The sequence below is a fragment of the Leyella stercorea DSM 18206 genome (assembly GCF_000235885.1).
GTDB lineage: Bacteria > Bacteroidota > Bacteroidia > Bacteroidales > Bacteroidaceae > Prevotella > Prevotella stercorea.
Genome location: NZ_JH379375.1, coordinates 1 through 106,628, shown reverse-complemented (window position 1 = coordinate 106,628; position 106,628 = coordinate 1). Strand labels below are relative to the sequence as shown.

The 106,628-nt window shown below is 47.1% G+C and carries 118 protein-coding genes and 2 pseudogenes; 94 read left to right on the top strand and 26 right to left on the bottom strand.

Annotated elements, in window-relative coordinates; all coding sequences use genetic code 11:
• Window positions 1-30: 30 nt before the first annotated feature.
• The 3 genes from HMPREF0673_RS15030 (at window position 31) to HMPREF0673_RS02445 (ending at window position 3,498) form a co-directional block, all read left to right on the top strand.
• Window positions 31-567 carry an acyltransferase family protein gene (locus HMPREF0673_RS15030; RefSeq protein ID WP_368085775.1) on the top strand — a complete coding sequence of 179 codons (537 nt, stop codon included), beginning with the start codon at window positions 31-33 and terminating at the stop codon, window positions 565-567.
• A 369-nt stretch (window positions 568-936) separates the two neighbouring features.
• The gene (locus tag HMPREF0673_RS02450; protein ID WP_007897463.1) at window positions 937-2,628 is read left to right on the top strand and encodes a sigma-70 family RNA polymerase sigma factor; all 1,692 of its coding nucleotides are present in this window, start codon (window positions 937-939) and stop codon (window positions 2,626-2,628) included.
• 75 nt (window positions 2,629-2,703) lie between these two features.
• Window positions 2,704-3,498, top strand: coding sequence for a class I SAM-dependent methyltransferase (locus HMPREF0673_RS02445; RefSeq protein WP_040596245.1), 795 nt, complete (start codon window positions 2,704-2,706; stop codon window positions 3,496-3,498).
• A 507-nt stretch (window positions 3,499-4,005) separates the two neighbouring features.
• On the opposite strand, the gene HMPREF0673_RS02440 is transcribed toward HMPREF0673_RS02445, so the two are convergent.
• Both HMPREF0673_RS02440 and HMPREF0673_RS02435 read right to left on the bottom strand, forming a co-directional pair.
• Complete coding sequence (locus HMPREF0673_RS02440; RefSeq protein WP_007897459.1) at window positions 4,006-4,362, bottom strand: hypothetical protein; 357 nt, start codon at window positions 4,360-4,362, stop codon at window positions 4,006-4,008.
• 69 nt (window positions 4,363-4,431) lie between these two features.
• Window positions 4,432-4,749, bottom strand: coding sequence for a heavy metal-binding domain-containing protein (locus HMPREF0673_RS02435; protein ID WP_007897457.1), 318 nt, complete (start codon window positions 4,747-4,749; stop codon window positions 4,432-4,434).
• 116 nt (window positions 4,750-4,865) lie between these two features.
• Here HMPREF0673_RS02435 and HMPREF0673_RS02430 point away from each other — a divergent pair, with 116 nt between their 5' ends.
• The 43 genes and pseudogenes from HMPREF0673_RS02430 (at window position 4,866) to HMPREF0673_RS02205 (ending at window position 44,799) form a co-directional block, all read left to right on the top strand.
• Entirely contained in the window at window positions 4,866-5,597 is a 732-nt protein-coding gene (locus tag HMPREF0673_RS02430; RefSeq protein ID WP_007897455.1) for an SDR family NAD(P)-dependent oxidoreductase, read from the top strand.
• A gap of 241 nt (window positions 5,598-5,838) precedes the next feature.
• Window positions 5,839-6,405 (top strand): hypothetical protein, encoded by a 567-nt coding sequence (locus HMPREF0673_RS02425; RefSeq protein WP_005812876.1) that lies wholly within the window; start codon window positions 5,839-5,841, stop codon window positions 6,403-6,405.
• Window positions 6,402-7,649 carry a site-specific integrase gene (locus tag HMPREF0673_RS02420; protein ID WP_005812874.1) on the top strand — a complete coding sequence of 416 codons (1,248 nt, stop codon included), beginning with the start codon at window positions 6,402-6,404 and terminating at the stop codon, window positions 7,647-7,649. Before HMPREF0673_RS02425 ends, HMPREF0673_RS02420 begins: the two co-directional genes overlap by 4 nt.
• A 410-nt stretch (window positions 7,650-8,059) precedes the next feature.
• Complete coding sequence (locus HMPREF0673_RS02415) at window positions 8,060-8,614, top strand: hypothetical protein (RefSeq protein WP_021935591.1); 555 nt, start codon at window positions 8,060-8,062, stop codon at window positions 8,612-8,614.
• A gap of 133 nt (window positions 8,615-8,747) precedes the next feature.
• Window positions 8,748-9,116 (top strand): helix-turn-helix domain-containing protein, encoded by a 369-nt coding sequence (locus HMPREF0673_RS02410; RefSeq protein ID WP_004320284.1) that lies wholly within the window; start codon window positions 8,748-8,750, stop codon window positions 9,114-9,116.
• Between the two features lie 43 nt (window positions 9,117-9,159).
• On the top strand, window positions 9,160-9,501 hold the full coding sequence (locus HMPREF0673_RS02405) for a helix-turn-helix transcriptional regulator (RefSeq protein ID WP_005812869.1): 342 nt from the start codon (window positions 9,160-9,162) through the stop codon (window positions 9,499-9,501).
• 2 nt (window positions 9,502-9,503) lie between these two features.
• Window positions 9,504-10,610: an AAA family ATPase gene (locus HMPREF0673_RS02400; RefSeq protein ID WP_005812867.1), complete on the top strand. Its 1,107-nt coding sequence runs from the start codon at window positions 9,504-9,506 to the stop codon at window positions 10,608-10,610.
• Between the two features lie 200 nt (window positions 10,611-10,810).
• Window positions 10,811-11,710: a toprim domain-containing protein gene (locus HMPREF0673_RS02395; RefSeq protein WP_005812865.1), complete on the top strand. Its 900-nt coding sequence runs from the start codon at window positions 10,811-10,813 to the stop codon at window positions 11,708-11,710.
• A gap of 156 nt (window positions 11,711-11,866) precedes the next feature.
• A complete protein-coding gene (locus tag HMPREF0673_RS02390) occupies window positions 11,867-12,838 on the top strand; it encodes a hypothetical protein (RefSeq protein WP_005812863.1) in 972 nt (323 codons plus the stop codon).
• Complete coding sequence (locus HMPREF0673_RS02385) at window positions 12,826-13,605, top strand: hypothetical protein (protein WP_005812861.1); 780 nt, start codon at window positions 12,826-12,828, stop codon at window positions 13,603-13,605. The genes HMPREF0673_RS02390 and HMPREF0673_RS02385 overlap by 13 nt, the downstream gene beginning before the upstream one ends.
• A complete protein-coding gene (locus HMPREF0673_RS02380; protein ID WP_007837351.1) occupies window positions 13,602-14,372 on the top strand; it encodes a metallophosphoesterase in 771 nt (256 codons plus the stop codon). Before HMPREF0673_RS02385 ends, HMPREF0673_RS02380 begins: the two co-directional genes overlap by 4 nt.
• A 221-nt stretch (window positions 14,373-14,593) precedes the next feature.
• Window positions 14,594-15,046 (top strand): hypothetical protein, encoded by a 453-nt coding sequence (locus tag HMPREF0673_RS02375; RefSeq protein WP_005812857.1) that lies wholly within the window; start codon window positions 14,594-14,596, stop codon window positions 15,044-15,046.
• Entirely contained in the window at window positions 15,043-15,375 is a 333-nt protein-coding gene (locus HMPREF0673_RS02370) for a DUF4134 domain-containing protein (protein WP_005812854.1), read from the top strand. Before HMPREF0673_RS02375 ends, HMPREF0673_RS02370 begins: the two co-directional genes overlap by 4 nt.
• 57 nt (window positions 15,376-15,432) lie before the next feature.
• On the top strand, window positions 15,433-15,798 hold the full coding sequence (locus tag HMPREF0673_RS02365; protein ID WP_007837354.1) for a DUF4134 domain-containing protein: 366 nt from the start codon (window positions 15,433-15,435) through the stop codon (window positions 15,796-15,798).
• Between the two features lie 48 nt (window positions 15,799-15,846).
• On the top strand, window positions 15,847-16,146 hold the full coding sequence (locus tag HMPREF0673_RS02360; protein ID WP_005816074.1) for a DUF4133 domain-containing protein: 300 nt from the start codon (window positions 15,847-15,849) through the stop codon (window positions 16,144-16,146).
• 122 nt (window positions 16,147-16,268) lie between these two features.
• On the top strand, window positions 16,269-18,482 hold the full coding sequence (locus HMPREF0673_RS02355; RefSeq protein WP_007897447.1) for a TraG/VirB4 family ATPase: 2,214 nt from the start codon (window positions 16,269-16,271) through the stop codon (window positions 18,480-18,482).
• Between the two features lie 547 nt (window positions 18,483-19,029).
• Complete coding sequence (locus tag HMPREF0673_RS02350; RefSeq protein ID WP_007897445.1) at window positions 19,030-20,841, top strand: reverse transcriptase/maturase family protein; 1,812 nt, start codon at window positions 19,030-19,032, stop codon at window positions 20,839-20,841.
• A 101-nt stretch (window positions 20,842-20,942) separates the two neighbouring features.
• Window positions 20,943-21,464: pseudogene (locus HMPREF0673_RS02345) on the top strand (TraG/VirB4 family ATPase); the annotation flags it as partial.
• A 220-nt stretch (window positions 21,465-21,684) separates the two neighbouring features.
• Complete coding sequence (locus HMPREF0673_RS02340) at window positions 21,685-24,225, top strand: hypothetical protein (protein WP_005816117.1); 2,541 nt, start codon at window positions 21,685-21,687, stop codon at window positions 24,223-24,225.
• Between the two features lie 14 nt (window positions 24,226-24,239).
• Complete coding sequence (locus HMPREF0673_RS02335) at window positions 24,240-24,965, top strand: hypothetical protein (RefSeq protein ID WP_005816118.1); 726 nt, start codon at window positions 24,240-24,242, stop codon at window positions 24,963-24,965.
• 27 nt (window positions 24,966-24,992) lie between these two features.
• Window positions 24,993-25,757 (top strand): DUF5045 domain-containing protein, encoded by a 765-nt coding sequence (locus HMPREF0673_RS02330; protein ID WP_005816119.1) that lies wholly within the window; start codon window positions 24,993-24,995, stop codon window positions 25,755-25,757.
• 43 nt (window positions 25,758-25,800) lie between these two features.
• Window positions 25,801-26,631 carry a phage antirepressor gene (locus HMPREF0673_RS02325; RefSeq protein ID WP_005816120.1) on the top strand — a complete coding sequence of 277 codons (831 nt, stop codon included), beginning with the start codon at window positions 25,801-25,803 and terminating at the stop codon, window positions 26,629-26,631.
• A 15-nt stretch (window positions 26,632-26,646) separates the two neighbouring features.
• Window positions 26,647-27,048: a hypothetical protein gene (locus tag HMPREF0673_RS02320; protein WP_005816121.1), complete on the top strand. Its 402-nt coding sequence runs from the start codon at window positions 26,647-26,649 to the stop codon at window positions 27,046-27,048.
• The gene (locus HMPREF0673_RS02315) at window positions 27,048-28,178 is read left to right on the top strand and encodes a hypothetical protein (RefSeq protein ID WP_005816122.1); all 1,131 of its coding nucleotides are present in this window, start codon (window positions 27,048-27,050) and stop codon (window positions 28,176-28,178) included. Before HMPREF0673_RS02320 ends, HMPREF0673_RS02315 begins: the two co-directional genes overlap by 1 nt.
• Window positions 28,179-28,243: 65 nt before the next feature.
• Complete coding sequence (locus tag HMPREF0673_RS02310) at window positions 28,244-28,645, top strand: hypothetical protein (RefSeq protein WP_005816123.1); 402 nt, start codon at window positions 28,244-28,246, stop codon at window positions 28,643-28,645.
• A gap of 3 nt (window positions 28,646-28,648) precedes the next feature.
• A complete protein-coding gene (traK, locus tag HMPREF0673_RS02305) occupies window positions 28,649-29,263 on the top strand; it encodes a conjugative transposon protein TraK (RefSeq protein WP_005816126.1) in 615 nt (204 codons plus the stop codon).
• Between the two features lie 12 nt (window positions 29,264-29,275).
• Window positions 29,276-29,695, top strand: a complete 420-nt coding sequence (locus HMPREF0673_RS02300) for a hypothetical protein (RefSeq protein ID WP_005816127.1) — start codon at window positions 29,276-29,278, stop codon at window positions 29,693-29,695.
• On the top strand, window positions 29,679-30,821 hold the full coding sequence (traM, locus tag HMPREF0673_RS02295; RefSeq protein WP_005816128.1) for a conjugative transposon protein TraM: 1,143 nt from the start codon (window positions 29,679-29,681) through the stop codon (window positions 30,819-30,821). Before HMPREF0673_RS02300 ends, traM begins: the two co-directional genes overlap by 17 nt.
• 69 nt (window positions 30,822-30,890) lie before the next feature.
• Window positions 30,891-31,736, top strand: a complete 846-nt coding sequence (traN, locus tag HMPREF0673_RS02290; protein ID WP_005816133.1) for a conjugative transposon protein TraN — start codon at window positions 30,891-30,893, stop codon at window positions 31,734-31,736.
• Window positions 31,737-31,807: 71 nt separating this feature from the next.
• Window positions 31,808-32,281 (top strand): hypothetical protein, encoded by a 474-nt coding sequence (locus tag HMPREF0673_RS02285; RefSeq protein WP_425285375.1) that lies wholly within the window; start codon window positions 31,808-31,810, stop codon window positions 32,279-32,281.
• A gap of 8 nt (window positions 32,282-32,289) precedes the next feature.
• Window positions 32,290-32,943 (top strand): Lcl C-terminal domain-containing protein, encoded by a 654-nt coding sequence (locus HMPREF0673_RS02280; RefSeq protein ID WP_005816136.1) that lies wholly within the window; start codon window positions 32,290-32,292, stop codon window positions 32,941-32,943.
• Window positions 32,944-33,009: 66 nt separating this feature from the next.
• Window positions 33,010-33,918: a fimbrillin family protein gene (locus tag HMPREF0673_RS02275; RefSeq protein WP_005816138.1), complete on the top strand. Its 909-nt coding sequence runs from the start codon at window positions 33,010-33,012 to the stop codon at window positions 33,916-33,918.
• An 80-nt stretch (window positions 33,919-33,998) separates the two neighbouring features.
• Window positions 33,999-36,188 carry a type IV secretory system conjugative DNA transfer family protein gene (locus HMPREF0673_RS02270; protein WP_005816140.1) on the top strand — a complete coding sequence of 730 codons (2,190 nt, stop codon included), beginning with the start codon at window positions 33,999-34,001 and terminating at the stop codon, window positions 36,186-36,188.
• A 53-nt stretch (window positions 36,189-36,241) separates the two neighbouring features.
• Complete coding sequence (locus HMPREF0673_RS02265; RefSeq protein ID WP_005816141.1) at window positions 36,242-36,739, top strand: lysozyme family protein; 498 nt, start codon at window positions 36,242-36,244, stop codon at window positions 36,737-36,739.
• An 88-nt stretch (window positions 36,740-36,827) separates the two neighbouring features.
• Window positions 36,828-38,036, top strand: coding sequence for a putative resistance-associated DNA invertase (locus tag HMPREF0673_RS02260; RefSeq protein WP_005816149.1), 1,209 nt, complete (start codon window positions 36,828-36,830; stop codon window positions 38,034-38,036).
• Between the two features lie 661 nt (window positions 38,037-38,697).
• The gene (gene erm(G), locus HMPREF0673_RS02245; RefSeq protein WP_007897441.1) at window positions 38,698-39,432 is read left to right on the top strand and encodes a 23S rRNA (adenine(2058)-N(6))-methyltransferase Erm(G); all 735 of its coding nucleotides are present in this window, start codon (window positions 38,698-38,700) and stop codon (window positions 39,430-39,432) included.
• 353 nt (window positions 39,433-39,785) lie between these two features.
• Window positions 39,786-40,136, top strand: a complete 351-nt coding sequence (gene tnpB, locus HMPREF0673_RS02235) for an IS66 family insertion sequence element accessory protein TnpB (protein WP_007897433.1) — start codon at window positions 39,786-39,788, stop codon at window positions 40,134-40,136.
• 54 nt (window positions 40,137-40,190) lie between these two features.
• Window positions 40,191-40,397 (top strand): IS66 family transposase, encoded by a 207-nt coding sequence (locus tag HMPREF0673_RS13715; RefSeq protein ID WP_008144451.1) that lies wholly within the window; start codon window positions 40,191-40,193, stop codon window positions 40,395-40,397.
• A complete protein-coding gene (locus HMPREF0673_RS02230) occupies window positions 40,354-41,709 on the top strand; it encodes an IS66-like element short variant transposase (RefSeq protein ID WP_007897432.1) in 1,356 nt (451 codons plus the stop codon). The genes HMPREF0673_RS13715 and HMPREF0673_RS02230 overlap by 44 nt, the downstream gene beginning before the upstream one ends.
• A gap of 690 nt (window positions 41,710-42,399) precedes the next feature.
• Window positions 42,400-42,654, top strand: a complete 255-nt coding sequence (locus HMPREF0673_RS02220) for a DNA cytosine methyltransferase (RefSeq protein WP_007897429.1) — start codon at window positions 42,400-42,402, stop codon at window positions 42,652-42,654.
• A gap of 22 nt (window positions 42,655-42,676) precedes the next feature.
• Window positions 42,677-43,546 carry a nucleotidyltransferase domain-containing protein gene (locus HMPREF0673_RS02215; RefSeq protein WP_007897428.1) on the top strand — a complete coding sequence of 290 codons (870 nt, stop codon included), beginning with the start codon at window positions 42,677-42,679 and terminating at the stop codon, window positions 43,544-43,546.
• The gene (locus HMPREF0673_RS02210) at window positions 43,527-44,267 is read left to right on the top strand and encodes a class I SAM-dependent methyltransferase (RefSeq protein ID WP_007897427.1); all 741 of its coding nucleotides are present in this window, start codon (window positions 43,527-43,529) and stop codon (window positions 44,265-44,267) included. Before HMPREF0673_RS02215 ends, HMPREF0673_RS02210 begins: the two co-directional genes overlap by 20 nt.
• A gap of 37 nt (window positions 44,268-44,304) precedes the next feature.
• A complete protein-coding gene (locus HMPREF0673_RS02205) occupies window positions 44,305-44,799 on the top strand; it encodes an HD domain-containing protein (protein WP_007897426.1) in 495 nt (164 codons plus the stop codon).
• Window positions 44,800-44,958: 159 nt separating this feature from the next.
• Here HMPREF0673_RS02205 and HMPREF0673_RS14470 read toward each other — a convergent pair whose 3' ends face one another.
• The 3 genes from HMPREF0673_RS14470 to HMPREF0673_RS02185 all read right to left on the bottom strand — a co-directional run bounded on the left by HMPREF0673_RS14470 (window position 44,959) and on the right by HMPREF0673_RS02185 (window position 48,063).
• Window positions 44,959-45,360 (bottom strand): hypothetical protein, encoded by a 402-nt coding sequence (locus HMPREF0673_RS14470; protein ID WP_165364460.1) that lies wholly within the window; start codon window positions 45,358-45,360, stop codon window positions 44,959-44,961.
• A gap of 91 nt (window positions 45,361-45,451) precedes the next feature.
• Complete coding sequence (locus tag HMPREF0673_RS02190) at window positions 45,452-45,754, bottom strand: hypothetical protein (protein WP_007664625.1); 303 nt, start codon at window positions 45,752-45,754, stop codon at window positions 45,452-45,454.
• Between the two features lie 1,022 nt (window positions 45,755-46,776).
• Window positions 46,777-48,063, bottom strand: a complete 1,287-nt coding sequence (locus HMPREF0673_RS02185) for an IS1380-like element ISBaov1 family transposase (RefSeq protein ID WP_007664617.1) — start codon at window positions 48,061-48,063, stop codon at window positions 46,777-46,779.
• A gap of 139 nt (window positions 48,064-48,202) precedes the next feature.
• Between HMPREF0673_RS02185 and HMPREF0673_RS02180 the strand changes: the two are divergent.
• The 4 genes and pseudogenes from HMPREF0673_RS02180 to HMPREF0673_RS02165 all read left to right on the top strand — a co-directional run.
• A pseudogene (locus HMPREF0673_RS02180) lies at window positions 48,203-48,700 on the top strand (SIS domain-containing protein); the annotation flags it as partial.
• Complete coding sequence (locus tag HMPREF0673_RS02175) at window positions 48,697-48,885, top strand: hypothetical protein (RefSeq protein WP_005816226.1); 189 nt, start codon at window positions 48,697-48,699, stop codon at window positions 48,883-48,885. The pseudogene HMPREF0673_RS02180 and the gene HMPREF0673_RS02175, both read left to right, overlap by 4 nt.
• A gap of 234 nt (window positions 48,886-49,119) precedes the next feature.
• On the top strand, window positions 49,120-50,262 hold the full coding sequence (locus HMPREF0673_RS02170; RefSeq protein WP_007897423.1) for an ImmA/IrrE family metallo-endopeptidase: 1,143 nt from the start codon (window positions 49,120-49,122) through the stop codon (window positions 50,260-50,262).
• Window positions 50,253-50,810: a DUF4411 family protein gene (locus tag HMPREF0673_RS02165; protein WP_005816230.1), complete on the top strand. Its 558-nt coding sequence runs from the start codon at window positions 50,253-50,255 to the stop codon at window positions 50,808-50,810. Before HMPREF0673_RS02170 ends, HMPREF0673_RS02165 begins: the two co-directional genes overlap by 10 nt.
• Window positions 50,811-50,972: 162 nt before the next feature.
• Here HMPREF0673_RS02165 and HMPREF0673_RS02160 read toward each other — a convergent pair whose 3' ends face one another.
• Entirely contained in the window at window positions 50,973-51,602 is a 630-nt protein-coding gene (locus tag HMPREF0673_RS02160; protein WP_007837448.1) for a M23 family metallopeptidase, read from the bottom strand.
• Window positions 51,603-51,822: 220 nt separating this feature from the next.
• Here HMPREF0673_RS02160 and HMPREF0673_RS02155 point away from each other — a divergent pair, with 220 nt between their 5' ends.
• The 16 genes from HMPREF0673_RS02155 (at window position 51,823) to HMPREF0673_RS02080 (ending at window position 68,096) form a co-directional block, all read left to right on the top strand.
• Window positions 51,823-52,584: a DUF4099 domain-containing protein gene (locus tag HMPREF0673_RS02155; protein WP_005816235.1), complete on the top strand. Its 762-nt coding sequence runs from the start codon at window positions 51,823-51,825 to the stop codon at window positions 52,582-52,584.
• A gap of 23 nt (window positions 52,585-52,607) precedes the next feature.
• The gene (locus tag HMPREF0673_RS02150) at window positions 52,608-52,832 is read left to right on the top strand and encodes a hypothetical protein (protein ID WP_005816237.1); all 225 of its coding nucleotides are present in this window, start codon (window positions 52,608-52,610) and stop codon (window positions 52,830-52,832) included.
• 37 nt (window positions 52,833-52,869) lie between these two features.
• The gene (locus tag HMPREF0673_RS02145; protein ID WP_005816239.1) at window positions 52,870-54,465 is read left to right on the top strand and encodes a hypothetical protein; all 1,596 of its coding nucleotides are present in this window, start codon (window positions 52,870-52,872) and stop codon (window positions 54,463-54,465) included.
• Between the two features lie 30 nt (window positions 54,466-54,495).
• Window positions 54,496-55,638, top strand: a complete 1,143-nt coding sequence (locus tag HMPREF0673_RS02140; protein WP_005816242.1) for a toprim domain-containing protein — start codon at window positions 54,496-54,498, stop codon at window positions 55,636-55,638.
• Window positions 55,635-56,120 carry a PH domain-containing protein gene (locus HMPREF0673_RS02135; RefSeq protein WP_005816244.1) on the top strand — a complete coding sequence of 162 codons (486 nt, stop codon included), beginning with the start codon at window positions 55,635-55,637 and terminating at the stop codon, window positions 56,118-56,120. Before HMPREF0673_RS02140 ends, HMPREF0673_RS02135 begins: the two co-directional genes overlap by 4 nt.
• On the top strand, window positions 56,101-56,802 hold the full coding sequence (locus HMPREF0673_RS02130) for a hypothetical protein (RefSeq protein ID WP_005816246.1): 702 nt from the start codon (window positions 56,101-56,103) through the stop codon (window positions 56,800-56,802). Before HMPREF0673_RS02135 ends, HMPREF0673_RS02130 begins: the two co-directional genes overlap by 20 nt.
• Window positions 56,803-56,819: 17 nt before the next feature.
• Window positions 56,820-57,503 carry a hypothetical protein gene (locus HMPREF0673_RS02125; RefSeq protein ID WP_005816248.1) on the top strand — a complete coding sequence of 228 codons (684 nt, stop codon included), beginning with the start codon at window positions 56,820-56,822 and terminating at the stop codon, window positions 57,501-57,503.
• Window positions 57,504-57,596: 93 nt separating this feature from the next.
• The gene (locus tag HMPREF0673_RS02120) at window positions 57,597-58,259 is read left to right on the top strand and encodes a hypothetical protein (protein ID WP_005816251.1); all 663 of its coding nucleotides are present in this window, start codon (window positions 57,597-57,599) and stop codon (window positions 58,257-58,259) included.
• A gap of 15 nt (window positions 58,260-58,274) precedes the next feature.
• Window positions 58,275-59,096 (top strand): M23 family metallopeptidase, encoded by an 822-nt coding sequence (locus tag HMPREF0673_RS02115; protein ID WP_005816253.1) that lies wholly within the window; start codon window positions 58,275-58,277, stop codon window positions 59,094-59,096.
• A gap of 32 nt (window positions 59,097-59,128) precedes the next feature.
• A complete protein-coding gene (locus tag HMPREF0673_RS02110; RefSeq protein WP_007897422.1) occupies window positions 59,129-59,401 on the top strand; it encodes a hypothetical protein in 273 nt (90 codons plus the stop codon).
• 9 nt (window positions 59,402-59,410) lie between these two features.
• Window positions 59,411-61,210, top strand: a complete 1,800-nt coding sequence (locus HMPREF0673_RS02105) for a hypothetical protein (protein WP_005816255.1) — start codon at window positions 59,411-59,413, stop codon at window positions 61,208-61,210.
• Between the two features lie 82 nt (window positions 61,211-61,292).
• The gene (locus HMPREF0673_RS02100) at window positions 61,293-63,749 is read left to right on the top strand and encodes a MutS N-terminal domain-containing protein (RefSeq protein WP_007897421.1); all 2,457 of its coding nucleotides are present in this window, start codon (window positions 61,293-61,295) and stop codon (window positions 63,747-63,749) included.
• 4 nt (window positions 63,750-63,753) lie between these two features.
• Window positions 63,754-65,310 (top strand): glucosaminidase domain-containing protein, encoded by a 1,557-nt coding sequence (locus HMPREF0673_RS02095; protein WP_005816260.1) that lies wholly within the window; start codon window positions 63,754-63,756, stop codon window positions 65,308-65,310.
• A complete protein-coding gene (locus tag HMPREF0673_RS02090) occupies window positions 65,307-65,489 on the top strand; it encodes a hypothetical protein (RefSeq protein ID WP_007897420.1) in 183 nt (60 codons plus the stop codon). Before HMPREF0673_RS02095 ends, HMPREF0673_RS02090 begins: the two co-directional genes overlap by 4 nt.
• Window positions 65,490-65,561: 72 nt before the next feature.
• Entirely contained in the window at window positions 65,562-66,167 is a 606-nt protein-coding gene (locus HMPREF0673_RS02085) for a hypothetical protein (RefSeq protein WP_005816265.1), read from the top strand.
• A 6-nt stretch (window positions 66,168-66,173) separates the two neighbouring features.
• Complete coding sequence (locus tag HMPREF0673_RS02080; protein WP_005816267.1) at window positions 66,174-68,096, top strand: zincin-like metallopeptidase domain-containing protein; 1,923 nt, start codon at window positions 66,174-66,176, stop codon at window positions 68,094-68,096.
• 106 nt (window positions 68,097-68,202) lie between these two features.
• On the opposite strand, the gene HMPREF0673_RS02075 is transcribed toward HMPREF0673_RS02080, so the two are convergent.
• Both HMPREF0673_RS02075 and HMPREF0673_RS02070 read right to left on the bottom strand, forming a co-directional pair.
• Window positions 68,203-68,568, bottom strand: a complete 366-nt coding sequence (locus HMPREF0673_RS02075) for a DUF2958 domain-containing protein (RefSeq protein ID WP_005816269.1) — start codon at window positions 68,566-68,568, stop codon at window positions 68,203-68,205.
• 2 nt (window positions 68,569-68,570) lie between these two features.
• Window positions 68,571-68,864 carry a hypothetical protein gene (locus tag HMPREF0673_RS02070; protein ID WP_005816271.1) on the bottom strand — a complete coding sequence of 98 codons (294 nt, stop codon included), beginning with the start codon at window positions 68,862-68,864 and terminating at the stop codon, window positions 68,571-68,573.
• A gap of 394 nt (window positions 68,865-69,258) precedes the next feature.
• Here HMPREF0673_RS02070 and HMPREF0673_RS02065 point away from each other — a divergent pair, with 394 nt between their 5' ends.
• Window positions 69,259-70,521 carry an ATP-binding protein gene (locus tag HMPREF0673_RS02065; protein WP_005816273.1) on the top strand — a complete coding sequence of 421 codons (1,263 nt, stop codon included), beginning with the start codon at window positions 69,259-69,261 and terminating at the stop codon, window positions 70,519-70,521.
• Between the two features lie 140 nt (window positions 70,522-70,661).
• On the opposite strand, the gene HMPREF0673_RS02060 is transcribed toward HMPREF0673_RS02065, so the two are convergent.
• The 7 genes from HMPREF0673_RS02060 to HMPREF0673_RS02030 all read right to left on the bottom strand — a co-directional run bounded on the left by HMPREF0673_RS02060 (window position 70,662) and on the right by HMPREF0673_RS02030 (window position 77,306).
• Window positions 70,662-72,068, bottom strand: a complete 1,407-nt coding sequence (locus HMPREF0673_RS02060) for an OmpA family protein (RefSeq protein ID WP_005816276.1) — start codon at window positions 72,066-72,068, stop codon at window positions 70,662-70,664.
• A gap of 54 nt (window positions 72,069-72,122) precedes the next feature.
• Window positions 72,123-73,574, bottom strand: a complete 1,452-nt coding sequence (gene mobV, locus HMPREF0673_RS02055; protein WP_005816278.1) for a MobV family relaxase — start codon at window positions 73,572-73,574, stop codon at window positions 72,123-72,125.
• Window positions 73,575-73,782: 208 nt separating this feature from the next.
• A complete protein-coding gene (locus tag HMPREF0673_RS02050; RefSeq protein WP_005816280.1) occupies window positions 73,783-74,667 on the bottom strand; it encodes a hypothetical protein in 885 nt (294 codons plus the stop codon).
• A gap of 79 nt (window positions 74,668-74,746) precedes the next feature.
• On the bottom strand, window positions 74,747-75,241 hold the full coding sequence (locus HMPREF0673_RS02045) for a hypothetical protein (protein ID WP_005816282.1): 495 nt from the start codon (window positions 75,239-75,241) through the stop codon (window positions 74,747-74,749).
• Window positions 75,231-75,644, bottom strand: a complete 414-nt coding sequence (locus tag HMPREF0673_RS02040; RefSeq protein WP_005816283.1) for a hypothetical protein — start codon at window positions 75,642-75,644, stop codon at window positions 75,231-75,233. Before HMPREF0673_RS02040 ends, HMPREF0673_RS02045 begins: the two co-directional genes overlap by 11 nt.
• 78 nt (window positions 75,645-75,722) lie before the next feature.
• Window positions 75,723-76,169, bottom strand: coding sequence for a hypothetical protein (locus tag HMPREF0673_RS02035; protein ID WP_004319947.1), 447 nt, complete (start codon window positions 76,167-76,169; stop codon window positions 75,723-75,725).
• Window positions 76,170-76,193: 24 nt separating this feature from the next.
• Window positions 76,194-77,306, bottom strand: coding sequence for a hypothetical protein (locus HMPREF0673_RS02030; protein WP_005816286.1), 1,113 nt, complete (start codon window positions 77,304-77,306; stop codon window positions 76,194-76,196).
• 254 nt (window positions 77,307-77,560) lie between these two features.
• Between HMPREF0673_RS02030 and HMPREF0673_RS02025 the strand changes: the two genes are divergently transcribed.
• From HMPREF0673_RS02025 to HMPREF0673_RS01980, 10 genes are all read left to right on the top strand, one after another.
• Window positions 77,561-78,184, top strand: coding sequence for a recombinase family protein (locus tag HMPREF0673_RS02025; protein WP_005816288.1), 624 nt, complete (start codon window positions 77,561-77,563; stop codon window positions 78,182-78,184).
• Between the two features lie 16 nt (window positions 78,185-78,200).
• Complete coding sequence (locus HMPREF0673_RS02020) at window positions 78,201-78,884, top strand: DUF3800 domain-containing protein (RefSeq protein WP_005816290.1); 684 nt, start codon at window positions 78,201-78,203, stop codon at window positions 78,882-78,884.
• Window positions 78,885-78,887: 3 nt separating this feature from the next.
• Window positions 78,888-79,424, top strand: a complete 537-nt coding sequence (locus HMPREF0673_RS02015; RefSeq protein WP_005816292.1) for a hypothetical protein — start codon at window positions 78,888-78,890, stop codon at window positions 79,422-79,424.
• A 194-nt stretch (window positions 79,425-79,618) separates the two neighbouring features.
• Window positions 79,619-79,918: a thioredoxin gene (gene trxA, locus HMPREF0673_RS02010; RefSeq protein ID WP_005816294.1), complete on the top strand. Its 300-nt coding sequence runs from the start codon at window positions 79,619-79,621 to the stop codon at window positions 79,916-79,918.
• A gap of 10 nt (window positions 79,919-79,928) precedes the next feature.
• Window positions 79,929-80,504, top strand: coding sequence for a DUF6155 family protein (locus HMPREF0673_RS02005; protein WP_007837469.1), 576 nt, complete (start codon window positions 79,929-79,931; stop codon window positions 80,502-80,504).
• 14 nt (window positions 80,505-80,518) lie between these two features.
• Window positions 80,519-80,764: a hypothetical protein gene (locus HMPREF0673_RS02000; RefSeq protein WP_005816298.1), complete on the top strand. Its 246-nt coding sequence runs from the start codon at window positions 80,519-80,521 to the stop codon at window positions 80,762-80,764.
• A gap of 183 nt (window positions 80,765-80,947) precedes the next feature.
• Window positions 80,948-81,385: a DUF4186 domain-containing protein gene (locus HMPREF0673_RS01995; RefSeq protein ID WP_005816300.1), complete on the top strand. Its 438-nt coding sequence runs from the start codon at window positions 80,948-80,950 to the stop codon at window positions 81,383-81,385.
• Window positions 81,382-81,588 carry a hypothetical protein gene (locus tag HMPREF0673_RS01990; protein WP_005816302.1) on the top strand — a complete coding sequence of 69 codons (207 nt, stop codon included), beginning with the start codon at window positions 81,382-81,384 and terminating at the stop codon, window positions 81,586-81,588. Before HMPREF0673_RS01995 ends, HMPREF0673_RS01990 begins: the two co-directional genes overlap by 4 nt.
• Window positions 81,589-81,597: 9 nt before the next feature.
• Window positions 81,598-81,834: a hypothetical protein gene (locus tag HMPREF0673_RS01985; RefSeq protein ID WP_005816304.1), complete on the top strand. Its 237-nt coding sequence runs from the start codon at window positions 81,598-81,600 to the stop codon at window positions 81,832-81,834.
• Window positions 81,835-81,858: 24 nt separating this feature from the next.
• Window positions 81,859-82,038, top strand: coding sequence for a transcriptional regulator (locus HMPREF0673_RS01980; protein WP_005816310.1), 180 nt, complete (start codon window positions 81,859-81,861; stop codon window positions 82,036-82,038).
• A gap of 300 nt (window positions 82,039-82,338) precedes the next feature.
• Here HMPREF0673_RS01980 and HMPREF0673_RS01975 read toward each other — a convergent pair whose 3' ends face one another.
• Complete coding sequence (locus HMPREF0673_RS01975) at window positions 82,339-82,830, bottom strand: SLOG family protein (protein WP_005816313.1); 492 nt, start codon at window positions 82,828-82,830, stop codon at window positions 82,339-82,341.
• Between the two features lie 3 nt (window positions 82,831-82,833).
• Entirely contained in the window at window positions 82,834-83,400 is a 567-nt protein-coding gene (locus tag HMPREF0673_RS01970; protein ID WP_005816315.1) for a hypothetical protein, read from the bottom strand.
• On the opposite strand from HMPREF0673_RS01970, the gene HMPREF0673_RS13695 reads away from it, so the two are divergent.
• Complete coding sequence (locus HMPREF0673_RS13695) at window positions 83,394-83,645, top strand: hypothetical protein (RefSeq protein WP_225494525.1); 252 nt, start codon at window positions 83,394-83,396, stop codon at window positions 83,643-83,645. The genes HMPREF0673_RS01970 and HMPREF0673_RS13695 overlap by 7 nt on opposite strands.
• A 306-nt stretch (window positions 83,646-83,951) precedes the next feature.
• Here HMPREF0673_RS13695 and HMPREF0673_RS01965 read toward each other — a convergent pair whose 3' ends face one another.
• From HMPREF0673_RS01965 to HMPREF0673_RS01940, 6 genes are all read right to left on the bottom strand, one after another.
• A complete protein-coding gene (locus tag HMPREF0673_RS01965) occupies window positions 83,952-84,230 on the bottom strand; it encodes a plasmid partition protein ParG (RefSeq protein WP_005816317.1) in 279 nt (92 codons plus the stop codon).
• A 7-nt stretch (window positions 84,231-84,237) separates the two neighbouring features.
• Window positions 84,238-84,993 carry a ParA family protein gene (locus tag HMPREF0673_RS01960; protein ID WP_005816319.1) on the bottom strand — a complete coding sequence of 252 codons (756 nt, stop codon included), beginning with the start codon at window positions 84,991-84,993 and terminating at the stop codon, window positions 84,238-84,240.
• A 119-nt stretch (window positions 84,994-85,112) separates the two neighbouring features.
• Entirely contained in the window at window positions 85,113-85,538 is a 426-nt protein-coding gene (locus HMPREF0673_RS01955; protein WP_005816321.1) for a single-stranded DNA-binding protein, read from the bottom strand.
• Between the two features lie 53 nt (window positions 85,539-85,591).
• Window positions 85,592-85,948, bottom strand: a complete 357-nt coding sequence (locus HMPREF0673_RS01950) for a helix-turn-helix domain-containing protein (protein WP_007837478.1) — start codon at window positions 85,946-85,948, stop codon at window positions 85,592-85,594.
• A gap of 47 nt (window positions 85,949-85,995) precedes the next feature.
• Window positions 85,996-86,247: a hypothetical protein gene (locus HMPREF0673_RS01945; protein WP_007837480.1), complete on the bottom strand. Its 252-nt coding sequence runs from the start codon at window positions 86,245-86,247 to the stop codon at window positions 85,996-85,998.
• The gene (locus HMPREF0673_RS01940) at window positions 86,235-86,789 is read right to left on the bottom strand and encodes a hypothetical protein (protein ID WP_005816324.1); all 555 of its coding nucleotides are present in this window, start codon (window positions 86,787-86,789) and stop codon (window positions 86,235-86,237) included. The genes HMPREF0673_RS01945 and HMPREF0673_RS01940 overlap by 13 nt, the downstream gene beginning before the upstream one ends.
• An 882-nt stretch (window positions 86,790-87,671) precedes the next feature.
• Here HMPREF0673_RS01940 and HMPREF0673_RS01935 point away from each other — a divergent pair.
• On the top strand, window positions 87,672-87,986 hold the full coding sequence (locus HMPREF0673_RS01935) for a hypothetical protein (RefSeq protein ID WP_224204806.1): 315 nt from the start codon (window positions 87,672-87,674) through the stop codon (window positions 87,984-87,986).
• Window positions 87,987-88,341: 355 nt separating this feature from the next.
• Here HMPREF0673_RS01935 and HMPREF0673_RS01930 read toward each other — a convergent pair whose 3' ends face one another.
• Window positions 88,342-88,728, bottom strand: a complete 387-nt coding sequence (locus HMPREF0673_RS01930) for a single-stranded DNA-binding protein (protein WP_004319910.1) — start codon at window positions 88,726-88,728, stop codon at window positions 88,342-88,344.
• Between the two features lie 783 nt (window positions 88,729-89,511).
• Here HMPREF0673_RS01930 and ltrA point away from each other — a divergent pair.
• Window positions 89,512-91,014 carry a group II intron reverse transcriptase/maturase gene (gene ltrA, locus HMPREF0673_RS01925; protein ID WP_007897400.1) on the top strand — a complete coding sequence of 501 codons (1,503 nt, stop codon included), beginning with the start codon at window positions 89,512-89,514 and terminating at the stop codon, window positions 91,012-91,014.
• 322 nt (window positions 91,015-91,336) lie between these two features.
• Window positions 91,337-91,483 carry a hypothetical protein gene (locus HMPREF0673_RS14465; protein WP_007837486.1) on the top strand — a complete coding sequence of 49 codons (147 nt, stop codon included), beginning with the start codon at window positions 91,337-91,339 and terminating at the stop codon, window positions 91,481-91,483.
• A gap of 264 nt (window positions 91,484-91,747) precedes the next feature.
• Here the strand turns inward: HMPREF0673_RS14465 and HMPREF0673_RS01915 are convergent, their stop codons facing one another.
• Both HMPREF0673_RS01915 and HMPREF0673_RS01910 read right to left on the bottom strand, forming a co-directional pair.
• Window positions 91,748-91,930 carry a hypothetical protein gene (locus HMPREF0673_RS01915; RefSeq protein ID WP_004319908.1) on the bottom strand — a complete coding sequence of 61 codons (183 nt, stop codon included), beginning with the start codon at window positions 91,928-91,930 and terminating at the stop codon, window positions 91,748-91,750.
• Window positions 91,931-91,945: 15 nt separating this feature from the next.
• Window positions 91,946-92,530, bottom strand: a complete 585-nt coding sequence (locus HMPREF0673_RS01910; RefSeq protein ID WP_005816332.1) for a hypothetical protein — start codon at window positions 92,528-92,530, stop codon at window positions 91,946-91,948.
• A gap of 1,400 nt (window positions 92,531-93,930) precedes the next feature.
• On the opposite strand from HMPREF0673_RS01910, the gene HMPREF0673_RS01900 reads away from it, so the two are divergent.
• The 13 genes from HMPREF0673_RS01900 to HMPREF0673_RS01840 all read left to right on the top strand — a co-directional run bounded on the left by HMPREF0673_RS01900 (window position 93,931) and on the right by HMPREF0673_RS01840 (window position 106,438).
• Window positions 93,931-94,281, top strand: a complete 351-nt coding sequence (locus HMPREF0673_RS01900; protein ID WP_007897395.1) for an NADH-quinone oxidoreductase subunit A — start codon at window positions 93,931-93,933, stop codon at window positions 94,279-94,281.
• Window positions 94,272-94,985: an NADH-quinone oxidoreductase subunit B gene (locus HMPREF0673_RS01895; RefSeq protein WP_007897394.1), complete on the top strand. Its 714-nt coding sequence runs from the start codon at window positions 94,272-94,274 to the stop codon at window positions 94,983-94,985. The genes HMPREF0673_RS01900 and HMPREF0673_RS01895 overlap by 10 nt, the downstream gene beginning before the upstream one ends.
• Window positions 94,986-95,003: 18 nt before the next feature.
• Window positions 95,004-96,575, top strand: a complete 1,572-nt coding sequence (locus HMPREF0673_RS01890) for an NADH-quinone oxidoreductase subunit D-related protein (protein ID WP_007897393.1) — start codon at window positions 95,004-95,006, stop codon at window positions 96,573-96,575.
• Between the two features lie 21 nt (window positions 96,576-96,596).
• Window positions 96,597-97,682: an NADH-quinone oxidoreductase subunit NuoH gene (nuoH, locus tag HMPREF0673_RS01885; RefSeq protein WP_007897391.1), complete on the top strand. Its 1,086-nt coding sequence runs from the start codon at window positions 96,597-96,599 to the stop codon at window positions 97,680-97,682.
• A 137-nt stretch (window positions 97,683-97,819) separates the two neighbouring features.
• On the top strand, window positions 97,820-98,356 hold the full coding sequence (locus HMPREF0673_RS01880; protein WP_007897390.1) for a NuoI/complex I 23 kDa subunit family protein: 537 nt from the start codon (window positions 97,820-97,822) through the stop codon (window positions 98,354-98,356).
• A gap of 13 nt (window positions 98,357-98,369) precedes the next feature.
• Window positions 98,370-98,888, top strand: coding sequence for an NADH-quinone oxidoreductase subunit J family protein (locus tag HMPREF0673_RS01875; RefSeq protein ID WP_007897389.1), 519 nt, complete (start codon window positions 98,370-98,372; stop codon window positions 98,886-98,888).
• Between the two features lie 3 nt (window positions 98,889-98,891).
• On the top strand, window positions 98,892-99,200 hold the full coding sequence (gene nuoK, locus HMPREF0673_RS01870; protein WP_007897385.1) for an NADH-quinone oxidoreductase subunit NuoK: 309 nt from the start codon (window positions 98,892-98,894) through the stop codon (window positions 99,198-99,200).
• A gap of 7 nt (window positions 99,201-99,207) precedes the next feature.
• Window positions 99,208-101,220: an NADH-quinone oxidoreductase subunit L gene (gene nuoL, locus HMPREF0673_RS01865; protein ID WP_007897383.1), complete on the top strand. Its 2,013-nt coding sequence runs from the start codon at window positions 99,208-99,210 to the stop codon at window positions 101,218-101,220.
• Between the two features lie 7 nt (window positions 101,221-101,227).
• A complete protein-coding gene (locus tag HMPREF0673_RS01860; protein ID WP_007897381.1) occupies window positions 101,228-102,715 on the top strand; it encodes a complex I subunit 4 family protein in 1,488 nt (495 codons plus the stop codon).
• Window positions 102,716-102,735: 20 nt separating this feature from the next.
• A complete protein-coding gene (locus HMPREF0673_RS01855) occupies window positions 102,736-104,166 on the top strand; it encodes an NADH-quinone oxidoreductase subunit N (protein WP_007897379.1) in 1,431 nt (476 codons plus the stop codon).
• Window positions 104,167-104,350: 184 nt separating this feature from the next.
• Window positions 104,351-104,770, top strand: a complete 420-nt coding sequence (locus tag HMPREF0673_RS01850) for a helix-turn-helix transcriptional regulator (protein WP_245544218.1) — start codon at window positions 104,351-104,353, stop codon at window positions 104,768-104,770.
• A gap of 16 nt (window positions 104,771-104,786) precedes the next feature.
• Window positions 104,787-105,362: a hypothetical protein gene (locus tag HMPREF0673_RS01845; RefSeq protein WP_007897375.1), complete on the top strand. Its 576-nt coding sequence runs from the start codon at window positions 104,787-104,789 to the stop codon at window positions 105,360-105,362.
• Window positions 105,359-106,438 (top strand): agmatine deiminase family protein, encoded by a 1,080-nt coding sequence (locus tag HMPREF0673_RS01840; protein ID WP_007897373.1) that lies wholly within the window; start codon window positions 105,359-105,361, stop codon window positions 106,436-106,438. Before HMPREF0673_RS01845 ends, HMPREF0673_RS01840 begins: the two co-directional genes overlap by 4 nt.
• Window positions 106,439-106,628 lie beyond the last annotated feature (190 nt).

The following is a 106,628-nucleotide window of genomic DNA, read 5'->3' as shown; positions in this document are numbered from 1 at the left end:
TAGCCTGACACAGTTTATTTTACACTCTCGATATTTGTCACCTCTATTGGTCCGTATTGGTTCTTATACACAATGGCTATATGCGGGGTAATATATTATTTGACTTTCAATTGTGTTGGCAAATGGAGCATAATGGGCAAATTGTGCTTATTTGCTACATTTCTTATGTTAGTCTCACAATACACTCCAGTTCTTAATTCTACGAATGCAGCTTTCTATTTCATTGGTGTCTGTTTGCGTCTGTCTGAAAAACGTCTTGATGAAATTATAAAACCATCGTTGTGGAGTATTCTGCCTTTCATAGCAATAGCAAGTTTTCCAAACTATAAAAATTGGAACTTTTTAGCGGTTACAATATTAGCATTGTCATTCCTTTCTTTCGTTCCGAAACTCATACAGAGTATCAAAAACAAGAAGGTCTTGGGAATTATAGGATATATCGGAAGAAACACACTTCCTATATACCTTTTTCATCCAATATTCACAATGGGAGGCAAGTTAGCATTGCCACTATTCCATTTTGATAAATCAGGGGGGGGTACATACGGTCTTCACTATTGCCGTTAGCATAATCGGAAGTATTGCTATTGCTGCAATCCTTGACAGATGTCACCTGTCTTATATTTTTGCGAGAGAAAGGTTCTTACGCTAATCATATCAACGATAAAATAAAACAGGTAGAATTTGAGAATGGACAATGATACAAGATATATTTGCTATCATGTGCAATCTTGGTAGGATTATATAAGAGTGATGTTATTGCATTGATACCCAATACTTGTTGCTTGGTGGTCACTTGAAATGTTCCCAAAATGAGAATACAAGTATAACATTGCCTAAAAATAGCACATTCATTTATATTCTTTAACTAAAAGTTATGCAGTCATCAAGCCGTTTGTGTATCTATATCAAGATAGATAGTACGAAAAATCGCTCATGGCTTCAAATATAACAACATTAGTAGAAAAAGCGAAACAAGGTGACGCTGACGCTTTAAGCACATTATACCAAATGTATTATCCTAAGATGAAAGGGATATGCATCAATATTCTTAGAGAGGACAAGGCTGTCGTTGACGACCTTGTCCAAGATGCTTTTATACTTGCGTTTGTTTCATTGAAAGACTTGAAGAATACTCATAGGTTTAGTCAATGGCTTACAAGTATCACCACTAACCTTGTATTGAAATATCAGGAGCAAGGTAAGAGACACGATTTCATTTCCTTGTCTGATGTAGAGGAAGAATTCAGTACCGTATTGGAAGATGGCAACACTTCCAAGCAGTCAATTTCGTATGAGGAAATTATGTCAGCAATAGACAGTTTGCCTGAAGGGTATAAGAAAATATTCAATATGTCTGTTTTGGATGGCTTGTCCCATCAAGAAATCAGCGAATTACTTGATATTGCTCCACATAGTTCTTCCTCACAATTGTCAAGGGCAAAGACAATGTTGCGAAACATATTGTCTCCAAGAGCTATGCTTATCATCGTATTGGCGTTGATAGTCATCCCTGTATATAGATATTTTACTGTAAAGAAGAAACTCGTTTCTGAGAATGATGTGAATGTAGTTCGAACTCGAAAGCCTAATGAAGGCATTACGCCTATACAAAAGAAGCCTAATGTTTCTGTTATTAGAGCGCAAAATGCTATTTTGTGCTCTAATTATCGAAGTGTTCAACAGAGAAAGAACACGGTGATAACTGGTGGTGATTCTATTAAGACAGGTCAAAATGTCATAGTCGAAATAACCGATTCTTTACAGAAAAGCCAACAATTTTTGGTATATAACGAGCAAGATAGCATCATCACAAAAGATTCTATCTATACACCTATTCCAAACGAGGAAAGATGGATTGCGGATGATACAAGGACGCACAAGAAAAGTAAATGGCAGTTGCTTGCAGCTGGTTCTTTGGGTACTACTATTGCGCAAAATGTTTATAAGATTATAACAAGTAGCGGTGATGATATTACGAGTGAACAACCTTCAAAAAAGAGTTTTACTACATGGGAAGAGTATTCTGAATATCTACATCGCTTAACTCCAACTGACCCAACGGCGGAAAATATTGCAATGATGGATATTACCGATAACAACAAGGGCAAAATTGAAGAGGCAGAACATCATGACAAACCTATAATATTAGGATTGGCTGTGAACAAGAGCATAGGAAAGCATTGGAGCTTAGAAACAGGACTCCAATACTCTTACTTGAAGTCATATTTTACTTTGGGTACCGGCAATTACCGTGTTGACAAGGAACAAAAATTGCATTACATCGGTATCCCTGTCAAGCTCTCGTACCAATTCATGGCTTACAAGAGACTGTCTGCTTACGGTTCTGCGGGAGCAAGCATTCAGATACCATTGTCTGGGAAGACATATGCAGACTATGTAGTAGGAGGAAAGTCTGGCTATACAACGGATTGGAAGACAACACCTTCTATACAGTGGACTGTAAACACTAATATCGGAATACAATATCAATTTGCACCAAAGTTGACATTGTTTGTTGAGCCAACGCTGAATTGGTACATTCCGAATGGAAGCGAAGTCAAGAATACTTGGACAGAACGTCCATTTACATTGACTGTGCCTTTCGGTATTAGGCTCTCTTGGTAAGAAAGTCTCAAATTGCATGCAGTCTTTATGAATGATCTGTATCTATATATACAGAAAAGTCAAAAAATAAGATACATGCAAAAAAGACATACAGACAGGAAGATGTATTTCCGTGACTTGGAGATAACATCTAAGGAGTTTTATATCAGCTACTTGTCAGATTTTACGGAACTGACACCAAAGAGTAGAATCTTGGAGGTAGGCTGTGGTGAAGGAGGAAACTTAGTTCCCTTTGCACAGTTGGGCTGCAAAGTGACAGGTATAGATATTGCCGAATGCAGAATTAAAGAAGCCAGAGCATACTTTTCTGAAATCAGCAATTATGCCACATTTGTATGCAGTGATTTCATGCAATATCCTGTTCCATGTAATGAAGAGGATAAATATGACGTAATACTATTACATGATGTGATAGAACACGTTCCTACAAAAGAGCCATTTCTTGCACACCTAAGAAAGTTTATTAAACCAAAAGGCGTGCTGTTTGTCGGATTCCCCGCATGGCAAATGCCTTTTGGAGGACATCAACAGATTTGCAGAAGCAAACTTTGCTCACATCTGCCATTCATTCACTTGTTGCCAAACCCTTTATACAAGTTGTTGCTAAAAACATGCAATGAAGAGAAAGGAACTATGAATGAACTTATGAGCATAAAAGAATGCCGAACAAGTATAGAGTTGTTTGAAAGACTCATACACCAATGTTGCTTCTCGGTAACAGATCAAAAACTTTGGTTCATCAACCCACATTACAAACAGAAGTTCCACCTTACTCCACGGCTCTTGCCACATTGTATCTGGAAGGTGAAGTATATCAGAAATTTCTTCACCACTTCATGTTGGTATATATTGGACATAAGCCATAAATAGAACTTACGTTTTTTAGGCAACCATTAAATCTATGAAACAATTAATAAGATATACTTAACCATTTCGGAAAAGCAGACTCCAAAAATCAGTATTGGAATCTGCTTTTCTACTTGTATAAAAATGTAGGAAAACAGTATGATAGACAGCATTTCTATTTGTTCTTATAGAATAAAAGGGGATGATTGGCAATCACATCCTTTAAGGGAAGTTGTTTCAACCCTACACATCTAAAATATTATTGAATAACTTTGGTTGTCACATTTTGAGTTCGGTTGAAACGTTCCCATCCAAACACTATTTGGTAGTTTTTAATGTAAGCGAAAGTTAAATACGTTAAATTACTAGCCTTTCGTATCTAAACAGAATCCACACAGTCACTTTTCTACCGTTTAAAGCGTATAATACTGATAATCAACTAATAATAGATACATATTATAAACCACTTAGGCAAGGGGTGTTGGTGATTCTACCGCAAAGGTAATTAATTCTGAGCAAATCACAACTGATTTAGTGAGTTTTTAAACGTGATATGACATTAGACTCATACCATACTGCAGCCTGCGTCATTACGTCCTTCAAGTCCTCGATGAACTGCATGTAGTTATTCTGAGTTATAGGGATATATCGCTCCGGGTGTTGTCCGTCGTGGTCGCCACTTGTCAGGTGGATGATGCAGAATGTGCGGTCCGTATCGTGATGGGCTACCATGCCTCGCTCCTTGAGAGCTGCCACCGTGCGGTCGAAGTCTGCTGGAGTGGTGGGTATCACCTGCAGCACGCTCCAGGGGTATTCCTGAGCCGTGAGGAGCGTCTGCCCCTCCTGCTGACTGAGCAGGAAGGAATGAATTGTTCTTGATGTTTTCATGCTACAAAGTTTAACGAGTTGGTGATTCTACCGCAAAGGTAGTTAATTCTGAGCAAATGTTTTAGCCTTTTATATGACCACCGCTGTGCCGCTGCATGTCACCATGAGCATCGATCCGCCCTGTCCTACGGTTTCGTAGTCGAGGTCGATGCCTACGATGGCGTTGCAGCCGAGGCTCTCGGCACGCTGCGCCATTTCGCGCATGGCTGAGTCTTTAGCTTCGCGCAGCACACCCTCGTATGCACCGCTGCGACCGCCGAAGAAGTCGCGCAAGCCTGCCATGAAGTCTTTGAAAACATTGGCACCGATGATGGTTTCGCCGGTTACTACGCCGCGATATTCGCGTATGGGGTGTCCTTCGAGTGTTGGTGTTGTTGAGAAAATCATAGTATTGTTCCTTTCTTTTTAATACGTTAAATAAACGCTATTGTGGGCGGTTTATTTTGTGGGTTAACAATAAATAATATAACTTTGTTCTTCATCACAGATTATTATAGAAATATATGACAAAGAAAGCGATAGTAATAGGTGCTACTTCTGGCATAGGGCTTGAAGTGGCTCGTCTTTTAGCCGTGCGTGGCTACAGCGTAGGCATAGCCGGCAGACGTGTGGAGCGGCTGCAGGAGATAGTGGCTACCACTGACGGCATAGTGGCGTGGCAGCAGATTGATGTGAACGCAGAGGATGCCTCCGATGGCTTGCATGAGCTTATTGGCAGGCTGGGCGGCATGGACTTGTACTTCCATAGCTCGGGAATAGGGTGGGAGAACTGCTCGCTCGATGCGGAGAAGGAGATGCGGACGGTGCAGACCAATGCTGTTGGTTTTACACGAATGGTGCTGGCGGCTTACCAGTGGTTTGCCGACAACAACCACCGAGGACGCATAGCTTGCATAACGTCGATAGCCCGCACACGCGGACTCGGTGCTGCGCCTGCCTATTCGGCTACAAAGCGCTACCAGTCGCACTACCTCGAATGTCTGGCGCAGCTCGCCAGTATGCGCCGCCTGCCCATCGCCATCACCGACATACGTCCGGGCTTCGTGGCTACGGACCTGATTGCTGGCAGCCATTTCCCACTGCAACTCTCGGCGGAGCATGTGGCTGCGGACATCGTGAATGCGGTGGAGCGTGGCAAGAAGGTTGTGACCATTGATTGGCGCTATAGGTTGCTCGTGGCTGCGTGGCGCATGATACCGCGCTGTGCGTGGATCAGGCTGCGGTTCGTGAAGTAAGACTTCTACGGAATATGCGGATTTTGAGGGAGTGAAATAAGCACATAGAGAAATAAGAATACAATATCAAATGGAAAGCGTGTAGCTCAATGAGTTACACGCTTTTCTTGTTTTTGGCCGTACACAATAATATTGCTATCTTTGCGTTATTATTATAAACATCTGTACCTTATTTGTACCTGTAAGAAAAAGTAGATATGATGAGAAGAATAGATATTAAGAACTACAAAATGAATGAATTATGGCAGTAGCAAAGTATAAGATAGTACGGAAATGTCCTGTGTGCGGAGAAGAGTTCTTCGCAAGGACTTTGGAGTCCTGGTATTGTTCACCCAAATGCTCCAAGGTGGCGTGGAAGCGTAAGCATGATGAAGAAAAACGCCAACTTGAACTGGACAAGATTGTAAGCAATATGCCCAAGTCTAAAGAGTATATCAGCATAACGGAAGCGTATGCTATGTTTGGTGCAAGCCGCTCAACCATTTATAGGCTCATCTACATGAAAAAGATTTCCTTCATTGAGCCAGAGAAAGGAATACGACTTGTATGCAAAGGAGAACTAATGAATCTGTTTCCGTTAAGACAGTCTCCGCTTGACACCAAGCCAAGGAAACCAGTTACCATGTACCGCATGGAACCAGAGGATTGCTATACAATAGGTGAGATTTCCAAGAAATTTCATCTGGATGACAGCACCGTGTATGCTCATATACGAAAATACTCAATACCGACCCGGCAAATCGGTAATTATGTGTATGCTCACAAGGAATCAATAGACAAACTTTATAAAGATATAAAACCATTATGAAAAGATTAGATTATACTAAAGTCTCCGTCAAATTAAAGAAAAGTGAGTGGAGAGATGAGTGGTTCATCTATCTTGAAGCTTATCCTGTTTATGAGACGGGAAATGACAAACCCAAACGAGTGCGTGAATATCTCAGGAGGTCTATTACTACCCCTATATGGGATAAACGACGAAGCGAGCGAGCCGTTGCTGGTAGAATAAAGTACAAGCCCAAGCGAGATGACAATGGCGTTATTCAGTGTAAATCCAAGCAAGATATGGAAACTTGCCTTTATGCGGATGGCGTTCGAGTCCTGCGTCAAAAAGAGTACGACAACATGGCTCTCTTTACTGACCAGCAAATGGAAATGGCAGAACAAAGCGAACGCTCAAAATGCAATGTTCTGGAGTATATTGAGAAGTTAATCAAAGAAAGAGAGGAAACTGCGTCAGAATCGATAGTTGTCAACTGGCGCAGATTGCACACACTGTTGTCAATGTTTGCCAAGTGTGACTACATACAGTTCTCGCAGATTGACATGAAGTATATTGAGGCATTCCGTTCCTTCTTGATAAAGGCACCGCAGGGTGGTTCTAAGAAAGGAACTATTTCAAGGAATACGGCATCGACGTACTTCTCTATCTTCAAGGCGGCACTCAAACAAGCTTTCGTGGATGGCTATCTGAATTGTGATATTGCTGCCAAGGCTAAAAATATCATGTTTCAGAGTGCTCGAAGAGAGTATCTGTCACTGGAAGAACTTAATATATTGGCAAAGACTCCGTGTGATGATATACTAAAACGGGCAGCCTTGTTCTCTGCACTGACAGGAATGCGACATAGCGATATTCAAAAGCTTAAATGGTCAGAGGTTGAAGAATACAATGGTGGGTACCGTCTCAATTTCACTCAGCAGAAGACTAAGGGCGTTGAATACATGCCTATATCGCCACAGGCATACAAGCTTTGCGGTGAGCGCAAGAAAGACGGAGAACTGTTGGTGTTTGCCGGACTGCCTGACCCTTCATGGATATCTAGGCCTTTGGAACGGTGGGTAAAAGCATCAGGGATTACCAAGCACATCACCTTTCATTGCTTCCGCCACACCTATGCAACGTTACAATTGGCTAACGGTACAGACATATATACCGTAAGCAAAATGTTAGGGCATACCAATGTAAAAACCACGCAAATCTACGCAAAAGTAATTGACAAGAAGAAAGATGAAGCTACAGAAGCTTTTAAGTTGGACATAGATGAATAGTGATTATCATTTGTAAGCACTTAGTATAGAAGACCACTTGTATCAATAAGTCCTTTATTGTACAGGTGGTTTTTAGTGCCTTTCATTTTCAACATTCTATGTAATGATGCTATTGTTTTGGCACTTTAACCTTTCGTGGAAACCAAACATTTATAACAATAAACAGATAAAAATGAAAAAAGACAGCCTTTTTTGGCTTCTCTCTTTTTGAAGAGAGCAAGCGTGTCCACAAACATGTGGAGTGTACAGAAGACTTCTACAGAGAACTGTATGAGTTGTTTGAGATCGCAAGAAGTTGGTATCTTCAAGCTGAAAAGAATCATATGAAGACAGAGTACTTCATAGAACTATTTGAGCGCAGTCACCAATATATTGACTGTGATTGTGCACGTTGTAAGAACTCGCGACAGATGGCAATTGGCATTATTGGTACTTTGTTTAGAGACTCTAAGTGTGTGTCAATAATCAAGAAAAAAGAAGATTATTCCAAGCAGGAACTTATTGAGTTGTTTCTTCAACATGTGGGTACTGGTCTGCCAATCCTTACCCGAAAGAAATCGTCCATCCTCACTTTGGGATGCCAATTGTCAGACAGACAGATGGATTTGTTGGTAGAACTTGTCCAAAGTCACGACATATTTGATTTTGCCGACAACAGTGATGTGCGTAGCGAGTTGTGTCGCCTATTCAAGTGCGACTTGGACGCATCTATCCGTGTAAAGAATGTACGTAATGTAGCCGTACTGTTTGACGCTATGGCTCAATACCATTTGATAAACAATAATTGGCAATATGTCATGGGAGAAGGTCGCTTCTTAACCAGTATCAAAAAGGATGGAACAGAGAAATTCATAACTTCAAGTTGTCTTTCCTCTTCTCTTTCAAGGATAAGAAGAAACGTTTCCATGACAGCAAGTCAATATGCCATCTGCAAATCCATCGAACAGATATTAAGAGAGGAATAAATCACAATAATTCTGCTAAATGAAAGTAAAAACGTGATAGTTTGGTTGATACTGCCTTACTATCACGTTACTTTTTCTATTTAGTGACAGTCTCCCCATAACTTTGCATCAAAAATCATAAAAAATAATTAGCATGGAAGAAAATAGTATAAGATTTGAAGATATTCCCAACGCTATAACGGGGGTACTGAAAAAGCTGTCATCATTAGAAGACAAGATTGATGGTATATATGAACTTGTTCAATCAGAAAAAGAAGAAACATGGTTTACGGTTGCTGAATTATGTGCTTATCTCCCAACACATCCGGTAGAGCATACCATATATTGCTGGACAAGCAATCGGGAAATACCGTTTCACAAGAGAGGCAAACGCATCATGTTCCTCAAATCTGAGATAGATGAATGGCTTCAAGGAACCAAGGGCAAATCGAAGAACGAGATTCAAAGAGAAGCAGAGGAATATGTACTATCTACACAAAGAAAGAATAGACGGCTAATATAACCGTGCTACTGTCTGTAAACAATTTAATTAAGGTACGTGACACATGAATGAAAGACATTTTAGACTCTATGAGCGAATTGTCGCAATAGAAGACAGTTTGGAGGCTTTGGGACCTATTGACAAACTAATAGAGCGAATCGAGGAATTGGAGAAGATGGTCAAGCAGACCAAAACCGTCTTGGGGTTTGACGAAGCATGTAAGTATATTGGTGTTTCTGAAAGCCTGCTATACAAACTTACAGCCGCAAAAGAAGTTCCACACTATAAGCCAAGGGGAAAAATGCTGTATTTTAATAGAGAAGAAATCGACAAGTGGCTGCTCCAAAACAAACAAGAGGTCATTGGAATGGTAACGAAAATAGAAATTGATAATCCGAAAGAATGAAAATGGAAGAAAATAACAAACATGTACAGCCTAACTCAAAAGAGGAAGGAGTACAGCGTCTCAATCGCATATTGAGCGAATCGTTGATAAAGGCAACAGATACTTATAAAACACCTCCTCAGATTATATGGGTTGATAATTCCAGCATAGCCACATTGGGCAACTTCAGTGCTTCTACTGGTAAGGCAAAGGCGAAAAAGACCTTCAACGTGTCTGCCTTGGTAGCCGCTTCCCTCGCCAACGGCAAGGTACTGAACTATCGCGCCAGTCTGCCAGAGGGGAAACGCAAGATACTGTATGTAGATACGGAGCAGAGCCGCTATCACTGCCATAATGTGCTGGAGCGCATCCTGAAGCTCGCTGGTCTACCTACAAGCATCGACAACGAGAACCTTGACTTTATCTGTCTGAGAGAGTACACGCCCTCCGTCAGGATAGAGGTCATAGACTATGCGCTTGCCCAAGACCAAAGCTATGGACTGGTCATCATCGACGGAATCAGAGACCTGCTTCTCGACATCAACAATGCGGGAGAATCGGTCGAGGTCATCAACAAGATGATGGAATGGTCATCAAAGTATGACCTGCACATCCATTGCGTATTGCATCAGAACAAGGGCGACAATAACGTGCGCGGGCATATCGGTACGGAGATGAACAACAAGGCAGAGACGGTGCTTGTCATCACCAAGAGCACCACCAATCCCGACATCAGCGAGGTGAAGGCGATGCACATCCGTGAGAAGGAGTTCAAGCCGTTTGCCTTTACAGTCAATGAGGAAGGGTTGCCAGAGATTGTCGAGCACACGCCGGAGAAGGAAGAAGGTGACAAGCAACCGTCAAGGTTTACTTACCAAGACTTGACATCCGAACAGCATAACGAGGCGCTGACGGCTGCATTCAAGGAGAAACCTATCAAAGGATTCGATCGCATGGTGGAGGAATTAACGCAAGCCTATGCAGACATTGGCTTTAAGCGTGGCAGAAGCGTCATCATCAAAATGCTGAAATACCTGATTAACGAGCAAAAGCTCATAGTGAAGCGGGATAATCATTACTATTTCGGATATACACCTGCCGAGATTGACCTGTTCCATGAAGAGGAATAAAAACAGTTCAGAAACCAGTTTAGTTTACGTCCGTACCTATATATAAGAAATAAGGCCAAAGTAAACCGAAATCGGAGGCTGAATTGGGAAGCGGAAAAGTAGTTTAGCAAATGGTTTAGTTTACGGGTGTGCCTATATAGGAGAAAGGGTAAAGTAAACTGTTTCCATGGACAAAGTAAAACCGAACAAATGAAAGTACAATGAATATTGAACAATCGAAGAAACTGAGCATTATAGACTTCTTAGACAAGGAGAATGTAACGCTGAAAAAGAAGAAGGGCAATGCCTACTGGTATCTGTCACCCTTCAGGGACGAGAAGACCGCATCGTTCAAGGTCAGCAAGAAGGAGAACCTGTGGTACGACTACGCCATTAAGGAGGGCGGTGACCTTGTGGAGCTGGTAAAGCGTATGTATAACAAACAATCCGTTTCCGATGCCCTTGCCTACCTTGCGTCCAAGAGTATTGCCACTGTGGATAAGGCAATCGAGACCGCTATCGCAGCCAAGGAATACACGACAACCAAGATGAACGATGTGAAGCTGCTCCCACTGAGCAACCATTCTCTGCTGTCCTATTTCAGTAGCCGACGGATAGACATCACCATTGGCAGGATGTATTGCAGGGAGATACACTACAAGGTTGAGCAAAAACATTACTATGGCATTGCCTTTGGCAATCTGAGTGAAGGACATGAGGTGCGCAATCCCTATTTCAAGGGCTGCATCGGGCATAAGGACATCACCCTGCTTGCCCATACGTTCAACGAGTGGCAAAACGGTTGTCTGGTCTTTGAGGGCTTCATGGACTTCCTTGCTTATATGACCCTCGTTAAACAGCAAGACCGATGGTTTGTCGTTGAAAGCCCTTGCGACTATATGATACTGAACTCAGTCGCCAACCTCAAACAGGCATTGCATTACCTTGACCGTTACACCCACATCCATTGCTTCCTCGACAACGACCAGGCAGGACGCAAGACGGTTGAGAGCATCAGCAATGTATTCGAGTACAGGGTGACGGACGAGTCCTTCAGATATGCCGACTACAAGGATGTCAACGACTATCTGATGAGGAAGAAACGAACGGCATCTGAATGACATTATAAAGACGAAAACACCATCATTTGATGCAAAAATGGCTCAAATGCATTGAAATTACATATCAAATCTGCACTTTTTCGCCCAAACATGCTTGATTCTCAATTATTATCCTTATTTTTGCATCGTTTTAATACATTATTAAAATGTAGCAGAATGGAATTAAAAAAAGAAATAAGGATATTGGGCAGACGCTTTGAGGTGGAACCTCGTGCCAAGGAAAGCCTGAAAGGCATCACGGTTGGCGAGAAACTCTCATACCGTTTCTATGATGGCACATACCAAGGCACGCCCCTGCTGTTCGTTGAGCCCAAGAAGGGCAATCCCTCTCCACGGACTTGCGCCATCACGGGCAAGCGGTTGACCGAAGCCCTGGGACTGCCTGCGGTGTTTATCCTTGCGCCCGGACCCACCTACGAGCGACACAGACTGGCAGACAAAGGAGTCTTCTTTGTCATGTCCGAGGAATATGCCCATCTGCCAGGCATCATAGCATTGGAGAAGACAAGCAACAGGAAGATTGCCGAAGTATTGACCCCTGTGGCGCAATACATACTACTCTATCACCTACAGGTGGGCAGTATTGAAGGAATGTCGCCAAGGGATATTGCACCGTTGCTTCCATATTCTTACGAAAGCGTCACGTTGGGTGTCACCTGTCTTGAAGATGTAGGACTGTGTCAAAAGATTCAGAACGGACAGCGCAGCAAGGTGGTACACTTCGAGTTGAAGGGCAAGGAACTGTGGGACAAGGCTCAGAACGTCTTGCTGTCACCTGTGGAGAACCGCATCTTTTGCGATGACATACGCTTGGATGCGGAATACCCCGTATGCGGCATCAATGCCCTGGCACATTATTCCATGCTTAATCGTGACCGGGAAGAGATGATAATGATGACAAGCAAGGAATATCGTGCCGTCAAGTCGGCTGATGTCATGGAGAATCCCAACATCTATGACGGCAACTATATCATAGAGGTATGGAAATACCCTGTTGTCAGCAAAATGGGCGACAAAAGCCAGTGGGTTGATCGCCTTTCCCTTGTCCTTTCGTTGAGAGATGATGATGATCCGAGAGTAGAAAAAGAAGTAGAACGAATAATCAGTGAACAGAAATGGAAGGATTAGTCAAGTTCCGTGAAGCATTTGCGGAATACTCAGAAAACTATGTGGTGATAGGCGGAGCAGCCTGTGACATCACCATGACCAATACCGTGGTGCGTCCACGCGCCACACACGACATCGACATGATAGTCATCGTAGAGAACATGACCGAGGCTTTCGCCAATCGCTTCTGGCAGTTTGTGCGGGAGGCTGGCTATCGACCTGAAAAGAGGAAACAGGAGGCTGGTGAGCCACCAAGGTATGAAATGTATCGTTTCCTTGATGGTAAAGACGGCTATCCCGAGATGATAGAACTGCTGTCACGCCACCCCGACGTGCTTGGAGAGCCAAAGGGATTTGTCATAGAACCTATCCCGACCGATGAAGATGTGTCGAGTCTTAGTGCCATCATCATGGACGATGATTACTATCACTTTACTATCGCACACAGCCAACTGACTGATGGCATACGCCATGCCAATTCCGCTGCCTTGATAGCACTGAAGGCAAGAGCCTACCTAAATCTCATGGCAGACAAGCGGGACGGCAAGCATGTGAACACCAAAGACATCAAGAAGCACCGTTCGGACATCCTGAAAAATGTGGTCATAATGACTGAGGACAACATTGAGGCTCCTGCTTCAATAGTGGCATGTATAAGGGAGTTTGTCGCCTCCATCAGAGCCGACTGGTCAACTCTCGCAGAACCATTGTCAAAGTCACTCGGTCAAGACGAGGCATTTGTGACCGGACTGTTAGATCAACTGGATGAATTGTTTATAGAAGCATGACCAATATGAAGATACAATACGCATCCGACCTGCATCTGGAGTTTGCCGACAATTGGCGGTATCTGAAAGCCCACCCCTTGGAGGTGACGGGCGACATACTGCTGCTTGCCGGCGACATCGGCTATCTCGGCGATGACAACTACTCCAAGCATCCCTTTTGGGACTGGGCATCGGAGAACTACAAGGAGGTGCATTGCTGCATGGGCAACCATGAGTTCTACAAATATTATGATGTGGCGACACTGCCCGACGGCTATCTCTTGGAGGTACGTCCCAATGTATTCAGCCACTACAACGGTATTGCGAGGATTGGCGACACCGACATCATCCTCTCCACCCTTTGGTCGAGGATTCCTTTGGAGGACGCTTACTTCACCGAGCAAGTGATAAGCGACTTCCGCCGTATATTATATAAAGGTGAGCTGATGACCCATGCCCAATTCAATGCTGAGCATGAACGTTGCCTCACCTTTATCAAGGATGCAGTGGCATATTCGCAAGCAGCCCATAAGATTGTTGTCACCCATCATGTACCATCGTTCCGTATGCTCCACCCAAAGTTTCAAGGCAGCAAGGCAAACGTGGCGTTCACCGTAGAGTTGGAGGACTATATCACCGATAGCGGCATAGACTATTGGATATACGGACATTCGCACACCAACATCGATGCCAGGATAGGCAACACCCAATGCTTGTCCAACCAGTTGGGCTATGTTTTCTCTAACGAACATCAGGACTTCTCCCATGGCAAGTACCTGACCATATAGCCATCCACATTTTTTTCATCCACCCTCTTTACAAGCTCTTCCCTATCGGAAGGGCTTTTTTTGTGCCTTTCGAGTTTGATTTTTGAGTATGATTGCGAGTGTAATCAAAATTAGAGTTAAGATTTGGCTCCGCGGAAAGTCATTTCGGTTTAAGATTGAAGAAAAGGTAGTTCCTTTGCATCGGCAATAAGCCAAACCATAGTAAAATCAAACTTGAAAATATGAAGTCATTTGTAATATTCGCCATTGTCGTGACCATAATCTATGTCATCTACTATACGGTCATCATCGTGCAGGATCTGTACGGAAAGCCCAAGGACGAGAAGTCACAGGGCGAGTCGTTTGATGTCAGTGACATGACCGACGAGGAAGAGTCGATAGCGGTCAGCGAGAGCGACGGTGGTTTCAGCGTAGGCGACAACCAATATGAGACAGCCTACGAGGAGAAGCAGCTTGCAGAGCCTACAGAGGAGGCAGCCGCCACTGCGGAAGAGAGCAAGCCTCATGTGCTTGAAAAGATACAAAGCGCAATCGAGAAGAAGATGGAGGAAGTGAATACCACCTATTCCGACCCCATGTATTCGGAAGAATTGAACAACACCATCATCGCCCGCGGTCTTCGTCACAATGGACGTGACATGGTCAAGGTGGAATCACTCAATAATGAGATATGATGTCAAAAACAAGAAGTGCATTTCTATCATTATATGCCGCTTTAACCCCAGCTCTGGCCAGTGCTAAGTGTGGCAACGTGGACTACAGCTGGGGAGCGGACGCACTTGCGAGTGCCCATGACTATGCCGTGACGATGATGCTCTATATCGTTTATCTGTGCTATGCAGTGGCGGGCATCGTGGTCATAGTCAGCGCCTTGCAGATATATATAAAGATGAATACGGGCGAAGAAGGAGTGAAGAAGAACATCATGATGCTGGTGGGAGCCTGCCTGTTCCTCATAGGAGCGACCATCGTCTTCCCCGCTTTCTTCGGTTATCAGATTTGAGATACAGGTGATACGAGATAAGATAACTCAAAGTGTACAAATTAAAAGGTAAAAAGAATGTTTGAAAGGATTAACAAGAAGGTGAAGGGATTCTTCTCTTCACAGCGCATGAAAACGCTCGCCCTGATGTTGCTTGTCGGCACCACCGCAGCAATGGCACAGAACGCAGCCGGCGACTACTCGGCAGGAACGACCGCGCTTACCACAGTGACGGAGGAGATTGCCAAGTATGTACCTATCGTGGTGAAGCTCTGCTATGCCATTGCAGGTGTCGTTGCAATTGTCGGAGCCATAAGCGTTTACATCGCCATGAACAACGAGGAACAGGACGTGAAAAAGAAGATCATGATGGTCGTCGGCGCATGTATTTTCCTCATTGCAGCAGCCCAGGCACTGCCTCTGTTCTTCGGCATTGGAGGTTAAACGCAGCGTGAGATTGTGAGTATGTAGAACGTTAAAACACTGACAGTTATGGCAGATACAAAGCAAGAGCGTTTTCCGGATTATCCCATTTTCAAGGGACTGCAACGTCCATTGGAGTTCTTCGGGTTGCAGGGACGCTACATCTACTGGGCGGCAGCCACCGCAGGAGGAGCCGTTGCGGGTTTCATCCTCGGCTACTGCATCTTCGGTTTCGTGGCAGGACTCGTGCTGCTAGTCCTCGCCGTAGCTGTCGGTGGCGTTCTCATCGTCATGAAGCAGCGCAAGGGCTTGCACAGCAAGAAGAGTGACAACGGCATATTCATCTATGCCTATTCAAAGAAAGTGTAAAACAAAAAAGAGAATCCATTATGTCCAAGTGGAAAGCTATCAATGATTGTAAGTGAATGGAGGTGGGGGCATCACGCATGAGGGTGCGCCCGCCTTTTTGCGATTAAAAAAGAAAAAGAACAATGACCCTATACATCATACTCATATTCTCAGCCATCTGCGTGGGCATGGCCATCAGTGTCAAGGCATTCGGCACGGGAGGGAAGCGCAAGCGCATCTTCCAGGACATCTACTTCTCCATCGAGGAAGTGGATGGCATCGGCGTGCTCTATACCAAGACGGGCGAATACTCCGCTGTTCTGAAGATGGAGAACCCTGTGCAGAAGTATTCCGCCAACATCGAGGCCTACTATGAGTTCACCCACCTCTTCGCCGCCCTTGCCCAGACCTTGGGCGAAGGCTATGCGCTGCACAAGCAGGACGTGTTTGTGAGGAAGGCATTCAAGGAAGAGAACGGTGGAAATCATGAGTTCCTGAGCGAGAGTTACTTCCGCTATTTCAACGGCAGACCCTTTACCGACAGCGTCTGCTACCTCACCATCACACAGGAGAACAAGAAGAGCCGTCTGATGTCGTTCGACAACAAGAAATGGCGTGACTTCTTGGTGAAGATACGCAAGGTGCACGACCAGCTGAGGGATGCCGGCGTGAAGTCCCGATTCCTCGGCAAAACGGAAGCCTGCGAGTATGTGGACCGTTTCTTCTCCATGAACTTCCGTGACAAGGTGGTGTCGATGACCAACTTCAAGGTCGATGACGAGACCATCGGCATGGGGGACCGTAGCTGCAAGGTGTATAGCCTTGTGGATGTGGATTATGCCAACTTGCCGTCGGTCATCCGTCCCTACGCAAATATCGAGGTGAACAACACCAGTATGCCCGTTGATCTCGTGAGCATCGTCGATAGCGTGCCCGGAGCCGACTGCGTGGTGTTCAACCAGATGGTGTTCGTGCCCAACCAGAAGCGTGAGCTTGCCCTACTCGACAAGAAGAAAAACCGCCATGCCTCCATGCCCAACCCCAGCAACCTGATGGCTGTAGAGGACATCAAGCGTGTGCAGGAGGTGATAGCCCGTGAGAGCAAGCAGCTCGTCTATACCCACTACAACCTCGTGGTGGCAGTGAGCGGCGACACCGACATACAGAAATGCACCAACCATCTCGAAAACTCCTTCTCGCGCATGGGCATCCACATCAGCAAGCGGGCCTACAACCAGTTGGAGCTGTTCGTCAACTCTTTCCCCGGCAACTGCTATGGCATGAATGCCGACTACGACCGATTCCTCACCCTCGGCGATGCCGCCACCTGTCTGATGTACAAGGAGCGCATCGTGCATAATGAGGACACCCCGCTGAAGATATACTATACCGACCGCCAAGGTGTGCCCGTAGCCATCGACATCACAGGAAAGGAGGGAAAGGAGAAGCTGACCGACAACTCGAACTTTTTTTGTTTGGGTCCTTCGGGCAGCGGCAAGTCGTTCCACATGAACAGCGTGGTGCGTCAGTTGTGGGAGCAGAACACCGACATCGTCATGGTCGATACGGGTAACTCGTATGAGGGACTCTGCGAGTATGTGGGCGGCAAGTACATCGCCTATACGGAGGACAAGCCCATCACCATGAACCCCTTCAACATCAGCAAGCGGGAGCTGAACATTGAGAAGATAGACTTCCTGAAGAACCTGATACTGCTGATATGGAAAGGCTCGGAGACGCAGATACCCGAACTGGAGTTCCGTGTCGTGGAGCAGTTGGTGACGGAGTATTACGATTTCTATTTCAACGGTGTGCAGCCCTATCCTTCCTCACAGAAGGAGACACTGAGAAAAAACCTCTCCACCATGGAGAAGCGGCGCGGCACGGAGCTGACGCAGATACACGACAAGGTGGAGAAACTCATCAAGGGACTGGAGGAACGGCGCATGGCATTGAGCGTGAAGACCCTCTCCTTCGACTCATTCTATGAGTTCGCCTGTGAGCGTCTCGACCAGATCTGCATCGAGAACAACATCACCACCATCGACTGCGACAACTTCGCCTATATGCTCCAAAACTTCTACCGTGGCGGCAAGTACGACAAGATTCTCAACGAGAACGTGGATAGCACCTTGTTCGACGAGACCTTCATCGTCTTCGAGGTGGATGCCATCAAGGAGAACAAGCAGCTCTTCCCCATCGTGACGCTCATCATCATGGACGTGTTCCTGCAGAAGATGCGCCTGAAGAAGAACCGCAAGTGCCTTGTCATCGAGGAGGCATGGAAAGCCATCGCCTCGCCGCTGATGGCCGAGTACATCAAGTACCTATGTGCGCCCGTAAAGGTTGCATCGTAAATATCTCTTTGGCAGGAGATTAGGAACGTGTTCTTTGAAAAATAACCTATCATCAGCCGACTTATCTGTTTCGGGAAAACTTAACCGAGCAGGGAGTGTAGCATGTCGGAAAAGTCATAAGTCAGTTAGTTACCAAACTGCGACTGAATGGCGAGATGAAAAGATAGATATGAGGATAAAGTCCGAATTGATTGAACGATAGTCTGAGTGGTCCCCCTTGAGGCTATGGCGTAAGGTAACTATCAACCGCCATATCGTGATACTACTTCAGTGAATAGGTATGAATGTAGCAAGAACTTATCACGACACAACCGCAGTAAGCGAGTAAAGGACGGAAGTCGTATCCGACAATCTATCATGCCAACAGTTACGATGTGATAAACGGGGATTACCTATCCCGAAGTGCCGAAAGGCTATTAGGTTCGACCTATGAAAATTCGGAGTGGTAACGGAGCTTCCATAGTAGTTTGAGCAAGGTAACGCCTTGTACATGGCGAAGGGAAGCAGCTAATTATTAATACAATTAACGGAAAATGTGAGAGACATTATGAGAAGTCCAGAAAGAGTATTAAACAGTCTATCAGAACACAGTAAGGATGCAAGCTATAAGTTTGAACGTCTTTACAGAATTTTGTTCAATGAGGAAATGTTCTATGTTGCCTATCAGCGTATTTACGCTAAAGAAGGTAACATGACTAAAGGTTCGGACGGTCAGACCATTGACAGCATGAGCCTGAAACGAATTGAAAAGTTAATTGATATGTTAAAAGACGAAACGTATCAACCCCAACCGTCAAAGAGAGTGTACATACCGAAGAAAAACGGTAAGAAAAGACCTCTTGGCGTGCCGACTTTCAATGACAAGTTGATACAGGAAGTGGTAAGAATGGTATTGGAAGCCATATACGAGGGAAGTTTTGAATATACCTCGCATGGGTTTCGTCCCAATCGAAGCTGCCATACTGCATTAACTCATATCCAAAAGGAGTTTAGCGGTGCAAAATGGTTTGTAGAGGGAGATATAAAAGGCTTCTTTGACAATATAAACCATGATGTATTGATAAACATTCTCTCGGAGCGCATTGCGGATGAACGATTCATCCGACTGATACGCAAGTTTTTGAAAGCTGGATATATCGAGGAATGGCAATTCCACAATACTTACAGTGGCACACCGCAAGGGGGTATCATCAGCCCGATATTGGCTAATATATACCTTGACAAGCTGGATAAGTATATAAAGGAATACATAGCCAAATTCGACAAAGGGAAGAAACGAAGATTCAGTAGAGAAAGTATGGACTTTGGCAATGCAAGAAAACGTATTGTGCGAAAATTGAAATCCGTAAAAGATGAAAGGCAAAGGACAAAGCTAATCCTTGAACTGAAAGCAATAGAAAAAGGACGGGCTAAATATCCCAACGGCGAAGAAATGGACGCCGATTACAGAAGAATGAAATATGCAAGATATGCAGATGATTTTCTTGTGGGAATTATCGGAAGCAAGCAAGATGCACAACAGATAAAGGAAGATATTAAAAACTTCCTTGCTGATAAACTGGCATTGGAGCTGTCCGATGAAAAGACACTTGTCACTCACACGGAAAGACCAGCCAAATTTCTCGGATATGAAATCAATGTAAGAAAGTCCAACGACCAAAAAAGGGATAAACGGGGTAGATTAAGAAGAACCTATGGTAAAAGGGTCTGCTTAAATGTCAGTATGGAAATTGTCCGTAAAAAACTTTTCAATTTGGGAGTCTTAGAACTGACAAACCGTAACGGAAAGGAAATATGGAAACCGAAATGCAAATCGGGACTGATATTCAATGACGACCTTGAAATCCTTGATAGTTATAATCGAGAAATCGTGGGTTTCTATAACTATTACTCCATAGCCAACAACTGCGCCCATGCCTTGAATAATTTCAAGTACATCATGGAATACAGCATGTACAAAACGTTTGCAGGCAAATATAAATGCCGTACACGTGAGGTAAACAAAAAATATCGTAAGAACGGTAGGTTTATCATAAAACACATGACTAAAACAGGTGTAAAGGAAAGATTCTTTTACGATGGTGGCTTCAAACGAAAGAAACCCACCTATAAATCGGAATGTGACACTATGCCACGAACAATTTATACTGCGGGACGGACAAGTCTTGTTGAAAGGCTGAAAGCCCGTGAGTGTGAACTATGTGGAACGACAGACGACCTTGTTATGCACCATGTAAGGAAGCTAAAGAACTTGCAGGGAAAGGAAAGCTGGGAACGACACATGATTGCCCGCAAACGCAAGACGATTGCAGTGTGCAGGAGTTGTCATAAGAAGATACATGACGGAAAGATAGACTGAAATTAGTGGAGAGCCGGATACGCTGAGAGGTGTAAGTCCGGTTCGGAGGCGAGCATTTGGAAACCTGCCATAGAAATATGACAAGGCGCCGGGTGCTTAGCCTACACAAGACAGCCCGAAAGTTCTGGGCGAGCGTGGGCGTAGTGACACAGGAGATACAGGACATCATCGGCAGTCCCATCGTGAAGGAAGCCATCATCAACAACTCCGACGTGGTGATGCTGCTCGACCAAAGCAAATTTCGTGAGCGATTCGACGAGATCAAGGCGATATTAGGATTGACGGATGTGGATTGCAAGAAGATATTCACTGTCAACCGCTTGGATAACAAGGAGGGAAGAAGTTTCTTCCGTGAGGTGTTTATCCGACGTGGATCGACGAGCGGAGTGTATGGTGTGGAGGAGCCGCACGAGTGCTATATGACCTACACCACCGAGCGAGCTGAGAAGGAGGCATTGAAACTCTATAAGCATGAACTGAAGTGCAGACATCAGGAGGCTATCGAGCGGTATTGCAGAGATTGGGATGCCAGTGGCATCGGGAAGTCGTTGGCATTTGCGCAGAAGGTCAATGAGGCGGGGCATGTGCTCAATTTGACGGACGATGGAGCCACTCGCCGCTGACACGGCGAGCACGGGGGCTGATTGATGGAAACGGAAATCCCGGAATAGACGTAAAGCCCAGATGCCCGAAAGCAAAACTTTCGGGAACGGTGGCTGGGTAGTATTTACGATTAGTAGTAAATACGATTAGTAGTGAATACTACCAATAGTAAATACTACAAGTAGTAAAGTAGTGGAATAGTAGAAACTGAAAGTAGTAAAAACGTAAAGTAGTGAAGCAATGAGACGTTTATACCTTATTATAATATATATGTGTCTTACACTTGTCGTGGGAAGGGTTCATGCGCAGTATTACAGCGTGAACTACGACAAGCAGATCGTTGCCGCCATGGCTGCCGCATTCGGTGCTGGAGCTATGGCAGAGAGCTATTATAACGAGCAGGTGGGCGAAATCTTGAAGCACTACAATGCCGCAGAGGTTGCCACTGCCGGCATCTTCGCTGCCAAGTTCTTGGAGCGCAAGGCATTCACCGACCTCGGCATTTGGAGCAGTAGCACGGAGAACTACTATTACCGCCGCATCCACAATATGGTGGCGAACAAGATTATGCCCAAGATATGGACGGTGGCAGGAATGATGCTGAAAAGTCCGCAGACCGCCCTCTACTGGGGCAGTTACCTGATGAAGATATGCGCCGACACAAAGTCGCTGTGTATGCAGTTTGAGAGTGTCGTGACCAACAGTAGCTTGACCTTTGCCGACATTCAGTTCTTGGAAATCAACCAAGAGATAGCCGCCATCCTCAAACTCTCGGAGATAGGCAATGTAGATTGGCAGCAGCTGTTGGATGACATCGCCAGTGTGCCCGGCAACTTCACCGTGGAGAACCTCACCGCCGACATCGAGACGCTTTACAATATGGGAGCATCGTTGGCGACGGCAGGTATCAACGGGGCATCAGGCGCACTCTTGCAGCAGAGTGCCTTCAACGACCTTTTCAATGGCAAGGTGAGTAAAATCATCGACATCTATGACAACTACCATGACCTCTATGAACAGGCAGAGAACGGCATCGGCAGCACACTCCTTAGTCTGGTGGGTGGCGAGGACAACGTGGCAGCCCTCTTCGACCTCTCCAACTACAACATCACCTCGTGGATGACAGACTATCTGAGCGAGACGCAGGGCAACTACTATACACAGCGTTGGTACATTGCCCGACGAGACCAAGGCAGCGTAAGCCTCTGTGACTACTATCCGCCGACCGATGACAACAGTATTCTGAACGGTGACCATTGGTATCGTATCAACACCTCCGACCCCAACTTCTACCCTAACAGCACGCAGCGAGAGCAGATACTGGCCAACTCGGAGAACCATGCCGGATGGAGCCGCAGCCGTGTGCAGCAGCTCAACGCCCAGAGCGACGGCTTCACCTATACGATGAACTATTGGATGTCGTCGTACATCATCAGCCGTGGCGGCAAGCAGACCAAGAAGGCCTACGCCTACGAGATACACGTTACCAAGAGCTGGAACAACGTGGAAGAGGTGTATGAGGATGTCTTCGACTCCTACAGCATGGACTTGAATACCTTCAAGCGTCAGTTGCAGGCACGTCTCTCGGAGTATAACGACAACGAGGAGGGCTATGTCTATTACATCGGCAGTGACGCACGCCGTTACTATCAAGCCACCGATGCCGCCAAACTGAAGGGCGTGGAGAGCGTGACCATCAGCGTCACCTGTTCGGACGGTGTCACCCTCGGACAGGGCAGCACGCAGTACAAGTGCCGTGAGTGCGGCGGTTCGCTCAATGCCCACAGCAAGGAATGCGCCATGAGGACAAGCGTATCAGAAAATAATCTCGACCTATCGGAACTGGACGAGAAGGAACGTGAGGCGAATAGCAAGATAGCCCTGTTGGAGGCGCAGATAAGCCAGTTGGAGACAGAGAACAGGAACCTGCTCACGCAGATAGCCAATGCCTCTGTGGAGGAAGCCCCTGCCTTGCGGCAGCAACATAATGTCAACAAGACGAAGATAGACAACCTGAAGAAGGAATTGGCGACATGGCAGCAGCAGTTGGCAGACATACAGAATGCCAAGAGCGAGGCGGCTAACGACAATGCCACCTCCACCGATGACTACTACCGCATCCCTGCCATCATGCAGGATGTGAAGTCAGCCTACAATCTCACGTGGCAAGGTGCCGGTTCGTGGAACGGCTACACCTACGTCCGAACTGCCACCATGCCCAACATCAACGGCATTATCACCTTCAAGGCGACACTGTCCATTGCAAGGAAGCCCAAGTACTTCCTTGGCATCAAGATACACCGTGCGATACTGCAAATATCGTGGGAGCTGACCTCGGAATACACCGACACACAGGTGGTGGATGTGCTGACCCTTGACCCGAATGCCTCTGACGAGGAGAAGACGAGGCAGGTGAACAGCCGTATCTCGGAGATAGCCCAGGAGTTCCCGTCGTGCAGCATCACCACAGAATATGCCAAGAGCGAGGCAACCCAGACCGCCGACAATGACGATGTAATACACCTGCTCTGGTCGAGCGACCGTCTGGAGATAGCCCGTGAAGTAGATAGCCGTATCACCAAGATTTACGCCGACTTGGTATCATTAGAAAAAATGATGCACTACAAGCGCAGCATCATTGACGTGCTGAAGGACATTCTTCCTTCAATCGACGCAGACCAAGGTCGCAGAAGGACACTCATTGAAGAGTGCTACGAGCGATGGAGAGAGAATGCAGACCCTAACAGAGGGAATGGTGAAGATAACGAGAACGAAAACTGAGGGAGGAACGGAGAATGAGACATACCATCATCATAGCTCTCCTGCTGATTACCCTCTTCCCCAATACAGCCTTGGCGCAATGGGGATTCGATGCGGTATCGGTGGAAGCATACATCAACGACCACAAGAAGCAGCGCAGCCTCTTGCTGGCACGCAGCACTTTGGAGTACAGCAATCAACTGCTGCATGAATACAGCAGTGAAGAGGTGGGCAAATACAAGGAACTGAATGTGGATTTGGACAAATACACCCGGGCCTTCGACATCATCGATGTGATGTACCAGTCGTTGCGCACGGTGCTGAACGTGAAGAGCACCTACCAGACGGTGAGCGACCGCATCAGTGACTACAAGAACCTGTTGGAGGACTTCAATGATAAGGTCATCAAGCGGAAACACATCGAACTGGCTGACACGATGCTCATCAGCATCAACAAGAAAGCCATCGACAACATATACAACGAAGGAAGCCAACTCTACCATAGCGTCAACGACCTCGTGTTGTATGCCACAGGAGCGGCAGCCTGTTCAACTTCCGACCTGCTGATGGTGTTGGACAATATCAACAATTCGTTGGACCTGATAGAAAAACATCTGAACCAAGCCTACTTCCAGACATGGCGGTATGTGCAGCTGCGCATGGGCTATTGGAAGGAGAAGGTGTATCGGACGAGGACGAAGGAAGAGATACTGGAAGATGCCTTCAGCCGATGGAAAGTGGCAGGAAAACTTGACTATTGACGGATTGTAAACAAAAGAAGAACGGACATGAAGAAGACAATGATACTCATCATGGCGGTAGCAACCACCATCAAAGCCACAGCCCAGAGCGTGACCTACAACCACGACTCCTCCAAGCAGAACCAGATAACGGTGATGGAGACAGGTGGCGGTTCTCTCACCCCTGAGTTCTATTATTGGCTGTTACATAACAACTATAAGAAGACAGCGGCAGAGAAGAACAAGTTAGGTTTCCGCACTCTTGCCGGCATCAACCTCTACAACCAAGTAGATGATGCGGAGAAGATAGACTCTGCCCTCACCAAGCGTGCTGAGGTGGAAGCCTTGAACGTAGCCGACCGACAGATAGACCTCGCCTGGCTTGCCGAAAGCAGCAAGATCAACGGTCAGTTGGACAAGATGAAGGCGAACATAGACCATATCATCCCTACAGGAGGCACCATCAACGACAAGCGTCGGTGGGAGGAACTGTACAATATGTACCAGTGTGCCGTGAAAGCCACCAAGGATGCCTATATGCCCAATGCACAGAGAAAGCGGCAGTATCTTAGCATCTATGCCGACCTGACGACACAGAACGAGACACTACTGAAATACCTTGTGCAGCTCAACACCCAAAGCCAGACTACCGCCCTCTTGGCAGCCACCAACGACCGTGTAGTACATAAAGGCAGCATCATCAGCGATGCCAAGAGCCGTTGGCAGGAAAACATGAAGGGCGTGAGGAGCTCGACAGGCACTGACGGCGATGATGCCAACAGCGGTGAGGGTGAAGAAAGTGTGAACAGATAGAAATAAGGGAAGAGAAGAAATAATCACAAAACAGCATAGAGATATGAACGATATTCAGATTTTCAACAACGAGGAATTTGGAGCAGTCCGAACCACAGGAACACCAGAGCAACCCTTGTTCTGTTTGGCTGATGTGGCAAGAGTTCTTGGACTAAAAACCAGCAAGTTGGTACAACGACTTTCGGATGATGTACTTTCAAAGTACCCCATCTCGGATAGTCTTGGAAGAGAACAGGTTACAAACTTTATCAATGAAGACGGACTGTATGATGTCATCCTTGACAGTCGCAAACCCGAAGCCAAACGTTTCCGCAAGTGGGTGACATCGGAGGTGCTCCCCTCTATCCGCAAGCATGGTGCCTATATGACACAGCAGACCATCGAGAAGGCATTGGCAGAGCCAGACTTCCTGATACGGTTAGCAGTCAATCTGAAGGAAGAACGACAAAAGCGTCTGCTTGTCGAACAGGAGTGTGAACACCAAAGGACACGCATCGTTGAGTTGGGATCCAAGGTGGATGACCTGCAACAGGAGGTGACGGAGATGAAGGACAAGGTGAGTTACCTTGACATCATCCTTGCCACGAAGAGCAGTGTCCTGGTCACACAGATAGCACAGGACTATGGCGAGTCGTCCATCCGCTTCAACCGACGTCTGAAGGAGATGAACATCCAGTATCAGCGTGGCAAGCAGTGGATTCTGTATGCCGACTACAAGGACTGCGGTTATGTGACCAGCGAGACCTACCTCATTAAACACAAGGACGGTACGGAGGATGTGCGCATGAACACCAAATGGACACAGAAAGGTCGCCGCTTCCTCTATGAGAAACTGAAGAGCGTGGGAGTCATTCCTGTTATCGAAAGAACATAAAATAAAGAAATAGCTATGGAATCAATATCAAAAATACAGTTACGTCTCTATGCCGCCAAGAGGAAAAACGGCAAGTGGCAGTTGGAGATGTCAAGGATGCCGAAGCGAATCAGCGTTATCGGCAGGACACCCATCGTTGATGAGCATTATATGCCATCTGATTTAGAGGTAGTTTCAATGTCAAAGCTTCACAAATATGTCGGAAGTTACTACGGCAAGATTGTGAAGACCCTCAAAGAGGAAGGCATCATCACCAAGGAATATGGAATGTGGAAACTGCGTGAAGACCTTCAGGACAAGGGCATTGCGGTATATGTCACAGGCAGGATGCGCTGCTTCTACCACTTCTATCTGTCATGGACACCGAAAGGCATAGAGTTTATCAAAGAGATTATCAACAATAGAACCAGGCACTGATGGCAGACAACATACTCAGCGATTTCGGCATCAACATCCTCGAAGAGGAGATTGACGATGTGATATTCCAGACCAACGAGTTCCTGACCGATGCCACCTTCACAGGCTCACAAGGGCCGTTCTGGTGGATCCTCCAAATGTGTATGGCATTGGCGGCACTGTTCTCTATCATCGTGGCGGCAAGCATGGCCTACAAGATGATGGTGAAGAACGAACCGTTGGACGTGATGAAACTGTTCAAGCCCTTGGTGGTGAGCATCATCCTCTGTTGGTGGTACCCACCTGCTGACACAGGCATGACCAACAGCGGCAGCAGCTGGTGCGTATTGGATTTTCTATCCTATATTCCCAATTGCATCGGCAGTTACACCCACGACCTCTATGAGGCAGAGGCGACCCAAATTTCCGACAAGTTTGAGGAGGTGCAGCAGTTGGTATATGTCAGGGACTCGATGTACACTGACCTCCAGGCACAGGCAGACGTGGCGCATAAGGGCACATCAGACCCCAACCTGATAGAGGCGACGATGGAGCAGACGGGCGTGGACGAAGTGACCAACATGGAGAAGGATGCCAGCAAACTGTGGTTCACCTCACTGACGGCAGGGGCCGTGGTGGGCATCGACAAGATAGTGATGCTGATAGCCCTGATCGTGTTCCGCATCGGTTGGTGGGCGACGATATACTGTCAGCAGATATTGCTCGGAATGCTCACTATATTCGGTCCAATACAATGGGCATTTTCGTTGCTGCCCAAGTGGGAAGGAGCGTGGGCGAAGTGGCTAACCCGTTATTTGACAGTTCATTTCTACGGAGCCATGCTCTACTTCGTCGGTTTCTACGTCCTGTTGCTGTTTGATATTGTGCTCTGCATACAGGTAGAGAACCTGACGGCCATCACCGCCAGTGAGCAGACGATGGCAGCCTATCTGCAAAACTCGTTCTTCTCGGCAGGCTATCTGATGGCAGCGAGCATCGTGGCGTTGAAATGCCTGAACCTCGTGCCCGACCTTGCGGCATGGATGATACCAGAGGGCGACACCGCCTTCTCAACCCGAAACTTCGGCGAGGGCGTGGCACAACAAGCCAAGATGACGGCTACGGGAACCATGGCGACCGTGATGAGATAACATGTGAGTGTGCGGTGAGTCACCGCACCTCCTATTGAAACAAATAAAAGTAACCATCAAGAAAAATGAAAGCAAAAAATGAAATTGAGCGTTGGCTCAAAGATGAGAAATTCATGGCGTTTGCCAACAAGCGTGCAAAGGAAGAGTTTTTCAATTCCGAAAACAACTACATCGACCCACAGTATGAGGAGATGGCAGAAGGCTTTGAGGATAACGACGAGTATGTAGTGCCTATGGTAGATTACCTGAGTTATCGCTTGCATCGTGCCAAAATCTACAGAAATCGACGGAGACGTGAACGTGACATCTGGTGGGTGTGGATCCAACTGAAATACGAAGGCATCTACGTAGAGGCTTGCATCAAGTATTACGCCAAACTGGTGGAAGAAGTTGAGAAGGACATATACACCATCCTGCACCGTGAATATGTGAGAATGAAGAGAAATCAGACCTCAAACAAGCAGTAACGTATGGTAATCAAGAACTTAGAAAACAAAATCAAGCTGGTGGGCATCATCTGCTCTGCGTTCCTCATGGGCTGCATCATCATCTCGGTGTCGAGCATCTGGACGGCGCGCTGCATGGTGACGGACGCGCAGCAAAAGGTGTATGTATTGGACGGCAACGTGCCCATACTGGTGAACCGCACCACGATGGAGGAAACGCTGGATGTGGAGGCAAAGAGCCATATCGAGATGTTCCACCATTACTTCTTTACGCTTGCTCCCGATGACAAGTACATCCGCTATTCGATGGAGAAGGCGATGTATTTGGTCGATGAAACTGGTTTGGCGCAGTACAATACGCTGAAGGAAAAGGGCTTTTACAACAATATCATGGGTACGAGTGCCGTGTTCAGCATCTTTTGCGACAGCATCAAGTTCAACAAGGAGAAGATGGAGTTCACCTACTACGGTAGGCAAAGGATAGAGCGAAGGAGCAATATTCTGATGCGTGAATTGGTGACGGCGGGACAGGTGAAGCGCGTGCCGAGGACGGAGAACAATCCTCATGGACTGCTCATCACGAACTGGAGAACCTTGCTCAACAAGGATATTGAGCAGAAGTCGAAGTCAAACTTCTAATATCCTAGCGGTATGAGTGTAAAAGGAATCAGACGGATGCTTGTGGGCGAGGATATGCCCGACAAGAACGACCCCAAGTACAAGAAGCGGTATGAGAAGGAGGTGGCGGCAGGGCGCAAGTTTGCCAAGACCGCGAGGATAGACCGTGCGGCGGCTAAGGTGCAAGGCTTTGCCAATGCCCACAAGACGCTGTTTCTCGTCATCGTCTTCGGCTTTGTCGCCACGTGCTTCGGCATCAACATCTACAGGATGGTGCGGTATTACGGTCATCGGACGGAGGCTGCAAGTGCCATCGAGCGGCAGGAAGGGCGCATGAAGCAGATGATGAATGCAGCCCATTGCATCACTCCTCCCGTGACGCATCGAACCAACGAGGAGAATCGAGACAAGTCAGTAACATCAAAATCAGACAGCGATGAGAATAACAGATAAGATAAACTTCCGTCAGCCGAAGTACATGCTGCCAGCCATCGTGTACATCCCGTTGATTGCCACAGGCTATTTTGTCTTTGACATGTTCAATACGGAGGTGGCGGAAACGCAGGACAAGAACCTGCAGACCACCGAGTTTCTGAACCCCAACCTGCCCGGAGCGCAGATTAAGAATGGTGACGGCATCGGTGGCAAGTATGAGAACATGGCGAAGTCGTATGGTCGCATAGCAGACTATTCGGCTGTTGATAACATTGAGCGTGACAACGAAGAAGAGAAAGAAGCGTATGAATCCAAGTACACAGAAGAAGACCTTGCGGAACTCGTCCGTCAGGCAGAAGAGAAGGACGATGCAGCCGAAGTGGCCGATGCCAAGGCGCGAGAAGCGGAAGCACTCGAAGCACTCAACAAGGCACTCGCCGAAGCGAGGCTGAGAGGACAGGCGGCAGTTGCCCCCGTGGCCCAGGATACCACACAGGCTGGGCCTCCCAAGGAGCAGATTGAGGTGAAAGGTCAGATTGCCGAGGACAGCAAGGCGGTGAAGGCACTGGACGAGGAGGACAAGGCACAGGAGGTGGTGAAGAAGGTGAAGGTGACTTCGGACTATTTCAACACCCTGACGCAGAACGAGCATGAGCCAAAGCTCATCAAGGCCATCATTGACGAGGACGTGAAGGCTACGGACGGGTCGAGGGTGCGGCTGAGACTGTTGGACGATATTGAGATTGGTGAGACCGTGGTGAAGAAAGGGTCGTACCTCTATGCCACCATGAGCGGTTTCGGTTCGCAGCGAGTGAAGGGTAGCATCAACTCCATCCTTGTGGATGACGAGCTGATAAAGGTTTCGCTTTCGCTTTATGACACGGACGGACTGGAGGGACTGTATGTCCCCGGCAGCCAGTTCCGTGAGACCACGAAAGATGTGGCGAGCGGTGCTATGCAGAGCAACATGAACATCGACCAGAGTGGAGCGAACAACAGTTTCTCGCAATGGGGAATGCAAGCCGTGACCAATGCCTACCAGAAGACAAGCAATGCCATCAGCAAGGCTATCAAGAAGAACAAAGTGAAGCTGAAGTATGGGACGTTTGTTTACCTTGTAAATGGGAAAGAGAAAAGGAAATAGACACTGCCCGACAACGGAATTGTCGGGAACGGTGGCTCATAGAGTATAAACATCAAAAAATCAACTAATATGAATTGTTTTCAGAAAATGAATGTCTGTGCATTGCTTTCGCTGAGCGTGCTTTCAGCCAAGGCGCAGACCACCTACATGGAGATGGAGCAGCTGACGGTCAACGACCAAGTGACCACCGTCATCACCGCCTCCGAACCCATCCGCTTTGTCGATATATCCACAGACAAGGTGGTGGGCGACCAACCCATCAACAACACCATCCGCCTGAAGCCGAAGGACAACGTGTATGCCGACGGTGAGGTGTTGGCGATAGTGACAATCGTGACGGAACGCTACCGCACGCAGTATGCACTGCTCTATACCACGAGGATGCAGGAGGCAGTAACCGATAAGGAAATAGAATGCTCGGAGCGCAATGCCTACAACAATCCCGCTGTAAGCCTGTCCACTGCCGACATGACCAAGTATGCACGTCAGATATGGTCATCGTCTGCCAAATACCGCAACGTGGCGACGAAGATGCACCGCATGGTAATGCGCCTGAACAACATCTACAGCGTGGGCGAATATTTCTTCATCGACTTCTCCGTGGAGAACAAGACCAACATCCGCTTCGACATCGACGAGATGCGCATCAAACTATCGGACAAGAAGCAGAGCAAGGCTACCAATGCGCAGATAGTGGAACTGACCCCATCTCTTGTGTTGGACGATGCGAAGACCTTCAAGTATGGCTATCGCAACGTGATTGTGGTGAAGAAGATGACCTTCCCCAACGACAAGGTGCTGACCATCGAGCTGTCGGAAAAACAGATAAGTGGACGCACCATCTCGCTCAGCATCGACTATGAGGATGTGCTGTCTGCCGATTCGTTTAACCATATACTGTTGGAGGAGGAATAATGAGAATTAGGAATGAGGAATTAGGAGTGAGGAATTGGCTTGTGCATACCTTACTCGTTGTCATCTGTTTTATGGCAAGCATGACTCCGGCAATGGCGCAGCAGAATAGCGACCGCATATCCTTGGGGTTCGGATGCCTGTATGAGCGAGGACTGGACGTGACGCTGTCCTACGAGTATGAGACGAAGTACCACAATGCGTGGGAGTATTTTGCAAACGGATATATCAAGTGGAACGAGTGCGCATCGTGCGGTCATGTCTGTCCTGAGAGTTTTTGGAACAACTACCGCAGTTATGGTTTCGGCTTTGCCTATAAGCCCTGTGTGGCAAGAGGACGCAACCACCATGGCAACATGCGCATAGGAGCATCGGCAGGTAGCGATACTGACAGGTTCTTGGGTGGCATCCACCTCGGCTATGAGCAAAACTATACACTCAGACACGGCTGGAAGCTCTTCTGGCAGGTGAAGACCGATGTGATGATCAAGGGTGAAGACCTGTTCAGAACGGGTATTGTCCTGGGTGTGAAACTTCCTGTAAAATGACTATGCGTATGAAGAAACTGTTTTCAATCTTGGCAGTTGCGGCAACGGTGTTGCTGACTGCCTGTGACGAGCATCAGGACTTTCCCGACACAGCCATGAAGGTCACCCATATCTTGACCACTGACGGCAAGGTGATGCCCTACGAAACCTACGAGCAATCGTGCAAGCAAGCCATTGCAGTGGTGTTCAACGTCAATCAGAGGGAAGAAATGGAGGGAAACGGATATGCCGTCTATCTGTGGGACATCGCTCCCGAAGCCTTTGCTGACAGTATCGGTGTGGAACAGGACACATCCTGTGACCTCACCGCCTACGACGGCAACAAGAACACTTTTGCCCTTTATGGCACGACCGATGTGAAGTCGCCTTTGGCTGAGCGTGTCTTCGACATGTGGCGTTACGGGCAAAGTGCCTATATCCCCAGTGTGGCACAGATGCGTCTGCTCTATCATGCCAAGGACATCATCAACCCATACATCCTGAAATGCGGCGGCACACCTATCCCCGATGAGGATGATGACTGTTGGTATTGGACTTCAACGGAGGTAGAAGGACAAGCGACCGCCAAGGCATGGCTTTACTCACTGGGAAGCGGTGCCATACAGGAGACTCCCAAGTGGCAGCCGCATAAGGCGAGACCCATCATCACGATTATGGATTAGCCCATATACAGACATCGAGTATCACCCGTATCATCATCAAAGTACAACAATTAAAAAAGAAAAAGCATGAAAAAGAATTTGTTTCTAATGTTGGGACTTGGAGCCATGCTCCTCACGTCCTGTGACCAAGACATCGTCAATGAGATTTACCTGCCCGGTGGCGGAGGTTCTGTGGTCGTGACCGACAGCACATCAACCAAGCAGCTTCAGGTATTCACCAATCTGGAGATGCTGCAACCTGCCGTTTCCACACGAGCCGTTGACAACCAGTGGGAACTCAATGATATGATTGGCATCTCTTCCACAGGGATGATCAACAATATGAAGTTCACCCGAAGCGGCGGCACGAATCAGTTTGTGTCAGCCAACAAGGTGTTTTTCACGGACACAGACACTCACACCTTCAATGCCTACTATCCCTATACGGCAAATCCTACCAACGACCTCATAGAGTTCCAAGTGCCGGAGGCAGCTGTACAGAGTGAGCAGAAGGTCAATGATTTTCTGTTTGCCAGTGGAGCGGCATCATACGCCAATCCGAGCCTTACATTGAACTTCACCCATCAGATGGTGCGTGTCATCATCAAGGTCTATACCTCACCAGAATACGGTTTCACCACCAATGATTTTGCAGGAAGCCTACTCACGTTCGTCGGTTATTTTGACAGCGGTACTTTCAACATCAAGACCGGAAAGGTAGAATGCAGTGACGAGTCGGTGACGACCTATTATTTCGGCGACCCACAAAGTGACCACATGGAATATACGCTTTATGTTCCTGCACAGGTTATGCCAGACATGACATTGCAACTCAGCAATGGGGAGAACTTCGTATTCCTCACAAACGACACGTGGAAAGCGGGTCATTCCTACAGCTATTCATTGAAGCCTGTACGCAACACCTTGGAGGTCATATCTGCAACTATTTCTCCGTGGACAGTAGAGTCTGAGAAGACCATCAACGGCTACGAATAAAACTCATAAGAGGATTGGAGGGTGTCCACCGTGGCATCCTTCATCTTTTCTCATTATCACCCAACATCATCGTAAAGTAAATGGAAGAAAGCAAAGAGTTACAGGGTTTTTACAAGATATTCAGGGCGGTGATTTATGTCTCCATCCTGATGGAGTTCTTCGCCTACGCACTGGAGCCGGAGCAGTTGGACTTCTTGGGCGGCGTAGTGACGGATATCCACACTCGCATCAAGCGGTGGATGATTTACCATGACGGCAACCTCGTGTATAGCAAGGTGGCTACGTTCCTGCTGATATGTATCACCTGTGTGGGAACGCGCAACAAGAAGCATCTGGAGTTTGACGCTCGCAGGCAGGTGCTCTATCCGCTGCTGTCGGGAGTGCTGCTGATTGTGCAGTCCGTATGGCTGTTCGGTCATTCGATAATGCCCTGTTTCTATACCCTCCGTTTGAACACTTGGCTCTATATGCTCACTTCCATCGTCGGTGTCGTATTGGTGCATATCGCCCTCGACAATATCTCTAAGTTCCTGAAGGAAGGGCTGCTGAAAGACCGCTTCAACTTCGAGAATGAGAGCTTTGAGCAATGCAGGGAGTTGCAGGAGAACAAGTACAGCGTGAACATCCCTATGCGCTATTATTACAAGGGCAAGTTCCGCAAGGGATGGGTGAACATCGTCAATCCGTTCCGTGGCACATGGGTTGTGGGTACTCCTGGTTCTGGTAAGACCTTCTCCATCATCGAGCCGTTTATCAGGCAGCACAGCGAGAAGGGCTTTGCCATGGTGGTGTACGACTATAAGTTTCCCACTCTCGCCACCAAACTCTACTATCATTACTTGAAGAACAAGAATGCCAAGGACAGCAAGATGCCCCATGGCATGAAGTTCAACATCATCAACTTTGTGGATGTGGAGTATTCGCGCCGTGTGAACCCCATCCAGTTGAAGTACATCAACAACCTTGCCGCAGCGAGCGAGACCGCCGAGACCCTGCTTGAATCCCTGCAAAAAGGCAAGAAGGAAGGCGGCGGTGGCAGCGACCAGTTCTTCCAGACCTCTGCCGTCAACTTCCTTGCCGCCTGCATCTATTTCTTCTGCAACTACGGCAAGGAGCCCTACGACAAGGACGGAAAGATGCTGATTGCCGAGCGGCGTGAAGACCCAAAGACGAAAAGGCTGATACCCACAGGACGGGTGTTCGACCATTCGGGCGCGGAGGTGCAGCCCGCTTATTGGTTGGGCAAGTACAGCGACATGCCACATATCCTATCGTTCCTCAATGAGAGTTATCAGACCATCTTCGAGGTACTTCAGACCGACAACGAGGTAGCCCCCTTGCTTGGCCCGTTCCAGACTGCCTTTGCCAACAAAGCCATGGAGCAGTTGGAAGGTATGATTGGCACGCTACGTGTCTATACCTCCCGTCTCGCCACCAAGGAATCTTACTGGATATTCCACAAGGACGGCGATGACTTCGACCTGAAGGTCAGTGACCCGAAGAATCCAAGTTATCTGCTCATTGCCAACGACCCCGAGATGGAGAGCATCATCGGTGCACTGAATGCCTTGATTCTCAACCGCCTTGTAACGAGGGTGAATACAGGACAGGGCAAGAACGTTCCTGTCAGCATCATCGTCGATGAGTTGCCGACCTTGTATTTCCACAAGATAGACCGACTGATAGGCACAGCCCGAAGCAACAAGGTGAGCGTGGCACTTGGCTTTCAGGAACTTCCGCAGTTGGAAGCCGATTATGGCAAGGTGGGTATGCAGAAAATCATCACCACCGTGGGCAATGTGGTGAGCGGTTCGGCAAGAGCCAAGGAAACCCTCGAATGGCTGTCGAGTGACATCTTCGGTAAAGTAGTGCAACTCAAAAAGGGCGTGACCATCGACCGTGACAAGACCTCCATCAACCTCAATGAGAATATGGACAGCCTGGTGCCTGCAAGCAAAATCTCCGATATGCCCACAGGTTGGATATGTGGACAGACCGCCCGTGACTTCGTAGTCACCAAGACCGGGATGAACGGAAGCATGAACATCCAGGAGAGCGAGGAGTTCAAGACATCCAAGTTCTACTGCAAGACCGACTTCGATATGACGGAAATAAAGAAGGAGGAATCGGAGTATGTCCCTCTCCCTAAGTTCTATAAGTTCAAGTCGAAAGAAGAGCGAGAGCGCATCCTCTACAAGAACTTCGTTCAGGTTGGGGAGGACGTGAAAGCCATGATTAAAGAGATTCAGCAGTTCCGCACTATGATGTAGTGATATTGATTAGAGTGCGGTGAGACATCGCACCTCCTATATAAAATAATGTAATGAGAAGATACATCATCGTACTATTGAGCATGTTGGCCATCTGTAGCGTGCCCTGTCAAAGCCAAACCATTGACAGGGCACTGTTTGAACGGATGGTAGCCATTACCAAACACTTCGAGGGTTGGCACGACCCAAAGACCACACCGGGCTATGTGGGCTATGGTCACCAGCTACAGAAGGGAGAGCGTTTCCCGAAAACACTGACACGTCAGCGTGCAGATTTGCTGTTACGGACAGACCTCCTCCGGCACCTGCGCCTATATGCCCGTTATGGCAGGGATGCTTATCTGCTTGCCACCCTCTCGTACCAGATTGGACCAGCCAAGTTGTTAGGCAATGGACGATACCCGAAAGCGTCCCTGCTCACCCGATTGGAACGTGGCGACAGGGACATCCTGCCACTCTATCTGAGCTATTGCAAATGGAGGGGAAAAGCAGTGGCATCCATTAGGAAACGGAGGTGGGTGGAATATCAGCTGTTGTATGCCGAGCGGTGAGGCACCATCCCTCCTATACCTGTTTGTCTGTCACTTATATTATATATAAAGGTAATAATTGCAATTTCAATGTTAAAGTCAGAGCATTATGGCATCCATCAAATTAAAGTTCAGAACATCATCTGTTCAAGAGAAAGAGGGTCGCCTGTATTATCAGGTGATACACAATCGTGTGGCACGTCAGATCCATACAGAGTACAGAATCTATTCCTCAGAGTGGGATGCGGACCATTCAAACATCATTTTGCCAACTTCCGTCACTCCACAACGTCAAGCCTATCTTCTTTCCTTGAAAGATACATTGGATGCTGACAGGAAGAAACTGCTGTTGGTCATTGCACGGTTGGACAAGGAAGGGCAGTCATATACAGCAGACACCGTCGTTGACAACTTCCATGAGGGAAAAGAATTACATGGCATTATCGGCTATACGCTGGAGTTGAACGAAAAACTGAGACGCATCGGCAAGAAGCGGATGGTAGCAAGGTACAAAACCACCCTCAACAGCCTCCAGCGTTACCTGAAAGGAGGCGATGTGCCATTGGAGGAAGTCGATGGGACAACGATACAAGGCTATGAACAGTGGCTGAAAGACAGCGGACTGTGCCGCAACACCACCTCTTTCTACATCCGCAACCTGCGCACCATCTACAATCATGCCGTAGATGACGGACTGGTCATCTCTTCCTCACCGTTCAAGCATGTATATACCGGCATCGACAAGACCGTCAAGCGGGCACTCCCCTTGGAAATCATCAAGCAACTGAAAGAGCTGGACTTGAGTCTGAACCCCCGTTTGGAGCTTGCAAGGGATATGTTCCTGTTCAGTTTCTATACCCGTGGGATGTCGTTCATCGATATGGCACAACTTACACCAAGCAATCTGCATGGCAGTACGCTCATTTACCGCCGTCAGAAGACCTCACAACAGTTGCACATCAAATGGGAACCTGCCATGCAGGAGATAGTGGCGAAGTACAAAACAGATGATTCTCCCTACCTGCTCCCTATAGCAAAAGGAGAGGGAGCCATATTCTGGAGACAGTACAAGAATGCCTATAGCCGTATCACCAAGCAGTTGAAGAAAATCGGAGAAATGATAGGCCTGTCCGTACCCCTGACCACCTACGTAGCCCGCCACTCCTGGGCAAGCATAGCCAAGAGCAAGAACGTGCCCGTATCTACTATCAGCGAGGCATTGGGGCATGACTCCGAGAAAACCACACAGATATACCTCTCCTCATTGGACACCTCTGTCGTTGACAACGCCAACAATCTCATCATCAATTCTCTTTAGGAGGTGCAGCGTCTCACAGCACCTTTATTTCAATATTTATAACTATTGTATTGCGGTGTGATACCGCAACTATAATAAAAAAGTCGGGGATTGTTGAGCAAAAAGGTGTTTCTCTCTTTAAGAGAAATATCGTTTTGCTAAACAGTTGATATTGAGGTATCATTTTATCGTAAAAGACATATTTGCTCAACAATTGCTTGACGGAAATCAACAAATTTTAGCATTTTTGTAAAAAAGTCGCTATATAATTTGGTGAATTGGAGTTATTTTCATATTTTTGCATCCCGAAGAGTTTCTCTTAAAGAGAGAAACATCTTTTGCATACCTTTTCCGACCGAATTTTTATGTCGTAAAGAGGGGCTTTGCAGGGGGTGGACTCAGAAAGATGAGAATAGATGACTATTGTAGTTGAAACACATAGAAAGTTGCTGATATACAGACCGATACGCATATCGGGATGAACCATGAGTACGTTCTTTTCTCAAAAAACACATGTCAAAACAGTATGGTGAATGTATTGGACAAGGATAAGATACTGTGGTATGTCATGCGGGTCTACAAGAACGAGAATAATCTTGAAATTCTAACATCCGAAGCAGGGTTAGAGGAATTAATGAATAAATATTCGAAAAGAGATGCAATAAATTAAGGAGGTTTTCTAATGAACAAAGTAAATATAAAAGATAGTCAAAATTTTATTACTTCAAAATATCACATAGAAAAAATAATGAATTGCATAAGTTTAGATGAAAAAGATAACATCTTTGAAATAGGTGCAGGGAAAGGTCATTTTACTGCTGAATTGGTAAAGAGATGTAATTTTGTTACGGCGATAGAAATTGATTCTAAATTATGTGAGGTAACTCGTAATAAGCTCTTAAATTATCCTAACTATCAAATAGTAAATGATGATATACTGAAATTTACATTTCCTAGCCACAATCCATATAAAATATTTGGCAGCATACCTTACAACATAAGCACAAATATAATTCGAAAAATTGTTTTTGAAAGTTCAGCCACAATAAGTTATTTAATAGTGGAATATGGTTTTGCTAAAGGGTTATTAGATACAAACAGATCACTAGCATTGCTGTTAATGGCAGAGGTAGATATTTCTATATTAGCAAAAATTCCTAGGTATTATTTCCATCCAAAACCTAAAGTGGATAGCGTATTAATTGTATTAAAAAGAAAGCCAGCAAAAATGGCATTTAAAGAGAGAAAAAAATATGAAACTTTTGTAATGAAATGGGTTAACAAAGAGTATGAAAAACTGTTTACAAAAAATCAATTTAATAAAGCTTTAAAACATGCGAGAATATATGATATAAACAATATTAGTTTCGAACAATTTGTATCGCTATTTAATAGTTATAAAATATTTAACGGCTAAAAACAATAGGCCACATGCAACTGTAAATGTTTAGTTATAGGTAGGGTAGCATAAGTTAAAATGCTATTCTGCCTTTTAAAAGTATGGTATACATTCGTAAGCGTCCAATAACAAGGTGTATCGCATCTATCTAGTCCTCCAGTTATACTGTATTCAAACAGAAGATTGGAGGTTTTTTATGATGAAACAACCCATTGTCCCTCTAGCGATGCCCAAAACTGGCACGCAACACTTTAAACAACGAACTAAAAATGAGCTCTTACTTCGTTGTAAAGTGGGATCGATTGAGCTCAGCTTTTTCTCATCACTTGACGTATCTCAACGAAATGAAATTTTAGAGAAGGTGTTCGCTTATGGGACTAAACTTAAGTGATCTGGGGCCCGTCTACATTGTTTGTGGGAAAACGGATTTACGAAAAGGAATCGATTCACTGGCTTACCTCATTCAGTCACAATTCGCTTTAGACCCTTTTTCAAAATCCGTCTTTCTTTTTTGTGGTGGAAAAAGTGATCGATTTAAAGCCCTCTACTGGGATGGTGAAGGCTTCTGGTTGCTTTATAAACGTTTTGAAAATGGACAACTAACTTGGCCAAGAAATACTACGGAAGTTCAGGCTTTAACGCCTGAACAAGTCGAATGGTTAATGAAAGGATTTTCTATTACACCTAAAATTTTAGAGAGTCAAAGTCGTCATTTCTATTGAAATGTCGGCTTTTTTTCGCGTATAATAAAGAAAAATCTTGAGGAGTTAACGAAGATGTCATCATCAGAAAAAACGATTGAAAGACTGACAAAAACAATTGAAGCAATGTCTAATGAACTTGCGCTTTTACGTGAACAAGTCGCTTACCTTACCAAAAAACTTTATGGTAAATCCTCTGAAAAGCGTGACTATAACCAGAATCAATTGAGCCTGTTTGATGACGTGGAACTGCCTGAAGAAGAAAGTGACTGTCCCAGGTAACTTAGAAGAAGAAACCATTACTTATCGTCGGAAAAAAGCGAAAGGCAAACGACAAGCCATTTTTCAGCAATTTAAACCAGAGGTCATCCACCATGAATTGATGGGAGAGGCTTGTACCTGTCCAGATTGTCATGAAAGGTTAAAAGAAATCGGCTCGTGTGTGCAACGACAAGAATTAATCTATGTTCCTGCACAGTTAAAACGAGTGGATCATATTCAGCATGCCTATAAGTGTGTTGCCTGTAGCAAGAAAAATGCGACAGATAAAATCATCAAGGCCCCTGTACCCAAAGCGCCCTTGGCGCATAGTCTTGGTTCAGCTTCTATTATTGCGCACACCATTCATCAGAAATTCACACTGAAAGTGCCAAACTATCGACAAGAAGCGGATTGGCAGAAAATGGGGCTACCGATTAGCCGTAAGGAGATAGCTAATTGGCATATCAAGTCTAGTCAGTATTATTTCGAACCGCTCTATGAGCTACTACACGAAAAATTATTAACACAAGACCTTCTTCATGCGGATGAAACAGCTTATAGAGTTTTAGAAAATGAGACTCCCTTGACTTATTACTGGACATTCCTGTCAGGAAAACAAGCAGCACAGCCAATCACGCTCTATCATCATGATCAACGCAGAAGTGGCTTAGCTGTTCAAGAATTTCTCGGCGAATATGATGGCTATGTTCACTGTGATATGTGGTCAGCGTATCGCCAACTACCTAAAGCAAAGTTAGTAGGTTGTTGGGCACATGTACGCCGAAAATTTTTTGAAGCAACGCCGAAACAGGCAGATAAGCAGTCATTGGGGCGCAAGGGATTAGCCTATTGTGACCAGATGTTTTCACTAGAAGCCTCTTGGGCTGAGCTGCCTTCAGCTGAAAGATTGTGCAAGCGCAAAGAAAGATTAGCGCCATTGATGACAACGTTCTTTGATTGGTGTCGCAATCAATCAGTGCTCCCAGGATCGAAGTTAGGCCGTGCGATCACCTATGCCTTGAAATATGAGGAAACATTTAAAACAGTTTTAACAGATGGTTCCTTAGTATTATCCAATAATCTGGCTGAGCGTGCGATTAAAGGATTAGTCATGGGACGTAAGAATTGGCTTTTCTCTCAAAGTTTTGAAGGAGCCAAATCTAGCGCGATCATCCTGTCACTTTTAGAAACTGCCAAACGAAATGGCTTAGACTCAGAGAAATATCTCACCTATCTTTTGGAGAAGTTGCCAAATGAAGAGTCTTTCGCAAAAAAAGCAGCTCTAGAAGCTTATTTGCCATGGTCAGAAACTGTACAAGCAGATTGTAAATAAAGAAAAGAATCTCCAAAGTCGAGTGACTTTGGAGATTTTCAATATACCTCGTTATTGGGCGCTTACATACATTCCAGAGAGAGATTGGATATGTTCCCGTATACCGATAGTGCCAAAAGCGAAGTGGATATGTTTCCGAGAACGGACGTACTCAAATGACATTCATTCTGTCCTCTCAAGCCATGTGGAGACGGTTGTTCTTCTGTCAAGGAATCAGTAAAAAAGTCCTAAAACAGCCTATAAATAAAGGGATTTCGAGAGATTTGCCGATTTTGGCAGTCTCCTGGGATCCCTTTTTTCGTGTTTTGACAATAGCGTCATAGTCTGCCTTTTGATAGGTTGAGACAAGAAACTACTTTTTTGACGATTGAGACAATAGGACTATTGTCAGGTTAAAGTCCGTTTTTTGGTACAGATGGCTTGATATTATTATACTGTCCAGAGTAGCAAACCGATTGATTTTAGACTAAAAATAGGGTAAAATTAGTCCATCACTAGAAGGAGAATGGGATATGGATGAGAGAATATACTTAGACACCTATCTTTTGCAGCAGGACATGCGAGTTCGCTTGCCGAAGTCGGTAATCTCCAATTTAGGGGTCGAAAAAGGAAAAACAAAGTTTGATATTTATTTGGACTCAAAAGAGCATTGCTTAATATTTAAAATCCACGATGAGGAGAAGTCTGAAAATGAGTAAAAAACTTATAGCCGTTTCCCTGTTTACCGGAGCCGGTGGCATGGATGTAGGCTTTGAACGACCCGGGATTAAGGTTGTATTTGCAAATGAGGTTATGAAAGAAGCAGCTCAGACTTATATACTGATTGATTTCCGTGCCTTCTATGGCTTGGATAAATTTAGCTTGAAGCAAATCGACCAGTATGTTTGGCAGATCGGGAAGGATTACTTCCCGAAGAACTACGGAAAGAAAGTATTTTGTCTTTAATCGATAAAAGGAGTGTGTTCGTATGGTAGATAATGTAATTCAAATAGTAACAGAGAAATTATCTTCTTTGCCTTGCATAGAAGGCATTGTATTAGGGGGCTCACGTGCAAGAGGCACCCATACAGAGGATTCTGATATAGATATCGGAATCTATTACAATTCAGAATCATTTGACCTGACAGCGATTAATCAAATTGCTACAGAATTGGATGATGAGAATAGAAACGACCTTGTTGTACCTCCCGGAGCGTGGGGGGATTGGGTTAATGGCGGCGGATGGTTAGTTATAAACGGGTATCATGTTGACTTGATTTTACGTGATATAAAACGGGTGGAACAAATAATCAAAGATACGGAGCAAGGAATTGTTACTGCCAATTATCAGACTGGGCATCCCCATGGTTATATAAGTGCTATGTATCGTGGAGAATTGGCGATCAGCAAGATACAATATGCTAAGAATGAAAGCTTATGCGAATTAAAAAATCAGGCAGAAATTTACCCTGGTGCTCTAAAGAAGAGCTTGATAAACTTTTTTATATTTGAAGCAGAGTTCTCTTTAATGTTTGTAAAAGCAAATGCGGGAGCAGAGGATAAATATTATATTGCAGGCCATGTTTTTCGTATTATTTCATGCTTAAATCAAGTACTATTTGCATGCAATAATGCTTATTGCATTAACGAAAAGAAAGCTATAAAACTGCTTGAAACTTTTGAATATAAACCTGAAAAATATGCCGAAAGGGTTAATCATATTTTTGAAGTACTCGGTCTTTCACTTTTTGAATGCTACGATATGACCGAGAAGCTTTATAAAGAAGTGAAAAAAATTGCAACGGAGATAAATAACTTTTTAAACGAGGGGAATTCAGATGAAAGAAAACAAATATGATGATAATATATTTTTTCAAAAATACAGTCAAATGAGTCGCTCACAGCAGGGACTAGCCGGTGCAGGAGAATGGGAAACATTGAGAAAGCTGCTGCCGGATTTTAAAGATAAGCGTGTGCTTGATTTAGGATGCGGCTATGGATGGCACTGTATTTATGCGATGGAACACGGTGCTTCTTCTGTTGTAGGTGTTGATATTTCTCATAAAATGCTCGAGGTAGCCAAAGAAAAAACACATTTTCCACAGGTTGAATATAAATGCTGTGCTATAGAAGATGTGGAATTCCCAGAGGAGAGTTTTGATGTAATATTAAGTTCACTTGCGTTTCACTATGTAGCAGATTATGAGATTTTAGTAAAAAAGATATATAGAATACTGAAGTCTGGTGGTAAGCTAGTTTTTACGGTTGAACATCCTGTTTTTACTGCCTATGGAACACAAGACTGGCATTATAACGAAAAAGGAGAAATACTGCATTTTCCGGTGGATAATTATTATTATGAGGGCAAACGGACAGCTGTGTTTTTGGGAGAAAAGGTTACAAAATATCATAGAACACTGACCACATATCTAAATACACTGCTTTCAAATGGTTTTATAATAAATCAGATTGTGGAGCCGCAGCCGCCGGAAAACATGATGGATATTCCGGGGATGCAGGATGAAATGCGCCGTCCCATGATGCTGATTGTAGCGGCCAACAAAAAAATGGATAGATAGAACTAAAACACCTATAAGGTATAAATGGAGGTAATTTATGTTTAAAGAAAAAATTATTATAGAGATGAAAGAAGTATTCAAAGAAATTCCTTTTGGCATAGAGCATACTCTTAAAGTTTTGAAAAATGCAGAAGATATAATGAACGGAGAAAATATCGGAGAGGAAGAAAAAGAATTCATCAGTATTATTGCTATACTACATGATATTGGTGCGGTTGAAGCACAAAAAAAATACGGTTCTATTGATGGTGTCTATCAAGAAAAGGAAGGACCAGCAGTAGCGAAAGAAATATTAAAAAAGGTAGGCTATAACAAAAATATTGATAGAATATGCTTTATAATAGGCAACCATCATACTCCATCTAAAATTGATGGACTTGATTTTCAAATACAATGGGAAGCTGATTTGCTTGAAAATTTAACGGTTATGGATAAAGAAAAAGAACAGGAAAAGATAAAAAAGTGTATAGGTGAAAACTTTAAAACAAACACAGGAAAAAGGATAGCTTATAATCGCTTTATTTTAGATTAGTAGTAGATTATTACAGTTATGTATTTTACTCAAGTTTCGGATTTAGGTTTTATGCAGTCTGAGCGATCAGTTGCATGGCCTTGAACCTGCGGTTATCCCGTATAATTTGCTCCATCAATTCGTTCTCGTCAATGGTAAAAATCTCAGCCACGATTGCTATTACATCAATAATGATTGACCAGATCTTTTCCACGACGGTGAGCTCGTGTACGCCTTCATATATATCGGCGAACAATCCTCCAATGGTCTCTTCACCATGCTCTTCAGGCGCTCAAGCTTGGATACGAAATACTCTTCCTTGCGTTTTTCGGTCTGGCAGTCTCTGTCACGCTTGCGGTTGTAGCGCCTCTCGCGCTGCCGGGCCGTAAGACCTTGTTCCTTGCCATCGACCTTCCCTCTCTCGCCGTGAATCGAGAAGTCCACGACAAATTGAGAGCGGCCGTCGCTCCAGCACAGGGCCAGCAGCTTGTAGCCGAGAATGCACCGCTGAAACACGTGCGAGAATATCTTGCCAATACACTCCATCCTCAATCCGGTCTTCGGCAGGTCGGAATCATCCACAATAAGCACTGCCGGAAGATGGCTCTTTTGATAGTCTTTCCTTATGGTCACGGCCTTGATGAGATGACAGGCGATGTGCCAGATGATGTTGCTAGTCTATATTGTCCTTGGCCATAAACGAATAGAGTAGGTCCTTCTTACCCCCGAACAGTTTCGAGATTGACGATCCGGCATAATGAGAAAAACCCGGGACGGCCATAAACGGCAGAATCAATATGATCTGGAAAAGTTGAAGGTTGGTAAGCTGACAGTTCTCACGTTTTTTCCCTCCGAGATCTTTGTCTGAAATCCTCATCCCCTCAAGGAGGGTCATAAACTTGGAAAATGCGGGATTGATTCGTTTTCCCGTGAAAAAGTTGCGGATCTCCGATGGAATTTTTGTAATTTTGCTCATGGCTTTGAGTGATTGTAATTAGTTGTTTGGGCACCTCTAAATTACTAAATTTCCGTGACATACGGAAATCCTCAAAGCCTTTTTTATGCCCAAATCTATCCTCTCAACCTAAATCCGAAACTTGAGTAAATTATAATTATGAGATGCTACGTGCTTTTGTTCAATATACCCTAAACGTCGATTTAAATGCGCCTGTGATAAAGGATTTAGTTGAAAAGTATAAGGATATAGAACAATTTAATAGGAGCATAACAGATAAATACGTTGCAATATGTAAACGCTTTTAATATTTGAATTTAGCCGTTTATGTAGAATGAAGGTGTGCAAACAAACAGACCCTGAAAAGGGTCTCACCCCCGTTAACCGCAATGTCAAAGACTTGCGGATGGCCAGATGACTCCTATACATCCGACCCCAACGGGGTCGAACCATATAATCTGTAGAAAGGTTCGACCTCCGTTGGGGTCGTGGATTGGGAAGGCACTTCGACCCGCACATTGTATCATGTGCGGTTACTTGAAGTTCGACTCCCGTTGGGGTCGATGGCTCGTCGTTATTCTGAATCTTAGCAAATCCTCTCTTTTTTAATGAACTGTGTGCTTGATCACTGAAAATAATCCTTATTTTTGCCACGAGAGTTTTACGAAAGATAAATAGATAAAGTATTGGAAAAGAAACATAACTGTCAGCAGTGCCCACTGAGGCGGCGATACGACCGTTCACCCAAGTCATTGTTGGGTCGTTTTTGGCGATGGCACATCAATTTCTGTCCGGGATGGAAAGCCTATTTCCTGTCGCTGAGCGAAGAGGAACGGCATGTATTGAGAAAGCAATACGCTTTTCATAAGCCTCAAATCCGCAACTAAGTCCTTCATCGTCCTATTTACGTGTACACGTTCTCTCATTACTGAATTATTAGATAAATTGAGGCTGAAATACCCACTTCTGCCTACAATACCCCCTTACCCCACAATGCGACTTGAGACAATACGCAGCAGTATCATACCCATAAGTTGTAGTCGTCATCCAAAATCAGTCTGGAATACATCTGCGTAAGCATTATTACAGGTATAGATATTCAGCACATACCACCTTGATGTTCTGATCCATTTGGCTGGTACAGAGACAAATCTGAAGACAAACGCTTTTATGCGACTTGTTTTATTGGGTCCGAACCTCTTTACGTCAAGTCTTTGGATAATGACCTTGTAGAAGTTACGGATAAGTGCTGTAAGAAGAAGGAACACTGTGTTCTCTGCCATGAAGGATTTGGGCAATCTGGACCATCCGAAACCATTGTTCATGTCATCGAAGATGCGCTCCTTTCCTCCGCGGAGGTTATAGAACTCGACAATCTCTCTTACGGAAGGCTCGTAGTCGTTGGTCAGGATGCAGCGGTATGTGTATTCTCCTTCCCAGAGGTCAAGCTCACCGTCCATCCGTTTCCGCCTTTGAATCACAAGCCGGTATGTCTTGCCTTTCCACTTCTCTACAAGAATGGAATTCAGCTCAAACTCAATGCCGTTGATTTCTCCCCTCTTCCAGCCTCTGAGAGCGAAGAGGTCATTGTAGAGCGAACTACAGCGGTTGGCACGGATATAGAAGGTCTTGCAGTGGGTGGCAACCTCTTCCACGATCTCTTCAGAGCACGAGCCGCAATCAGCTCTGAAACGATTGATAACAAGATTGTTCTGTTCAAACCTTTCGAAGAATCTCTTCAGCGTGTCCTTCTGATGGAAACGGACGTTTGTGTTGCCGTCGCTGTTCTCAATGCCGACAATCAAATCTCCAATAACCGCCACACCTGGTCGATAACCAAGGAACTTCTTGTATGTATGCTTTGCATCATATTTCTCTGTTTCTATGAACTGGTGGTCGAAATCAACATCATACATCTCACCCTCTTTCAGCTGACCAGCTGCACACATACAATTGAGCAGTAAGGTATTGAGGGTGTCAGCCGTATTGAAATCGTAGTTCTTACCCGTATCTGACGTGTATGAAATGTTCTCCTGCGTCAGTTCCTTTATCGCTCTGAGGATAGTGTCAGAGCTGCAGGTACGAAGTGTCGGATGAAGCGAGAGATGGGGCATCAAATGAGTTGTGACATCCTCAATACATGAGCCGCCACAGAAGTAGATGCTCATGAGAGAACGGATGATTTCGCTGTATTGATAACCATACAGCCTGCATCTTAGACCGAGGGTTGTGTCAATTACATATGACAATGTGGAGTCAAATTGCTCCATCATTGCAAATATTCCTCCAAAAGGAGTGAGTTTCTCAGATTTTATTGCTTTCTTTGCCATGTCTGTCGGGTTTGATACATATTTTGATTTGCAACACTAAGATAGGTGAAAAATCTGACATGACAAAATCCTGAGCAACTTTTTGTTGCTCAGGTACTTAAAAAGTTATATTTATAATAGTGTTGCGGAATTAAGGTATATAAAAGATGTGTTGGGACTTGCTGACAAAATCAAGAACTTGTCGAAGATATACACCTATGCCCGCAACTTCCTTTATCTCGGTCGTGGGTACAACTACCCCACCGCCCTTGAAGGTGCGTTGAAGCTGAAAGAAATATCCTATATCCATGCGGAGGGTTATCCTGCTGCGGAAATGAAGCATGGACCGATTGCACTTGTAGATAGCGAGATGCCCACGGTGGTCATTGCTCCAACGGACTCGCTGTATGACAAGATAATCAGTAATGTAAGGCAGGTGAAGGCGCGTGGCGGTACGGTTGTCGCCATCATTACCAAGGGCAATGACGCAATGAAGGACATCGCCGACCATTGCCTTGAAGTGCCCGACGTACCCGAATGCCTTACACCTCTCGTTGTTTCCGTCCCATTGCAGTTGCTGGCCTATTACATCGCCATCAACAAGGATAGGAATGTTGACCAGCCAAGAAACCTTGCTAAATCAGTTACCGTAGAATGAATAGAATATTATCACTTATTGTTACCATCCTCTTTGCGTTGTGCATTGAGGCTGGCATCTTTATGCTTATTGCCCACTGGTGGGGCATGACTGCGGCCATTACCGTGATAGCCATTGAATGTGTGTTAGCCTTATGGACAGTTTACGAAATGAGACATGCGAGTGATGAACCAGTTGATGAATAACATTGCAGGCTGTGGTTAGAACGAAAAAGGCTAAAAACAAAAGGACGGGTCGATGATTCGTCCTATTTTTGTGTCTTTTTGGTGGCGAAATGTAGCGATTTAGCAAAATAAACATAAATTCCAGTGATATTCAGCATGAAAATTCGCCCATTTAAGTGAAAATGTGTAATTTTGCAACGCAAAATTGTGCCTAAGCATTTGCATCAAAACAACAATAGTTCAATCGAGGCTGATATGAAAGTAGAGATTAACAAGAAACGTTTAGAATACCTGCTGGCATTATACAAGATGTCGGTGGATGACTTGTTGTCTCTTCTGAACAAAGGCAGGAAACGGATAACAGGAGCCGCAGACATCAGTGGAGATTCTATTGATTTGGGGGTGTTGAAGCGTATAGGTGAGATATTCGACAAAGAAGTCAGTTTCTTTCAAGACTATTCTAAGTTGTCAACCAATGCAAGCAGCAGTATCTTCTTCCGCAAGACCTCATTCGGAACAGAGCTGAACTTGGAGTCGATCCGTACTGTAAACCGATTCGAGAGTCTGAAAAACGCTTTGGATGCATACAACAAACTGTCGCAACTGGATGTGAAGTTTGACATAGAACACTACACCCTACAAGATGACCCTAAGACAGTAGCCGTACGTGCAAGAGATTTTTTTTATCCCGGGGAAACTGTCAATCATAGGCAGTTTCTTGTGAAGATGATAGAAAAAATCGCCGATCATGGCATTTTTGTCTTTGAATACATAGAGACATGGAACAAGAAAGAGAAAACCAACATTGACGGTTTTTACCTTAAGCCCAATGTGATAGTGCTTAAGCATCATAAGCATTACAAGCGAGAAATATTCACTCTGGCGCATGAATTGGGGCATTGTCTATTGGGGATTGAAGAAGTGGAGTCGGTGGACATGATGGACATCTCGGCACAGACTTCATACAGTGATGTCGAAAGATGGTGCAATGATTTTGCATATCAGTTCATTATGGGACAAGAAGCAGAAACACTTGCTAACATAGCATGTGTAGATTCCCGTAACGACTACTGCATTGACCTCTTCAAGGCTATCAGTGCACGGACGCACATTAGCCGTCTTGCCTTATATACAAGGATGTATATCGACAGGAAAATCAGCTATTCGAGCTACAGCAATGTCAAGAGTGAATTGGCAGAGGAATACAGAAGAAGAGAGGAACAGGAAAAGTTGAAAAACTCTGAGAAGAGAGGCGGGCGAACACCAAAGCCCATCATTTCTCCGCTATTCTTGAAAACCATGCAATATGCCTATTTCAATGGAGTGGTCAACGAGACCACTTTCTGTTCGAGACTCAATGTCAAACCAGCAAATTTTGAGAGGGAGTTATGGCGATAGTTGTTGATACATGCTCATTGGTGATGATTGCCAAGAATTATCTTCCCTTGGATAAGGACGGACAGTTGTACTCATTCCTGGAAGAGGCGTTCTCCCGCAAGGATTTGATGCTACTTGATGTGATTCTGGATGAATCAAAACGCACCTCCAAAGGAATTGCAGTTGAAAAGATGCCTTTCCTCAAAGACAAGAAATTGGTCATTCCGACAAAGGATCTATTTCCATGTGCCCCAGAGAGATTCAGCAACATGATAGACAACAATTTCTGTGTAAGACTGAAGAAGCAGGAACTGACTGAAGAAGAATACATAGAGCAAAAGGAAGAATACCTTAAAACAGGTGATGCTAAGATTATCATTTATGCACTGAATGTACGACACTCGGACGCTATCCATCTGGAAGAGATGCAAGTAATGACGGAGGAAACAAGGCAGCAGAATGACGGTAAGTTGTTCAAGAAACTTCCTTTGTTGTGTGAGCAGATAGGGATTGGAACACTAACCGTTTCAGAATATCTGCATAGAAACGGGTTCTTTATTGACAAATAGCATAGATATTAGTATCATCTTATGACATCTTTCACGAAATCATATTATATTCGTGAATAAAACACTTGTTTTTCAAGAATAGAAATTGTTGAGGATTAGATATTTAAGACATTATTGCAATGCGGAAGGGGTGATGTGAACGACAAAAGACAAGGCGTTCTATTAGAGTGGATGCTTGATAAGATTGAGAAGAATGGACGGGTCGATGGCTCGTCCTTTTTTTGTGTCTTTGAGTGTGAGGTGCAGGTGGGGACCAGTACTGCGACCACTGTTGCCTGTCAGCGCGATGATGATGCCGGGACGGACGTGGGTGCCTTTGGTGACGAGAGTTTGGGAGAGGTGGCAATAGCTGACGGTGAAGTCGCCGTGACGGAGGGTGACATAGAGGCCTGAACGTTTGTCCTTGCCTACCTTGATGACCTCGCCGTGCATCATGGCGTATGTGGGTTCGTAATTTGCCTTCAAATCAAGCCCGTTGTGTAGGGCTTTTCTTTTTGTAAATGGGTCTCTGCGGTAGCCGAAAGGGCTGGTGACAGAGATATGACGGAGTGGACTGACAAGTGCCGTGTGGCGGTCGGTCTGCTCCGTTTGGGTTTGTAATGGGGCAAAGGCAAGAGAGTCTCGCCGCTGATGCGGCGAGCACGGAGGCAGTTGTTCGGATGTTGCGGACTGCGTCGTTTTTGGCACAGCCTTGCGGTGTACCTTAGTCTGTGTGACGGTATTGAACTGAGCGCATACTGTTGCTGATGAACAGAATATTGCTGCTATTGTGATGAGTAGAAATCGTTTCATGGTGCAAAAGTAACAAGCAATTCTTTGACTGGCATAAAGAACAAAGGGAAGACAAGAAGATTGTAACATAATATAGCAATCGAGTTTGATTTTTGAGCAGAAATCAAACTCAAATAATAATAATCGTCAAAAATAACACGCATTATCTTATGCAATTCTGCTTGTCTCTGAATAGGTATATAACTTTGCATGAGTTTAATTTCAAATTCAAAGTTAAAGTATGAAGCAAGTACGATTTGAAGAGAGCGAGGTGCCTTATCAGACACTGGCTCGTTTTGGTCTCACACAAGAGAAGATTGAAGACCTGCCCATGTGGGCGTTGGAAGATATTGGTCAGGGACGACGTTCACCGTTGCTGCCCATTCAGGTGAATAATGATGAGGGCGAGACATTGAAGAGCCGCACCCGATTTGCGTTGGTCCGTATGGAGGACGGCAAGGTGGATGTGGTCTTCTATCCGCAGTTGGAGAAATCACCATTGGAGGCTTTTACTCAGGAACAGCAGGAGGACTTGCTGGCTGGAAAGGCTATCCTTGCCGATGTTAAGGATGCTGATGGCAGGAGCAGCAAGGCTTTCGTGCAGATTGACACGGAGACCAATCAGGTGATGTCGGTACCTACGCCTGTCATCGGGCGCAACTTGGAGGTGCTGAAGGATGAACTGAAACTGAGTTCGGCAGAACTGACCGTGATGCAGAAGGGTGAGCCGCTCACGCTCATCATGGAGGACGAACAGGTGACGGTGGGTATTGACCTGAACGATAAGACCGGCATAAGGATTAATCAAGGCGACAGTCAGAAGTGGAAGGAGAACACCAAGCGAGAGTGGGACAAATACACCTTCGGGTGCTATGGCTGTTGGGTAATGGGCGATGACGGTAATCTTGACTATGTGCCTGAAGAGGAATACACGGAAGAACTTTGGAATGAGCAGAAGAAGAATGGAGAGCGCAACCGCGCCTCTTTTTCCATGCACAAATAATCTACACATAATATAATAAGTATATGGCATCAAATAAATATTATCCAGAGGATGTGCTCGTCGAGAAGATACAGAGCGGCGAGTACGGTTGGTTGGAGTATGTCAACCATCATTCTGCTGAATGGCAGGAAGAATATGAGAGCTATTGTCTGAACAACGGACTCTGCATTTGTGAAGAGAGTGCGGAGCAGTTTGTCCATCACAAAGATGAGGAACTGGAGAAGGCAATAGAGAACGGTGAAGCATGATAAATGAAGAGTGAAGAATGAAGAGTGAAGAATAAGTATGGCGATAAGAAAGAATACGAATCCCCAACAGATGGACCTGCAACCAGAGATGCGTGACTTGCTCATGCGCAATGGTATGCAGGCTCATGTGGTGAGTAATGGCAGCGGCTATCAGCTTGTGGTGCAAGGGCATGACAGTCCGCTGCTTACCTATAACATCACCGAGAAGCAGATGTTGGCTCTGACCGACTGGGGTACGAATCATGCCAACAAGTTAGCCTACAATACCTTTACGGGCATTGTGGGCAACGACTTCTATATGCCCAAGAACTTCGTTCATGCACGCAATGCCAACGGTCGTGTAGCTATGGGGCTGCACGGCTATCGTGTTGGTATCGGCGAGTATGGACGGATGGGGCGCATCGATATGCCACCACCCTTTTTAGGTTGGACACCACGCAGTCAGGAGGGATTCCATCTTCGCAGAGTTGGAGGACGATTGTTCTTCCCCGAAGCCCCGATTGTGCCTGAACGTTGGGACGGCAGAATGAAGCCTGGCGAATTGCAGAGCGGCGGTTATGGGTTCTATTATAAGGGACAGCAACAGAGTTATAGCCCTCAGCAACAGGATGTGCTGAAAGATTTGGAGGGAATCATAATGCCTTCCATCAGCCGCACGAGAAGCACGGAGCCAGCCAAGCCTTATAAGGAACTGATTACCTCGCCTGTCTATTTCACCAATGAGAAGTGGCAGGAGTGTCTGGCATCGCATGGCATCATCATTGATGAGAATGCGAAGACGCTGACCATTCAGTCGAACAGCGTCAATGCCGACATGGTGTATGACCTGACAGATGAGGAACTGAAGAAACTCACCTCCAACTCCATCAAGGAAGTGCCCGTCGTTCAACGCTTGGAACTGCTGAATGGCATCATCAAGGACGACTTTGCTGACAAAATCCTGATGGACACACTGAATAGCAAGGAGCGCATCGACCTGCATCTGCATCCCGAACTTGAACAGGAGTTGCAGCAGCGTCAGCAACAAGACGAGGAACGGTTGCTTCCGTTGGAAGAGGACGAGACTGTCAGACGTGACGTGTTGCAAGGCGATGCCATGGTGAGAGGTGAAGACCTTGCCTTGATTAATGAGAACAAGGGTTGGTATCGTGAGGGAGCGCATGGGCGTGAAGTGAAAGTCGGTGACATCATGGTGGAGAAAGTGCCTCCGATGGAGGGAGATAAGAAAGGCGAAGATAAGTATCGCATGACCGCCATTATCAATGGAGAAGCCATCACGCACGAAATCAAGCAGAAGGACTACGACAAGTTCTTGGCGGTGGATGACTACCATCGCATGAAACTCTTCTCCAAGGTTTTCAGTGAAGTGGATATGAAGACACGCCCCGAAACCAACGCCGGACTGGGCACGAAGATATTGGCGGCTCTGACGGCAGGAGCAGTCGTTACAGCAGAGGTGGCGCATGACATAAGCCACCATCATCACCATCCAGCCCCGGAGTTCTATGCAGAGCATCATGGCGGTCCACGTCCTTACTTCAAACCGGGAGTGGATTCGCCACAGGAGATTGCGGCAAGGTACTTTGAGGCAGAAGCAAATCATGTTGCCACGGAGATAAGGAGAGGATATTAACAATGTATAATTTACAATTTATAATTTATAATGAGTAGTGAACTGACATACGATGACTTTCTGGACAGGTTGAGCATACAGGAAGTACTGGTGGACGCAGGGTATCATCTGAACAAGAGAGATGGCTTGCGTTATCCGTCGTATGTGCGTACTGACAGTGAGGGCAGACGGGTGCGTGGTGATAAGTTCATTGTCACGCAGAATGGGAAATGTTGCTTCCAACCACCGCAGCAGAAGGTGTATAATGTCATTTCGTTCATCAAGGAGCATCCAGAAATGTTTTCAGAGAACAAGGTGGGAATGTCTCCTGACCGACTCGTCAACCTCGTCTGCAACCGACTGCTCAACCAACCCATAGAGGACAGACCATCGAAGATTACAGAACCAAGAAAGGACGGAAAGCCATTCAACCTGAATGACTACGACATCCACAAGTTCAATCCGCAGGACAGGGAAACGCAGAAAAGGTTTTATCCCTATTTTAAGTTCCGAGGCATCGACCTCTATACGCAGTATGCTTTTCATCGGCATTTCTGTCTGGCTACTAAGCATCGGACGGATGGACTTACCTTTGCCAACCTTGCCTTTCCGCTTGTACTGCCCAAGACACCCGACAAGACTGTGGGCTTTGAGGAACGAGGACGACCGAAGATGGACGGTAGCGGCGGTTACAAGGGCAAGGCAGAAGGAAGCAACAGCAGTGAAGGACTGTGGATTGCCAACCTCACGGGCGAGCCGTTGGATAAAGCAAGCGAAATTGTATGGTTTGAGAGTGCCTACGATGCCATGGCAGAGTATCAGATAAATCCTGTAAAGATGGTGTATGTATCTACGGGCGGCACACCCACCGAGGGACAGATGCGAGGACTTCTGTCCGTTACTCCCAACGCACGGCACTATTTGGGTTTTGACAAGGACGATGCAGGGCGGCAGTTTGTTGCAAACTTCAGGAAGGTGGCAGCAGAGATGGGCTTCCGTCACGAGCATGTGCAAGCCTATCATCCATTGGGTTGCTACAAGGACTGGAACGATGCGCTGCTCAACAAGAAATCAGCAGAACTGATTGCCAAGGGCGAACCAGATACCTTCGACTATGCCGAGTTTATCGCAGCCGGCAAGGCAGAGAAACAAAGGGAAAAAGAAGAAAAGAACACATATCATAGAAGCGTATGAGACAAGAAGATAATAGCATCATCACCTTGTGCCCCAGCATCGGACAGTTTTTCATCAACGAACTGCCTCTGTTGCTGTTGTGCGTGGCAATGCTCCTAATCGGAGGATTGCCCGGTTGTGCATATAGTACCCTGTTGCTTGTCTTCAGCCTCCTGTTCTCCCTCTGTTTACTCTACCGATTCATCTATCTGAGGAGTATCCGCTACCATATCGGGAGCGAGCAACTCATCTGTGAGCACGGAGTGTTTCAGCGGAGCGTGAACTACATGGAGTTGTACCGAGTGGTGGACTTTGCCGAGCATCAGACATTGATACAACAGTTATGCGGACTGAAAAGCGTGACCGTGTTGTCGATGGATAGAACGACACCGAAACTGGAAATGACCGGCATCAGCAACAGCTATGACGTGGTGAGTGTGATACGAACAAGAGTAGAAACGAACAAACGAAGAAAGGGCGTATATGAGATTACGAATAGATAAGATTTGGTTCATTGTCGTGGCATTGGTACTGAGCGTGCCGTCAGCCCATGCACAGATTGTGACTGCCAACCCTTTGGAATGGATGGCATTAGCAGAGGGCAACGAAGCCATCAACGGTGAGATAGAGAAGGAAATCAAAGGTCAGACCAAGACTGCCCTGTTGCAGAATACCATCGCCGCAGAGTTCACCAAGATACACGAATGGGAGAAGAAGTACAACAGTTATCTGAAAACCGCCAGTGGTTATGCCTCTTCCCTCAAAGCCTGTACCTATCTGTACGACGATGGAGTGAAGATATTCATCACCTTGTGTAAGATGCGCAAGGCCATCAACAATAATCCGCAAGGCATCGTTGCCACCCTCTCGATGAACAACCTGTATATGGAGACCGCCACGGAATTGGTGTCCGTCTTCACACTGCTGAAAGATGCAGTCGCCAAAGGAGGCAAAGAGAACATGCTGACTGGTGCGGAAAGGAGCAAGACGCTGTGGGCACTGAACGACAAGCTGAGTGCCTTCAGCAAGAAGCTGCATCGTCTTTATCTGTCTATACGATATTACACCATGACCGATGTGTGGAACGGCGTGACGGCAGGGATGATAGACCGAAGCAATGGAGAGATAGCCACCCAAGCCCTTAGCAGATGGCGCAGAGCAGGACGTATGACCATCAGTGATTAACGATAAAGGAATCAGTCATGAAGTATTTCATATCAATTGCCATTTTTATGTTTATATCATCTTTTGCAGGAGTGCGGGCGCAGAACGACCCGACTCTTGCGGGGATGATTCTGATGTACACCAACAAGGCGGAGAAAGAACTGAAGAATCAGGAGAAAGTGATGCTGCTACAATCCACCGGCCATATCTGGACCAAGGAGGAAGTGGAAGCCACTACCGACCTGCAGCGGGAGTTCAACAACTATCTGGACTCCTTCCGTTCCATCGTCAGCTATGCCGCACAGATATATGGTTTCTATCACGAGATAGGTCAGTTGGTGGACAATATGGGTGGATTGGTGGCGCAGTTGGATGCCCATCCTGCCAACGGACTTGCCGTAGCCCTGTCAGCCAAGCGCAACAAGATATACCGCGAGCTGATTATGAACAGCATCGAGATAGTTAATGACATACGCACGGTATGCCTGTCGGGCAACAAGATGACCGAGAAGGAGCGTGTGGAGATAGTCTTCGGCATCCGACCCAAACTGAAGAAGATGAACAAGCAGTTGAAGCGACTGACGAGGGCGGTGAAATACACCACCATGGGCGATGTTTGGATGGAGATAGACGAAGGGGCAAGACCCACCAAAGCGAACAAAGCCGAGATAGCAGCGGCTGCCAAGAGGCGGTGGAAGCAGGTGGGCAAGAACGTAAACTGATGGAGCAGCGAGAGCAGAGCCGAACTTGTTCGAGCTATGCCGAGTCGTGACAGAAGAAGACGAAGTCAAACCGTGATTAAAAAACGATAAGATATGGGATTTTGGAGTTCATTATTGAAATATGGTGGCAAGGCGGCACGAGGTACTGGCCATGTCATCGGAGTAACTGGAAAGACCTTAGGCAGTGCGGCACTCCACCCGCAACGCACCCTTATGGGAGCCGGCAAGGCTATGCAGACGGCCGCAGTGGGTAGTGCCGCAGGCTATGTGACATGGGAGAAGTTGACCACAGACAAGAGCGTGGCACGCATCGTAGGTGATGCTGTCATCGGCGAGAATGCCACGGAAGCGGTGGCACAAACCGCCAACGATGTGCAACGTCTGACGGGCAAGGCTGGTGAAGCCGTTGATGCGGTGAACACTGTAGCCGGAAAGATGGACACCCAGTTCAGCGGCATCAGTGATTTCTTTAGGAATATGTTCGGAGGCGTAGGATGCGACATGATAGGCAATCTCTTTGGCAATATCGGCAAGGGCAACGTGTCGGGTATGAGCATCGTCGGACTGGTGGCTGCCGCCTTCATGGTATTCGGACGCTTTGGTTGGATGAGCAAGATTGCGGGTGCCCTGCTTGGAGCGATGATCATCGGGAACAATTCTAAGGTGGCGCAAACTCTGCCTAACAGAGGCGGTACGTCTTCACATGGGCAGAACATGAAAGAAGCAGAGACCCAAAGCAGAGGGATGAAACGATAACCAATATACAGTGATATGAGATATACAGAAGAAATGATACTGCGCTCATCGAGCGGCTACTGTATGCCGTTTGAGGAGCCTATAAAGCAGGACGTGCAGATGTCCTTGGGTTACGGAGAGCAGAAAAATCCCGTGACGGGAGAAACATTCTTCCATCACGGCATAGACTTCTCAGTGAACCATTACCTGCTGTCGGCGGTGGCAACGGGAACCGTCTCTGCCATTGGGTCGGACGCGGAGCATGGCATCTACCAGACCATCCGCTACGGCAAATACGAAGTGACTTACAGGCATCTCTCCAATGTCTTCGCCAACTTCTCCCAAAGCGTCAAGGCCGGTCAGACCATCGCCATCAGTGGCGACCTGCTGCACATGGAGGTGAGGTTTGACGGAGAGGAAATCAATCCGTTGGAGTTCCTCACCATGCTCTACGGCAATATCAAGGCATTGGAGCACAATTCCCAAATGGGCATCAATGAACTGGACATGAACATCCCTTCACCCTACGACACCGACCGTCAGGAGATAGAGGCATTGATGCTCCGCTTCCTTCCCTCCTACTTCGAGGACCTTCAACAAGGAGCATACTCTCTGCCCGAACATACGGAGCAGTCGTTGAGAAACATCTTCTCGTTGGGAGCGAGCAAGCATTATTTCTACGAGACCATGCCGAGCATGGCTAATCCCTTGGGCATCGGCAACCGCTGTATGCCTTTGGCGACTAAGGTGCAGAACCTGCTCATTGCCGACTTTCTCAACTATCTTGCCATGCGACATCAGGTATATCTCTCCACGATGGACGAGGTGTTAAAAAAAAACTCCAAGAGCAAGCCCTGACGCATGACGGCATCATCGACCCTCTTGCCGACTTGGACGTGGATATCCAGAGCTTCGACATTCCGAGGATAGTGAGCGTCTATCCCGACCGGGCTGGCGTGAGATGGTGGACAAAGGCATGGTTCAATGGTAAGGAAGAGGGGGAACCCTCCGTGGAGATTGAGGAACGTATGGCCGTGCAGTTCATCCACTGCCAAGTGGACAAGGACGCATGGTTGGAGGAACACTATCCTAAGCAGATGGAGATATATCACAATGCCATCGAGCAGACAAAGGAACAGATATTACAGCAGTATAATATATAAACAAGGTATATGGCAGTTAAGAACAGTCAGCGATTCGCAGAGATAGAGCGTCTGATGGGCGACTACTTCGGGTGTCACCTTGCCCCCGTGATGGGCAGGGTGCAACGGGACTTGTCCAACAGACAGGCAGACGAGATGCGAGCCTACTCCAACAGTACGGCTGGCATCCTACGCTCATTGGCCACTGCCAATATGCCTGGTGATGACCCATACGCCACGCTGAAGATTACAGGCAAGTGGAACAGCAAGACCACCGAAGACTATCTGGCGATGTGCAAGGAGGCTATTGTCGGCAACAAGGATATGCAGCGTGACCTTGCCGTGATGGCTGAGGAATGGCGCAAGGCGGTGGTGACGGAGATAGGACGAGAGCGGTACGATGCACTCTCTAAACAACTCGGTTGTGATTTGGCATACGCCTATATCGATCACCGCATGGAGCAGCTGATGATAGAAAAAATGGTGAAAGACCGTATGCCAACATCTTCTGCCGACTATATCATCCGCAAGGCGGCACAAAGCAGTCTGTTCGGTCTGCCCTACGAACTGAACAAGTCACCCCTTGCCGCAGAGATAGAAGCCAAAGGAGAGGCAGCCTATAAGCCCTCTCGAACAGAGAAGGCAGCGGGATGGGCAGCCGGAGCGGGTGCCGATGTCGTGGCCATGGGAGGGATTGGCTCATGGGCAACCTTCGCCAAGTTTGTCGGTATCGATATGGTGATGAATGTCGGCATGGAGCACCTAAGCAAGAAAGGTAGCAGCCAAGAGGTCTGTGTCGAGGAGTGTATCAGCAAGGGAGTTTTCGGTACGGGCACCAACGTCTTCGCCTCATTCCGCAAACAGGCAAAAGTCATCAAGAACCACGAGAACAGCTATATCAAGGCTACCAACAGCCATTTCAAGAACAAGATTCCCACGAGCAATATCACTTTTATGGATTGGACGAAACAAACCGAGCAGACCTCTTTTCCTTGGAACAAAGGTACGTTCCTTGACCCTCAGAGAAACGAAGCAACCAAACGTACAGGCAAGTACAAGGATGTGCCCTTGATAGTTGCGCCTGGACAGGAAGACGAGTATCTGGAGGTTAAGGCGAGACTGGATGCAGAGGCTGAGAAGGAGAAGAAGGCAGAACCGAAAGAAACTCCTGATTCATCGACTGAAGAGGCAACACCATCTGTAGTCCAGCAGGAGGAAACAGCCTTACAAACAAACGAAAATGGATGGGACGGGCTGTTGCAGAGTTTTGGACTGAACGGCTTTTCAGACATCGGCAAGAACCTTGGTTATGTGTTGGCGATGCTGCCCGATGTACTGGTGGGACTGTTCACTGGCAAGACAAAATCGCTGAATATGGACAATAGCCTCCTTCCTTTGGCCTCTATCGTGGCTGGAATGTTCGTGAAGAATCCTATACTGAAGATGCTGTTGATGGGTATGGGAGGTGCCAATCTGCTCAACAAAGCGGGACATGAGGTGCTGGGCAGGAAACAGCAGGAAGGCATTGCACCTACAGTTAGTCCTGCTGCATCTCGCATTCAGTACCGCCAATATCCTGATGAACCACTCAATCCTCGTATCAGCAACCCGATGCTGCAAGGGCGGTGTCTCGTTGCCAACATTGACCATGTGCCTTGTACCATTCAACTGCCTGACAGTGTGATTGGGGCGCATCAGTCGGGGGCATTGCCGCTGAATACATTGGCTAACGCCATACTTGCCAAGAACGACCAGATGCGACAGATGGCAGCAATGCAGTACGAAGAGCAGGCACGGGAGAGCGTGGTGCGACCGAGGGGAATACAGTGAAGCCCGACAACAAAATTGTCGGGAACGGTGGCTTGGTAAGCCAATTATAGAATGTGATTGAGATAAACAAAAAGATAAAAGCATGAAAGAGAAATCAGAATTTGAGAAGCGGACGGCGGAGAAGCAGGTGTCGCTGCTCACTGAGGCACTGACGAGTGCGGTGGATGCCAAGGGACATTGGTTGAATGCAAGCGGCAAACTCTATCCGAAGCTCTATCCCAAGGGCTTTTCGGTCAGTCCGTTCAATGCCCTTGTCCTTGCCCTTGACTCCGATGCCAAGGGTTGCAAGAGCAATCTGTTTACGCAGTTCTCCGAAGCGAAGGCACGGGGTGAGAGCGTGAGGGAGCATGAGAAAGGTGTGCCGTTCCTGTATTACAATTGGAATAAGTACGTCAACCGCAACAATCCCGACGATGTCATCACCAAGGAGGCATACGCAGAACTGTCGGAACAGGACAAACAGCAGTACAAGGGAGTGAAAAACCGTGAGATCCGTGTGCTGTTCAATATCGACCAGACGCTACTGCCTATGGCTAACGAAACAGCCTACACTACGGCATTGAAGAAGGATGGCACGGTGGAGGATAGAGGTTATGGCGACAAGGAGGACAAGCAGCTGCATGGGTGCGTCAACGGATTCCTTCAGAAGATGAAGGACAACCTCGTGAATGTACGTCAGGACGGCACGGGTGTGGCGCACTACGACACCGAGAAGGATGTCATCTACCTGCCACGGCAGCGTGACTTCGAGCACTACAATGACTATGTACAGGAGATGATGCGTCAGTTGGTGTCTGCCACCGGTCATCAGCAGCGGTTGGCACGTGAGGGCATGGTCATGAAGAACGGCAAAGCCCCGTCGGAGGATGCCGTGAAGAAGGAACGACTCATCACTGAGATAGCTTCGGGCGTGAAGATGCTCGAACTGGGACTGCCTGCCCGTCTGTCAAAGGACAGCCTTAGCATGGTGGACTATTGGACGAGGGAACTGAAGGAAGACCCTTGTCTGATTGATGCCATCGAGAGTGAGGTGAACGGTGCGCTGAAGGTGTTGAAGAAAGCCGAACTGGGTGAAAAGGTGGAGTATGCCACCGACCAGCATCAGCGAGAGACGGCGCAGATACAGGTGCAGTTGCCCAACCACTACTTCGTAGCAGACGAAATCAAGCAGCATCCCAACGAGGAGCAGCGTACTGTGGTCATCGTGCGTGATGATGCCAGCAAGACCGCCGATGTGGTGCTGCCACAGGGTGCATCGTTGGAGGTGAACAACGAGATCAAGGGCATGAACAAGCAACGCTTCACCAATGCCTTGCAGAAAGAGGGTTATGACAACGTGCGTTTCTACAATCCCGACGGAGCCTTGGGCTTCCGTCCCGACGACAGTTATTTCGCCGACAAGAAAATCACGGTATCAAGACTGAGCAACTGGTCTATCGAAGACCTATCCTCGTTGGATGCTTCTGAGGCCGTAACCCACAGCCGTGACATCGGTTTCGACAATGTGCAGTTGGTAAAGGATGACAAGGAGCGGTGGGCATTGTACATCAAGCCCGAAGGTAAGGAGGGCTTTGCCGTCTATCCCGACAAAGGAGACCTCAATCATTTCTTCACCACCTTGAAGCAGTCGATGGACAACATCGAGCGTGTGCGTGAGGAACTGGCACAGAAGTATTATGCTATGGCAGAGGCGAAACCCGACCTGAAGGTGGACATCTTCGGAGGTAATGAGCAGGAGGTTGATTTGAACCGCATCCAGCGTGTGGCAGTATTCCGTGCCAAATCGGGCGAATGCCTGTGTGCAGCCACTATTGACGGCAAGAAGTTGCAGCCGAGAAGTGTCAGTCCGTCACAATGGCAACGATTGTGGGTGGCTCCTGACAGGGATTCCTACAAGCAGAACCTTGCCGCCTCGCTGTTTGCTGATGTATTGCAGAAAGACAACAATGTCGAGCAAAGTACACAAGAGAAGCAGGAAGAAGCGACGGAGGTGAAGCAAGCGGAGACGGCAATTGTCGATAAGCATGATGAACAGAAGGAAGTGGTACTTAAGGAAGATAAAAGCTCTGAACAAAGGGAAGAGAAGAAACAAGAGGAAAAGAAAGAAGAAAAGAAGGATGAAAAGGCTGTCAAGGCTGCTGTCTCTCCCCTTGTCCAACAATATCTTGACTTGAAGAAGAAGCATCCTGATGCCATTCTTTTGTTTCGCTGCGGTGACTTCTATGAGACCTACAAGGATGATGCGGTGAAGGCATCCAAAATATTGGGTATTACGCTGACAAAGAGCAATGGGCGCAAGGATGATGAAGGCAAGCCGTTGGCAATGGCAGGATTCCCATATCATGCCCTCGACACCTATCTGCCGAAGCTCATTCGTGCTGGTGAACGGGTGGCCATCTGTGACCAGTTGGAAATGCCGAAGCAGACAACATCATCGAAGCGTGGAATTACGGAGATGGTGTCACCTGGAAAAGAGACAGGAAAGCAGATGGCACAGGAAAGTCAAGAAACAGAACAACACACCAGTCTAAGGAGATAGGCTTATGGGAAAGAACGCAGCGTATGCCGCACAATATGCGGAGGAAGCCAAAGAACAGATGCGGATGTATGGGATTCCTGCCTCCGTCATCTTGGCGCAAGCCATACTGGAGAGCAGCAACGGACAGAGCCAACTGTCGCGCGAATGCAACAACCACTTTGGCATCAAGGCTACGGCATCGTGGTTGAAGAATGGCGGAGAGTATGGAGTCTATACGGATGATAGGCCCAACGAGAAATTCTGTAAGTACAAAAGCGTGGGTGACAGTTATGAGCATCACTCGCAGTTCCTGAAGCAGAACAAGCGTTATGCGCAGTGCTTCACGCTGTCGCCTGACGACTACAAGGGTTGGACGAAGGGCATTGAGCGTGCCGGCTATGCCACGGGCGGCGGTTATGCTGCAAGTCTGCAGCGCATCATTGAAGCCAACGGACTGGACAAGTATGACAGTGAGGTGATGGCTGAGATGCGGGCAGAAGGTCGGTCGTTCGGGGTGGAGAATAATCCTCGTAGAGAAATGCCTGCTGCCCATGTACCGCAGTCTGCCGGGTATTCCTTTCCTGTGGAGCGAGAGGAGTTTCTCTTCATCACCTCGCCTTTCGGCAATCGCCAGGATCCGATGGATGCCACCAAGCAGCAGATGCACAAGGGCATTGACATCAAGACGAACCATGAGGCGGTGTTGGCCACGGAGAACGGCGGCAAGGTGGTGGCGGTGAACCATAATGCGAACACGGCAGGAGGGAAATCCGTCACCGTGGAATACAGCCGTGAGGATGGCAGCAAGGTGCAATGCTCCTACCTGCATCTGTCTGACATAGCAGTAAAGGTAGGTGACGTGGTTAATGCCAGTCAGAAGTTGGGGGTGTCGGGAAATACCGGCACCAGAACCACTGGCGAGCATCTGCATTTCGGAGTGAAGAGTGTATCGGCTGACGGCTCAAAAAGGGATATGGATCCAGCCGCTTATCTGGCAGAAATCGGACAGAAAGGCAACATCAAGCTACAGGCCCTGCATAACGGCAATGACCTGTTGGCAAAATACAAGAGCAATGCGCCACAGGAGCAGAAGGTTTCGTCGGAGGACTGGATGAAGAAAATCCTTTCCTCGGAGGACAGCGGCGTGGGCATTTCGGGAACGAATGACCCTATACTCGACATGGCGATGACCACCTTCATGTCGCTGATGATGTTGGCAGCGCAGATTGACAGCAATGATGAGGAACGACAAAAAGGACTTATCTCTGCCATGGCAGCCAACCGGCTCGTAGATTTGACCTCGCTTGTTCCAGGCATGAGGCAATGCACCATTACTGTGGGTGAGAACGGCAAGACTGTGCTTCATGCAGAGAGCGGTACGGTGAAGATTGACCGTGAACTGACCTCCTCGGAGATGAACCGCCTGTCGCTCATTTTGGGCAATGCCAATCTGTCGGAAGAAAGCAAACGGACGAAGATTGCGGGAATGGTGACAGGCATCGTGGCGACACAGCAGGCTTCGCAGAACTTCGAGCAAGGGATGGAGGCTGAGAGTCAACAACAAAATCTGCAAAGGAAATGAAAAGGATAGCAAGTCATCTGTGTACATTGCTGGTGGGTATGGTAGCTGTGGCAGGACACTTCATGCTTACCCAATGGCTTTTCGGTCAGACCGTGGCCATCATCTATCTCGGCTTCCAACTTATCATAGCAGCGTGGATAGTCTATGAACTGATACATGCGCTAGTATATGATGATTGAAAAGAGATTATTGTCATTGCTAAGACATTTCACTTGGACGATGGATATGTATAATTCAAATAGTATCGAGCAATGATCAAATGTAATGTAACAGTGTGCGGAACGGTCAGCAAGGCTGCGACCTGCCGCACGAACAAGGAGGGCAAGGCATTCGTGAGCTTTGCCATGAACGTAGTCATTCCAGCGAAGAGCGGGATTAACAAGACCATCGAGGTGTCGGTCATCAAAGATGGGACACTGACGGAGGTGGGCAGCTGCAACATCGGCGAACGCATTGAGGTAGCCGGTGTATTGGTACCAAGAAAATGGGGCGATGTCCTTTATTTCAACCTGTCGGCAAGCAGCATCAGCCACCAGCCTGACGAGGCAGAGGACTGCATCAAGGGCGTGATGGAGTTCCGCGGCAAGGTGGGCAAGAGCATTGAGGACAAGACGGACAAGAATGGTGTGCCGTACTGCCAGTTCTCCGCTTTCAGCGCAGAGAAAGTACAGGACGGATTTGAATACATCTGGGTAAGTTTCTTCCTATTCGATGGCAAATGCGAGGCATGGCTGCAACCAGGCGTGAAAGCGAACATCAAAGGGGCATTGTCTGTCAGTGTCTTCAATGACAAACTGGACTTCTCCTGCCGAGTGTCTGAAATGAGCGAATATGTTCCGCAGCCCTATAATGGTTAATTGACTATGGGAAAGCCTTATGCTAAGGAAGGTCCGAGTGCCGAAGACAAGGCACTCGACCTGTTTGCCGATATGATGATTGAGCGTATTCAGTCGCTGTCGGGCAAAGACGGATGGAAAAAGCCCTGGTTTACTGAAGGTGCGTTGCAATGGCCGAAAAACCTGAACGGACGAGAATATAATGGCATGAACGCTATGATGTTGCTCCTGCATTGCGAGAAGGAGGGTTACAAGATTCCTCGCTTCTGTACCTTCGACCGCATACAGCAGTTTAACAAAACTGGCAAGAAAGACGAGGAACAGAAGCCCCGTGTGTCAGTACTGAAAGGTGAGCATTCTTTCCCCGTGATGCTCACCACGTTTACGGTGGTCAATAAGGAAACAAAGGAACACATCAAGTGGGAGGACTACAAACTGCTCTCTCAGGAAGAGCGCGAAAAGTACAATGTATATCCAAAGCTTCAGACTTACCATGTCTTCAATGTGGCGCAGACCAACCTGAAGGAGGTCAGACCAGAGTTTTGGGAGAAACTGGAACAGGAATACTCGATGCCCAAGGTAGAGAAGGACGAGCAGTTTGCCTTTGAACCCGTGGATAGGATGATAGCGGACAACCGTTGGATATGTCCCATCAAACCGATGTTCGGTGATTCCGCCTATTTCTCCATCAGCAAGAATGAGATTGTGATGCCTGAGAAAAGGCAGTTCAAGGATGGGGAGTCTTTCTACTCGAACCTTTTCCACGAGATGGGACACTCCACGGGTGCGGAGGGACAGTTAGACCGCATCAAGCCCGCTACCTTCGGCTCGGCAGAGTATGCACGCGAGGAACTGGTGGCAGAACTGACGGCTGCGCTGACCGCTCAGCGGTATGGCATGACAAAGCATCTGAAAGGAGATTCGGCTGCCTATTTGAAGTCTTGGCTGGATTCGCTGAAGGAGTCGCCGCAGTTCATCAAGACCACGCTACTCGATGTGAAAAAAGCTACCTCAATGCTCACGCAGCATATCGACAAGATTGCTATGGAGATAGACCAGGAGAAAAAGGCTGAGCAGGAAAACGGGCAAGGGAAAAGTTATCTATCCATAGATGACGGCGACCATGCAGTCTTGGCATATAATGGTTCTGCTGTATATATCCAGCATCATGAGAAGGAGGACTCTGTAAAGATTGCTGTGCCGACGAGTAACGGTCTGGAAGTGAAACTCTCTGTTCCTTACGACCACGGCAAAGACCTTGACACCAATTATCAGGAGGCTTTTGCCCAGTACAAAAGCCTGACAGAGCCTTCACAATCGAAAGAAAACGTCTATTATGCCTCCATCGCCTATCTCCAATCAACGGATGACACATCGGAACTGGATAAGCTAAAGGAGAAAGGTGACTATCAAGGACTGCTGACGCTTGCCAAGGAATACTATGACGGGAACGGCATGGACGAGGAGCAGACCTACAGGAAGCCGTGCCAGAACAGAGGCGATGACCTGCTAATAGAGGACAAGGACTTTGCAGTGGTCTATAACGGGAGTGTCGGCGGTACGTATGAGGTGTTCCTGAAGCATACGGAGCAAGAAGTGCGTGACCATATCACTCGCTATGGCATAGGACGTGCCAGTGAGGACGTGAAGGCTGTGGCGAGGGAGATGACCGCCGAAGAGTTTTCGGAATTGGCGCAGCGAAAAATGCCGATATTCCAAATGCCGAATGGTGGTTTGCTGAACCTGCAATATAACAAGGATAAGGATAGCCTGGATGTGGGGACTGTGACCAATGCAGGACTCTCTGTGAAGCATACCTTCCCTTTCAGCCACAACCATTCTATGGACGCAAACATCAGCTCTGCGTATGAGCAACTGCTTGACATGGAGGAGTACCAGAAGGAAGAGGTACAAGAGGAGCACGTTGCCAAGTCCGCTTTCCGAAGATGAGAGTAGTATCGTAGTATATACTAATCGTAGGCTTTACTACTCATAGTAGGTACTAACAATAGTCAGCCGCAAGGAGTAATGTCCCTGCGGCTGATTTAATTTGGGGTCATTCCATATTATGAAGGAATGCTTGTAAATCCTCGTCTGGAATGCTCTTCAGTTTCACCGGCTTGAAGCCGTCCAACTGCTCCACTTGAAATATCTCGTCCACTCCATATTTGGAGCCATCCACCTTTACGCTCTCCATTTCATTGACGGAGGTATAGCCATACTCCGTTTCATGCAGACCGCATACGATGGTGAACAACGTGGTGTCGTTACCTTCCGGCTGTCCTTCAAGTACGAACCAACGGACGTGTCCGATGAAGAATATTGCCACACAAACGGCATCCTTGCCTTTGCCGTCCTGTGAATACAGAGGATAGGATTTCAGTATCTCCTCCAATACGGGTGTAATCAATCTGCTTGCCATAGTCAATCGTTGTTAAGTGTTCTGTAATACATTCTGTTCTCTACAAGGTGTTCGATGGCCTCTGCTGCCAATCGGCACACCCACTCGTCACGCTGGTCATAACGACCTTTTTGATAGTCGTTGGCAAGGCGTTCCAAGAAGGCAAACACCACCTTGCCCTTTTCGTTGATAAGATAGCGATGGTCATCTGCAAGGGCATTGCCTACCTTGGCGGCTGACCCCATCTGACCGTTTACGAACCGTGAGAAGCACTCGACAAATGCCTGCTCGTTTTCTGATAATCTGTGTAATTCCATACGCAAAGAAATTATTTGTTCAACTTGTTTTTCTTCCCTCCTTTTGAAGCCTTTCGGCTCCTCTTGTCGGGAACTGATTTTTCGTGCATCAAAAGACTGCGGAATGAGGGCGATAAGGCAAGAAAACAGACGGAGGAGTTAATGAAATACCCAAATCTTTGATTTGCGGAAAGCTGTCGTTCAGTCCTCTGCCTGTTAGCATGGCGGTACTTGACCATTCGCCCGGGCAGTAACTTTGCAAAGAAAAATGGGCATCGGCAAGTGGAATAGACACTACAAAACAGGAAAATCATTGATTTTTAGTGCATTTTTCTTTATTTCTTTCTTTGATTTAGGATAAAATATATAACTTTGCCTCCGAAAAAGTGTCACAAGTGACAGTTTTTCGTAAAATATGATAGTAAACAGATATAGATACATAGAACAGTTGAGCCGTTCAAAGAACAACGGGCTCATAAAGATAATCACAGGATTGCGACGTTCAGGCAAGTCGTTCCTTCTGAAGAAACTCTTTCATCAGCATCTATTGGATGAGGGCGTGAGAGAAGACCATATTCTCGTCATCGACATGGAGAGTAGGAAGAACAGAGAGTTCAAGAACCCGGACTACCTGTTGGACTGGGTGGAAAAGATGATGATTGACTATGAGACTTATTATATCATCATCGACGAGGTGCAGGAGGTGGAAGACTTTGTAGAGGTGCTCTCTTCCTTGTCAGTTACCGAAGGGGCGGATGTGTATGTCACAGGCTCCAACTCGCGTTTCCTGTCCTCTGACCTGGTGACGGAATTCCGAGGCAGAGGTGACGAGATACATGTGTGGCCACTATCCTTCAAGGAGTTCATGACGGTGTATGATGGTTCGAAAGAAGACGGTTGGGCTGAATACAGACTGTACGGAGGTTTGCCGCAACTACTTACACAGGTTGGGGATGAGAAGAAGGCTGATTTCCTGCGTCGCCTTTATCGCACGGTATATCTACGTGACATCTACGAGCGGAACAACATAGAACTGAGACCTGAATTTGAAGAATTGTCGAAGACCGTAGCATCCAGTATAGGAGCACCTGTCAATGCACTGAATATAGCCAATACGTTCAAGTCCGTAAGCAATGTGCAGAGCATAACCGACAAGACAGTGTCGGCTTATCTGGAATATATGCAGGATGCTTTCCTTATCGAAAAATCCGAAAGGTTCGACATCAAAGGACGGAAATACATAGGTTCGTTGTCCAAGTATTATTACCAGGACGTAGGTCTGAGGAATGCTATTCTGTCGTTCCGTCAGAGCGAGCCGACACATATCATGGAGAACGTCATCTACAATGAGATGCGTATGCGAGGATGGCTCGTGGATGTGGGTAACGTCTATCATCGAGTGAGGAATACGGAAGGAAAGCAGCAGAGGGTGACATTGGAAGTGGATTTTGTCTGCAACAAAGGGAGCGAGCGGATCTACATCCAGTCGGCGTGGCGTATGCCCGATGCAGAAAAGATGGAACAGGAGAAACGGTCGTTGCGTCTTGTAGATGACTCTTTCCGCAAACTGCTGATCGTGGGAGAACATACCAAGCAGTGGAGCGACGAAAACGGCATACAGATAATGAGTATATATGACTTCCTGCTTGACTGGTCAAGTACTGAGAAACACGGATAAAAAAAAGATATGCGCATAGAATATGCGTTAATACATATATGATTAAGGGAGGGCCTATCCATCACGGACAAGCCCTCCCTTTCTAAAATTTATCAATGAAAAAAAAGTTTTAGTGCTCTTGTTCGGAGCTGTATGTCTGGCTATAGATACAGCAGGATTCTGGTATGGCGGTTCGCCTCATTGGGCGAGTAATCGTCAATGCCGCCATCGAAAATCTGAGAGATGGTGCCATTTTCCATACCACGTTTCATCAGTTCCTCTGCAATGAATCTGGCACGGGAACGGCTGAGGTTATCATTGATGGCTTCACTGCCTGTGGCACTGTCGGCAGCGCCGATGACCTTAACTTTCAAGCCATATTTCTTGGCGATGCGTGCTACTTCGTCGAGATTGACGAGCTGTGACCTGTTGAGCAACCTGTCAGTGCCAAGTTCAAAGAAGAAATAGATGGGCGCACCTATGCAAGCCTTTCCTGAGTGGATGAGCGATAGGTAATCGTCTTCCGGCTCACCTTCAGCATTGCCATATTCTTCTGTACAAGAGGCGGACTCCATGACCTTTGTCTTTTGACCATTACCATACTTGTCTCTCATTCTTGCACGCAGCGAGTTGAGACCGCTGTAGTCGTTTCGAGGATAGCCATTTGTGACGGAAGAAGCGGCATCGTCAGAAAAGAGGTGGCCGTACTTGTCCAGAAGTCCCTCGATGGCAAGAATCTTGCGCAGCTGCTCCAGAGTCTGACAATCTCGATCGTGCTGGGCGTGATAGCGGCTGTTGCTGTCAGAAAGGGATGAGGCGTATGCCGAAAGCCATTCGTTCTGTGCGATGTACGGGCGAGCGTCTATCACTCGCTTCCAGCCAGTCTTGCCGATGCGGACAGAGAGGCCGAGGGATGCGGACAGCAGATGGTCGCCAAGGCGGTGTGCCTTGCCATAGCCGTCAAAATCCTGCATGGTGGTCATGTTGCCTATCTCTGCCGTAACAGCAATGCGTGGGGAGAGATGATACTGCCCCTGTATGCCGTAGGAAATGGCAAAGGGCTTGTGGGCATTCACCTTGTTGTGCAGCATACCCACGCCCACGTATGGAATGACACTCCATCTGGCAAGAGTGTGTACATCGTCCTTGTAGAGGTTGCCGAGGACATTCCACATGAAATCAGCACGCAGGTACTGGTAGTCCTGCGAGGAGTTGTTGCAGTCGTTGAACTGCATACCGCCATAGTTCAGACGACCGCCGACGGAAGGTGTGAACCATTTGCCGATCGACACGGAGAATGCCGGTTTCATGCGACCGAATAGGTCGTTGCATCCGAGCGGTTTGCCGAGGAAGACCGTAGTTCCTCCTGCCGCTTGGACAAACCAGTTGTCCGTCCATGGCGAAGCTACCAATGCCCCTTTCATGTAGGAAGGTTTAAGCGGACGAAGCATACCGTCTGCCGAAAGTCTGCATACAACGGTGGTGGTGTCCGCCGTGCGGTGATAGTCTTTGGCTTGCGCACCCAATGAAAGGGCGAAGCCAAGGGATAGAATAAGTATTTTTCTCATGTTGTTCAATTTAATCTGGTGAATACTATAACAGGTGATACGTGACAGTGCCGCTTATCGTTTCTTCCTTTTGCCGGAAGAGGGGCGCATCATGCGTGCAGCTTTCATCATGCAACGGCGTGCCCAAGCGCGTTCATCCTCGTCATCGTCACGTCCCCATTTGAGGTCGGACGAACTGCCGCCACCGCCATGACCTTCGGCAAAGGTGGTGGCATCATCGACGTAGCCGAGGAATAGAAGCGTGGCACAGTACATCACCTCCGTTCCATTCTCCGCAAAGGCCTGAAGCAGGGAACCGTCAAACACGTCCTTGCCCTCATTGGAAAGCCGTGCCACACGTTCGGAGAACTCGCTGACCATGTTTTCGAGAAGGGCATTTCTGAGAACGGTGTCCGCACCTTGTCGGATAGTATCGGAATATCTGTGTGCCTCCTGCCGCAACTCCTCCGTGCGCTCCTTCATGGCGGTCATCTCCTCACGCAGGGCATCGAGCTTGCGGTCAGCCTCTGAGAGCTTCTCCTGCTTGTCGTCCAGTTTCGACTGGATAGCGGACAGTTCCTGCTCCAGCTCTTGGACTTGCTGACGGAGAGCATCAGGATTGTCGTGACCTGCAAGAATCTGCCGATGCAATTCAGCAAGTGCCGCCTCCTTCTCAGCCTTCTCCTGCAAGAGGTTGTTGACCATTGAGGTGAGTCCTTTTACTCTCCGCTCTGCCAGACGGATGTCCGATTGGAGCGAGGCGAGTGTCCGCTGATGGGTGGCGACGGACTGCTCAATGGTGGTGCACTGTTCTGACAGCTGGCGGCGGTATTCTTCGGTGGTGCGGTGGCGTGCTCCCGTCTCTGAGACGGAAGTTCCGCGCTCCATGCCCCAACGCTTGTTGACATCGGCAAATTCGCTGTGCAGGGCTTTCATCCTGGCAGAAAACTCGTACTTGTCCTTTCCGGCGAATATCTGTTTGTATGCAAACTTGCCGTCCTTGATTGGCAAGAGGGTGCAGTGAACGTGCGGATTGGTTTCGTCCAAGTGTAAGATGAAAGCGACGATGTTCTCCTCACCGTATTTGTCCGCAACAAAGCGGTAAACATCCTTTGCCCATTCCTCAATGTCCTTGCATCGGGTTAGATGCGAATTGTCCGCTCCGTGAGTGAGATTCACCTTCTGGTCACCGAATGCCAATTCTGTCATACGTTCTCGTGAGCCTCCGAAGATGAAATTGACCACTGTGCGGAAGCGTGGCTCTGCCAGTCCCTCGTTGGGGTCTTTGATTCCACGGCTCCGCAGGATGTCTGCCATGCGCTCCGGGATGCTTCGGCTCTTGTCTATAGGACAAACCTTGCCGCCCCGAACCTCGAAGTTGAGCCGCTCACGGCTGCGGTCGTAGTTGCCTGTTGATTCAGCGGATCCCCAACCCTTTTCCGTCCAACGGCGTTGGTGCTCGTTGCTCTGTGCTGTGGTGATTCCCTTAGATGGTCGGAAATCCATAACCTGTTTTGGTGTTGCCATAACCTATTTCCTTTTATGTGTGTACAACTCTCCTGTCTCCAGCTTGCTGCTTGTAAGGACAGCCTCCCGATGGTCGGAGACCAAGAGGGGTATTAGGCTACCCAAATTCCCTCATTTCCGACCAACGGGCAAGCCCGATTATTTTACAGCAATGGCAGACGTGTAAACACTGTGCCAGTAGAAAAGAAGAAGCGTTGTACGGTGATTATTAGAGGTTAATACAGCCTTTTGATGGACAGGAGCCCTCTTGGTTGGCTACAATGGCAAGGAACGGTCGGCAGAGTGACTGAAACTGTGACTTGATGGCTGCGCTTTCCTGATGCAAGGCTGGTGAGCTGCCATCCAATGCCAATTCTGATATTGCCTTTGCCGCCTCGATGAATGAGAGCCAGTCTCCTCCCAGGTCTTTGTAAAAGAAGGGAAGAAGGGAGGTAACGAGGGCGTTATCTGTTTCCTGCGAAAGCACCTGATGGAAGGTGGCTTCGCAGACAGCTGTGAGTGCAGTCATACAAAAGGCGTGTCCTACAGATTCGGGAATGTTTCTTCCGCATGGCACCTTGCCAATTGAATTGCCATTGTCGGCTTTCTGCAAGATAATGGCTACTTCCTCTGTTGCATCTTCGTAGAGTTGTTCACATTCCGAGGCGCAAGCCGATGCGGACATCTTGCCGCTTCGCCATTCGTCCAATGCGGTACACATCTTCTGGCGGAACACATCCAAGGCTGCGTCAATCGGAGAAACGGCAGGTGTCTCAGCCAACATCGGGATGGTGATGATTTGGCTCTTCGTGAGACGGGTGACGGAAATCTGGTTCATCTTCTCCAACTGCTCGATGAAGGTGCGGACAGTGGCGCGGTGCCAATGCCAGCATCCTGCCAGTTCGGTAATGGTGATTACAAACTGCCCGTTGGACAGGCTGAACTCCTGCTTGCACAGATCCTTGGGGATGTACTGTACAGAAGCCTTGTCTACAAGGTCAAGGTAGGCTTCGAGCTTCGACAGCCTTATCCCGGACCTCTCTTTCAAGAACTCCAACAGGGACATCCGTTCAGACATCTTGCCGGAACTCGTTCTATGTTTCTGTTTCTTCATTTCAATAATCTGTTTGGTGAATACTGTTGTTTGTCGCCAGCTCCATTATACAAAAGGAACGGCATGATACAGGTGATACTTAATAGTAGTATATGATGAGCATTTCTGTGTCTTCGAGGAGCATCTTGCGGTCAGCCTTGTTCTTCCACAGCGATATGACTATGCGCGAGGGATAGAACAGTGATGCCAGAAGGACAAAGGAGATGGTGACAGCAAGCGTGAACAGATGAGGAGTGAAGACAAACACCACTGCCGCCAACGCGGCGATGCAGAAGGGTGTCCGCTCCTCGTGCAGACGCTGTAGCCACCTCTCCACATCCATAAAGACAAAGAATATGGCAAACGCTATGGTGGAAGCCACTACGCCTATGTCGTTATAGTGTACACAGAGGTAGAGGAAGTGGAACACGTACAGCAGGATGAGCAGCATCAACCGGTAGAGCTTCCTTGCTGTCACAAGCGCGGTCATGCGCAGATAGAACCGTGTCATAAACTGTCTGCGGCTTCTGTGCAGAATCATCGTCACAAAGAAGAACGCTGACATCAGGATGAGAAACAGTATCTTACTTGTCATAATATGTATAGCATGTGAATAATGGAAGTGGACTCAGGTCGGGCTGGACGACACCGTGTGTGGCAGTGGATATGATACGCTCCACATCCTCCAGTGTCAGTTCTCCCTTGATTATTCTCTGACGGAAAGCTCCGTCGGTTGTCCGAAGGCTCTTGATAGCCTGTTCCAAGTCGTACTCGGCTATCTGCCACACTTGCCCTCTCGTGTAGGGGAAATGATGGTGGATGGCCTTGACCACAAGCACACGGCTGAGGATGTCGGTCATTCTGCCGTTCCTGACTATCGTGTGGTTGCGGACAGTGGCGATGCTCTCAATCTCCAGCCATGTGCGGTGACGGTCGAGAAGATGGATAATCTTCATGTAAAGCGTTTCCTTCATCAGATGGTCGGGAGCTTGTGGCATGACTTTGGCCTTTGTTGTGGACAACAGAATGGAGCGTTGTTGCGGTAGAACAGGACTGTCATCTGGCAAATGTAACTTTCAAATGAAGTCGAGCAGGACTTCCTCCTTGGGCTTCATGTATTTGAAGAACCCGTTCTTGCAATGCAGACTGAGGTCGAGGCATACATCTGCCGACATGTGCTCCAGCGAGTCATAGATGGTCACTTTTATCTGGCTGACCATGCCACGCTCATCTGTGGAGCCGTTGACCTTGAACATCCGTCCGAAAGAAGGGTTGGAATAGGCACAGCAGCTGTGTCCGAACTCCGTATGACGGCTTGGAATGTGGTGATAGAGGATTATCATTTCCATCTCGTCTTCGAGCATATCCATCACCTCCTCTATCGTGAAAGGGGTGTTCAACTGGAAAGTAAGAAGCACGTAATCGTCATACTTGACAGGCTTCTCCATCTTGCGCTTGTCCAGCAGTTCTGGCAACTGCAAAGGCACGACGGCAAGGAAATCATCGCAAAACTGTTCTAACATAATCGTATTCTCTGTTTGGGGTGTTTATAATCTTGTGACATAAATCTTCATCATGAGCATGGGCATATCCGACAGGCGTTGCTTGTCGAGGTGCAGTTTCTTGGCCAGACCGTCCATCTCCTTGGGGAGCGCATCGGCTATTTTGTAGAGGTCTGCCTTGTCCTTGTCGGAGAGCACGCTCACGGAAAGGTCATCCATCGTCATGAACGGCTGCATCATCATCAGGAGGTAGGCGTGCATGGTGTGCTCGTCCTTTACCCTGCCACTATTCAGATCCTCGATAGCCGCTTGTGCGTTGCGCAGCAGACGGTGGTTGGTGCGCATGGAGAGGTATATCATTGCATCCTTGTGGGACAAATCCTTGCGGTCGGCGGCACGGAGTATCTCCCGACAGCAGTGTTCGGTGTTTCGTCTGATGTCACCGATGTCATCGTCAGCAAAATCCGGCAGGTATTGCAGGAAGGATTTGAAATACAAATGCTCTTCCTTGATGAAAGCGAGCAGGTCTTCCTTGCCGTGAATGCCTTGCTTGGCGGATTTTTGCAGGAACAGCAGGTAACGCTTCAGTACCGCCTGTTTACCACCTTTATTATATATAGGCAGGCTATCCAAGGAAGCGAAGAACGGCTGTGCTTCCTTCACGGCTTGCTGTAGTTCCTCATCACCAACATGGGAAGAGGTCTGTTCTCTGAGATAGAGCAGGTCGTGAAAGGTGCGTTGCTTAGACATCGCCATACGGCACAGCTCGATGTGGATGGAGTCGTTCAACTCATGATATACCGTGAACGGGTATGAGTGGGCTTTCCTGACAGTGTCACGTGAGATGCACGATGTCACGGAATCGTCCAACACGCGCCATTCGTTGACAATCTTAACTAATGTCTGAATTGAGACCTTGCCGTTCTGTCGAAGAGTGGTCAGAAAGCCATGATACTCTCTGATGGCTTCATCGCTCGAATGGAACGACTTCGTGCCGTTTCCGTCTGAACATGCTGTCAGCATGACTACGGCAAACGCAGTGGCAATACAAATGGCAAGTCTGATACAGCCATGCGAGTTTGATTTTGCATTATGCAATATTTGCTTCATGCAATGGAGGTTGGTTTGTCCTCCGAAAAGTTGGGTTTCATATTTCATTGTTGTCATTATTTTGAGTCTGATTTTGAAATTGACGGTGCAAAGTTAATGCGTTTCAGCGATATATTTGCAAGAATGACAGTAAGTTTAATCTTATTTGTGTATCATACTTGCGAGTATGATTTTCAATGAAATCAAGTGAAAAGAAAATGGCAAATTATCGTGTTTAAGTATGATTTTTCGTTCAAGTATGATTGTTTCTCGGAAAAATAGTGTACCTTTGCACTTGATTTCATTTAATAGCGTACAACAGTATGGCAAAAGTAGGTTACATCTTTATCGCCACCAATGGCGAAGAGTATGCAGAAGACAAGGCTTGGATGCAGCAATACGGCTGTGTTCAGGTGATAGAGGAACTGTCCGAACACGAGAGGCTGCGCCCGATGTGGAAGCAGCTCATATCGAGTCTGGAGCGCGGCGACGAGCTGGTGGTGTCGAGGTTCAGTAACGCACTGCGTGGCACCCGTGAACTGGCTACATTCATAGAATACTGCCGTGTGAAGGTGGTTCGCATCATCTCCATCCAAGACCGCATCGATACGTTTGACGAACTTTTCCCCGACACCAAGCCCTCACAGGTCATCCGTATGTTCGGGTCACTCTCTGAGGAGTGTGCCGTGCTGCGCAAGGCATCGGCACACATCATCCATCTGCAACAGAATATCCGGCCGCCCAAGAAGTCGGAAAGGGCACTGTCGAAACTGGAGCGTGAGAAGAATATCGTGAACATGTACAACGAGGGGCACAGCATAGATGACATCTTTGCCATCAGCGGCTTCACAAGCCGAAGTTCCGTGTTCCGCATACTCAACAAGCATGGTGTGACGCTGAACCGTGGACCTCATAGTGGACCGCTGAAGAAAAGGAATAAAGAATAAACAAAAAACAGATACAATGAATAAGACATTCAACATCTACTGTGATGAAAGCACCCACATGGTGCATGACGGTCATCCCTACATGCTTTTGGGATGTACAAGTATAGCATACACACAAATCCGCATGGCAAAAGATGCCATAAAAGATATTAAGAAGAAGCACGGCTATAGTGATGAGCTGAAATGGACAAATGTCCACGAGGCCACGTATAAAGTCTATGCAGAGCTTATAGACTGGTTCTTTATGAATGACATGGAATTTAGGGCTGTGGTTGTTGACAAGAGTCAGATTGACGAGAAACGAGAAGACTATACGTTTAATGATTTCTACTTTCGCATGTACTACCAATTGCTGCATCACAAGATGGACATGGATTATACATATAACATATATATGGATATCAAGGACACATGCAGTAGCGATAAGCTGGAGAGGCTCAGAAAAATAATGGAATACAACTCTTCCATTGGCAGGTTTCAGTTTATACGTTCACACGAAAGTGTCTTCATCCAATTGGCAGATGTTCTAATGGGAGCCATCAACTACAACCTTAGATATGAAAAGGGAGAAGTTGAAGGAAGGGTGAGAGCCAAAATGAAGCTGATTGAAAAGATAAAAAAACACAGTAATATCAGTCTCAACACCACAACTCCCAAATTTAGAAAGAAGTTTAATTTGTTTTTTATCGCACTGAAATAGCCAATGAGCAGTTTGAATATTATCAAGAAATACCCTGAGCTGCTGGAACTGGCATATCTCAGTGAACGAGAAAGAGAGCATGATCTTCATGCAATATTCAAGCGTGATATAGAAGATAACTGTCAATTCTCATTCAGAGGGTGGCGCATCTATCCTATAAAGACAGATGGCGAGATTGACATGGCAAGATTGTTCAAGCATCTTACCTGTGAAGAAATCATGGTTGAGAACGAAGACGGTACGACTTATCCAAAGCGAGTATTCGAGATGGCTCGTTCACAAAGGCTTCATTGGATAAATCACCATGTGAGAGAATTGACACCAGACAATCTGGATGTATTTACCATAGAAGAGAGGGACGGCAAAAAGCGTAAGGTCAAGAAAACATACATCTATGATAAAGTGGAAAAGTATGTTATTGTCTTGGAACAACAACGTAGCAACGGATTCTATCTGTTGACAGCATACCATCTTAACAAAGAGTATGGACTAAAGGCTTTGGAAAAGAAGATGAAAAAGAGATTGCAGACACCACTATAAAACGCAAGACCCGAATTGCATCAAAGGCAACCGGGTCTCGAAACTCCTTCTATCTATAGATGAGCGCTGCAAAGGTACGAATATTCTTTGAAATAACGAAGGTTTTTCATTGAATTCTTCTCGATTTTAACATTTGCAGGGCAGTATTGTAAGATAACAGGAAAGAAAATAGCATAATTTTACAGAAAATCGTAATGGAAACATTCAAAGACGTTATATCAAGTGACCAACTTGTCTTGGTCGATTTCTTCGCCACCTGGTGCCAGCCATGCAAGATGATGCACCCCATCCTTGAGCAGGTGAAGGAAGTGTTGGGTGACAGAATCCGCATCATCAAGGTAGATGTGGACAAGTATGGGGTGACTGCAAGTCAGTATGGCATACAGTCTGTGCCCACATTGATGCTGTTCAGACGCGGCGAAGTGTTGTGGAGGACGAGCGGTGTGATGCAGAAATCAGAGTTGCTGGCAACGATTGACCCGTTTTTAAGATAAAAGAGCAGAAATGTCAAAATCTAAATTAAAGTCTGTCCTCATGTCCATGGACAAGAGTGAAATAATAAAAATGGTATTGGAACTTTATTCTGCACGGAAAGAGGCAAAGGAATATCTTGACTTCTATGCAGAGCCGAATGAGGGCCAGAAGCTGGAAGAGTATAAGCACATCATACGGGAAGAGTTCTATCCGAGCAGAAACAGAGAGCCAAAGACACGCTTCTCAGTGTGCCGCAAGGCATTGTCCGACTTCAAGAAACTGAAGCCTTCGGAAGATTCAGTCGCAGAATTGATGGTGTTCTATATGGAGAATGCCTGTCAGTTCACTTATGACTATGGAGACATGTGGGAGCAATTCTATGATTCTGTTGAGAGTAATTTCGACAAGACATTGCGCCACATCGTGCTTTATGACCTTTGGGACAAGTATGATTCCCGAATCAAGCAATGCCTTCGTTGGGCAAGCCCTTGTGGATGGGGATTTCCTGACGCACTGAATGATATGTATGAGGAAATGAAGGCGCAAAATGAGGAACTCCGAAAGAAATACAGGAATTTCAAGATGCCCATCAACGCTGATTATTAAACGAATATACTCAAATGGGGAAACCAAAGAAAAAACATAAGAAAGCGAAACAACTGCCCTTAAGCAAAGAAGAGCAGATTTTTCAAGCGGCAAGAGACCTTGCAGCTGAAATTGGCATATCCTATTCTGAGGCATTAGGGTTTACTTTGGGCATAAAGGACGTAACGTATGGTTGGGAAGAAGACTATACGGAAGAAGAGTTTCAGGCACTGATTGACCACGCTGTGGGAGACACTGATTATGAGCACACCCTCTATTGAATCATCTACACGAGAGGAACGTTTGGATTACGTTCTGAATGAATGGAGATGTCTGCACAACTGTGAGCTGTGCGGTAAGTGCCATATTCTGAAAGGCAGAAGCGAAGAAATACTCTATGCAGACTATATAGACGGCAAGCGGTCATATATGGATATAACATTAGAAATCAGAAGCAACAGATAATGATGTCACAGAAATACATATATCCATCGTTGTTCCAAGAGGAAGAGCCGCAAGAAAGCGTTCCTGGTGATAAGAAAGAGTATGACCTGACGAATCTCTTTGAGAGATTGGCAAAGTCTGATTTTCGCAGCCGGTTCCATCTGTCCAAGCAAGACAGGGAGTATGTAATGGAAAAGGGATTGCCGACGATACGAAAACACGCAGAGGACTTTGTGGCAAAAAGACTTGCTCCGGCTGTCATACCGAACGACGGCAAGCAGACTCCCATGCGTGGGCATCCTGTTTTCCTGGCTCAACATGCCACTGGCTGTTGTTGCCGGGGATGCTTCTTCAAGTGGCATCACATCTCAGCAGGCAGGGCACTGACCAAGGAAGAACAGGAATATGCTGTTGCCGTATTGATGGCATGGATTGAAAAACAGATGAATAAAGGATGAAGATAGAAGAAGCCATAGTATATGTGATGGTAAAGCGAAATGGCGGCATGACAACCGACCAGATTGCCGATGCCATCAATCGTCATAGGCTGCACCTGAGAAAGGACGGTCAGCCTGTGACAAGCAAGCAGGTGTATGCAACAATCTGCCGTTTCCCTGAAATGTTCACAAAAGAAGCTGGCAGAATCATGTTAATGATATGACGTAACGATATGACAATAGATACAACCAACATGTGCTCACACCTTCAGAAGAAGTTGTTTGAACCAGAAGGTGTGTATTATCCTATATGGCAAGCCATGCAGGATGATGAGACCTTGACAGCAGTGGTACGAAGCAGACAGCTGCACATCTACAGAAACGGGAAGAAAATTCTCGTTCTGGCAGGTAAGGCACAACCGAAGATTATAAGGGAAGACAAAATACAAGAGTTAATAACAAGATTATAAACAAAACATCAAATCATCAAAACAATGGACGCAAAAGAAAAAGTATTGGCAACAATGAAAGAGGCTGGTCAGCCTCTCAACGCAGGTAAAATCGCAGAACTCAGCGGTCTCGACCGCAAAGAGGTAGATGCAGCCATGAAGCAGCTGAAAGCAGAGGGTGCAATCGTCTCTCCTGTGCGTTGCAAATGGGCACCTGCAGAGTAAGGTTTATACTGCTGTCTTGAAATATAGGCAGCAGTATCTTTATTTTTATCAAAATGTTAAGGTGAGGAATCTGAATATCCTTGCCTACGGACACAATTATCCGCTGCATCTTTTTGGGGTAAGGTGCAGACGTATGGCTGTCAGCGTATCTTGGTTTAAAGACGCTTAGCGGTCACGGCGGAAGTCGTTTCGTCTCTCTCCGCCGAACAAAGCTCTGAGCACATTGCCCAAAGCTCCGAACACGAAGTAGCAAACGATGATTGCAACAATATCGTCCATAAGCATTTTCTGTTTTATGGGTTATACACTATTATGAAGATTCACTATGTCCAATCCCTGCCTCTTGGCTTCTCTGACGGTGTAGAACGTGCCGCCCTTGGGATTGCCATCGAAGTAGGCTATGAGACGTGAACTGCGGTTGACCATATAGTCGTTGCGCCTCAGAAGGCAGCCATTGTAGTATTGCTCGCTCAATACGACCACGTCATCCACGATGCGCAGGATGGCATCATACTTGGCTTGCTCTTCCTTGCTCCACCGGTCAGACTGACCACGGAACGGCACAACGGCTATCACCTGCAAGTCCTTCAACTCGCATTGCAACGAAAGGGCGGCTTCTGCCGCCAGCAGGTCAAATCCCATTGCCATGCCACAATAGAAATACCGGTAGCCGTCGGCATACGCCTTGGCTATCTCCGATTTGAGACATTGCTTCAACTCCCTCCGCTTGGCGAAAGGTACGCTGCGGTGTCCGCTGAAGCATACGGACACTGCCTTGTCGTACTTTGTCATACTTTACCTTACTTTATAATGTGTGCGTGCGAGGAACATACCGCCAATAACACATGCCCCGAGCCTTTCGAGTTGGTTGGCATACTTGGCATAGCTGAGACCCTTGGTTATCACATCGTCAAAGACCAACACCATTTTGTTGTCGAAGAACGGCTCATCAAACTCAACGACATTCGCCTTGCGGACTTCATCCTCGTTCTTGCGGTTATCGTGGATGGTCTTACGCTCTCCGCATACCCTCACGTGCTCGTAGCCGTTTTCCGCTCCTGTCAATTCACACACCCTGTGGCAGAAAGCCTTGTAGCGGAGTTCGTTGCTCTCGCTTGTGGATGCTGGAACGGGGGCGAAGACGATGTTCACGCAACCCTTGCCGTAGAGTGTCAGCATATTCTCTGCGGTGCGCTGCGCCACTTCCTCGTAGGCTCTTCCGTCCTTGAAGTCAAACACTAATTGTCTGTCGGCAATCTCCTTCTCACCCACATTGCGGATGCGTGCGGGATAGTATTTGCAGAACCAAGTCTGAGGCTTGTCTAACTGCTTTTGGATTTGATAGTCATTCTTGTGTGCCATTGCTCTTATGTTTTTTCTTCCCTTATTTCGGAGGCTTTTCCTGCCTGCCCAAGGGATATTTTTTGCTTTCCAAGAGTGATGGCGATCAAAAAGCCAAATCGGGAGCGAAAAATACGCTCTGCACGCAGAGGAAGATTTTTCGGTCAAATGCAATGGACGATTTGGTGTTTGAACAATCGCCAGCATTACCTTTGCAAAACAATATCCGCAGCGGCAAGGCAGGCGAAAAGAAATCTGTTATGTAAAAGAGGAAACGGGCGGGATGGCGTGGGGCGAAGCTGTATATGGGGAAGGACGATAGTTGATATGAGGGAAAAAGAGAAAATCTTGTAATAGGGAACGACATTGCCTTTTATCAGCATGGAGACAGTCCTACAAGCAGAGAAAACTATTGCCCTAAAAATGAGTTGGATAGTATTTTCTAAAAGTAGTATCGACTACGAATAGTATAATAGTCGAATAGTTTTTACTACCATACTACGGATAGTAAAGTCTGTTTATAGAAGAGATAGCGGTATCATCGTCTGTTCGGCGATGATACCGCGCGGCACTCATGTGTCATGCCGCTTTAGGTATTCTGTCATTGCCTCATTGACAATATCACGCAAGGACATCCCTTTCTTGATGGCGAGGTACTTCATCCTCGTGTGGATGCTCTTGTTGATAAGGAAATTGCAATGCACCGGCACTTCGGTAGTCTCAGAAACAGACACAGGTGGTGCTGGTGTAGTTTCTGTGACTATCTGCTCCTTACTCGGCTTCTTTGTGGAAGAAAGGAGTCCGTTGAGACCGCCTTTCATTCCCTCTTTCAACATACTGCTCTTGCTCATGGCTATGCTATTTTAAGTTTAACACTTCTTTTGCCAAAGACATATAATCACTGGCACCATTGGATTTGGGATTATACTCAAAGATAGTCTTGCCGTTGATGGGTGCTTCTGCCAAAGCCACATTATCACGGATGACGGTCTTGAAAACCTTCTCGTGAAAACTGTCATTGACGATTTCCCTCACGCTTCGGTTCAACGTCTTGCGGCGATCGAACTGGGTGATGACGATGCCGCCCACTTTAAGGTTGGAGTTGAGCCGCTCCTGAACGATGCGGATGATGTCCATCAACTTTGCCATACCTCTCATGGCAAGGTATTGCGCTTGAACAGGGATGATGATGTAGTCGGCTGCGGTGAGGGCATTCAAGGTCAGCAAGCCCAATGACGGTGGACAGTCGATGATGATGTAGTCGAAATGCTCTTTGGCGATGGCTTTGGTGATAAGTCCCTTCAAGATAAGCTCCCGTCCCGGCTCGCTGATAAGCTCTAACTCAGCCGCAGACAGGTCAAGGCATGAGGGTGAGACGGTGATGCCGTTGTGCAACTTGACCAACGGCAAGGTGTACTGTCCACACATTGCGCCATAGACTGTCTGTTCTTCCTCGATGGACAATCCCAAGGCTTCCGTGAGGTTGGCTTGTCCATCCATGTCAATAGCCAAGACGTTCTTCTTACTCAGTTGCAGAGCTGCCGCAAGGCTTACTGCGGTCGTACTTTTCCCTACACCACCCTTGTGATTTAATACTGCAATTATCTGTGTCATAACATGATACTACTATTAGTGAATACTACTTTACTATTCTACTACTGATAGTACATACTAACCATAGTAAAAGCGGATTTACTACGATTAGTACGTACTACTCTCAGTTGATACTACCCTCAGAAGGGAAGGTCTTCGCTCTTGTCCTGCGGTGCATCGGCTGGCGGTACGGGAGCCTCGCCCTCTGCCTTGGCTGCCTTGCGTGCCTTTGTTGCAGGTGTGTCGGTTGCATCCTTCTTCCCTGCATTGACAAAGGCGATGGAGTCAGCTATGATGCTATGCTGTATGTGGTTCTCTCCGTTGCGGTCTGTCCAAATGGAAGAAGTCAGTGTGCCTTCCACAAGCACCATACGACCCTTGGTGAGGTATTCAGCCAAACGGATATGGTTCTCCTTGCTGCTCTTCACCCTTACCCAAGTGGTGATTTGCTTGCCCTTACTGTAGTCGTCCACTGCGATGTCAACAGCCATGAATGTTCCGTGTGTACCTGTGATGACGCGGCAATCCTTTGCTCCGATGCGTCCGATAGTGTGAGTGTAAATCATAATGTGAAAATGTTATAGTGGCAAGTTGGTTAGACTTGCCGTTACCTTGTTATTTAAATGACTTTTCTTGTTGATTGAACATAAGCTATTGCTTCATTCATAATTTCTGCTCGTGACCTACTCTTGTTATCTTGCATCCACTCATCAATTTCAGATTTGAGGAACATGATACGTTTCCCCTTCTTATGGAATGGTATTTGTTTATTGCTTGTCCAACAATAGATTGTGTGTTCAACTGGATGGGTAGGGAGATACTCACTCAATTCGGAAACACTAAGCCATTCCAATCCCTTATCGGGCTGAATTTGAGTCATTAGTGTGGAAAACTTTTCTTCTAAAATCTCCAGCTTGTTTATTACTAATGACAATGCTGATGGCAAGTCATTAAAACTCAATATTTGCTTTTCCATATCAATATATGTGTGGCAAGTTGGTTAGGCTTGCCGTTACCTTGTTATTAATATCCTTTCTTCGTCTGCCTTGTATTGGCGACAAAAGACTTGTTGCTGCCTGTGAGACTGATAGAGCCGCAATTAACAAACTCTCCGTCGGAATAGACTCTGTACTTCTGTCCGCTTACCTCATGCTTCTGTTTGATGCGCTCTCGCATCCACTTCTTGGCTGCGGTCAATGAGCAAAAGGTCTCGCTCTCCTTGGTCGTCTCGTCATATACGATGCACTGGGTCATACATGCTCCTACTTCATCCATGCACCTATACTCGACGTGACATAGTCCAACTGACCGCCAAATATGTCGCTTGGCTCTATGTCGTATTGTCCATCCCTCACTTCCTTGTCCTCTCCAAGAAGCGACAAGTTTCCGTCGGCATCCAAACGTGCTGCGTCTATGACGATGTCACGAGGCTCGTCAAAGAGATAACCTGCCACGATGGGCTGCTCTCCCTCGAAATGCACCTCAAAGCCTCCGTCCACCTCCGTGCCGTACTTGCGAAGAGCCGCTTTCAGCTCGTCCTGCTCCCGGTGCTGCAATGCCTGGAGTTGTCCGTGGATAGTGAGGTCTTGCAGTTCTGCCTCTCGTTTGGTGTGGGTTGCCTCGCCGGTCTTGCAGTCGATGTCATACTTGTGGTAAACCACTGGGATATGGTCTGCCGATGTGACAAGCCATGTGATGTTGTTCACTGAGAAGCCCTGTCTGGTGAGGAACTCCTCGATGTCTGAGCCGAGAAGGTGGTCGGCTACGTCAAGATACTCGATGCGTGCGTCAGCATCATGCAGGATGATAATCTTCATTGCCTTTCTATTTTTAGTGATACAAATAAGTTTGTCGCCCATGTCGCTGGACTTGTTTAACTACGTTGAAGAAACTTACGCTCAGCATAGTGAATAAATTCCCTCTGCGTTCGCTTAACCGTTTCTTTCTCTTCCCTCCTTTCGAGACCTTTCAGCCTGTGGAGGGATATTTTCTGCTCCCACAAGCCGCAAGAAAAGACATAAAGACAAATTATGTGTGAAGAATACTCTTTTCCGAGGAAAAGGAAGATTGTTCACAGTCACAAGACCTCAAGCAGAATTTGACGATTGTCTCAGACGCGGCTAACTTTGCAGGAAATATGCCTACCACTGCGCTGATTGGAAGAAGATTATTGATATTGGCTGCAAGAGGAATGATGTGTTATATATAAAGAGGTAAGAAGAAAGATTGAAACAGTAAGGGTGGGCAGTGAAGTGTTTGCAGGTCTGCTGTACCGACATAAAGCGAGTGTGTTGGCTGACCGGGATGCAAGTCATCAAAGCTTCAGCCTTGATAGCTTGTAGCACGGACAGACAATTCTCTCGCGTCGGTACTTCGGCATACTGTCAGCTTTGGCTAATAGCAACGTGTTGCCATCAGCCAAGGATGTCTGTATGACGACAGACCATGTAACGCTTCGCAAAGGCGTGGGGCAAAGCAGTATAATTTAGAAGTAGATAGTAACGTATATCAGGCAAGAAGAGACAGTTGCGCAACGGACAAATCGGGCACTCCTGTCAGCATGACAAATGTGCCTTGTCCTTGCCGCAGGACACTGAGGCAGATTGGACGTAGCAGACATGTCTGCCACATTCAATATGCCTGAGTGGACAAGAACTGCCTCTTGTATAGCAGAAGAGAAATTGTAAAACAGTTGATTAGTGGTAAAGGTGGTATGGGTGGGCAGAATGGCATTACACGGACATTGCCGAAGCCCGATAATGGGACAGCCAGACAGCAATAAAGGCAGTTATCAGAAGTGTCAGTTTCTGATAGTGACATTGTTGGCTGCCTGTCACATGGGATTCGTGCGGTGTCCGTACAGTAATGCCGTTCTGAAGGTGTGGGGCGAAGCGATACAACGCACTTGGACGAAACCACCGCTTATAACAGAAAATATTTTGCAGTCAAAGAGAAGAAGAATAGTAAAGCAGGTGTGGGTGGGTAGTGAAGCTGTCGCAAGATTGACGGTCTGAATATCAAGGCGAGTGGATAGCCAGTAAAGGACACAATTATCAGAAGCCTCGGCTTCGGCATCTTGTGGCATAGATGGCAGTCCTCTCGCGTTCAGACCTTGGCATACTGTCTTTCTTGGCTAATAGCGACTTTGTCGCCATCAGCCGGGAATATCTGTATGCCAACCATCTTGGTGACGTTTCGCAAATGGTGAGGGACGAAGTGGTTAGAATAAAGGAAGACGGCGTTGCCGTTATGGTTAATAAATGCACATGGTTGTTATTAGAGAAGATTATCACACGCTATAACAGCAGATTGATGTCCCTGAGCAAAACAAAAGCGACCCGAAGGTCGCCTTGTTATGGAGAGGAAAGGCTATTTCTTGCCTTTCTTGGTTGCTGGCTTGGCCGGCTCTTCCGCAGGAGTCTCCTCCTTGTCGGGACACTCGTAGAACTTGGTTGCAACCATGATGATTCTGGAGTGCTTCACGCCATCCTTGTCTGTCCACTCCTCTGGCTTGAAGAAACCCTCGACGGTGAGCAACGTGCCCTTGGTGAGCTTGTCGAATGATTCGGTGTGCTCGTTCTTGCGCCATGCCTCCATATTCATGAAAGCCGATACGCGGTTGGTTTCCTCGCCGTTCTTCTCCTGACGGCCTACTGCCAATGAGAAGCGTGCTACGCTGGCGTTTGCGAACTGACGGATTTCTGCATCCTTACCTACGAAACCTGAAACTGTGAAGTTGTTCTCGATCTTTTTCATTTTGAATTGAATTTAAAAGTGAAACTTAATTTTTACATGCATTCAAAAGCAGGGATGTGGCACCATGTGGGAAGCACCATGAAAATCGTTCGCAATACTCTTTTTGTCGTTGGCGGTAAGGGAGAAAAAGGAAGATTACGCACTATTTTATTGGTCACAGCGATAGCGGCCACACAAGAAGGAGGAAGTCCTTCGCAGCATCACGCTACCTTTGCATGGTAATTGCGACATGAAGTCGTACAGATAATTGTTCTTTGAAACTAATGAACCTCTTATTCCGTTAAGAGTAGCCTACCGAAGCGTGCGTAGTTGGCAACGACTGGGTGCGAAGCCTTCGGGACAATATGGCGAGGTCTTGAACATCACAAGACGCAGCTGTTAGGCTGACTGACAAGGACAACGTAAAGTAACCGCCGTTACCAACCATCGTGACAAAGAATTGGCTCACGGATGTTTATGAGCCATGCCAAAACGGCAAGTGGATAGGTTGGCTATGTTTATCTAATAGCCACACGGATGTCGCTCCACCGGTGGATAGGCGGGTCCTAAATCAGTCGAAGTTATCCGTACGGAACATGGTAAGCCTATAGGTCTCCTCATCTCATTATGGGAACAGGTAAGTCAATCGCAAGAGCAACCGAACGGCTTGTAGGTAAATGACGATGGAGAAAGCGAATGCCCCTCTGTAATGGCGGGGATAGGGGTTGGGACATCACCCCACGCGAAAGCGGGCAGACTTCCATCAGGTAATTCGCTACGAAATGAAATGTAGAACTTGTGTAAATGAAGAAACGACAATTGGACGAGGCGCAAGCCAAGTGTGCATCCTCAGCCGCACTGACCGCATGGCAGACCATCAACTGGGTGTCGTGTGAGAAGGAGGTACGCAAGCTGCAAGTCAGAATAGTAGAGGCTCTAAAGGCAAACCGCATTGGAAAGGTGAAATCTCTCCAACGCATCTTGATTAGCTCGTTCTCCGCCAAGGCATTGGCAGTGAGACGCGTGACATCAAACTCGGGCGGTAGCACTGCTGGGGTTGACAAGGAAACCTGGCTCACTCCCATAAGACGCTACAAAGCCATCAGCTCTTTGACAACGAGGGGTTACAAGCCAAAGCCTCTTCGCCGTGTCTTCATCCCGAAGAAAAACGGCAAGATGCGCCCGCTCGGAATCCCTACCATCAAGGACAGGGCTATGCAAGCCCTCTTCCTAATGGCACTTGAACCCATAGCAGAGACACTTGCCGACGGCAACTCCTATGGTTTTCGCAAATACCGCTCATGTGCGGATGCGACAGACCAGATATACAAGTGCCTTCACAAGAAGACCTCGGCTCAATGGGTGCTTGAGGGTGACATAAAGGGATGCTTCGACCATATCAGCCACGAATGGTTGCTTGACAATGTCATAATCGACAAGGAAATGCTCCGCAAGTGGCTTAAGGCGGGAGTGATAGAAAAGAATGTGTTCCACATGACCGACGAGGGGACACCCCAAGGCGGAATAATCTCCCCGACATTGGCGAACATCACACTTGATGGGATGGAAGCATTGGTAGCCAAACACTCAACCCGAAGGGACAACGGCAAGACCTACTCCAACAAGGTAAACCTCGTACGCTACGCAGACGACTTCATCGTCACTGGCGATACGAAGGAGGTACTTGAAGAGATAAAGTCAGAGCTAATCGTATTCCTAAAGGACAGAGGTTTGGAACTCTCAGAGGAAAAGACGCTGATAACACATATCAAGGATGGTTTTGACTTCCTCGGTTTCAACATACGGAAATATGGCAACGGCATGTTGCTGATTAAACCGAGCAAGAAGAATCAGAAGAAGTTTGCGGAGTCGACACATGAAGTAATATACAAAATGCGCTCAGCCAAGCAGACGGATGTAATTGGCAAACTCAACCCCAAGATAAGCGGTTGGGCGAACTATTACAGATATGTGTCCTCGAAGGAGGTGTTCTCCAAGCTCGACCACATAATCTTCCTCCAACTGAGGAGATGGTCGATAAGAAGACACCATGACAAGTCGTTGAAGTGGATAGAGAAGAAGTATTGGCAACACGACGGGAAACGTGGATGGATATTTGGAACAAAGGGCAAGGATAAGAAAGGCAAGGAGAAAATCTATCGCCTTATCCAACTGACCCACACACCGATACTCCGCTACACGAAGATAAGGTCGAAAGCCAATCCGTTTGACCCACGATACGACGAATACTTCAAGCAACGGCAAGAAACAAAAAGCCGTACACGCCCGCTCAAATGCAGTGCATGACAGCACACAGAGCCGATTATTTAGAACGAGAGATAATTAAAAGAATTACACGAGCCGTGTGCGGTGAAAGTCGCATGCACGGTTCTTGAAGGGGAAAGCGGGGGAAACCCCGCAGACCTACTTAGAAAATAAGTGGCTTTCAAATAGCTCAATTCAGAAAAAGACGGGGCCAAACAATGGAACAAAGGTTGTAAGCAAGGAGGCAATCCGTATGCAACAGACAGGGGCACTGCTATGGCTGTATGCCTGGAGAAACGAAGCGGGAAATCCGACCTTACAGCTGTATCATCAGAAGAGTGAGGAGCATGAACACTGATGCACGATGAACGACAAGCCTAAGGGTCAGCTTAGCAATAGAGGCATCAAGCCAAAAGAGGACAGACATCAGAGGATTGGCGATAGCACTGTCATCATGCTAAGACCAAGTTCTGTGTCCGACAAGGAAGAGTCGCAAAAGACAGACGAGTAAAACCAAAAGGCGAAATGACCATTCCTATAACAAGGTACAGAGACGCTTAAAACGGCGAAGGGACTTTGGCGACGTATCGCTATACAGGTGTCGAAGCATCGCTTCTATAACAGGACTGGAGCAAGTGAGCAAACCGCACAACTTGCTCCCAAGGTATTTCAGTTACAACAGCCATAACCTCATTGGAGGATTGTCCTAAAAGAGTTTTTGCAGTCAAAGGAAGAAAGAGTCTGCAAGCCACATAGCCAACAGACTCTCTCCTGATTATTCACAGATGACAACATCATCCTTGTACTCCGTCACTTCCTTGCCGTTGATGAGCTGGACAATGACCTCACAACCCAAGTCCTCGACAATCGTTCCCTCTGTCTGACCTCTTCGGGGATAAAGCAAGGTGCAGAAACACCCTACAACGCCGTCCAACTGCTCCATGTCTATCGTTGCCATATCCGTTCCTCCTTGTTAGCCGAATGTGATTGGATTGATGCAGAAATTCGTGTCCTCTGCCTCATACTCGTATTCATTGATGAAGTCAATCATCTTCTGTTCGCTTCTTCCGTCCTGTGAGACACCAGTCTTCTCACACCACAACTTGATAGCATCACCAAAGGTGGAGTAAGCACCCTCACAATCCTCAAAGAGTTCTCCGTATGCAGTGACGTAGCACTCTTCGGGGAAGAAGTCGTTCTCATCGTGCGTATAGAAGATGTCGCAACCTGGCTCAACCTCTCGCCAACTGATTGAAAGTTCATCGCCAAGTGCCTTGTTCACCTCCTCAAAGAACAAGTCGCATGAAGACCAAGCACTTTCGGTGTCAAAGGACAAGAGGGCATAATCGTCTTCCACGTTCTCCTCATACTCTGCCCAATAGATGTGTCCTCTCACCGAGATGCCTTTCTTCTCGTAGTCAATGCCATAGTGTTCTGCCAAGAGATACAGATACACATTATTACTGTTCACCTCCAACTCTTGGAGTGTGTTCCAAAGGTCTGCCACGGCTTTGCGTGAGCCTGTCACCTTGTACTGAGTGTCGCAAATGTTAGCCATAAGATAAAATTTTTATTTTCTTCCCTTATGTAGAACCAACTACCATCGGGATTGATTAAAGAATTATGTTGCCCCAAAAGGTGTTATGGCTCATCAATGCAAGGTTTTGCCGTCAAATACTACCTCTGCCACAATCAGAGCGTGGAGATTTCACGGACAAACCACAGGCACCGACCTTGCAGGATGAACGCCATGACAGGTACCTTTGCAACACAATTCTTATCAAAGCCCGATGGGGTGGTACATGGCAGACTGCATGGTACAGCAGTGTGAAGTGACGTTATAGGTGGAGATAAGGCTATAAGAGGTTTTTGCAGTCAAAGGAGAAAAGAGTCCACAAAGTGCAGTATCTACAGGACAAAAACACTTTAGTTTACCTTGGTTAGCTCTTATATATATGCTAACCTAAAGTAAACTGTATATATGTCCGTCTAAAACCCGAAAACCGTACGGGTCAGCTTACGTCAGAAACAGAAGTATAGAACCATAGAAGTGGTTCAAGAAGTCTTTCTTCCTTTGACTGCAAAATATTATCTTTGCACGAATCATAATTGCCCTGTAGGATTTAATATAATTTAACACTCTTTGTTGAATGCAAGGAAGAACAGCTTCAATATGCTGAATATCAGTAGTATAACATTGTGTTAACCCTTAATCTGTAGAAAAGGATGTTATCATACAAAGTAATGTCCATTTGTACTTTTTCTATATGGTTTTATACTTACATTTGCATATCATTTGTATCTTGATAACAGTAACTAACTGATTATCAATATACTTTATATTTGAATGCGTAAAATAGCAACGGATTCAACGCACCCAGCGAATCCGTTTAATCCGATAAATCCGTTGTTATTTTTTCGCACCATAATAATCTGCTGTAAATCAGCAATCAGTGGAAGGATATTCGTATTGAGGGACTGCGTGACTACGGCAGGAATGCCGTAGCCTCCTACATTAGTATCGTTGGCTTTATTGCTTGGTTGGTGCACTTCTTGCTCTGGCAAGCGGCAAAGCCGAGCGGAGCCAGCTGCAATAGATTGCCAGTTTGCTTGGTTGGTGCAGTGGAGACAGCTGCAATAGATTGCCAGTTTGCTTGGTTGGTGCAGCTGAGACAGCTGCACCCCCTACCGTTTGCGTTCGCCGTCCAATCGGTTTCCGTCCGCTGTCTGATTGGATTCCGTCCGCCGTCTGATCGGTTTCCGTCCGCTGTCTGATTGGATTGCGTTCGGTGCACGATGACATAAGCGGAGAGTCTATGCATTTATTCTTTACATATTTTTAAGTAAAAACCCTCAACAATCCAATTATTATTGCTAACTTTGCAAACTGAAAATTGCAATTCGAATACTTAGCGGTATTCTACGTAGAAAAAGAAACAAATTGTTTTAAAAATTTTTATGGATTCTATTTTATTAATCACAGTCATCTTGACGGCTGTTGTATTGGTAGTAGGTGCGTACGTAGTTGCGAAACTCGTAGGTCCTCGTTCGTACAACCCGGTTAAGGGTCAGCCCTTTGAGTGTGGTATTCCTACACGCGGATCTTCTTGGATTCCGGTGCATGTAGGTTACTATCTCTTTGCTATCCTTTTCCTTATGTTCGACATTGAGACCCTCTTCCTCTACCCGTGGGCAGTAGTTGTCAAGCAGTTTGGAGTAATGGCGCTTGCGAGCGTTGGTTTCTTCATGCTGGTATTGGTATTTGGCCTTGCATACGCTTGGCGGAAAGGAGCGTTGGAATGGAAGTAAGAAAACCTGTCATCAAGAGTATTCCTTACGATGAGTTCAAGGACAACAAGGGCCTTGAGACAATCGTAGACGAGCTCCATGAGGGCGGCGTCAACGTAGTGGTTGGCTCACTCGACCAGGCTATCAACTGGGGTCGTTCCAACTCTTTGTGGTCATTAACATTCGGTACATCATGCTGCGGCATTGAGTTCATGGCAGTAGGTTGCGCCCGTTACGACTTCTCTCGCTTCGGCTTCGAGGTGACACGTAACTCTCCTCGTCAGGCCGACCTGATTATGTGTGCCGGTACCATCACCAACAAGATGGCGCCAGTCTTCAAGCGTCTCTACGACGAGATGGCTGAGCCTAAGTACGTTGTGGCAGTGGGCGGTTGCGCCATCTCGGGCGGTCCGTTCAAGAACTCGTACAACGTAGTGCGCGGCATCTCAGAGATTGTGCCAGTAGACGTGTACGTGCCCGGCTGTCCTCCGCGTCCGGAGGCTATCCTCTACGGCATGATGCAGCTGCAGCGCAAGGTGAAGGTCGAGAAGTTCTTCGGTGGAGCAAACCACAAGATGACACATGAGGAGAAAGAACTCTCTATGTCGAAGGGTGGTCTGCACGGCTTGAGCAACGAGGCTCTCGCCAGCGAAGCAAAGCGCGAGACAATCGTAGTGAACGAGGTGCCGGAAGGCTTCGATGCAAAGAAAGGTCTAACTGATTAATATAATAAGGTATAAGATATGAAACTTGAAAACATAGAACTCTCATTCGACAATTTCGCGAGTGAGATGTCGAAACTGAAGAACCAGAAACATTTCGACTACCTTGTTACCATCATCGGCGAGGACTTCGGCGAGGAAGGCTTGGGATGTATCTACATTCTTGAGAACACCGACAACAACGAGCGCTGCTCTGTACGCACCATCGCAAAGAAGGTGGACGGCAGCGATGTGATTCCTACCGTCGTTGAGCTCTGGAAGGCAGCCGAGCTGCTCGAGCGCGAGGTGTACGACTTCGTAGGCATCAAGTTCCTGGGCCACCCCGACATGCGCCGTCTGTTCCTGCGTACCGACTTCAACGGCTACCCGTTGCGCAAGGACTTCGACATGAGCCCCGAGGCAAACCAGTTCCCACTTACCGACGAGCCCGAGTCTGACTACACCGTTGTGTACAGTCTCGACGCCGACGGCCGCCTCGTAGCTACAAAGAAGCGCCTCTTCGAGGACACCGACTTCGTAGTGAACATCGGTCCGAACCACCCGTCTACACACGGTGTGCTCCGCTTGCAGACCGTTCTCGACGGCGAGAAGGTGAAGCGCATCTACCCGCACCTGGGCTATATCCACCGTGGCATCGAGAAGATGTGGGAGGGCATGACCTATCCGCAGACACTCGCTCTTACCGACCGTCTCAACTACCTCTCGGCAATGATGCACCGCCACGCTCTCGTAGGCGTAATAGAGGAGGGTATGGGCATTGAGCTTACAGACCGCATCCACTACATCCGTACCATCATGGACGAGCTGCAGCGTATCGACTCCCACTTGCTCTACCTCGGCTGTACAGCGCAGGACTTGGGCGCCCTCACAGCGTTCCTCTACTGCATGCGCGACCGCGAGCATGTGCTCAACGTGATGGAGGAGACCACCGGCGGACGACTCATCCAGAACTACTACCGCATCGGCGGATGCCAGGCAGACATCGACCCGAAGTTCGTAGAGAACACCAAGAAGCTCTGCAAGTATCTGCGTCCGATGATTCAGGAGTATCTCGACGTGTTCGGCGACAACGTAATCACACACAACCGCTTGGTTGGCGTAGGCCCGATGGGACGCGAAGACTGTATCAACTACGCCGTGACAGGTCCGGCAGGACGTGCCGCAGGCTGGAAGAACGATACACGTAAGCGCCACCCGTACGACCTCTACGACAAGGTAGAGTGGGAGGAGATTACAATGACCGGTTGCGACTCTATGGACCGCTATTACTGTCACATCAAGGAGCTCTATCAGAGCCTTAACATCATCGAGCAGCTCATCGACAACATTCCGGAGGGCGACTTCTACGTTAAGCAGAAGCCAATCATCAAGGTGCCCGAGGGACAGTGGTACTTCTCTGTAGAGGGAGCCAGCGGCGAGTTCGGCGTATATCTCGACTCTAAGGGCGACAAGAGTCCTTACCGTATGAAGATGCGCCCGATGGGTCTGACACTGACCGGCGCTCTCGACCCGATGCTTCGCGGACAGAAGATTGCCGACCTCATCACAACCGGTGCAGCTATCGACTTCGTAATTCCTGACATCGACCGTTAACGAAATCATAAATTAAAAGAAATGTTTGACTTTAGTAACATAACAAGCTGGCTCCACAATCTCCTCTCAGTGACCTGCGGTCTTGGAGATTTCTGGACAATACTGATCGAGTGCATCCTGGTTGGTGTCTGCATCCTCGCAGGCTACGCCATCCTCGCCATCATCTTGATCTTCATGGAGCGCAAGGTGTGCGCATGGTTCCAGTGCCGTCTTGGCCCGATGCGCGTAGGCCCTTGGGGCATATTCCAGGTGTTCGCCGACGTGCTGAAGATGCTCATCAAGGAGATTTTCTCTGTTGACGGTGCCGACAAAGTGCTCTACTACATCGCTCCGTTCCTCGTGATTATAGCTTCCGTAGGCACCTTCTCGTTCCTCCCGTGGAATAATGGTGCTCAGGTGCTCGACTTCAATGTAGGTCTGTTCCTCATGTCGGCAATCTCAAGTATCGGCATCGTGGGCATCTTCATGGCAGGTTGGGGCTCTAACAACAAGTATTCGGTAGTTTCGGCTATGCGTGGCGCCGTGCAGCTCATCTCATACGAGATGTCGCTCGCCCTCTGCCTTATCACCGCCGTTGTGCTCACCGGCACAATGAAGGTATCGGGCATCGTAGATGCACAGACCGGTGCTTTCGGTTGGCTCATCTTCAAGGGACACATCCCGGCTATCATCGCCTTCCTCGTGTTCCTCGTAGCAGGCAACGCCGAGGCAAACCGTGGCCCGTTCGACTTGGCTGAGGCTGAGTCGGAGCTTACAGCCGGCTATCACACCGAGTATTCGGGTATGGGCTTCGGCTTCTACTACCTCGCCGAGTACCTCAACCTTTTTGTAGTTTCAGGTATCGCTGCCACAGTATTCCTTGGCGGTTGGGCTCCGTTCAACATCGGTGTTGCCGGCGTTGACAGCGTGCTCGACATGATTCCGGGCATCGTGTGGTTCCTCGGCAAGACATTCGGCATAGTGTTCCTGCTTATGTGGGTGCGCTGGACATTCCCTCGTCTGCGTGTCGATCAAATTCTGAAGCTCGAGTGGAAGTACTTGATGCCTTTGTGTCTTATCAACTTGATTCTCATGACTGTAGTTGTGGCATTCGGTTGGCACTTTTAATTAGAAGTTAAGGAGTAAAGAAGTTAAGGAGTTAAGCCAAATGTACTGATTGATATGGAAAAAAGGTTATGGCTTAACTACAAGTGACCAAAGGGAACGATAACTTCTCACTTCTGAATTCTTAATAATAATAAACAATGGAAGAAAACAAAAAATCATATTTCGGAGAAATCGGGTCGGCTATGAAAACCCTCGCCATTGGTATGAAGACCACATGGAAGGAGCTCCTCACAAAGAAGAGCACAGAGCAGTATCCCGAGAACCGCAAGACCACACTGCACGTAGCAGCACGCCACCGCGGCCGTCTGGTGATGAACCGCGACGAGAACGGCGTCGTGAAGTGTACTGCTTGTACACTTTGCGAGAAGGCTTGCCCGAACGGCACCATCAAGATTGTGTCGCAGATGGTTGAGAACCCGGAGACAGGCAAGAAGAAAAAGCAGCTCGTCGACTACCAGTACGACCTCGGCGACTGCATGTTCTGCGAGCTTTGCGTGAACGCCTGCAACTTCGACGCAATCAAGTTTGTAAACGATTTCGAGAACTCGGTATTCGACCGCGAAGCACTCGTGCTTCACCTCGACAAGGAAGTGTACGAGGGCGGCTCGCTGCCCAACATCATCGACGGCGGCGCAGACTTCGAAATCGGAACGTTTAACACCAAAACAAAATAAGGAGTAAGAAAATATGGCAAGTATAGTAATGTTTTGCATCTTGGCAGCAGTAATCCTCGGATCGGCTGTCATGTGCGTGACCACAAAGCGCATCATGCGTTCGGTCACATTCCTGCTTTTCGTACTCCTCGGAGTGGCAGGCCTCTACTTCCTGCTCGACTACACCTATCTTGGTGCAGCGCAGATCAGCGTTTATGCTGGCGGTATGGTGATGATGTACATCTTCGCCGTGCAGCTCGTCAGCAAGCGCACACTCCAGGGATTGGTAGAGCGCGTTAAGGGCTGCCGTGCCCTCTCTTACGCACTCATCTGCCTCGTAGGTTTGGCTACCGTAGCCGGCGTACAGCTCAAGAATGGTTTCATCTCTGTCCTTGTTGAAGGCAAAGAGGTGCCCATGCAGACCATCGGCGAGGCTCTTCTCGGTTCGGAAAAGTATCAGTATGTATTGCCCTTCGAGTTCATCTCAGTGTTCCTGCTGGCATGTATCATTGGCGCAATCGTTGTAGCACGTAAAGAAAAGGAGGACAAGTAAATTATGGTACCAGTAGAATGTTATTTCGTGCTTAGCGCACTTCTGTTCTTCATCGGCGTTTACGGCTTCGTGACACGCCGCAACCTGATAGCCATGCTCGTCTCTATAGAGCTCGTGCTCAACGCCGTAGACCTGAACTTCGCGGCTTTCAACCGTCTGCTCTTCCCCGGCGAGTTCGAGGGCTTCTTCATGACCCTCTTCTCAATCGGTGTGAGCGCAGCAGAGAGCGCCGTAGCTATCGCGATTATTATTAACGTTTACCGCAATTTCCACAGCGATCAGGTGAACAGTATTGAAAACATGAAATATTAATTAGATTATGGATTTTACATATTCAATATGGATTCTTCTGTTGCCGCTGATCAGCTTCCTGGTTATCGGTCTGCCAGAATTCGTGAATAAGAAGTATTCCTGGTCGCACAAGACAGCTGGATTGATTGGCACCTGCTCTTTGGGCTTGGTGACAGTACTCAGCTACTACACAGCGTTCCAGTATTTCACAGCCGACCGTCTTGCTGACGGCACCTTCGCAACCTTCGTTCCCTACAACGTGACATGGTTGCCGCTGGGCCATCTGCACTTCGACCTCGGTGTGCTGCTCGACCCGATTTCGGTGATGATGCTCATCGTCATCTCAACGGTCAGCCTTATGGTGCACATCTACTCGTTCGGCTATATGCACGGCGAGAAAGGCTTCCAGCGCTACTACGCTTTCCTTTCTCTCTTCACGATGTCAATGCTCGGACTCGTGCTTGCTACCAACATCTTCCAGATGTACATGTTCTGGGAGCTCGTGGGTGTAAGCTCTTACCTCCTCATTGGCTTCTACTACACTCTGCACGCAGCCGTTCACGCTTCTAAGAAGGCGTTCATCGTGACACGCTTCGCCGATATGTTCTTCCTCATCGGTATCCTCATCTTTGGCTACTACACAGGAAGCTACAACTTCTCGTTCACCGGAACAGAGATTGCTTACGGCGCAGGTGCTTCTGCCTTCACCGTTGCTGACAGCGCACGCGCTCTTGCTGCAGGCGGCATGATTCTGCCTACAGCCCTCGTGCTTATGTTCATCGGTGGTGCAGGTAAGTCGGCTATGTTCCCGTTGCACATCTGGTTGCCGGATGCTATGGAAGGTCCGACACCGGTATCTGCACTTATTCACGCCGCTACCATGGTCGTTGCAGGTGTGTTCCAGATTGCACGTCTCTTCCCGGTATGGATCGAGTACGCTCCGCAGGCTCTTGAGGTAGTCGTTATCGTAGGTGCTTTCACAGCCTTCTACGCAGCAGCCGTTGCTTGCGCACAGAGCGACATCAAGCGTGTGCTTGCCTTCTCTACAATCTCTCAGATTGCGTTCATGATGGTAGCGCTCGGCGTATGTCTGCCGGGTCATCACGGTGCGGCTCTTGACAACCACGCACAGCTTGGCTACATGGCTTCTATGTTCCACCTGTTCACACACGCCATGTTCAAGGCTTGTCTGTTCCTCGGAGCCGGTTGCATCATCCACGCTGTTCACTCTAACGAGATGTCTGCAATGGGCGGTCTGCGCAAGTACATGCCTATCACTCACATCACATTCCTCATCTCTTGCCTCGCTATCGCAGGTATCCCGTTCTTCTCGGGCTTCAGCTCTAAGGACGAGATCATCACTGCTTGCTTCGAGTACTCACCGCTCTGCGGCTGGTGGATGACAGGCGTTGCCGCTATGACAGCGTTCTACATGTTCCGCCTCTACTACGGCATCTTCTGGGGTACAGAGAACAAGGAACTGCACGCTCACCACACACCGCACGAGGCTCCGGTTACTATGACCTTCCCGCTCGTGTTCCTGAGCATCGTTACAGTAGGCGTAGGTGTTGTTACAACACTCGGCGGTTTCTGCGACTGGAGCTGGGCAAGCTTCGGCTCTATCGTGAGCGCAGCAGGCACAGCCTACACCGTTCACTTCGACCCGCAGGTAGCTGCCACCTCTACAGTGATCGCTATCCTCTCTATCGCCCTTGCCACATATATCTACAAGGGTGAGAAGCAGCCTATCGCCGACAAGCTGTACGCTACATTCCCGCGTCTGCATCGTTGGGCTTACAAGCGCTTCTACATGGACGAGGTTTACCAGTTCGTTACTCACAAGATTCTGTTCCGCTACGTCAGCCGTCCGGTACAGTGGATCGACGAGAAGATCATCAATGGTCTTATCGACTTCACTGCTTGGGGTGCTAACGAGGCAGGTGAGACCATCCGCCCATGGCAGAGCGGCGACGTTCGCCAGTATGCCGTTTGGTTCATCACAGGTACGGTAGCTTTAACATTATTATTACTTTGCTTATAATTAGAATATGAATATATTAAGTTTATTCGTAGTAATCCCTGCGTTGATGCTGCTCGGTCTGTGGATCGCACGCAACGTCAATCAGGTGCGTGGTGTGATGGTTGCCGGTTCATCTTGCCTCTTGGCAATGAGCATTTGGCTCACGCTCCACTTCATCAGCGAGCGCGCTGGCGGCAACACCGAGGAGATGATTCTCCATGCCTCTACTGCGTGGTTCCCGGCTTTGCACATCAACTATGAGGTTGGTGTAGACGGTATCTCTGTTGTGATGTTGCTGCTTTCGAGCATCATCGTCTTCACCGGTACATTCGCTTCATGGAAGCTCAAGCCCCTCACAAAGGAGTTCTTCATGTGGTTCACTCTGCTTTCGACAGGTGTTTACGGTTTCTTCATCTCGATCGACCTCTTCACCATGTTCATGTTCTACGAGGTGGCACTCATCCCGATGTACCTTCTCATTGGTTTCTGGGGTTCGGGTCGCAAGGAGTATGCAGCCATGAAGCTTACGTTGATGCTTATGGGCGGTTCTGCGCTCATCATCCTGGGCTTGGTAGGCATCTACTTCTTCAACGGTGCTTCTACAATGAGCATCCTTGAGATTGCGCACAACAACCACATCCCGGCAGCTGTTCAGAACGTGCTGTTCCCGTTTGTGTTCATCGGCTTCGGCGTGCTCGGCGCGTTGTTCCCGTTCCACACATGGTCTCCGATCGGTCACGGTTGCGCCCCGACATCAGTGTCTATGCTCCACGCAGGTGTGCTCATGAAGCTTGGCGGCTACGGCTGCTTCCGCATCGCAATGTTCCTCCTGCCTCAGGCAGCTAACGACTTGGCTTGGATATTCCTTATCCTCACAACCATCTCTGTCGTTTACGGTGCGTTCTCGGCTTGCGTACAGACCGACTTGAAGTTCATCAACGCTTACTCTTCAGTGTCTCACTGCGGCTTGGTGCTCTTCGCACTCTTGATGATGACCAAGGTGAGCTGCACGGGTGCTATCCTCCAGATGCTCTCTCACGGTTTGATGACAGCCCTCTTCTTCGCCCTCATCGGTATGATCTACGGTCGTACACACACACGTGACATCCGTGAGCTTGGCGGTTTGATGAAGATTATGCCGTTCCTCTCTGTAGGCTACGTGATTGCAGGTTTGGCTAACCTCGGTTTGCCGGGCTTCTCAGGCTTCATCGCCGAGATGACCATCTTCAACGGTTCGTTCGAGAATGCCGACACATTCCACCGTTGCTGCACTGTCATCGCTATCACCTCAATCGTTGTGACCGCTGTGTACATCCTCCGTACCGTGGGCTTCATCCTCTTCGAGAAGGTGAAGAACCCGCACTTCGAGGAGCTCACCGACGCTACATGGGACGAGCGCTTCGCTGTATGCTGCCTCATCTTCTGCGTTGCAGGTCTGGGTTCGTTCCCGATCTGGGCAAGCCATGTTATCAGCGATGCCGTAGTACCAATCCTCAGCGTAATTCCAACACTTTAATAACAGTTCAGCAGTAAAAAATGGATTATAGTCAGTTTTTTAATATGATACCCGAGGCTGGCCTCATGGCAGCCCTCGTGATAGTATTCCTCGCCGACCTCATCCTGAAGGGCGAGAAGAAACATACTACCTTGAGCCTGCTGACAGGTCTGCTGTTGGTTGCTCAGATTGCAGTCTGCTTCACCGCAGAGCCTGCAGAGGCTTTCGCCGGACTCTACACCGCCACAGCAGCAGCGCAGGTGATGAAGGTTATCCTTACAGCCGGTGCGTTCATCGTGGTAGTGATGGCACAGTCGTGGCTCGAGCAGAAGGACGTGCAGAACAAGGAGGGCGAGTTCTATGAGCTCATCATCTCTACCTTGCTCGGTATGTACATGATGATTTCGTCGGGCCACTTCCTCATGTTCTTCCTCGGCTTGGAGATGGCATCAGTGCCTATGGCATGTCTCGTTGCCTTCGACAAGTTCAAGAAGGAGTCGGCAGAGGGCGCAGCCAAGTTCGTGCTCACCGCTACATTCTCAAGCGGCGTGATGCTCTACGGCATCTCGTTCATCTACGGAGCTTGCGGCACACTCTACTTCGACGACGTAATGGCGCAGATCACAGCTACACCGCTCACCATCATGGGCCTCGTGTTCTTCTTCAGCGGCCTCGGCTTCAAGATTTCGCTCGTGCCGTTCCACTTCTGGACAGCCGACACATACCAGGGTGCTCCTACAGCCGTAACAGGCTATCTGAGCGTAGTGTCTAAGGGCGCAGCAGCGTTCGCTTTGATGACAATCCTCACCAAGGTGTTCGCACCGATGGTAGAGTACTGGGAGATGCTGATGTACATCGTCATCGTCCTCACCATCACCATCGCTAACCTCTTCGCACTCCGCCAGACAGAGCTTAAGCGATTCATGGCGTTCAGCTCTATCTCGCAGGCAGGCTACATCATGCTTGCAGCGGTAGGCAACGGCGCAATGGGTCTGCCGGCGCTCATGTACTACGTGCTCATCTACGTAGCAGCCAACATGGCAGTGTTCACCATCATCAACGTTGTTGAGACACGCGGCAAGGGCAACACCGAGATGTCTGTATTCGACGGCTTCTATACCACCAACCCGAAGCTCTCGTTCCTCATGACACTCGCTCTGTTCTCGCTCGCAGGCATCCCGCCGTTCGCAGGTATGTTCTGCAAGTTCTTCGTGTTCATGGCAGCAGCCGAGCAGGGCTCTAACATCGCATACGCAGTAGTGTTCCTCGCATTGATCAACACCGTACCGTCACTCTACTACTATCTGAAGATTGTAAAGTGCATGTACATCAACAAGACCGATGCTCCGCTCGCTCCGTTCAAGAGCGACTGCGCTACACGCACAGCCCTCGCACTCTGCACCGCTGGCGTACTCCTCTTCGGTGTATGCAGCTGCGTCTACGGATGGCTCGTAGCGGCTACAGCGATGTAGAATATAGGAGTTAGGAGTTTTGCAATTCAATAACTCGACAATAAGGATAATGGTCTGCAATTCGTTCAGCACGAGTTGCAGACCATTTTTCTTTATCCTGTAACGTATATTGAGACACCTAATGCGTATCTTTGCATTTGAATTAATTATACTACTATTATGGAAGAATCAAAGAAACTCTTTTGTGAACTTATTGTTAGCAAGAAATGTAGACTATAACTACTTGCGTTTGTATTCTCTTGATAGAATAGAAGGTGTTAACTTAACAGATGCTCATTTTGTCTTGCCAAAAGATTTTTGTGCAAAAGAATATTTTGCAGAATACTTTGGTATTGTATTGGATGAATCTGTACCGCTTCAGAGAATAGTGTTAAGGGCAGACAAATGCCATCAGCACTATATGCGCACATTGCCGTTGCATCACTCGCAAAAAGAAATCTATGCATGTGATGATTATGCCGATTTTGAATTGGCACTGCGTCCTACCTATGACTTCTATATGAAGTTGATGAGTTTTGGCAATATGATAAAAGTGTTAGAGCCCAAAAGTCTTCAGGAGAAGATATATAAATGGTTGGAGAAAACAATAGAAGTTTACAAATAAAAATAATTCAATAAGTATGGAATCAAGATTATTTCAAGCCTTAAAGGCTTTCAAAGGCGCTGATGGTTGCGAAGCAAACCTGTTTGAAGAGTTTAAGAAAATTGCTGAAGCAGCATTCTTCTCTGGCTATTTTCTTGTTAATGGCGGTTGTAAGGATGCGTATAAACTAAAGTTGACCTGCATCGAATTTTATTACCACGAGGATGATGGCAATATTAAAGATGAAAAAAAATATCTGAAAGGGGAAGATGAATTTGGCTATGCTTTAGGTGCTGTATGTCCAAATCCATCGGGCGTTGATGTTTTGTTTGATGATCCACAAAAGAAATATCATGCGTCTTTCTTGATTAGAGGCTATAAAGCTATTGTGCCTGGGGAAAAAGAATGGGAGAATAATGAAAAAAGAAAAAATTGGGCTCCTCATGATTTTTGGTATGATTTATATGGTGGAGCAAATATGCTAAGCAATGGCAAGTTTAGTATAGAATGGATAGATGAGTCTGATGAAACGCTGGGCCATGCAGAACCTATGCAACGAATCAATATAAACGACAACAGATTATGGGGATTTAAACGAGTTGAAAAGCTATGATAACAGAACAATATAAAGACAAAGTGTTTTTTTCACAGTTGCTACGTACAGATTATCCCAATATCTATAAGGATGTTTGTGAAATTCTGGATGCTAATAACGTAGCGCATGAAACGCTTCCTTTAACTAAGGATTATTGGTGTCGTGATTATATGCCGATACAATTTGCATGTGGTTATTTCTCCCAATTTGTCTACAATCCCGACTATCTGAAAGGTAAGGAAAAATACATTACTGATGTAGATAAAGTGATGAATAAGATTGAAGATAAGAATTTTATCATCAATCATTCTTCTTTGGTTATTGATGGTGGAAATATTGTTGTTGGCGAAATAGAACAACCAGATACTTACACCACTAAATCCTTTATTGTAATGACAGACAAGGTGATGATAGAAAATGAAGGATTATCTAAAAAGGAGATAGAATCTAAAATTCGGGATTCTTTCAAACCTAAAGAATGTAATTCAACTATTGATGAAATAACTATAGTATGGTTGCCATGGGATAAAAAGGATGTTTGTGGGCATACGGATGGTATCTTAAGATTTGTCGGCGCACAAAAAGATGGCAAACCTGTAGTGTTAACTAATCTTTCAGTATATGATGATGGTATTGCTACTCAAATGCGTAATATCTTGATGGAACATTTTTATGTTATAGAGTTGAATCTTTCTGAATATAACGAATTAAGTTGGGCATATATCAACGCTCTTCAGACACGTGATGTTATTATTGTTCCAGGAATTGGCAATACAAAACTTGATAATGAAGCAATGGGTCAGTTTATTGCTTTATATCCTGATTATAGAGGAAGGATTTTTCAAGTTCAGATGAAAGAATTTATCGAGAAATGGGGTGGAGCTTTGAATTGTTGTTCATGGACAATTAGTGAAGATATGTCCAAATTGCATCACGATATAGAGAATGATAAAAGATTCATTTCTATCATAGAGAAGTATCAGAAAGACTCTAATAGTGTATGCTTTGATGAAATTCGATTCCTTGGTGACTATTATCCTAGAAAACTTGAGAATTATAGTAGGGAATTGGATCGTTTATATTTTGGGTTTTAGAACATAAGTGAGCCGTGAAATATCATCCTCTAAGATTGTAAAAGAAGTACTGCTTACACCCTCTATTGTAAGCAGAACTTCTTCTAGGCACTTATTGACTTATTTTTTTAATTCTTGATTTAATGGCACCTTTATTACGAGCAAAGATTTTGCACAATTCGAGAGTGTAAAATAAACTGTGTCAGGCTAT

Coding starts and splice junctions, on each gene's coding strand:
- HMPREF0673_RS01880 (WP_007897390.1), top strand. CDS start 97,820: ATGGAAGAAAACAAAAAATCATATTTCGGAGAAATCGGGTCGGCTATG.
- HMPREF0673_RS01915 (WP_004319908.1), bottom strand. CDS start 91,930: ATGGCAACGATAGACATGGAGCAGTTGGACGGCGTTGTAGGGTGTTTC.
- HMPREF0673_RS02000 (WP_005816298.1), top strand. CDS start 80,519: ATGGGGAAACCAAAGAAAAAACATAAGAAAGCGAAACAACTGCCCTTA.
- HMPREF0673_RS01900 (WP_007897395.1), top strand. CDS start 93,931: ATGGATTCTATTTTATTAATCACAGTCATCTTGACGGCTGTTGTATTG.
- HMPREF0673_RS01990 (WP_005816302.1), top strand. CDS start 81,382: ATGAAGATAGAAGAAGCCATAGTATATGTGATGGTAAAGCGAAATGGC.
- HMPREF0673_RS02175 (WP_005816226.1), top strand. CDS start 48,697: ATGAATAGAATATTATCACTTATTGTTACCATCCTCTTTGCGTTGTGC.
- HMPREF0673_RS02315 (WP_005816122.1), top strand. CDS start 27,048: ATGGCAGACAACATACTCAGCGATTTCGGCATCAACATCCTCGAAGAG.
- HMPREF0673_RS02080 (WP_005816267.1), top strand. CDS start 66,174: ATGGGAAAGCCTTATGCTAAGGAAGGTCCGAGTGCCGAAGACAAGGCA.
- HMPREF0673_RS01890 (WP_007897393.1), top strand. CDS start 95,004: ATGAAACTTGAAAACATAGAACTCTCATTCGACAATTTCGCGAGTGAG.
- HMPREF0673_RS02205 (WP_007897426.1), top strand. CDS start 44,305: ATGTTTAAAGAAAAAATTATTATAGAGATGAAAGAAGTATTCAAAGAA.
- HMPREF0673_RS14465 (WP_007837486.1), top strand. CDS start 91,337: ATGAACGACAAGCCTAAGGGTCAGCTTAGCAATAGAGGCATCAAGCCA.
- HMPREF0673_RS02380 (WP_007837351.1), top strand. CDS start 13,602: ATGACCAATATGAAGATACAATACGCATCCGACCTGCATCTGGAGTTT.
- HMPREF0673_RS02185 (WP_007664617.1), bottom strand. CDS start 48,063: ATGGCAAAGAAAGCAATAAAATCTGAGAAACTCACTCCTTTTGGAGGA.
- HMPREF0673_RS02265 (WP_005816141.1), top strand. CDS start 36,242: ATGAGAAGATACATCATCGTACTATTGAGCATGTTGGCCATCTGTAGC.
- HMPREF0673_RS02410 (WP_004320284.1), top strand. CDS start 8,748: ATGGAAGAAAATAGTATAAGATTTGAAGATATTCCCAACGCTATAACG.
- HMPREF0673_RS01965 (WP_005816317.1), bottom strand. CDS start 84,230: ATGAGCAAGAGCAGTATGTTGAAAGAGGGAATGAAAGGCGGTCTCAAC.
- HMPREF0673_RS02340 (WP_005816117.1), top strand. CDS start 21,685: ATGAGACGTTTATACCTTATTATAATATATATGTGTCTTACACTTGTC.
- nuoH (WP_007897391.1), top strand. CDS start 96,597: ATGTTTGACTTTAGTAACATAACAAGCTGGCTCCACAATCTCCTCTCA.
- HMPREF0673_RS02155 (WP_005816235.1), top strand. CDS start 51,823: ATGAAGCAAGTACGATTTGAAGAGAGCGAGGTGCCTTATCAGACACTG.
- HMPREF0673_RS02370 (WP_005812854.1), top strand. CDS start 15,043: ATGATGTCAAAAACAAGAAGTGCATTTCTATCATTATATGCCGCTTTA.
- HMPREF0673_RS02220 (WP_007897429.1), top strand. CDS start 42,400: ATGAGTAAAAAACTTATAGCCGTTTCCCTGTTTACCGGAGCCGGTGGC.
- HMPREF0673_RS02325 (WP_005816120.1), top strand. CDS start 25,801: ATGAACGATATTCAGATTTTCAACAACGAGGAATTTGGAGCAGTCCGA.
- HMPREF0673_RS02005 (WP_007837469.1), top strand. CDS start 79,929: ATGTCAAAATCTAAATTAAAGTCTGTCCTCATGTCCATGGACAAGAGT.
- HMPREF0673_RS01985 (WP_005816304.1), top strand. CDS start 81,598: ATGACAATAGATACAACCAACATGTGCTCACACCTTCAGAAGAAGTTG.
- HMPREF0673_RS02350 (WP_007897445.1), top strand. CDS start 19,030: ATGAGAAGTCCAGAAAGAGTATTAAACAGTCTATCAGAACACAGTAAG.
- HMPREF0673_RS02140 (WP_005816242.1), top strand. CDS start 54,496: ATGAGTAGTGAACTGACATACGATGACTTTCTGGACAGGTTGAGCATA.
- HMPREF0673_RS01840 (WP_007897373.1), top strand. CDS start 105,359: ATGATAACAGAACAATATAAAGACAAAGTGTTTTTTTCACAGTTGCTA.
- HMPREF0673_RS01845 (WP_007897375.1), top strand. CDS start 104,787: ATGGAATCAAGATTATTTCAAGCCTTAAAGGCTTTCAAAGGCGCTGAT.
- HMPREF0673_RS02375 (WP_005812857.1), top strand. CDS start 14,594: ATGAAGTCATTTGTAATATTCGCCATTGTCGTGACCATAATCTATGTC.
- HMPREF0673_RS02020 (WP_005816290.1), top strand. CDS start 78,201: ATGAATAAGACATTCAACATCTACTGTGATGAAAGCACCCACATGGTG.
- traN (WP_005816133.1), top strand. CDS start 30,891: ATGAATTGTTTTCAGAAAATGAATGTCTGTGCATTGCTTTCGCTGAGC.
- HMPREF0673_RS02105 (WP_005816255.1), top strand. CDS start 59,411: ATGGCAGTTAAGAACAGTCAGCGATTCGCAGAGATAGAGCGTCTGATG.
- HMPREF0673_RS01930 (WP_004319910.1), bottom strand. CDS start 88,728: ATGAAAAAGATCGAGAACAACTTCACAGTTTCAGGTTTCGTAGGTAAG.
- HMPREF0673_RS01860 (WP_007897381.1), top strand. CDS start 101,228: ATGAATATATTAAGTTTATTCGTAGTAATCCCTGCGTTGATGCTGCTC.
- HMPREF0673_RS02320 (WP_005816121.1), top strand. CDS start 26,647: ATGGAATCAATATCAAAAATACAGTTACGTCTCTATGCCGCCAAGAGG.
- HMPREF0673_RS02125 (WP_005816248.1), top strand. CDS start 56,820: ATGAAGTATTTCATATCAATTGCCATTTTTATGTTTATATCATCTTTT.
- HMPREF0673_RS02425 (WP_005812876.1), top strand. CDS start 5,839: ATGGCAGTAGCAAAGTATAAGATAGTACGGAAATGTCCTGTGTGCGGA.
- HMPREF0673_RS01955 (WP_005816321.1), bottom strand. CDS start 85,538: ATGATTTACACTCACACTATCGGACGCATCGGAGCAAAGGATTGCCGC.
- HMPREF0673_RS02165 (WP_005816230.1), top strand. CDS start 50,253: ATGGCGATAGTTGTTGATACATGCTCATTGGTGATGATTGCCAAGAAT.
- nuoK (WP_007897385.1), top strand. CDS start 98,892: ATGGTACCAGTAGAATGTTATTTCGTGCTTAGCGCACTTCTGTTCTTC.
- HMPREF0673_RS02390 (WP_005812863.1), top strand. CDS start 11,867: ATGGAATTAAAAAAAGAAATAAGGATATTGGGCAGACGCTTTGAGGTG.
- HMPREF0673_RS02190 (WP_007664625.1), bottom strand. CDS start 45,754: ATGAGCAAAATTACAAAAATTCCATCGGAGATCCGCAACTTTTTCACG.
- HMPREF0673_RS02440 (WP_007897459.1), bottom strand. CDS start 4,362: ATGAAAACATCAAGAACAATTCATTCCTTCCTGCTCAGTCAGCAGGAG.
- HMPREF0673_RS02445 (WP_040596245.1), top strand. CDS start 2,704: ATGCAAAAAAGACATACAGACAGGAAGATGTATTTCCGTGACTTGGAG.
- HMPREF0673_RS02435 (WP_007897457.1), bottom strand. CDS start 4,749: ATGATTTTCTCAACAACACCAACACTCGAAGGACACCCCATACGCGAA.
- HMPREF0673_RS02075 (WP_005816269.1), bottom strand. CDS start 68,568: ATGGCAAGCAGATTGATTACACCCGTATTGGAGGAGATACTGAAATCC.
- HMPREF0673_RS02400 (WP_005812867.1), top strand. CDS start 9,504: ATGGAAGAAAATAACAAACATGTACAGCCTAACTCAAAAGAGGAAGGA.
- ltrA (WP_007897400.1), top strand. CDS start 89,512: ATGAAGAAACGACAATTGGACGAGGCGCAAGCCAAGTGTGCATCCTCA.
- HMPREF0673_RS01940 (WP_005816324.1), bottom strand. CDS start 86,789: ATGAAGATTATCATCCTGCATGATGCTGACGCACGCATCGAGTATCTT.
- HMPREF0673_RS01975 (WP_005816313.1), bottom strand. CDS start 82,830: ATGACAAAGTACGACAAGGCAGTGTCCGTATGCTTCAGCGGACACCGC.
- HMPREF0673_RS02145 (WP_005816239.1), top strand. CDS start 52,870: ATGGCGATAAGAAAGAATACGAATCCCCAACAGATGGACCTGCAACCA.
- HMPREF0673_RS02100 (WP_007897421.1), top strand. CDS start 61,293: ATGAAAGAGAAATCAGAATTTGAGAAGCGGACGGCGGAGAAGCAGGTG.
- traK (WP_005816126.1), top strand. CDS start 28,649: ATGGTAATCAAGAACTTAGAAAACAAAATCAAGCTGGTGGGCATCATC.
- HMPREF0673_RS02065 (WP_005816273.1), top strand. CDS start 69,259: ATGATAGTAAACAGATATAGATACATAGAACAGTTGAGCCGTTCAAAG.
- HMPREF0673_RS02170 (WP_007897423.1), top strand. CDS start 49,120: ATGAAAGTAGAGATTAACAAGAAACGTTTAGAATACCTGCTGGCATTA.
- HMPREF0673_RS02430 (WP_007897455.1), top strand. CDS start 4,866: ATGACAAAGAAAGCGATAGTAATAGGTGCTACTTCTGGCATAGGGCTT.
- HMPREF0673_RS02450 (WP_007897463.1), top strand. CDS start 937: ATGGCTTCAAATATAACAACATTAGTAGAAAAAGCGAAACAAGGTGAC.
- HMPREF0673_RS02405 (WP_005812869.1), top strand. CDS start 9,160: ATGAATGAAAGACATTTTAGACTCTATGAGCGAATTGTCGCAATAGAA.
- HMPREF0673_RS02045 (WP_005816282.1), bottom strand. CDS start 75,241: ATGACAAGTAAGATACTGTTTCTCATCCTGATGTCAGCGTTCTTCTTT.
- HMPREF0673_RS02365 (WP_007837354.1), top strand. CDS start 15,433: ATGTTTGAAAGGATTAACAAGAAGGTGAAGGGATTCTTCTCTTCACAG.
- HMPREF0673_RS13715 (WP_008144451.1), top strand. CDS start 40,191: ATGTCATCATCAGAAAAAACGATTGAAAGACTGACAAAAACAATTGAA.
- HMPREF0673_RS02210 (WP_007897427.1), top strand. CDS start 43,527: ATGAAAGAAAACAAATATGATGATAATATATTTTTTCAAAAATACAGT.
- HMPREF0673_RS02035 (WP_004319947.1), bottom strand. CDS start 76,169: ATGTTAGAACAGTTTTGCGATGATTTCCTTGCCGTCGTGCCTTTGCAG.
- HMPREF0673_RS01960 (WP_005816319.1), bottom strand. CDS start 84,993: ATGACACAGATAATTGCAGTATTAAATCACAAGGGTGGTGTAGGGAAA.
- HMPREF0673_RS02040 (WP_005816283.1), bottom strand. CDS start 75,644: ATGCCACAAGCTCCCGACCATCTGATGAAGGAAACGCTTTACATGAAG.
- HMPREF0673_RS02015 (WP_005816292.1), top strand. CDS start 78,888: ATGAGCAGTTTGAATATTATCAAGAAATACCCTGAGCTGCTGGAACTG.
- HMPREF0673_RS02150 (WP_005816237.1), top strand. CDS start 52,608: ATGGCATCAAATAAATATTATCCAGAGGATGTGCTCGTCGAGAAGATA.
- HMPREF0673_RS02270 (WP_005816140.1), top strand. CDS start 33,999: ATGGAAGAAAGCAAAGAGTTACAGGGTTTTTACAAGATATTCAGGGCG.
- HMPREF0673_RS02070 (WP_005816271.1), bottom strand. CDS start 68,864: ATGGAATTACACAGATTATCAGAAAACGAGCAGGCATTTGTCGAGTGC.
- HMPREF0673_RS02360 (WP_005816074.1), top strand. CDS start 15,847: ATGGCAGATACAAAGCAAGAGCGTTTTCCGGATTATCCCATTTTCAAG.
- HMPREF0673_RS02160 (WP_007837448.1), bottom strand. CDS start 51,602: ATGAAACGATTTCTACTCATCACAATAGCAGCAATATTCTGTTCATCA.
- HMPREF0673_RS01945 (WP_007837480.1), bottom strand. CDS start 86,247: ATGGATGAAGTAGGAGCATGTATGACCCAGTGCATCGTATATGACGAG.
- HMPREF0673_RS02260 (WP_005816149.1), top strand. CDS start 36,828: ATGGCATCCATCAAATTAAAGTTCAGAACATCATCTGTTCAAGAGAAA.
- tnpB (WP_007897433.1), top strand. CDS start 39,786: ATGGGACTAAACTTAAGTGATCTGGGGCCCGTCTACATTGTTTGTGGG.
- HMPREF0673_RS02230 (WP_007897432.1), top strand. CDS start 40,354: ATGACGTGGAACTGCCTGAAGAAGAAAGTGACTGTCCCAGGTAACTTA.
- HMPREF0673_RS02310 (WP_005816123.1), top strand. CDS start 28,244: ATGAAAGCAAAAAATGAAATTGAGCGTTGGCTCAAAGATGAGAAATTC.
- HMPREF0673_RS02285 (WP_425285375.1), top strand. CDS start 31,808: ATGGCAAGCATGACTCCGGCAATGGCGCAGCAGAATAGCGACCGCATA.
- HMPREF0673_RS02215 (WP_007897428.1), top strand. CDS start 42,677: ATGGTAGATAATGTAATTCAAATAGTAACAGAGAAATTATCTTCTTTG.
- HMPREF0673_RS02415 (WP_021935591.1), top strand. CDS start 8,060: ATGGCAATTGGCATTATTGGTACTTTGTTTAGAGACTCTAAGTGTGTG.
- HMPREF0673_RS02395 (WP_005812865.1), top strand. CDS start 10,811: ATGAATATTGAACAATCGAAGAAACTGAGCATTATAGACTTCTTAGAC.
- HMPREF0673_RS02115 (WP_005816253.1), top strand. CDS start 58,275: ATGAGATATACAGAAGAAATGATACTGCGCTCATCGAGCGGCTACTGT.
- HMPREF0673_RS01895 (WP_007897394.1), top strand. CDS start 94,272: ATGGAAGTAAGAAAACCTGTCATCAAGAGTATTCCTTACGATGAGTTC.
- HMPREF0673_RS02095 (WP_005816260.1), top strand. CDS start 63,754: ATGGGAAAGAACGCAGCGTATGCCGCACAATATGCGGAGGAAGCCAAA.
- trxA (WP_005816294.1), top strand. CDS start 79,619: ATGGAAACATTCAAAGACGTTATATCAAGTGACCAACTTGTCTTGGTC.
- HMPREF0673_RS02030 (WP_005816286.1), bottom strand. CDS start 77,306: ATGAAATATGAAACCCAACTTTTCGGAGGACAAACCAACCTCCATTGC.
- HMPREF0673_RS02090 (WP_007897420.1), top strand. CDS start 65,307: ATGAAAAGGATAGCAAGTCATCTGTGTACATTGCTGGTGGGTATGGTA.
- HMPREF0673_RS02300 (WP_005816127.1), top strand. CDS start 29,276: ATGAGTGTAAAAGGAATCAGACGGATGCTTGTGGGCGAGGATATGCCC.
- HMPREF0673_RS02330 (WP_005816119.1), top strand. CDS start 24,993: ATGAAGAAGACAATGATACTCATCATGGCGGTAGCAACCACCATCAAA.
- HMPREF0673_RS02355 (WP_007897447.1), top strand. CDS start 16,269: ATGACCCTATACATCATACTCATATTCTCAGCCATCTGCGTGGGCATG.
- HMPREF0673_RS01950 (WP_007837478.1), bottom strand. CDS start 85,948: ATGGAAAAGCAAATATTGAGTTTTAATGACTTGCCATCAGCATTGTCA.
- HMPREF0673_RS01970 (WP_005816315.1), bottom strand. CDS start 83,400: ATGGCACACAAGAATGACTATCAAATCCAAAAGCAGTTAGACAAGCCT.
- HMPREF0673_RS02060 (WP_005816276.1), bottom strand. CDS start 72,068: ATGAGAAAAATACTTATTCTATCCCTTGGCTTCGCCCTTTCATTGGGT.
- HMPREF0673_RS02120 (WP_005816251.1), top strand. CDS start 57,597: ATGGGATTTTGGAGTTCATTATTGAAATATGGTGGCAAGGCGGCACGA.
- HMPREF0673_RS02275 (WP_005816138.1), top strand. CDS start 33,010: ATGAAAAAGAATTTGTTTCTAATGTTGGGACTTGGAGCCATGCTCCTC.
- HMPREF0673_RS01875 (WP_007897389.1), top strand. CDS start 98,370: ATGGCAAGTATAGTAATGTTTTGCATCTTGGCAGCAGTAATCCTCGGA.
- HMPREF0673_RS02050 (WP_005816280.1), bottom strand. CDS start 74,667: ATGAAGAAACAGAAACATAGAACGAGTTCCGGCAAGATGTCTGAACGG.
- HMPREF0673_RS02335 (WP_005816118.1), top strand. CDS start 24,240: ATGAGACATACCATCATCATAGCTCTCCTGCTGATTACCCTCTTCCCC.
- HMPREF0673_RS02135 (WP_005816244.1), top strand. CDS start 55,635: ATGAGACAAGAAGATAATAGCATCATCACCTTGTGCCCCAGCATCGGA.
- HMPREF0673_RS01995 (WP_005816300.1), top strand. CDS start 80,948: ATGATGTCACAGAAATACATATATCCATCGTTGTTCCAAGAGGAAGAG.
- HMPREF0673_RS01910 (WP_005816332.1), bottom strand. CDS start 92,530: ATGGCTAACATTTGCGACACTCAGTACAAGGTGACAGGCTCACGCAAA.
- HMPREF0673_RS02130 (WP_005816246.1), top strand. CDS start 56,101: ATGAGATTACGAATAGATAAGATTTGGTTCATTGTCGTGGCATTGGTA.
- HMPREF0673_RS02385 (WP_005812861.1), top strand. CDS start 12,826: ATGGAAGGATTAGTCAAGTTCCGTGAAGCATTTGCGGAATACTCAGAA.
- HMPREF0673_RS01855 (WP_007897379.1), top strand. CDS start 102,736: ATGGATTATAGTCAGTTTTTTAATATGATACCCGAGGCTGGCCTCATG.
- nuoL (WP_007897383.1), top strand. CDS start 99,208: ATGGATTTTACATATTCAATATGGATTCTTCTGTTGCCGCTGATCAGC.
- HMPREF0673_RS02085 (WP_005816265.1), top strand. CDS start 65,562: ATGATCAAATGTAATGTAACAGTGTGCGGAACGGTCAGCAAGGCTGCG.
- HMPREF0673_RS01980 (WP_005816310.1), top strand. CDS start 81,859: ATGGACGCAAAAGAAAAAGTATTGGCAACAATGAAAGAGGCTGGTCAG.
- HMPREF0673_RS02025 (WP_005816288.1), top strand. CDS start 77,561: ATGGCAAAAGTAGGTTACATCTTTATCGCCACCAATGGCGAAGAGTAT.
- HMPREF0673_RS02420 (WP_005812874.1), top strand. CDS start 6,402: ATGAAAAGATTAGATTATACTAAAGTCTCCGTCAAATTAAAGAAAAGT.
- traM (WP_005816128.1), top strand. CDS start 29,679: ATGAGAATAACAGATAAGATAAACTTCCGTCAGCCGAAGTACATGCTG.
- HMPREF0673_RS02280 (WP_005816136.1), top strand. CDS start 32,290: ATGAAGAAACTGTTTTCAATCTTGGCAGTTGCGGCAACGGTGTTGCTG.
- mobV (WP_005816278.1), bottom strand. CDS start 73,574: ATGGCAACACCAAAACAGGTTATGGATTTCCGACCATCTAAGGGAATC.